Genomic DNA, 97,790 nt, shown 5'->3' with positions numbered 1-97,790 from the left:
AAAGTATTGATGCCAATAAAGAAAGTATTGATGCCAATAAAGAAAGTATTGATGCCAATAAAGAAGATATTGATACCAATAGAATAGGCATTGATACCAATAGAAAAGATATTGATATAAATAAAGAAGACATAGATAATATTAAAGATAACTATATCGATAATCTAAATATTAATGGAAACAATATTTCATTAAAAAACCATTTTGCTACTCTTTATATGGAACAATCAATCTCAAGAAGCGAAGTTAAAACATTAAAAAATGATTTTGAACATTTTAAATCTGATACTCAAAATCGCTTTTATAAAGTTGAAAAACGCGCCAATCAAGGTATTGCTTCTGTGGCAGCAATGAGTAATTTACCTTTTACCGACTCTGCTACATTTAGTACCGCTATCGGCATAGGTAATTATCGTAATGCCACAGCTCTTGCTTGGGGTATGCAATATCGTATTAATGAAAATATTAAAATAAGAGCCTCTACTGCATGGAATGAATCAAGCTGGGTCTCTGCTGGCGGTGTTGGAATAAGCTGGTAAAATAACATAAAAACAACGAAAGCTAAGTAAAGCTTGGCTTTCGTTGTTTCATTCCATTACAAATCCGTTATGCTAAAACTTTGTGATTTTATACTCAAAGGAGCATATCAATGACGGGTATTTTTCAGAAAATCAAGCACTGGGTTGGGATAAAAAAGACTACCCATTACCCTTATCCCGCTGTCGATATTATGCTACCTAATAATGTCTCTTTGCACCTTGTGGGTAGTATCCATATGGGTGTTCCAACAATGACACCGTTATCTAATGTACTTATAAGCGAAATAAAAAAAGCAGATGCTGTTATTGTTGAAGCCGACATTTCAACTGATGTACAGCCTTTTGATCAATCGTCTCTTTTTAGAGGCTCATTAGAGACGCGCTTAAATAGCTCTCTTTTTTCTCAAATAACACAGCATTGTGAAGATCTTTCCCTTTCTCTTTATCAGCTCGACAATAAGCCTCTTTGGCAAATCGCCTTAATTTTACAATCTACGCAAGCGATGCAACTTGGATTACAACCTCAATATGGTATTGATTATCAAGTTATCCAACATGCTAATGAATATGAAAAAAGTATTATTGAACTCGAAGGCATTGAGAGTCAGGTCGCATTATTATTAGATTTCCCTGAAGATGGCCAGCAATTACTCGAAGATACACTAAAAAATTGGCACGAGAACGCACGTACATTGCAAATCATGATCAATTGGTGGTTAAATTATAATAGTAGAGAGAAGCAGCCACCGTTACCAAATACTTTTAGTAAAGCTGTATTTGATATTTTAATGCAAAGCCGTAACCAAAAATGGGTAAGTATATTATCTAAATTACCGGCAGGCCGCTACGTAGTGACTGTAGGTGCCCTTCATTTATTTGGTGAAGAGAATTTGATCGATTTATTAACGCACCAAGCATAAACATATTGTTCTAACCTTGTAAGTAGGAATAACTATGACTCCCGCTGTAAACTTATTAGAAAAACAGAAAATTAAATTTATCCTCCATCCTTATGAGCATGATGCTAATGTTCATAATTTTGGTGATGAAGCCGTTGAAAAACTGGGTTTGAATAATCGTCAAGTCTTTAAAACATTGTTAGTTTCTTTAAATGGTGATGCTAAAAATCTTGCTGTTGCAGTCACTCCTGTTTCTGGTCAGTTAGATTTAAAACTTGTCGCTAAGTGCTTTAAAGCGAAAAAAGCAGATATGGCAGATCCACAAATTGCACAAAAAGTGACTGGTTATTTAGTGGGTGGAATAAGTCCATTAGGTCAGAAAAAACGGCTACCCACTGTAATTGATGAACAAGCCCTTGAATTTAACACCATTTTTGTTTCTGGCGGTAAACGCGGCTTAGATATTGAATTATCAGCAAAAGATTTAGGTTCTGTATTAGGTGCTCAGTTTGCACTTATCCGTAAAGAATCATAATCATTAATGATTTTTTATTTTAAGGCACATCCTCAAAATAAAAAATTAACGTGACTTAAATCAAAAACAAAAGGCGACATTAATGTCGCCTTTTGTCTATATAAGCGCTATTGATAAGACTTATTTTTTGTAAACAATTTCGCCTTTAGGTTCGAAATCAGCAGCTTTCAATGGAGAGTGTGATTCGATATAGCCTTTTAATACTTCAGCATCAACAAAACCGGTATTCACATAACCAGGGTGTGAATCAATCTTAGGATATCCATCACCACCAATACCGTTAAAGTTTAATGTCGCCATACGATAAGATTTGGTTTTATCTAATGGTTTACCTGCAATTTTAACATCGCTGACTTTACAATCGGCATCAACTGTTAAGCTAACATTGTAGAATTGTGCGTAAGCACCAGAGTCTACTTTCATGCAAGCAACGGCTGACAAATAAGGCTCTACCTCTTCACCTTTAAAATCAACATAAACCAGTTCATTTGCAAATGGTTGAACTTTCAATACATCTTTGTAAGTGATATCACCAGATTCAATTGAATCACGCACACCACCACCACTCATAATGGCAAAGTCTGCATTAGCACGTTCAGCTTGAGCTGATAGTAATAAACGCGCCATATTGGTTTGAACAAAGCGAACTTTACTACGATCACCTTCTAATTTACCAACAACCTCACCAACTTTAACATTCAGCTGCTCGCCACCTTTTTCTTGGTAAGGGGTTAGCAATTTCATCATATCTGGGTTATGAGGAATTTCTTCTGTGTAGTAGACAAGTTCAGTAGTACCGTCGTCTTTCTTCACTTTTTGATTTAAGTTGATTGGGATGAGTTGATAATGCTTTAACGTGAATTCACCATTACGGAATTCGAAATCTGCACGACCAACATATTTGCCCCATTCATGAGCCTGAACAATCCATGTACCATTTTGATTATCAGGCGCACAAGGCGTTCCTGGTACATAATCAGCTTGTTTGTAGTTTTTGTTCTCTTGAGACATACAAACAGGATCTTGTGAGTGACCACCCACAATCATATCAAGGTAGCCTTTTGGTAAGGCGCGCGCCATTTCCACATCACCTGGTGCGTTAGAACCGTGATTACCATCATCATAGTGCCCCATATGGGTTGCAGCGATAATAATGTCTGGCTTTTCTGTTGTACGTAGTTCTTCTACAACTTTTTTAGCCTCATCAGAAGGCTTACGGAATTCAGTATCAGGGAAGTTTGCTGGGTTACCGATACGCACAGTATCATCAGTCGTTAAGCCCAACACTGCAATTTTCACACCTTGCTTATCAAAAATGGTGTAAGGCTTAAATAAACGCTCACCTGTACTTTTCTGATAAATATTTGCAGATAAGAACGGGAATGTTGCCCATTTCTCTTGTTGACGTAAAACATCTAACGGATTGTCGAATTCATGGTTACCCAGTGCCATTGCATCATAACCTACAAGATTCATACCTTTAAAATCAGGCTCTGCATCTTGTAAGTCAGATTCTGGAACACCTGTATTGATATCGCCACCCGATAACAGCAGTACGCTACCACCATTTTTAGCCACTTCATCACGGATATTATCAACAACGGTTTTTTGAGCCGCTAAGCCGTACTCACCACGATCGTTATGCCAAAAATGGCCATGATGATCATTGGTGTGCAAAATAGTAATTTCGTACGTTTTATCCTTTTCCCATGCCTGAGACAACGCAGGCGCCATAGCTAAAGAAACGGTCAAAGCGCATGCCGATAATTTAAAAGATAAGCTCATGGTATATCCCCATGTATATTATTTATTGAGAAGGTTCTGCCATGCATCTACTGTAGAAAAAAAAGACAGAAGTTAAATACTTTTGCTGTATTTTATGACGTAGGTTATATAATTTTTTTATTATTTCATTGATCCAATAGTTTTTTTGAGACATGAATCAAACTCTATTTCTCACAAAAGCACTCAACTCCAAATAGATGTAAACTAGACTAATAAAAATAGAAACAATTCATTAACAAAATAATATGACAGGGAATTAAAATGAGTAATGCTGACCCAACGCTTCCCATAGAAGAAACTGATGTTTTACAACGAAAAGCCAATAAGCGTAATACGGTTTTTAGTATTTTAACTGCTATCAGTTTTTCACATCTTCTCAATGATATGATCCAATCATTGATATTAGCTATTTACCCTATGTTGCAATCTGAATTTTCTCTCAGTTTTGTGCAAATAGGGATGATAACGTTGACTTATCAAATCACAGCATCCTTATTACAGCCATTTATTGGCCTCTATACTGATAAATATCCTAAGCCTTACTCATTACCTATTGGTATGGGTTTTACCCTAACAGGGCTTATTCTCCTTGCCTTTGCTGATACATTCCCAATGTTATTACTTGCTGCAGGGTTAGTGGGTACTGGCTCGTCTGTTTTCCATCCTGAATCATCCCGTGTTGCTAGAATGGCATCAGGTGGAAGGCACGGACTTGCACAATCACTCTTCCAAGTAGGCGGGAATCTCGGTAGCTCATTAGGCCCTCTTTTGGCTGCATTACTGATAGCACCTTATGGCAAAGGAAATGTCGGTTGGTTCTCCCTTGCTGCATTGCTGGCTATTGTCGTGTTATTACAAGTTAGTCGTTGGTATAAAATTCAACAAGAAGCTCAGAAAAAACAACCTAACAGACTCAATAATAAAGCAATATTGCCACGTAAAGCCCTTTTGGGATCTTTAGCCATTTTACTTATTCTGATTTTTTCTAAGTATTTTTATCTTGCAAGCATCAGTAGCTACTATACTTTCTATTTAATACATAAATTTGGTGTTTCAGTACAAAATGCACAAATTCACCTATTTGTTTTTCTCTTTGCTGTTGCTGCTGGCACCATGATTGGTGGCCCTGTAGGCGATAAAATTGGCAGAAAATACGTTATTTGGGGATCTATTCTAGGTGTTGCGCCTTTTACACTGATACTCCCTTATGCCAGCTTGTACTGGACTGGCGTACTTACTGTATTCATTGGTGTAATTTTAGCTTCAGCATTTTCTGCTATCTTAGTTTATGCTCAAGAGTTAATTCCGGGTAAAACAGGTATGGTTTCAGGGCTTTTCTTTGGACTAGCTTTTGGAATGGGGGGCATTGGTGCTGCAGTCTTAGGGTATATTGCAGATCAGAAGAGTATTGAATATGTCTATCATATTTGTGCTTATCTCCCACTGTTAGGTATTTTCACCATTTTTCTTCCTAATATTGGGGTGGATAAAACTGAATAAGCTGTAATTAACCCTGTTATTTAAATGAACCAATAACAGGGTAACTCTTACCTTAAAAGACAAGACTTATTAAAATAACATAAAAAAACGCACTTGCGTCATAAAACTCAATCAACTTGCTATTTTTATAAATAATCGATAATTTTTAGCGAATTTATTGCATAAATACGTTAAACTATCAGCCTGCTATATACTCGCCCCCCGATACATGTAGTTTTATAAAAAGAAGGAGAATTGATGCCGCATTCAACACCCCTCATTACCACCATTGTTGGTGGGTTAGCACTTGCTTACATTTTAGGCATGATCGCTCAACGGCTAAAAATCTCACCTTTAGTAGGATATCTTGCTGCGGGTGTACTCGCTGGCCCATTTACCCCAGGCTTTGTCGCTGATACCTCTCTCGCCCCTGAACTCGCTGAAATCGGCGTCATTCTGCTAATGTTTGGCGTGGGTTTACATTTTTCTTTAAAAGATCTTATGGCGGTAAAAGCTATCGCTATTCCGGGTGCTATTGCGCAAATTGCAGTCGCAACACTATTAGGATTGGGATTATCGGCATTTTTTGGCTGGGGTTTATTTAGTGGCATTGTATTCGGTTTGTGTCTATCAACAGCAAGTACCGTTGTTCTTTTACGAGCACTTGAAGAAAGAGGCCTGATTGATAGCCAACGAGGCCAAATTGCTATTGGTTGGCTGATAGTTGAAGACCTAGCAATGGTATTAGCCCTTGTGCTACTACCCGCTGCCGCCAATATGCTGGAAAGTAGCGACCAAACCAGTGTTTCTCAACTGATGATTAATTTAGGGATCACTATTGGTAAAGTCGTTGCCTTTATCTTAATCATGATGGTTGTCGGCCGTAAGCTTATTCCTTGGATTTTAGCCAAAACCGCAGCAACAGGCTCTCGTGAACTCTTTACGTTATGTGTGTTAGCACTAGCCTTAGGTATCGCTTATGCCGCTGTAACCTTATTTGATGCTTCTTTCGCATTAGGCGCATTCTTTGCCGGTATGGTACTCAATGAGTCTGATTTAAGCCACAGAGCTGCTCAAGATACTTTGCCACTGCGTGATGCCTTTGCTGTACTGTTCTTTGTGTCTGTAGGTATGCTGTTTGATCCTATGGTCTTAATTGAACACCCACTCGGCATCTTAGCAACGTTAGCTATCATTATTATTGGTAAATCAGCAGCAGCACTGGTACTTGTACGAATGTTTGGGCATTCTAGACGAACAGCCCTAACTATTTCTGCTAGTCTTGCTCAAATTGGTGAATTTGCCTTTATTCTTGCTGGCCTTGGTGTTGCTCTGAACGTTTTAGAGCCAGATGCACGTAATCTTGTTTTAGCCGGTGCTTTAGTTTCTATTATGCTAAACCCTGTATTGTTCTCTTTATTAGACCGTTATCTGGCAAAAACAGAGACAAAAGAAGAAATGGAACAACTACAACAAGAAGAGCTGGAAGAAGAGATGCCAGTTCCTGTTGATATCTGTGGCCACGCTATTATCGTTGGCTATGGACGCGCGGGAAGTATGCTTTCTGAAAAATTATTAGCTAAATCTATTCCATTGGTTATTATCGAAAATAGCCGTAATAAATTCGCGGAATTAAAAGAGAAAAGCTTAAATACGGTACTGGGTAATGCTTCAACAAAAGAATCACTTGCTTTAGCCCGTATTGATTGTGCTAAATCTTTACTACTGACTATCCCTAATGGTTATGAAGCCGCTGATATTGCCGAAACAGCAAGAAGTATGAACCCTGATTTAAATATCATTGTTCGTGCTCATTTCGACGATATTATTGTTCGGGCTAACTACGATGAAGAAGCATCTTTTATCCTTGAAAAAGGTGCAAATCACGTCATTATCGATGAAGATCAAACTGCATCTGCAATGGCCGATATGTTAGTGAAGGAAGTAGAGTTTGGTTGTGCTATTGATGATACCCCTGAAAATGGTCAGCAAATTATTGCTCCAAGTGCAGCACAATAACCAAATATAGATAACCTGTTAACGCTACAATTTAAGTCAATAAAAAACCTATCAATTTTGATAGGTTTTTTATTTCACTCTGATAAAACAAAACTGAGAAACGATATAAACTTAACGTTCCCAATAAGCTTCTTCTAAGCTGTCTTCTTTTTCAGGTAAACCACGCGTTAAACGAGGTGAATGCTGACTTAACACTTGATAACTCACTCGATTAGCATATTTACACACTTGTGCTAATGATGAGTAGGTTAAATAAGTTCGAGGATGCTTACTCGAATTCGGCACATTAATTCGATGATAACTATTTGCTGTAATATCATGCAGTAATGCTGATAATGCTGCATCACCCGCACCATTTGTATTCATGATTTTCTCAGGGCCACCCATATAAGGCTCAATATGGGAATAAACTTTTTCAGGCTCTTCACAATCTTTGTAGCGCATTGCACGGCTAAATTCATAACGGTTAAATTCAGCAATTGCGCCAGGTAATAAAGGATGCGTTGTTTGACGTTTAAAGCTTTGCTCCGTATACCCCCCCATATAAAGCCCTGCGGGGCCTGCGGTACAAAGAACTAAGTCAACCCATTCTAATGCTACATCAGAGGCAAGGAGAGGATCAGAATGCCCTGTTAACTCAAATGCTTCATCTTCATTCATTGCTACAACAGATACATGCTCTTTTAGGAAATCACGCCACCATTGTGGATCATCTGCAATAACATATTTAGTACCTAATGTAAGCACTACGGGTACGTCATACTTTTTCGCATATTCAATCGCTTTCATGGTAGCCAAAGGCATTGGTTCACCAGGTTTACAACGCACTAAATAAGCTGTTAAAACCAATGCAGAAGCTTCTGCAATCACCTCTTCTGGAATACTCTCAGGCTGAAGTTGGTTCATTTGACCTGGGCTAATTGCAAAAGTACGTTCACCATTTTCGGTGATCAGCGTAAAACAGCGCCCAATAGCACCATCGACACCTTGAAGATAATTCAAATCAGTGCGGCTAGACGTGTTACATAAATAGCGATAAGCATAGCTACCAATCTGAATGTTATTACACATAGTACCTAATAACACAGAACGGTCATCAGCCAATACAGAGTAATTATGCAGTGTATTACCAATAGTGCCACCCGCAAATTCGTGAGTGATTAAGTTATTATCTGTTAATTCACGATAAAGCGCTTCTGCGACATCATCTTCAATAACTAGAGAGTGTCCCTGACTCAAGTTATAACGGGTAATAAATGCCTCATCAACTTTCGCTTCGATATCCACCAATGTTTGGTCAATGCCGACAATATAGGCGCGCGAAGATTCGCTCTCCGTCATATTGATGATGGGTTGTAGTAAAGGATCTCGTAAACTAACGGGAAAATAGTGTTTGGATTTTCGTTTGCCAGGGAATTTCATTGTGAACGATGCTACACAGCTAAAAAAGATGCGCAATGTTAACACAATATTATGGGAGAGACAGTAGGTGTACGTCTGTACACCTACTTATTTGGCGATATTTTTATGCAGCTTTACGACGGCTTCTTGCCATATAGCTCAGTAAAACACCCATTACAGAAAGGATAAAACCAACAAAAGCAGCACCGACTAAAATCAGAGCACGTTTAGGTGCATCTTTTTTAGTGGGTTCATAAGGCTTCAACATATATTTGAATGGTACAAATTGAAGCTCATCTAATTTCACTTTTTCTAACTGCTTCATGTTATATAAACGGTTTTTCAGATCAGCACTCACTGTTGTTGGATCAGTGATAGCTTCTGTGATAGCCAATTTACTACTTAACGCATCAGAACCCATGGCAATAGAGTAATCAGGATCATCTTTAATTTGTGCGCCTTCACTTGAAATTGGTTTTTTTACTCCTGCCGCATTAGCAATCTCTAACGCATATTTTAAGCGTTGAACATTTACATTACGTGCGTTAGCAATACGTTCTAAATCCATTTCATACGCTTTTTGAGCAAAGCTTAATTTACGTTCAATTTGATCATCAATCTCGTCTTTCACTTCCATACGTACTTTGGTGGAAATAAAACGAATATAGCCTGAAAGTAAATCGTAAGCCTCTTCTGAGGTTGGTGCCGTAAAGCTTAGATTAATTTCGCCACTAAACTCTTCTTCACTGTTTTTATCATCTGAAGCTTTTAAATTAATATCTTTCGTTACGATTTCTTCAATTAATTTACGTTTATCCAGTGGCGTTGGCTCTTCCATTTTAGCCAACAAGCTTTTGTAATAATCTGTGCTTATCAAATACTCTTCACGCAAAACACGAGAGTTATAGTTATTGATAAATTTTTGATAAACGGAAGAACCATTAACACCCGTATCAACATCCACTAGGCTTAGTTCAGTCAATGTCGCTCTTAATTGCTTCATTTCATCGAGCATTGGCTTGGTAATTGCAGCTTGGCTTGTCCATTTTTGGGGCAAAAAACTTGCAACAGTAAAGCCAACGATAGCAAATAATAACGTGATACCAATAATGACAAATTTTGATTTATAAATAACAGAAAATAATTCAAAAAGATCGATTTCATCGTTCTGTTTTAGATAAAAGTCATCAAAATTCCCTTTATCAATTTCTGAAGATTGTGGTTTTGAAAGCTTACTATTCATTTTCCTGCCTAAATTTATGTAATGCAGTGTCCGTTTATCAGCATTTTAGTGATTAACACTAAAACACTTAAAAAATGAGAAAAGATAAGTTTATATATAACTGAAATATGATCAAATTAATATATCATCAAATCCGATAATTTTATTTATAGAATTCAGTAATTATTTTTTGCATATCTCACGGATCATCACCTCTAGCAAGTCAATATGCCCAGGATCATCATTTAATGCAGGGATATATTCATACTGTTTTCCCCCTCCATGAATAAAGAATTCACGGTTCTGTTCGTTAATTTCTTCTAATGTTTCCAAACAATCAGATGAAAAGCCTGGACATACAACTTGAATGTGTTTAACACCTTCACTTCCCAACTTTTCCATTGTTTTATCAGTATAAGGTGATAACCAAGGCTCACGTCCGAAACGTGATTGGAATGTCAACATGACCTGTTCTTTAGGGTAGCCTAATTGTATTTCTAATTGTTCTTTAAGCTTTTCAGTTGTAAGGCAACATTCATCATAATAAATATCCCCTGTTTTAATAAATCGCTCTGGAATACCATGGAAAGAGAGAATTAAACGATCTGGTTTTCCATATTGCTGAAAGCTCTTCTCAATAGAGGTAACAAGTGCTTTGATATAAAGCGGATGTTCAGGGTAGCTACGAATAAAATTTAAGGATGGAATAGTGCGCATCCCTTTCAGTATTTTGCTTACACCATCAAATACCGCGGCAGAGGTAGAGCAAGAGTATTGAGGATAAAGTGGTAACAAAATAAGGTTCTCAACACCTTGTTGTAACAGTTTTTCAATCCCTTCATTTAGCGATGGATTGCCATAACACATCCCTAATTCCACAGGTATATTAGGTAATCGCTGAGCAAGCGCGCGTTGTTGGGCGCGACTATAAACTAACAGTGGGGAACCTTCTTTCATCCATATTTGTTGATAAAGTTTTGCTACTTTAGGAGAACGAAACGGCAATATCGCGCCCTGTAATATTGGTTTCCAAATTAAAGGAGAAACATCAACAACACGAGGATCGCTAAGAAATTGTGCTAAATAACGTCGGACAGCACCCGTTGTTGGCGCATCAGGTGTACCAAGATTAACGAGAAGAACACCATACTTAGCATGATTCATACCATGACTCCTTAGAGTTATTTTTATTAGGATAACCAAAGGGTAGAAGAATAAAGGAAAATAATGAATTGTGCTTGTCAATTTATTGGATCGAATTTTTTAACTTATTTTATACCGACTAAATAAGGTAAAAAAAATCCCGGCTCAACCGGGATTAATCATAGCGATGACAAATTAGCCAAGGATACTTTTCAGTTCAGCATTAATTTCACTAACTTTTTGTGTACCATCAACTTTGAAGTATTTTGCATTGCTTGCTTTAGCTTCATTTTGATAATAAGAAACTAACGGTGCCGTTTGAGTATGATACTCAACTAAACGTTTACGAACGGTTTCTTCTTGGTCATCTTTACGTGTTGTTAACTCTTCACCAGTCACGTCATCACGATTTTCCACTTTAGGTGGATTAAATTTCACATGATAAACACGACCTGATGGTGCGTGAACACGACGGCCAATAATACGTTCTACAATGATGTCATCTGGTACTGCGAATTCCAGTACGAAATCCACATTGATACCTGCTTCTTTCATTGCATCAGCTTGCGGAATTGTTCTTGGGAACCCATCCAACAAGAAACCATTACGGCAATCGTCTTGTTTGATGCGCTCTTTAACTAACGCAATAACTAATTCATCAGTAACTAACTGACCATTGTCCATCAGTGCTTTTGCTTTCAGTCCTAGTTCTGTACCTGCACTTACTGCCGCACGTAACATATCACCAGTTGAAATCTGTGGGATACCATAGTTTTCTTTAATGAATTGAGCCTGAGTGCCTTTACCAGCGCCTGGAGCGCCTAGCAGAATGATACGCATCGCGTAAATCCCCTTGCATTTAATTTTTTATATTTAAACTCGAAAACGCATTACCATACCATTTTGTGAGGTCATCGCTCAAGAAATCACGGTAGCGATTGCATTTTATTTTTGTCGAAAAAGAAAAAACCACGCTCTCTTTTCAGAGAAACGTGGTTTAAATGTTTGAAAACGAAAACAGTTACGCTTTTTGAACTAAAAGTTGATTCACTAAGCGAATAAACTGGTTTGGATCTTCCAAAGAGCCTCTTTCAGCAAATAATGCCTGATCGAGTAATAAATTAACCCAATCAGCAAATAAAGCATCATCCGTTAATTCGGCTGTTTGTTTCACTAATGGATGATTTGGATTTAGCTCAAAGTTATATTTTACTTCTGGCACTTCTTGTCCTGCTGCTGCAAACAATTTCGCCATTTGTGTGGTCATTTCATCCGCACTGGTTGTCACAATCGCAGGGGTATCTGTCAAGCGGTGTGTTAATTTCACCTCTTTAACTCTGTCGCCCAACAAAGTTTTAATGCGCTCAACGAAAGGTGCTAATTGTTTATCAGTTTCTTCTTGTTCAGCTTGTTTTTCTTCATCAGCCAGTTTATCAAGAGATTCATCTGCTTTACTGACAGATTGGAATGACTTGCCATCAAACTCTGTCAGATAATTCATCATCCATTCATCAATACGATCTGATAACAGCAATACTTCGATACCTTTTTTGCGGAACAGCTCTAAATGAGGGCTATTTTTCGCAGCAGCGTAGCTATCAGCGGTGATGTAATAGATTTTTTCCTGACCTTCCACCATGCGGCTAACATAATCTTCCAATGAAACCGTTTGAGCATCACTGTCGTTATGTGTTGATGCAAAACGCAGTAACTTAGCAATAGTTTCAATGTTAGATGAGTCTTCTGCTGGACCTTCTTTTAAGACTAAACCAAATTCTTTCCAGAATGCTTGATACTCTTCAGGCTTATTCTCAGCCAGTTTTTGTAACATTTGTAATGCACGTTTAGTTAATGCGCTACGTAAGTTACGTGTAACAGAGCTGTCTTGTAGAATTTCACGCGAAACGTTTAGTGGTAAATCATTAGAATCAACTAACCCACGAATAAAACGTAGGTAATTAGGCATAAACTGCTCAGCTTCATCCATAATAAAAACACGCTGTACATACAGTTTTAAACCATGGCGCTGTTCACGATTCCATAAATCCCAAGGCGCTTTTGAAGGCACATATAATAAACTTGTGTATTCTTGTTTACCTTCAACGCGGTTGTGTACCCAGCTTAATGGATCAGCAAAGTCATGAGAGATATGCTTATAAAACTCTTTATACTCATCATCACTTACTTCAGCTTTATTACGAGTCCACAGCGCTTGTGCCTTATTAATTTTTTCCCACGTTACTGTGCCGTCTTCTTCATTTTTCGTTTCAATTTCAACAGGTAAAGAAATATGGTCAGAATATTTACTAATAATGCTACGTAGACGCCAATCATCTAAATACTCATCTTCGCCTTCACGCAAATGAAGCGTTATTTCAGTACCGCGATCCGCTTTTTCAATATCAGCAACGGTGTAATCACCTTCACCTTCAGACTCCCAGAAAACGCCTTTATCGGCTGTTTCACCCGCAGCACGAGTGCGCACAGTCACTTTATCTGCAACGATAAAAGCTGAATAGAATCCCACACCAAACTGACCAATTAACTGGCTATCTTTAGCTTGATCTTGTCCGATAGATTCTAAGAATGATTTGGTACCTGATTTTGCGATAGTACCTAGATTATCAATGACTTCATCACGAGTCATACCAATACCATTATCACTGATAGTCAGAGTTCGGTTCTCTTTATCAGTGGAAATGCGCACATGCAATTCACCGTTATTTTCATAAAGTGCTGCATCTGATAATGCACGGAAACGCAATTTATCAGCCGCATCTGATGCGTTCGATATCAATTCGCGAAGGAAAATTTCTTTATTGGAGTAAAGAGAATGGATCATTAATTGAAGAAGTTGTTTAACTTCTGACTGAAATCCTCTTGTTTCCTGACCTTTCATACTCATTTTTACCTCAATTAATCCTAATTTGGCGAAAAAAATCAATATGAGTAAAAAGTGGGGATAGTTAAGCAAGTTTCAAGGGTTGAGTAAAAAATTAAGCTTATAAAATTAATTAACTACCTTATATGATTAAAGTTTGAGCAAAAATAATACTTGCTGTATATTTTTAGCTGTATATTTTATTATACAGCGATATTAACTTAGGTTTATGACTATGAAAGCTTTATTACAGCACTGTTTATTAGGTATTGGCTTACTCTCCCTTTCTTCCTTCTCTTACGCAGACAGACAAATCGTAGACCAAATTGGTCGCACCGTGACCATTCCAGATAAAATAGAAAGAACGGTGGTTTTACAACATCAAACACTGAATTTGCTAGTTCAACTTGATGCTACAGATAAAGTTGTTGGTGTAATGTCTAACTGGAAACAACAATTAGGTGATGGCTATGCACAATTAGCGCCCTCACTGGAAAACACCCCAAAAGTGGGCGATCTCACCAGTTTTGATGCTGAAAGCTTAGTAAAGCTACAACCTCAAGTTGTTTTTGTAACCAATTACGCCCCAAAAGAGATGATCGATAAGATCTCTGCTCTTGGTATTCCTGTTGTGGCGATTTCATTACGCAAAGAAGCTAATGAAGATAAATCAACACTCAATCCAACATTACAAAACGAAGAACAAGCCTATAACGAAGGACTAAAAGAAGGCATTTTATTGATTGGGGATATCGTCAATAAATCAGAAAATGCAAAAACCTTAGTAAATGATACTTTTAAACAACGTGAGCAAGTAAGTCAGCGCTTACAAGATATTCCTAAAGAGCAACGAGTGCGGGCTTACATGGCAAACCCAGACTTAACTACTTATGGCTCAGGTAAGTATACAGGCTTGATGATGGAGCACGCTGGCGCATTCAATGTCGCGGCATCAACCGTCAAAGGATATAAACAAGTTTCTCTTGAACAAGTTATTGCATGGGACCCTGAAGTTATCTTTATTCAAGACAGATACCCACAAGTTGTGGATGAAATAAAACAAGATAAACGTTGGCAAGTCATTAATGCCGTTAAAAATAATCGCATTTATTTAATGCCTGAATATGCAAAAGCATGGGGATACCCAATGCCAGAAGCCATGGCAATTGGTGAATTGTGGATGGCAAAAAAATTATATCCTGAAAAATTTAGCGATATTGATATGCAAAAAGCGGCTAATGATTGGTATCAAAAATTTTATCGTACTCAATATCAAGGAAAAGAGTAGGATATAACACAATGACATTGTCCCTTTTTGCAGCAGGTAGCTTAAAAGCAACGCTACCTGCTTTTATTGAGCATTATCAGCAAAAAACTGGTGAAAAGTGGGCACTTACATTTGGGCCTGCAGGATTATTACGCCAACGTATTGAACAAGGAGAAGTTTGTCATTTATTTCTTTCTGCTGATAAAAATAATCCACAGCAATTAATCGATAAAGGTTTAGCACTACAATATGCCCCTTTTATTGCAAATCAACTTTGCATTACAACTCGTCGTAATGATATTAATGAGCTGGATACTTGGCTTACTGTATTATCAAATACCGCATTAAAATTAGCGATATCCACACCAAAATCTGATCCATCAGGTGATTATAGTTGGCAGCTTTTTGATAATATTGCACAAATTGATCCTGATTTAAGCCAGACATTAAAAATAAGAGCGCTCTCTTTAGTTGGCGGTGAACATTCACTTACTATTCCTAAAGGTAGAATGGCGGCCCATTACTTAATTACAACTCATCAAGCCGATGCCTTTATTGGTTACCAGCATTATCAAACACAATTAAGTGAATTTCCTGAACTAAAAACATTCACTATTCCAAAACCTTTTAATGTCACAGCACACTATTGTGCAACACTCATCCATTCACAAGCTTATAGTTTATATCAGGAAATTTTATCTCCTTATGCAAAAGACTATTTTATTAAAGCCGGATTTTTACCGCTAAGCTGATAGTGTTCACTTAGCAGTAAAATGGATAACTAATGATATAAAATTATTTAGCATCACCCACAACAATGGCTTGAGCGCCTTCTTTGGCTTCATCAAGTGCGTGTTTTATTGTATCAGCATGGGCAAGCACAACACCTAGGCGGCGAGCGCCTGCAATTTCAGGTTTCGCAAAAAGACGAATTTGACGGTTCGCCTTCAACGCTTTTTCAATACCTGAATAAACGATATTTGAGCTATGTAGCTCTGGCAAAATGACAGCTGAAGCACAGTTACCTAACTGACGAATACCACCAATGGGATAACCTAAAAAAGCGCGAACATGAAGTGCAAACTCTGATAAGTCCTGTGAAATTAGAGTCACTAATCCCGTATCGTGAGGACGGGGAGAGACTTCATTAAAAAACACATTATCGCCTTGAACAAACAACTCTACGCCAAATAAGCCGTACCCCCCTAAATTTTCTACCACTTTACTTGCAATATGTTCTGCTTTAGCAAGGGCTATATCACTCATTTTTTGAGGTTGCCATGACTCACGGTAATCTCCTTTTTCTTGCCGATGACCAATGGGAGCACAAAAATGGATACCATCAACAGCATGAACAGTCAGTAAAGTAATTTCAAAATCAAACGGGATCATTTTTTCAACGATAACACGCCCTTTTCCTGCTCGTCCGCCCTCTTGAGAATAGGCCCAAGCATGTACTAAATCATTTTCACTACGGATAACACTTTGCCCTTTCCCCGACGAGCTCATAACAGGTTTGACAATACAAGGGAAACCGATATCTAAAGCGGCTTTTTTAAAATTCACTTCATCATCAACAAATTGATAATTTGATGTTGGTAAAAGTAATGTTTCTGAAGCTAAACGACGGATACCCTCTCTATCCATTGTGAGCTTTACAGCGCGGGCACAAGGAACAACTTTTTGCCCTTTTTGTTCTAATTCAACCAATAACGAGGTTGCTATCGCCTCAATTTCAGGAACAATAAAATCAGGTTGCTCTTGTTCAATAATGAGCTTTAATGCATTGCTATCAAGCATATTCACCACATGATGGCGATGTGCAATATGCATCGCAGGTGCATTGGGATAGCGATCAACTGCAATCACTTCAATACCTAGGCGCTGGCATTCAATGGCCACTTCTTTACCCAATTCACCTGCACCTAATAGCATTACCTTTGTTGCATTAGCTGTAAGAGCCGTACCCAACACAGTCATTCTTCATCCTCACTATTTATAAAAAACACAATGACGCAAACGATTGCCTTTGAGTAGCATAACGGATTTTACTTGATAGAAAAATAGGCAGGCAAAAATAATCACTCAAAGAAAGAAAACCATTACAAAATTTGGCTGCGTTTTCCTTTTTGGATTTTTAGATAATTAAGACGTTTTCGAATAAGTGCCAAGATACAGCATAAAAGCCCCAGCCAAATTAGAGAAAAACTGACACCTTTAACTTCATCAAAAGCTTCATGAAATAAGAAAACAGCCAGTAAAAATTGAATAGTAGGTTCTATATATTGCGCTAGCCCAATAACTGTTAGCGTAGTTCGTTTCACGGCTGCCGTAAAAAATAATAATGGCAATATGGTAACAGGTGCGGTTAAAACATAATAAAAGCGAGTCAGATTATCTGCAGAAGGTAGCGCGCTTTTATCTGTCATAAACAACCAAATGGTCGCGCCTATTGCTAATGGCATTAGCCAAAGAGTTTCCATAAATAAAGAGGTTATTACATCAAAACGAATAAATTTACGAATTAATCCATATACAGCAAATGCGCCTCCCATCATAATAGCCAGCACTGGTAATTCCCCGTACATCCACAGCTGGTATCCCACCCCCGCACAAATTAAAGTAACAGCCCACTTTTCTGCAGGATTAAGCTTTTCTTTCAGAAAAATGACACCTAATAAAATCGAGAAAAGTGGATTAATAAAATACCCTAAGCTCGCTTCTAATACTTGTTGATGCGTTAATGCATAGGTAAAGGTACACCAAGAAACCGCCATTGCCATTGAGCTAAATAAACACATAAAAACAGAACGTTTATCTTGGAAAACCGCACACCATTGAGTTCTATTTTTGATAAAAAGCCGCACTAGCAATAATAAAGGAATGGACCAAATTAAACGCTGGGCTAACATTTCTAATGGTTGGGCACCCGGTAAAAGCCGATAAAACAGAGGAGTGATCCCCCAAAGAATATAAGAAAAAATGGCTAATACTGCGCCCGATTGAGCCCACATTTAATGTTCCATCAATAAAAGTTGAAATGTTTTAATATCATACGCTTAAAACAGACAGAACAATATGATCAACATCGCTGATTGATTGATAAAAAATAGAAGCGTCTAATCGAAAAGATAAAAAAATCTCCACTAATAATGGCTTCGAGAAAAACCAGTATTAATGGAGGGTAAGGAAATACCATTAAGAGAAAAGCGTGGTAAAAACCACAACCAGAAAAAATCAGTGAGCTATCAGAAAATCTCCCGAACATGCAAAGGAGGTTGTTGTTGAACAAAATCATGTAATTTTTTACGACTTGGTGCCGCTGCTATCGCCCCTTTTTGAGTTGTGGCCAAAGCACCACAAGCAGCTGCTTGCGTCACTATTCTTGATAAGTATTGTTCATCTTCAGCAAAACCATATTCTGCAAGTGCCGCCAACAAACCAGACATAAAGGCATCCCCTGCTCCCGTTGTATCAATACACTCAACGGTAAAAGCACTAAATGCAACTTGAGTATTTGGTGTTAACACTAAACATCCTTTAGAGCCTTGAGTGATCACTTTTAAACGCGCGGGATAACCTTCTAATTTTTTAAGGGCATTATTCAATGTCACTTCTTGTGTCATCCACGTAAGTTCATCTTCTGATAATTTTAATATGTCGGCCTTATGCGCATAATTATCGATAACTTCGCGCATTTCTTCGTGATCACGCCACATTTGAGGTCGTAAGTTAATATCAAAACTCAGCAATGAATCCGTCTCTTTAATACTCTTAATCGCTGTATCCAAAGTTGAGCGACAAATGGGATTCACTAATGCTAAAGAGCAAAAATGCAAAATATCTTTTTCGAACGCTGGTAAAGATTTTTCTGTTAAAAATTGATCTGCAGATTCAGCGACTAAGAAAGTAAAATCACGTTCACCATTTTCTTGTAAAGAGACAAGAACTGTACTGGTACGGTGAAACTCATCAAATTCCATTGCTCGAGTATCAACCCCCAGATCAAACAATGTTTTTTGCATAAAATGGCCGAACGCATCTTCACCTACACGCCCAATAAAACCACTTTGTTGACCAAGCTTAGCCACACCCGCAGCAACATTGACAGGCGCGCCACCAGCACATGCTTCATATTGCATATTTTGCAATGGGATCAGGTCAACAACAGCATCACCTAAAGACCAGACTTTCATAATCTCTCCTGAAGATAAGCAATTATTTTTCTTCACTATATTCTGTTTTTATAACTATTCATAACGATTAAAGGAAGATATTGCTCGTAAATCCACTATGATAACGTTAACATAATGAGATATTATGATAAAGTCAATCTTATGAAAAGTGTTTTTTTGCCCTCTAATGTTATCGTTAACAAAGAAGGAAAACGTATAATTTAATCTGTTTTTTTATTCTTTTATAACCTAAAAACATAGGCTAACGACACTGAAAATATAATAAGGATAATGATATGAAACACCGTTTAGAACAATCAACAAATGCCTTAAATACCTTGATTGAAAAGCGAGGTAATACTTTTTATCCCCAATTTCATTTAGCTGCACCTGCGGGGTGGTTAAATGATCCTAATGGTCTTATTTATCATGATGGTTTATATCATGCTTTTTATCAGCACCATCCTTATTCTCAAGATTGGGGTCCAATGCATTGGGGACATGCCACAAGCACCGATATGATCCACTGGCAACATCAGCCTATTGCGTTAGCTCCTGGTGATGATTACGATAAAAGTGGTTGTTTTTCAGGTTCAGCTATTAGTCATGACGGTAAACTCTACCTTTTTTATACTGGTCATAATTGGTTAGGCGAAGAAGGTGATGATAGCCAAATTTATGAAGCACAATGTGTGGCTATCAGTGAAGACGGTATTCATTTTGAGAAAAAAGGGATCGTTTTAGAACCCCCTAAAGGTTATATGCATTTTCGTGATCCTAAAGTGTGGTATCAAGACGGGAAATGGTGGATGGTTGTCGGTGCCAGAGATGAAAAAGATCAAGGGCAAGTTTTACTTTTTTCTAGTGAAACCTTATTTGAAGAAGGAAAAAAGTGGAGCAACGATTACACTATTTTGGGAAAAACTGACGATAAAAACGTCTATATGTGGGAGTGCCCTGACTTCTTCCCGATTAGCCAAGACAATCAATTCACGATTGTCTTTTCGCCCCAAGGAAAACGCGCAGAAGGTTATCAATACCGGAACCTCTTTCAAGCTGGCGCATTAATCGGTCAATGGTCACCAAGCCAACCCTTTAAACCACAAGGTCACTTTGTTGAGTTAGATAATGGACATGATTATTATGCCCCCCAATCATTTATGACTCCTGATGGTCGTCGTGTTTCTATGGGCTGGATGGATATGTGGAATTCACCCATGCCATCAAAAGCGGAGTTTTGGTCTGGTTGCTTCACATTACCTCGCGAAATTACCTTTGATAAAAGCAAAAATCGTTTACGTATGGTGCCAGTCAAAGAAGTTGAATCATTACGCCAAGAAAAAAACACCATTAAACCTCTTACATTAAGCCATCAATCTATAGAGTTAATTGATAACACATCAGCTATCGAACTCGATTTAACATGGTCTTTAGACAGCCAAGCCGAAAAATTTGGCTTATGGCTAGGTGAAGGGCTTGAGCTTTTTGTAGATAATCAATCAAATCGTTTAGTGCTTAATCGTCATTATCCTCAATACAATATCAGTGGTGCTCGCAGTATTCCATTACCTGAAGGCTGTCAATTAAACTTACGCATATTCATTGATCGTTCATCAATAGAAGTCTTTGTTAATCAAGGTGAATATACATTAAGTAGTCGATATTATGCGCCACAAGACGCACGCTCTTTACGCCTCTTTGCAATGAGTGGTGAAGCAATATTGTTATCAGGTGAATATTGGCGATTAAATCATATCGGCTAATTCTAAAAACATTCATTCTATTTTAATGATGATAAAACGTGAGTCCTTATAACGACTCACGTTCAACTAATTGGCAAGGTACGTGTACTGTATTTTGATGATTTCGTTCTTGAATAATATGTAATGTTGCTTCTTTACCTAATTCATAATGAGGTAGTTGAACCGTTGTTAATGGAGGATAAAACAGATCTCCTGTACCAATCATATTGTCATATCCTAAAACAGCAACCTGATCTGGAATACGCAATCCCATAGACAACAAGACTTGATAAGCCAAAAAAGCAATACGGTCATTACCACAAATCAGAATATCAAAATCTGCTTTTTGATGAGCGCAATGCTTTTTCAATATTTCAATCACATCACGGTAATGCTCATCACCAAACATCATCGTATATTGGCGTAAATGCGCTAATGGTAGTCCAGCTTCTTGCCAAGCATCTTCAACCGCTTTACGGCGAATAGGCCCCGCAACCGATTCTTCAGGTATATAGAAGCACAAAGGATGACGATATCCCTTTTCAATGACTTTTTTCATTGCATAATATTGCCCATGATAATCATCTGGAATATAAGTTGGAAAAGAGCGTGCCTTATCCAAACAGTTTGCTAACACTAGATTCTTATCATGCAATTTTTCATGCACAGAAATTTCACGTAATCCCATTGTCGTGTAGATGATCCCATCCGGGCGCTGGGCTAAAAGCTGCCAAATAGCATTTTCATAACAATCTTGTGCAGTCAAATTGACCACAAATGAACTCCATCCAAATTCTCTTGCTGTTTGTTCAATAGATAAAATCATTTCAACAGAAAATGGTGTCGTTGCGGTATCAATTGCTAAAACGCCAATTGAGGAAACTTTTGTTCCTTGTCCACGGATTTTTCGTGCAGAATAATCTGGAACATAGTTAAGTTGATCAATAGCACTTTGGACTTGTTTCAGTGTTTCTGGTTTTAATAACTCAGGGTTATTAATCGCTCTTGAGACTGTCATCAAAGAAACGGATGCAAGTCGAGCTACATCTTTCAGTGACGCCATAGTATTGGCTCGATTGGTTTATTAAAAGGAATAGGCATAAATAAAGTGCTATTTTACAAGAAGTAAAGTCAAAAAGCCACAAAGGGAATTTTATTGTAACTAAATATAACTATTAATTTCCTCGCTAATAGACACCTAGATATATTATTTTTTTTACTTATTGAGTGTGTTTAATATAGTTAAAATCACTTACGGTAAAAAACTTAGTTACAATTAATAATAGTTATTCGAACATCCATTATAGAAATAAATTATTCTTATCTTTAAAATACAAATATTGAAACAAAACAAAGTTCTGATATTTTATCTATAATATAATACAGAAGTATTAATCATTTTTAATTTGATATATTCTGAATATGGCTCCGTTACGTGAATGTTACCCTACATAAAAAATTTATAAATTAGTCAAATTTCGTTACTCATTCACTTTTAGTGAACGAGCTGAGTAAAACCAGGAGCAACATATGGAATCAATAATCCACTTAATCACATTTGAAGATGACAGTACAAAAGTTCAACTTAAAGCTGTTCTTTCTTCTTTAGCTGCTAATGTGAAAACCTATTCAAACGAACAGGCTTTCTTGAAATACTATTTTTCTTCAACAAAAGGAGCACATAAAGAGTGCATCATCATTAATACAAAAAGCAGTGCGGCACCATCAATTGCACTGATTAAAGAACTCAACAAATTGAAAAACATCATCCCGGTTATTATTATTTCTGGGGATAGTTCTATTGAGAGTTGTCGTAGTGCATTTAAATCAGGTGCTTTTGAATATTTAACTCGCCCTTTAAATGTAAATGAACTTCTTAATATTGTCTCAGAATCATTCCTTCATTATGAAAGTGAAGTTGAGCAATTCCGAACATATATATCTTTAAAAGATAAGTTTGGTAAGTTATCAAATAGAGAAAAAGAAGTTATGGAAATGATCCTTGAGGGAAATACGAGCAAAGAAGCGGCAGAAAAACTTTCGCTATCACCTCGTACAGTTGAAGTACATCGCTCAAATATGTATACGAAATTGAAAATAAGATCACTGCCACAATTAGTACAAGAGTATGATTTCTTTAAGAAATATGACTTAAGAATAAACTAATTCCCTCAAGTGATTTTTATTTATCAATAGGTTGTATTATCTAAAGATATAACGATATGACCTGTTTAATTTTCATTATCTTTTATTAATGAGAGAAACCTATACTTCTAAAATATTCTATTTGGGATGATTTGCACCTAATATGGGAATAATTAATACGTTAGACTCCATTCTACGATAGAAGGGGCGGCAACTTATTTTGATGCCACCCTTTCATTATGGTTCGTTTAATTTCGATTTAAAACATTCGTATATTTTATTTTCATAATCGCTATTATTAATCACTATAATGACTATTTGTTATTAACAATGCAATATAAGAATACATGAAGCATTTCATTTGATATAAGTCATTTTTTACTTTTTATAAATATGAATATTCTCATTTTAAATTTCTATTGTTTTTTATTCTTATTTTACGATAGAAATTATTAATGATTAAAAAATAATACAAAATGGATCTTGGTCTCTTTTTCTTATGTTCATTTAGAGATTATTTATGCAATTTAATTTTCGATTTAAGCAAAGTTTTATTAATAAGAATATTCTAATTAACGTATTTAAATTGTCGTAATTTTAGTCGTAAAATAAGAAAGAATAATAAGTATTATCCTTTATACTCCCTTTTACTTAAGAAATTTATTCTTTTTATAGTTTAATTAATGTAATACATTATTTATCATTTCTACTTAATAACACTCCAATAAAGATAATCATTAAATGAATATGACAAGTAAGTATAATGCACTATCATCAAATAAGTACTAACCCCTAGAAAAGTAAATATTTATTGATACTTTATTTATAGTCGTGATTTGAGCATCATAAGATGGGATAATATGCACTTTTGAAATATAAGATAAACTTATACGTTTATTCTTATTCTCACCTTGACCAAATAGCCTTATGCTATCCCCTCCTAACTCGCTTTTTTACAAAGAAAAATGAATAATCAAGATAAAAATCGCCGTCCTATAAAAGCAAGACAAACAAACTGGGCAACAAAGTCAAGTCGCTATTTACAGCAAAAAGGGGCTACGCCCAACGGTATTTCGGTGTTTAGCATTGTATTTGCATTGCTTGCTGCCCTATCACTCTTTTTTGCCCTTTCTTATTCTCATGGCATATTACGCTCGTTCTTATTGATCCTTGGTGCTTTAATGATCCAAGGTCGCCTTATTTGTAACTTATTAGATGGCATGGTTGCGGTTGAAGGTGGAATGAAAAGCCCTGTTGGAGCAGTTTATAATGAATTACCAGACAGAATTGCAGATACACTGATCATTTTAGGTATCGGTTATGGTTTATCCAACGACTTTTCAATGGCTATTACTTTAGGTTGGGTAGGTGCTTTTTTTGCAGTAATGACTGCTTATGTTCGTGTGTTAGGCGGGAGTTGTGGATTAGAACAACACTTTACAGGCCCTATGGCTAAACAACATCGAATGGCTTTACTCACTTCAATTGCTGTGATTGCTGCTTTTATTCCTAACCTTTGGGGAGTATGGCTCTTTTTTATCGCATTATGGATTATTATTTTAGGTTCAACGCTAACCACAATTTTCAGAACCCGTCGAATTTTACGGGATTTAGCACAAGGTGTCTGATTAATGAAAAATGGAAAACTTGCTTTAGACGCAAAAGTGGTGTCATCCGTATTAGTCTCTATCTGTCGTTTTCTAACAGGAATTCGGGCCAAACAAACGTCTCCGATAGCGAAAGATACACCTTGTATTTATTACGCTAACCACTCTAGCCATTTAGATGGTTTGGTAATTTGGTCTTGCCTTGCGCCTAATATTCGTCCTTATGTACATCCCGTTGCCGCTGAGGATTACTGGAATAAAAACCGCCTACGTCGTTATTTATCTCGCCGTATTTTTAGGGCAATCCTTATCCCTCGCTATGCGGCTAAAATGAATATTGCTGAAGAAAGTCACCAATGCGAAAAGATACTTGAACAATCAACGGACGAAACTGCATCATCAACATCGAATAAAGTAAATACACTAGCTATCATGCAAGATATTTTAGACCAAGGTGAATCTCTAATTATTTTCCCAGAGGGCACTAGAGGCAATGGCGAATCTATTCAAGATTTTAAAGCGGGGCTTTGGCATCTTTCTCGTAAAAATCCGAATGTTCAATTAGTCCCTATTTATCTTGAAAACTTAAATCGAGTACTCCCTAAAGGCTCTCGCTTAGTTGTTCCCGTTATTTGTAGTGCAATTTTTGGCGCTCCCATAGTGCCTACTCACGAAAATGAAAGTAAACAAGAGTTTCTGATAAGAGCCAAAAGCGCGTTAGAGGAGTTACACAATGGAACGTATTAATAATGAAGTCCTCTGGATATTTATCGGACTCTTCTCTTTCTTAATTGTTGCCAGCATTATTGGCGCTATTCTTGCAGCAATTAAAGGCCCTACATCAACAATTACTAACCTTAACTCAAGGATCAATGCTTGGTGGGTAATGTGCATTATTGCGGGTGTTGCAATCGGTATTGGTGCAATTGGCTCAGTGGTACTGTTTACTATTATTTCATGGCTTGCTCTTCGTGAACTCATTACATTAACCCCAACACATCGAGGCGATCATGAAGCCTTGTTTTGGTGTTTCTTCGTGATCTTGCCTATCCAATACATTCTCGTTGGTGTGCAGTGGTATAATTTAATGGCAGTATTCATTCCTGTTTACGCCTTTTTATTAATCCCAACACGCATGGCACTTTCAGGTGATACCCGTCATTTCTTAGAGCGTGTGGCAAAAGTGCAATGGAGTGTGATGATAGCCATTTATTGTCTAAGTTATGCGCCTGCACTATTAATGTTACCTATTGAAGGTTTTGAAGGCCGTAATATCAACTTACTGCTCTTTTTAATGATTGTGGTACAAGTTTCTGACGTACTCCAATATGTCTTTGGTAAATTATTTGGCAAACATCCTATCGTGCCTAAATTAAGCCCAAATAAAACAGTCGAAGGATTTTTTGGTGGCATTATTTCTGCCAGCCTGATTGGTATGATGTTGTGGTGGGCAACTCCTTTCTCATGGTGGGCAGCCTTTTTACTCTCTTTAGTCATTACATTGGCGGGTTTTGCCGGTGGTCTATGTATGTCAGCGATAAAAAGAGACAGTGGTGTAAAAGACTTTGGCACAATGATAGAAGGCCATGGTGGCATGATGGATAGAATGGATTCACTCTGTTTTGCGGCCCCTATTTTCTTTCATGTTATTCGCTATTTTTACGTTTAATTTTTACACTATTTAGTCAAAAATAAGCGAATTCAAGACAAACAAACATGTCGATATCCACATTATCGGCATGTTTATATATTCATTTTTATCCTATTATTCATACTAATTTAATATCAGATATTGATTATCAACATAATAATTAAACAATTGTTTTGATTTTAGACTAAAAGTAAATTTTATTATTTTCATAATAAAATCAAGTTATTAATTAATAACATTCTTAATCAAGAGGTCTGATTTCTGTATTTTTTATTCATTATGATAGCCTAAATGGAAGCTATCTTTTACCCTAACGCCCCTTTTCATTCTGAATATCTATAATTATGATCACTTGGCTACTTCTCGCTGCTTCTTTATTATTTTTAGGTTTTAATCGCATACTTGCACTTATTACACTTGCAGTCACCGCACTTAGCGCATTTATAACAGGCATTATTACATGGCAAGCCTTGCCGATTATCTTTAGTATTCTGTTATTAACGTTTGCTTATTCCCGTTATAAAACACAACCACTGCTTCGGGCAATTATCATTCTTGCTCTTATTATCATTGCTAGTGGCTTAGCCTTTCATCTTATTCCTGGCTTTAACAATTTACGTTACCTTTCACACACTTCTATAGGAATAAAAAGCGTCCCTTTTACGTTTTATTTCAATGCGGATAAAGCATTGATACCCTTTATTTTTCTCATTTTTATTCCCACCCTTTTTGTCTGTCCTCCATTAAAAAAAGCGAATAGATTACAATGGATAATGTTGATTATCGCTATTCCTGCATTGTTACTTATTGCCGTACAATTAGGGGGATTAGCCATTGAGCTTCACTTACCACACTGGTTACCTGCATTTATTTTGGCAAATATCTTTTTTGTCTCTCTTGCTGAAGAAGCTTTATTTAGAGGTGTTATTCAACAAACCTTATCACGTTATCTTCCTCCTTATGTTGCACTATTAATTGCAGCCATAATTTTTGGCCTTGCGCATATTGCAGGAGGAATATTGTTAGTTGTTTTCGCTTCGTTGGCAGGGATTATTTATGGTTTGGCTTGGATGTGGAGTGGTCGGCTTTGGGTTTCAACCGCGTTTCATTTTGCGCTTAATTTAACTCATCTACTCTTTTTTACTTACCCATTTAAAATAGCCTGATCTCTTTTTTACATCTCATTGAAGATTTTTTATCCTGACTTTCACCACCTTTTACTGATATCTTAACTTCATCGGTAAAAGGATGAGTGAAACGTGAAAGCAATCACACAAATGGAATATAGATATTCTTATTTGCGCCCATCATCCGATGAAATTTTTGTTAGTATGCTTTATCGCTTATCTATAAATAATCAAAACTTCATACGGTACACAGTATCAAGCCAATAATAATAACATCCATTAACACGATAAGAAGTTGTCTTACTTTGCAGTATAGACCTTAGAAAAAATAGGTAAGCTTTGCTTTGTTTGCTTTGTTTGCTTTTTTTAGTTCAGCATTATCTGCTGAAATTTTGCCTCTCTTATTACCAGGACAAAAGATATGTTAGACCAAGAAATGATCCGTACTTTTATACAGGTCGCCGATTGCCAAAGTTTTACCAAAGCAGCTGATATGCTTCATAAAACATCCGCAGCCATTAGTTATCGAATTAAAACATTAGAAGAAAATATCGGCACTCAACTTTTTAATCGTACAACCAGAACCGTAACGTTAACCCCTGCTGGTGAATATTTATTAGAAAAATGCCGTCAATGGATTGTATGGTTAGAATCAATGCCGGTGGAACTTCAGCAAATGAATGCAGGTGTCGAACATCAAGTGAATATTGTCATAAATAATCTTCTTTATGATCGCACTGCGGTTGCCAGTATGCTAGCTTGCCTTCATCAACGTTTTCCTTCAACGCAATTTCATATTACTCGCCAAGTTTATATGGGTGTTTGGGATGCACTTATTAACGAAGATTATCATTTTGCTATTGGCGTTACGGGGAATGAATCCCTTAAGAATAATATTAACATTTGTGCGATGGGTGAAATTCAATGGCAATTTGTTGTTGCACCTAATCATCCTTTAGCCAATATCAGTGGCGTATTAAGTGATGACCAAATGCGCATGTATTCTGCGGTTAACGTCGAAGATACGTCTCGCCATCTTTCTAAACGCACAGCATGGCGCTTATCTGGTCAGCACGAAATTCGCGTACCTGATTTACACACCAAATTAGCCTGTCATTTAAAAGGCGTCGGTATCGGATTTTTACCATTAAGTTTATGCAAACCTCTTATTGATAGTGGGCAACTAATTGCCAAGGAAGTAAGGAATCGTCGTCATAATTCACCACTTTCTTTAGCGTGGTGTGAAGATAAAAAAGGTGCGGTAGTCAGTTATTTAGTGGAATTATTTAAGCAAAATCATCCCAGCGTGCAATCGTTTTACGATCCTTTAAATTAAAAGGGCAAACCGAAGTTTGCCCTTTTGCTGCTAATTCAGTAACTATCTGAATAGATAACTATGCTTTTGCTTCTTCATTATTATTGTTGCTTTCTTTAATAAAGAGGCTTGCCACAATACCAATACAAATCAGAATAGCGGCAAAGTAGAAACCTGAGTCCATACTTCCTGTTTTATCTGATAGGAAACCCGTTAGTGTTGGCGCAAAAACAGAACCTAACATACCGATACAGTTATAAACACCAAACGATGTACCTAACGCATGACGCGGTGAGTTATCAGCAACTACAGCAACTAATACTGGGTTTGTACTGATTTTACCTACAATACCGTAAAGGATCAGTGCACCAATTAACACAGGCATTGATTCTGACATTGGTACAGCCAAAATAGCGACTAATGACAATGGTAACATGATCAGTAATACAGGTTTACGACGACCAATTTTATCTGAAACCCAGCTAAAAATAAGTGAACCAGGAATAGCAAACCATGGCATTAATGATGCAATAGTTGAAATTTGTGTCCCTGTAATTCCACGTTCAGTTTCTAAATAGTACGGTAACCAAGTAACTAGTACAAAGAAGCCATAGATTGAACAGAAGATAGTGACATACGCAAGGTTGATATTGCGATTACCAAATAAATCTTTAAATGTCAGTTTAACTTTCTGTTTTGGTGCTCCAGCTTCTGTCGCAGGTTGTGCTTTTGGTTTATCTTTAATGATCCATAACATCACCAAACCAATGATGATAATAGGGACACCAATAATATAGAACGGCGCACGCCAGCTCATTCCCATCTCACCAACAGAAATACTTGAGATGTAATAACCAATAGACAGACCAAATGCCATACCACTATTGATAATTGCACTACCTAGCGTAATACGATGTTTCGGTATCGCTTCTGAAGATAAACCATACTGAGGGCCATAATAGAATCCTTGGAAGATCCCCACCATGACCCATGCAAACATAAAGGTCACGTAAGTTGGCATCATCCCCGCAATAATGGTGAATCCACCAAAGAGTACAACCCCTGTTACTAATACTTTTTTCTTACCTAAATAGTCACCAATCATGCCTGATGGAATATTGAGTGCAGTATATCCGATAAAGAAAATACTCATGATAGAACCAAGTTGAGCTTTAGTAAGATCAAACTCAGCACCAATATTTACCATCAATGGGCCGACAATAGCGCGGCTACCATAAAGTGCAATCCAACCAAAGAAGAAGATAATGGTCAGTTTGACCCAATAAGGGACTTTGCCTTTCTCATTCACTTGTGCATCGTTCATAATGACGCTCCTGAAAGAATTTTTATTAAGACTTATAAATTAAAGTGCCAGACTGACCTTCAATAACTTGTTGAATATTTTGTAATGCACCAATATGTGCTTGTTGCCCAGTTGCATTAACAAAATCACTCACCGCCATAATTTTTGGTCCCATTGCGCCATCAGCGACAGCCATTGGTGCAAGTTCTTCTGGTGTTGCTTCACGAATTGCGGCTTGTTCTGGTGTACCCCAATTTTTATAAATAGCATCTGCCTCTGTTAAAATAACAAAGTGTTCTGCATTTAATTCACGAGAAATTAAAGCTGCTGTTAAATCTTTATCAATAACCGCTTCACTACCAATAAATTCATTATTTGTGTTATTAACTGGAATACCGCCACCACCACCACAAATAACAACATGACCTTTATCTAATAAAAGTCTTACCGCCTCGATATCAATAATCTTTTTCGGTGTTGGTGATGGCACAACACGGCGATAATGTTTACCATCTTGCTTAAATGTCCATTGATACTTCGCAATTAATTCTTCTTTATCAGCTTCATCATAAATAGGGCCAATAAATTTACTTGGGTCGTTAAATGCTTCATCATTAATATCAACAGAAACTCGCGTCATTACCGTTGTAATAGCTTGATCTGGGTTATTTTGATTAATTTTTTGCATCATCATATAACCAATCATACCTTGGCTTTCAGCCACTAGAATATCCAACGGATATGCAGGAACATCTTGATATGCCAGGTTTTGTAGTGCAAGCAATCCAACTTGAGGCCCATTGCCGTGTACTAATACAACACGGTACTCTTTTGCTAATTTATTAATTGTCTCTGACATTAATTCAATATTTTTATATTGATTCTCAGCAGACAAAACTTCTCCGCGTTGCAATAATGCATTTCCGCCTAAAGCAATAACAATTGTTTTCATAATTATCCGTATCCGAATGTTTATATAAATTCTTTTATTAAAGAAATTTAATCAATATGCTGTTGTTGTTTTTTAGTTTGGTAACCAATCCATAATCCCAGTAATGTATCTGCACCGGAATGATGACCAATAGAGAGTATTTCCAACATATCCTTAAAAATAATCTCTTTATTCTTTATTTTTTTACCTAGTTGAATGAGATAGGTAGAAAATATTCCCTGGGTGGCATATTCCAAATAATGCTTACTGACAACGGTGGTCAATTCAGATAAAGGAGGTGTGTTATTAAAAAAATAATTAAGTTTTTTTTCTGGCTCTGCTAAATAATGTGCAAATAACATTCCCACTAGCATATCATCTGAACTTGGCGTTAATCCGGGGCCTTTCCCTGTAAAAATGGCCCAGTTAACAGCATTGCCCACTAACTGATTATGAAATAGCTTAATTAATAACTTAATTTCACTGAGTTGCGCGATTTGACGATAATTTTTTAATGGTCCATATAACCCTGTTGCAATTGAGGGTGAGAGTAGAGAAAAAAAACTTTCTAACCAACGCAAATCTAGTTCCGCTTTATCTTGTAAACGTAAATTTTCACTCTGACCTGCGAGTAGAGTGAGTTTATTTGCAAGTATTGCTTGATGATCTTTTAGACTCATCATGACCGAGGGATGGCACTGTTTAGCAAAATAATCGAAATCATCTTGTTTCAATAACCATCCCATCGGGCTTAATCCTCTCCCTTCGCGATGAAAAGTGATTAAGCGTTGTTGAGGGCAAATGAAATTCAAAGCATGGTCATAAATGCCCACACATTTAATCTCACCTTCAAAATCAGTGATATGCTGGCTGGTTTGAAGTGCTTGAATTTGCATAATGCCCCCTTAATTGCTGTGATTTATCGTTACAAAGCACGATTAAGCGTCGATGCCTAATTCTTCTGCCAATGCAACAATCGCTTTTTCAAAGCAACCTAAAGGTGCGCGTACAGTACCTGCACCAATTTGACCAACACCCGGCTCTTTATGTGCAATACCCGTGTTAATCAGCGGTGTAATACCCGTTTCAACAACGCGACGAGCATCTAATCCTAAACATGCACCTTGGAAATCCCAAGTTGGAATTTGCAACATCATGTTACGAGCAAGGTAGATCTCAGCCATTTCTTCAGTCACTTCACGTGCTGCATCCATACCACCTGATGCACCAACAAAGCGTGTTACACCCGGTGCTGCAACCATTGCTGCTCCACCAATACCGAAAGTTTCAGTAATCGCACTGTCACCGATATCTGGGTTTGCATCTGCTTGACTAAAACCAGAGAAGAACAGACCTTGTGGTGTATTTACTGGGGCCGTAAACCATTGGTCACCCATTCCACTGATTTTGATACCAAAGTTGCTACCATTACGGGTCATAACGGTAACGATAGTGCCTTGTTTGATTTGAGCACCTGCATCCATCGCAGCTTTACAGTAAGCCATTGCTAAGTTCAGGAAGAACTGATCTGTAATGCTCAGGAATTTAGTCACTTTTGTGATTTCAGCATCTTCAAAATCTAATGTGCTTAATACTGGAGCCAATTGACGCAGTAACAGGGCTGAAGCTGCGATATTACGTTGGTGAAATTCATCACCCATAGTAATTGCTTGCCCCATAATTGCAGTCAGGTCAATACCATTTTCGAAAGTGGCAATCGCTGCTTTTAATACTGGCGCTAAGCTTTTTTGCATCCAATGTAGACGCTCTTGCACGTCTGGGCCGTAAGCACCAAAACGCATCACTTTACCAATACCTTCGTTCATGTTGCAGTAAGCGTAGTTACCGTGAATGTGGTTTTTAATCACCAACATTGGCATATGAGCAGAAGTAATACCGCCCATTGGGCCTACTGCATTTACGTTATGGCAAGGGATAAACTCAATTTCACCCGCTTCTAACATCGCTAATGCTTGTTCTTCGGTTTCTGCCCAGCCTTCAAATAAAGAAGCACCGATACATGCACCGCGAACAGGACCACTCATTTCACCCCAAGTTACAGGAGGGCCTGCATGAAGTAATTTTTTGCCTGTTTCTAAAGCCGGTACAACTTCTTTTGCTAAGTTAACATCACACCAGTGAGGACGGGCTTCACGAATACGTTCGATAACTGCTTCATTCGCTTGTTCGATAGTTGAATACATATCTGCAATTCCTTATTTCAATTTCTTTAATATTTCAGCCAGTTTTTTATTACCACCTGCGACAGGTGCCCACTGATAATGCACAACAGGAGTCCCACTTGATTGCAGATCATCTGCAAAACTACGAAGACCGGCGTTGATCACGGAGATCCCGTTAAGCAGTGGTGACACTTCAGCATGTGCTTCTGCTGGATGTGGCTGGATTAATTCTTTTGCTAATAAAACCGCTTCTGGCAACGTATCCATGACAATAATGCCCGCTTCTTTTAGCTGTTTTTGCTGTTCGCTACGGTTTTGCGGATCGTCTTCAGTACCAGTAATGGTTGCGATGGTGATTAATGGATTGGCTTCGCCACGTTTTTCATTCAGTTTTTTGATTTCTTGAATTAACGCACCGGCAGGATCTTGAGTTGCACCATAACCAATAACAAAATCAACCAGTAACACGCCAGCTTCTGTTTTGTTGCTTAGCTCACTGATAAATTTGTTACGTGTAGATGGGTCAATCATTGGGTGTGGTTTACCCTGTGTATAAAAATCATCACCCATATCGATGATTTTGTGACCATCAGCATCTAGCATTGTGCCTTGTTTATGCTCGTTATCGACTTCAACATTAAGTTTTTCAGATAACAACATGGCGCATTCAGCCGCTAGCGTACCACCGGCATAAAGACCAATGATTTTCTTACCTGTAACTTTTGGTAATTCCGCTGCGATATCTTCAACACGCGCTAGTTCAGCCGCAATGCGCGCCGTTTCATCTAACGTGCGAGTAAAATAGATATTGTCGTCTTGGAATTTCTCAGGTGTTGTTCCTAAGAATTGCGCCACAATCGGTTTATTATGGCGTTTCATTTCGGCAATAATTTTTTGGCGAACAGCTGGCGCTGGTGGCTTAGAAACAAAAGCAATAACACGCGTATTAGGATCTGCCGCTAGCATATTGATAGCAGTGATTGCACTGATACCACCAATTTGCTCTGTTAAATCACGACCACCTAGGCCAATTGAATGAGAAATACCTTGGCGTTGTAAAACGATTTGAGAGGTAATTTCTTGAATACCCGTACCTGATGCGCCAACAATACCAATAGAGCCTTTAGGTGCAATGTTAGCGAAAGCAAGAGGTGCACCTGCAATATTTGCAGTACCACAGTCAGGCCCCATCACAATCAGACCTTTTGCTGCTGCTTTTTCTTTTAGTGCTTTTTCATCTGCAATAGAGACGTTGTCAGAGAACAGCATGACGTTACAACCATCTTCTAAGCCCGTGTCAGCCAATTCCGCGGCATATTCACCAGCAATAGAGATAAGTAACATATTGGCATTAGTGCTTTTTTGTTTAGCGGTACGCCAGCTACGTACTGTCGTTAATTTGTTACCGCCTTTCTGGCCACTTGCAATTTCAGCTAATGCTTCTTCTAAAGCAGTAGAAATCATATCGATAATGGCAGGATCGTCTGATTCTGCTTTAATCGAAACACAAATGTCATTCGGCGTTGCTTCGTTAAACATGTCATGCCAAAAGCCGGTGACATCAAGAAGAGATTTATTCGCTGGTGTTCCCATCATGACGGAAATTTCTTCCACCTCTGGGGCTTCACTTAATTTTCGGGAAATAATCATCAGGCTAACTGAATCCTGAAAGCTCCCTTTTTTAATAAAAGCATGGATCATTATGATATCCTTAACGCATTTAATATATGTAACAGCACATATCTATTTGCATTTCGTTTTTTTGATAATAAGAAGCCTATTTGCTTAAACTGTTAAGCAATATAAATAAATGTCTGATTTATTAATTTTGAATCTCTGCGTATAAACATACTGAAGAAATATCGAAATGTAGAGTGATTGAAGTCACACTTATTTATTGTAAAAAATTTTTATTTAATCGAATGATATTTATTAAATAAATTATGATGAGGAAAGTTTATTAATTCAGAGATAAAACCAAAAATAGAAAGGTAAAATTTAACGGATAATAAACAAAACGATGGTGATAAAAATCATATAAAACAATAGGAAATAAAATCAAAGCAACAATTCGATAACATACAACATTAAATCATTATTATCAACGATTAAAAATAAACTCTCTTTTAACTCTATTTTTAGAATTTAACGCCTAACTTAAATTATATTTATTATTATATAAAAACAGAAAAGGCCTCATATTTAATAAGGCCTTTTCTATAAAATAAAAATAAAATATGACTTAATTTATTGCTTAATAGCTTCAACTTGAATTTTTAATGTCATATTATCCGCCATCCCTTCTTTGACCAAAAAATCCACGCCCCAATCTGAACGTTTAATGGTTGTTTCAAAATCACCACCACAGACTGGCGCATTAAACACAGGGCTTTCATAACAATTAAACTTGGTTGTTGTTAATTTAACTGGCAATGTTTTTCCTTTCATCGTTAATAGCCCTTCAATGGATGTGGGTTTATTATCAGAGAAATACCATTTTGTTGAAGAAAACTGAATTGTTGGGTATTTATCTGCATCTAAGATATCTGCACTTTTCACATGATTATCAAATGCCGTTAATCCCGTATTTAGTGTTTTGACTGGAATAGAAACGTTTATTTTTCCTATATTCTTTTCTGGTGAGTATGTTAAATCACCTTCAATTTCATAGAAACCACCACTGTTAGTTGAAGTCCCAAAATGATCAATATAAAACATTGCCTTAGTATGCGTTGGTTCAAGCTTATATTCATTAGCTTGTACTGCTGGCACAAGTAATAATGAAGATAATACGGTAGATAAAATAAATTTCATTATAATTTCCTAATCTATTTTTTATAAAATAATGCCCATAAAGAAAATACTTCATAGGCATTTTTAAACACAGATAATATAAAGTACAAAGAGAGTTGAGAATTAATTAACGCTGAGAATCTAATATCTCGTTATTTTTTAATACATCTTGAGCTTTGCTATAGCTTTCAATTAATAATTGATAAGCTGGGAAAATTTGGGTGTATGCTTGCGCCCATTGTGCTGCATCATCACGATTCCATGTCTTCTGAATTTCAGAAGCAACTGCTGCGGTATCCATTGGTACAACCCCAGCTTGAACGATACGAGCTAAAGTAATTTCTTCCGCCATTTTACTGTAAGTTCCTGAAGCATCAATAACTGCAAAGACTTGATAGCCCTCAGCAACAGCACTAATAGCAGGGAATGCCATACAGACACTCGTAATAGTACCAGCAATAATTAATTGTTTTTTGCCTGTCGCTTTAACAGCCTCAACAAACTCAGGGTTATCCCATGCATTTATTTCACCTTTACGTGCAACATATTTAGCATGTGGTGCATTTTGATGAATTTCAGGAATTAATGGGCCATTCGGACCTTGCGGTACAGAAGCCGTTGTAATAACAGGCATGTTAGCTAATGTTGCCATTTTCGCTAATACTGAAGCACGTGCTCGTAATTCAGTCATAGGCATATCACCAACCGTTTGGAATAAACCACTTTGGTGATCGATTAATAACATAACAGCATCTTCTGGATTAATAACAGGACGTTGTCCATTAAAATTTGCTGGAGCACTCATTTATTTATTCCTTTTAATTAATAAATATTGATTATTAACTGAGTTAAGGAGAAATATTAAAAGATGATATCTTTATATCGTTTCCCCCTCGTTGTAATAAACAATAGTCAATTAATTAAAATATCGGTAGAGTCAATTATGATAAACACTATTCCAAAAATAGAACACTGAAACATATTTTTATTGTTCTATATTCAGAATAATGAAATCTATTTTTAATACTACTTAAATATATTAATCACTTTAAAATACACCTATAGAAATTTTATAGGAACATTATGATGAAAAAGATTATTGGTATTTATAAAGCACCTCGTCAACATTGGGTTGGTGATGGCTTTCATGTTCGTTCACTCTTTAGTTATAGCAACCATGGTAAATATTTAAATCCATTTTTACTATTAGACCGAGCTGGACCTACTGATTTTCCTGCATCTCAAGGCCATAACCGAGGGGTAGGAGAACATCCTCACCGTGGATTTGAAACAGTGACCATCGTTTACAAAGGTGAGGTTGCACATCATGATTCAACGGGTGAAGGTGGTGTTATTGGTCCCGGAGATGTCCAATGGATGGCTGCGGCATCGGGTATTTTGCATCAAGAATACCATTCTGATGCTTTTACCAAAGAAGGTGGTGTATTAGATATGGTGCAATTATGGGTTAATCTCCCATCAGATGCCAAATCAGCACCTGCTGGTTATCAATTACTGAAAGAAAGTGCGATCCCTGTATTGCCTTTATCTGATAATGCAGGGCAGCTTCGCGTTATTGCAGGGGATTATCACGATACGAAAGGCGCAGCAAAAACCTTTTCGCCTGTTGATGTATGGGATATTCAATTAAAGAGTGCAAAATCGACCACATTACTAACGAAAAAAGATCGTTATGTTGGTTTAGTGGTTTTACATGGCAGTGTTTATCTTGATAATCAAACCCAATTACAAACTGGAGATTTGGTTATTTTAGATAATGAAGGAGGCTCTGTTAATCTTGAAGCCATTGAAGATGCTGTTATTTTATATCTCAGTGGTGAGCCTATTAATGAACCTGTTGTAGGTTATGGCCCTTTTGTAATGAATAGCGAAGCACAAATCAGACAAGCCATTGATGATTTTAACCAAGGTAAATTTGGTCGTATACCTAACGAATAACGTTTTTATTTTATACAAAAACAATGAAATCAAACGGCTCCCTATTCTATTCGGAGCCGTTTTTATATCAATTTTACTCTTTCATTGGTGACATATTATCAGCAAGGTATTCCAACAAGACTTGGATTGCAGGTAATAGTCCTTTTCTTGATGGATAAACAGCATGAACCACATCTTTAGGAAAACGCCAAGATGGCAATACCTCAATTAACTTGCCATTTTGTAACTCTTTTTCAACCACACTCAAGGGTAATCTTGTTATTCCCAATCCCTTTAATGTTGCTTTATAAAGAGTCAAAACATCGGTTGTGGCTAATTTAGGCGTAACATGTTGTGTAGAAACCGCACCATCTTCATGAGTGAGTGTGAGTGTATAATGCTGGGAATGTTCGCTATTTGCCAAAATGGGATAATCTGTAAGTTGTTCGGGGGAATTGGGGATCTCTCTCCCTTGAAATAACAATGGGCTAGCAACTAACACTCGCCGAGAATAACCTAGAATTTTCATTGTTAAACCTGAATCATCTAGCGGCAATGCTCTGACTCTTAATGCAAGATCAAGGCCTTCACTAATCACATCAACTGGGCGATTAATGGCCAATATCTGAATATTAATATCCGGATATTTTTCCATAAAATCGACCAATATATCTTGAATATATATTTGTAATAATGCGACAGGACAAGAGAGTTTAATTGTGCCATGAGGATGCCCTTGTGCTGAACAAATAACCTCTTCCGCAATCTCAGCTTCTGCAACCACATTTTTACATTGTTGATAAAAAGTTTGCCCAATTTTGGTGACATGAAATTGTCGCGTAGAACGATATATTAAAGAAACATTGAGCTTTTGTTCTAAATCAGCAATACGGCGACTCAGCTTAGATTTAGGTATTCCTAATGTTTCAGCCGCTTGAGAGAAACCACCAAACTCAACGACTTTCACAAAATAGTAGAGGTCATTTAAATCATACTTCATTGTGTATCACCCATTAGGTTATTTTACATATTAAGCTGAATTGTTTCAGTTATTGATGTTATGGAGAAAATAATTGTAATTACTATTTTCCATTATTCAACTTTTGTTAATAACATTATAATCACATGGGTTAATAAAATAAAGGCGATCTAAAATAATATCATAATTCAAAAAAAACCAATTAAATTAATATTACAAATGTGACATTGAATTAATTCACATACCATAATTTAATTTTATTACCACCTATCACTGAAATTTGTTTTTATTATTAAACTTTGATTGATTTAGTAAAATTTATTATAAAACATAAAGATAGATAATCACTTTGCATATTAATAACATCAAGTTACATAAAAAAACTTATTTTAAAGACAAGTTAATAAATAATTTTATTTTTATGACATTAATCAATGAATATTTAATAATATGTTAATAAGATCATCCTTAATAAAAATACTTATTAGTTTTACTTTTTACTTCCGATTATTTATTTAACCTGCAACCTAATGGAATAACCTGATGAACAAATTAACTCCATTACGACCCATACCTACCTTAATCGCTGCTTCTATTACCCTTATTATCTGGTTTTTTATTCCCGTTCCAGAAGGCGTTGATCCCAATGCTTGGCATTTATTAGCCCTTTTTGTTGGTACTATCGCTGCTATTATTGGTAAAGCACTTCCTATCGGTGCTGTTTCTATTATTGCTATCGCATTAGTGGCTGTTACAGGTGTCACTAACCCTAATTCAACTAAAGCTGCTATCGGTGATGCATTAAGTGGTTTTTCCAATGATCTTATCTGGTTAATTGGTATTTCCATTATGGTCTCTATGAGCCTAAATAAAACTGGGCTTGGTGCCAGAATTGGTTATTATTTTATTTCGTTATTTGGTAAAAAAACGATTGGAATAGCTTATTCATTAGCCATTGCCGAAACAATATTAGCACCAGTAACGCCAAGTAATACCGCTCGGGGTGGCGGTATTATTCACCCAATTATGCGTTCAATTTCAGACAGTTTTAACTCTAAAGCAGAAGATGGCACAAGTGGAAAAATAGGTCGTTACCTCTCTTTAGTGAACTACAATATAAATCCAATTACTTCTGCCATGTTTATTACGGCAACAGCTCCTAATCCACTTATCGTGAGTTTAATTATCAGCGAAACTGACCCTACACATGAGCTTAGTTGGTCTATGTGGGCAATTGCTGCGTTTGTGCCCGCTATCGTTTCATTAATATTAATGCCAATTGTTATCTACCTTCTTTATAAACCTGAAATAACCAGCACTCCGAATGCTCCTCATTTTGCTAAAGAGCGTTTAGCGCAATTAGGGCCTATTTCGTTACCTGAAAAAATAACTCTTGCAGTCTTCGCCTTATTATTAATTATGTGGGCGGGTGTACCTGCATTGTTATTTGGTGATGCGTTCAGTGTTAATGCCACAACAGCCGCATTTATTGGCTTATCAATTTTATTATGTACAGGTGTTTTAAATTGGGATGATATTTTAAAAAACAAAGGTGCATGGGATACCGTTGTTTGGTTCTCTGCCTTAGTAATGATGGCATCCTTCTTAGGAAAATTAGGATTGATTAAATGGTTGTCACTCAGCGTAGGGGCAAGTATTGATAGTATGGGAATAAGTTGGGTCAGTGGCATGATATTACTGGTACTAATTTATGTTTATTCTCACTACTTTTTTGCCAGTACCACCGCGCATATTACCGCAATGTTTGCCGCGTTTTATGCCGCAGGTTTAGCACTTGGCGCACCACCAATGTTATTAGGGCTTATTTTGGCATTCTCATCTTCATTAATGATGTCATTAACCCATTATGGTACAGGTACTGCTCCCATTATTTTTGGCTCAGGTTACGCCACATTGGGCGAATGGTGGAAAACTGGCTTTGTGATGAGTGTAGTTAACCTTATTGTTTGGATAACGTTGGGTAGTGTATGGTGGAAAGTATTAGGATATTGGTAAGATTTAAAAAAAATAGCCTTAAATAAAACAAATATAAGATGCCTAGTTTATTGTTAGGCATCTTATAAAGTTAACGCCAGATATCGTTACTTGCGATAATTGACTCTGATTGATAATGACTTTTTTTATTCTCTATTTTATCTTTCTCAACGGTATGTTGAACACCATCAAAAAAATAATTTAAATCAACATCAAAAAGATAGGATAAAATATAAATACTTTCTGCATGGATGTTTGACTCACCATTTTCAAAACGAGATTGATGTTGCTGGCTTATTCCCAATAAAGCACCAAACTCACTGCCACTCATACTGTGTGTTATTCTTAATTCTCTAATTTTAGCGCCAACTAATCTTGATATTTCTTTATTCATAACATCTCCAAAAAATAAAATTGATAATATCAAAAATACACTCATTAATTATTCATACAAAATATTTACTGTAGCAATTGAGTTTGCACTTCCTGGTGTTATAGTGCTTCCTGTTTTTATATAGCGCGCTTTCCAACCAAAAATATAATCGCCAGATGCAACCTGATTTTGTAAACTATTTTTAGTATTTAATTTAATAGGATTATTATTTTTATCTAATAACTGAATTCCAATTCCTGTTGCTGGATTTGTACCCGATAATTTTAATTTACCTGTATTTACATCAATATATCCAGCACTACTCGTTACAGTAGCTTTAATATTGGTTCCCGCAGCACAACTTAACGTAATAGGAATATCAACATTTTTACTTACATCGCCAATATTTTTAAATTGTGTATCATACCAAGTGCCCATATTAATATTATAACTCAATGATTTAGTTGAACATTTTAAAGAGTTTATTCTTATTGCATTTAACGGTAGAAATAACGATGTTAAATTCCAAGTAGTATTGCGAGGTGCAGTATTATTCTGCACAGCTTTAGCAACCTCTCCCAATTTTAAGCTTCCTGACTGTGTTACTTGGCCTGTTTTTATTATTTTGACAGTCCAAGAAGGTTCGAGAAGTCTATATTTATTAGTAGTCTCTATTGATCCCCCATCCTCAGACCACGTTGTATTTAATGCCCCCATTTTATTAAAATAGACCTGTATTCCAATGCCTGGAATATTTGTCTGCGCTATCTTGGTTGCATTGGGTATCCATCCATTGGTATAACTTGCTGAAACTACGGCATTACCGCATTTTCCATCATCCCCTGAATAAGTCGTTATGGGCCCAGTTCTATAACTAACTGTAAATTGTTCTAATAACCCAGTTCTCATATCATCATATTGAATTGAATAAACTTTATTTGGTATATCAGCTCGAATATTTTTTAAATTCGGGTTTTGAATACAAGCAGAAAAAGTATATGTGGAATAAAATAAAACCCCACTTAATAAAAAAATAGACTTAGTGCTTACATGGCGCATTTTTATCTCCTAACTTATCTATTATTTTAGTTTTCATCTCTTTTTGTTCTTCTTCATCTAAAATAAAAAATTGGCTTAAACAAATATCAAAAGCACGAGCATATTGATAAAGTCTATCCAAACTAACTCTATTAATACCTCGTTCATATCTTGATTGCTGTTGTTGACTGATACCAATCATTTCTGCTAGCTCACTTAAAGTGTACCCATTCATAACTCTATAATAAGCTATTTTTTTTCCAATCATTTTTGAGGCAGGATAAATATGACTCATTTTTATTTCCTTTATTATTCGTTAATTATAAAGAAGCGTAAATTCAAGATGACTTTTAAATGAACCCACAGTGATATTACTTCCATAACCTATAATTCTTGCCGATAAAGGAAATTCAGCATTGTGTGTCTGCTGATTAACGTTCACTATTAATTTTTCATTATTTTTTATAATACTTTTATTTAATTGTGTTGCGATATTTAATGCCGTACTTTTTGCTGTTCCACTATTAATAAAATATTCTGGATAATTAGGATCAACAATCCCTTTTAAGGTCATTGTGATTTTATTCGTTGTTATTGGGCAATTTTTTAACTTTATAGAGAAATTAACCCAATCTGATTTTTGATTGTTTTTAATATTTCTAATATTTATTTTGTTAAGATCAATCAAATAATTTTTTGTTTCTAATTCACAAGGTGATGCAATCACAGATCCATAAACATTAATATTAACAACACTTCCTACTGCAAAAGGAGAAAATAAAAACAATAAGGATAAGGGTATGATTTTATACATAATATTCTGCCTCTACCTATAGACTATGGTTGCTGTGATCTTTGCAGATACCGTGCCTGGTGTGGCATTTCCAAGCTTACTAAATGCCCGTGTTCTTAAAGGAATATTCACTGATGACTGACCATTAACCGCGATATACAGTGATTTTTGATTGCCTAATGGTATTAATCCATTACTATTTTCATTCTGCAATTGCACAGCAATATTCTTTGCAGTTCCTTCATTTTTATATAAATTATCGACATCAGCATTATCTGGTGTACCGGTAAATGTTAGCTTTACTTGATTTATTGTGGGTGAACAATCAATTAATTTAATCGTGAAATTATTCCACACCGAACTCGAATTTGTTGTCTTAAATAAATTTGCAGGCATCTCTTTTAAATCAATATTAATATTACTTCCTCCAGAAATATTACAAGTTGCTGCTCTAATATTTCCAGAAAAATTAACCGTAACCGTATTCCCAGCGAGTAAAGGAAAACTTATTATTACACTGGTTATTAAAACAAAAAATCTTATTAATATAGTCATTTCACTTTCCTACGCGTAGCAAATATCGACAGCTATAAAAGAAATAACTGGGTTTAATATATTAACTTTAATGCTATTTAAATTTACTACTGACAAGTCACAGTGATTTTATAGAGTCCTAAATAATCAAGAACACTTGATAAATCATAATTTACATGACATGTTTCATTGTTGTATTTAATAGTTAAGTTTCCGCGTTGTTCTAACCCTGATAAATAAACCTCTCCATCATTACCAACAATACTATTCAATTGGCTGTTATCTTTAAAAATAACTTGAGCACCAAATGGAACTGGTTTTTTATTTGCAAGATTAACCGTCATCAATACGCGATAACCCACGTTAGCAGAAAAATCAGCTTTGACTAAAGCACCTCGACTAGGTGAAATCGTTTGGCTAGTCAATTCCATTTCTGTATTTTCAGGCAGCATTAATGTATCAATTTCTAAGGTATTCTTGCGATACGGTGTAACATAAGGCACTAATGCATAACCCATACTATTAGTTTTGACACCCGCTTGGTTTAGTATCGCAACATCACCTGCATTAGGTATATCAACAATTGCAGACGTTTCACCCAGTTGTTGTCCAAGGACTATTCCTCCAGAGTGAGCAACTACGCTACCATTGACCCCATAATAAAGATTATGGTTATCTTTCCCGTAACTATACCCCCCAGTAATATCACCTAGTTGACCTTTATAGGATGCATTGATATTTCCAGAAGATCCTTGATCTTGGTTGGTAAATCCTTGCTGTGCGCTCCAATTTAATCGATTATTGAGCTGAGACGCAGAAATTCCAACACTTCCTGTACTTGCATTGTTACTACTACTATTTGTATTAAAGTTATAATAGAAAGTATCGTCAAATACACTAAAAGGTACACTTACTGAAAAGGCAAATTGATGTTCATCATCACTTTGTGTTTTTTCTCCCGTCACATAAGAGTAACGATTAGTATTTTTATTATAGGTATAGTTCATCCCATAACTGATACCTTGCCAGCTATTGTTATAACCTAACGTTGCTGATTGCGTTTTTTTATTACTATTCCAGTAATCTTCTTTTATATAACCGATAGCTAAAGAGCCATTTCCTTCGCCTAAATTCTGGTTAATCGTAATTTCAGCACGATTACGGCGACGTTCAACTTCTGGACTATAATTTGTACGTCGAAAACTATCGAACACTTCAGATAAGCTATAAAAACCGTTTGTAGAATAACGATAACCCGCTAACGCTATATTTGTGCCCACATCGTTCAGATTTTTATTGTATCTAAAACGGTAAGATTGTCCTTGCTGCTTAATACCATTATCAAAAGTTGAACTTGCATGTGTAATATCGACAGAAATTGCACCAAAAACACCTAAGTTTTTTCCTGCCCCCAAAGAATAAGATTGATAGTCTTGGCTTAATTGGCTACCACCATAAGTTGTCACTCCATAAGGTAGGCCATAAATTAATGTAAATTGTCCAAACTTAGTTTTATCCACATTCTTATCATAAGAGCGATATTCACCTCCCGTCACACTATAAGATAAATAGCCTTCACGCTGTAAAACAGGTAAAGAAGCAAATGGCACGATTTGATGCTGTTCACTCCCATTAGATTCTTTTATCGTGACGTATAAATCCCCACTACTCCCAGTGGGATATAAATCATTAATCTCAAAAGGCCCTGCGGCGACTTCTGTCTGATAAATAATATATCCATTTTGCTTAATAGTAATTTGGGCATTACTGCGCGCAATACCTCTAATAACGGGAGCATAACCTCTTAGACTTTCAGGATACATATCATCATCTGTTGATAATTGAGCACCTCTAAATGGCACACTATCAAAAATAGCAGATGGAGAAACACCATCACCTAACATTAATTGGCTTTTTATCTTATTTATATTACGCGATAAATAAGTGTAAACAGTATTCCACTTTCCTGATTGATTATCTGAATTTGACCATGTGGTATAATTACGTAATCGCCACGGTCCAAAGTTCAGCCCAGGTCTTAAATTTATATAATGAGACGTTTCACTTGAGTTATTATCTTTACGATCGTAATTTTTCGACCCACTGTAACTATAATTAAGCAAAAATGCAGTGATACCATTATCTATCTTATTTAAATCTATATACCCTCGCGGATACTTAGATAAAGCAATTTGAGGAATACTCAAATATAATCTTTGAGAATCAAACTCTAATTCACTTTTAGCATCAGGTATCGCAGATAAATTCACACAGCTATCAGTCATTGTATATAGCTTTGGGTAATCCCTTGTTTTAACACCAAAATCATTAAGATCATCAATTGATAAACATGGAATAAGTTGATTGTTTTTATTTTTTTCAAATCTAATATTTTTAGTTAGGATCAAATTAGTATTTACATAGATATCAACGTAATAATTTCCCGCTAGTTGCTGGTTATTTTCGAAAGGAGATAAATCGATACTTTCTTTATCCGATGACTCAAGAAAATCAGGATCAAAATAGATATTATCTGATTTGTCGTTTTCCGCATATGATAAAACCGTATAGCCCAAATATAAAATTAGGCTAATACATATTTTGCTAATTTTCATATTAAAACCTAAATTTATAATTTATTATATTTTAACTTCTGATAAGTTTACGCTAGCACCATAATCATTAATAACTTCCCAGTTTATCGTGCCATGTTCATTACCATCATTTATATCAAATGATTTTGTTGAAAAAGGTTCAACATAAGAGACATCATTTACTGATTTCCCATTAAAATTAATCATCTGAAAATTAAAATAATAAGGTGTTGGATTATTCACACTGATTTTATTTCCAATTTTTGACCATATTAATTTTTTCTGCTCTTCCTCAAAATTCACCTTTTTTAAATTTTCAGGTCGGTAAATTAATTTCATTTGAGTCTTAAAAGCAATCTGCAATGAATTTTCTGTTTTTTCTGTAGCTGGTATTGTTTTTATATTTAGCCAAAATAGAGATTCTTTATCACTAGGCAAATTTCCTTCAGTTAAAAAAATCCTCAGCGTATTCGCCTTATCTGGATTTAATCTAAATAAAGGTGGAGTAATGGTAAATTTTGACTGTTTATTTTCATTAACATCATCTATCCAAGACTGGATTAAATAGGGAATTTTATCTGGATTTTCAACATTAATACTAACGTTTTTATTCCCTTCTGTATAAATAACTCTAGTTCCACCAATAATAACGCCAGCAGAAGATTGATTAATAAAAAAAAGAATAGAAATTAAAAAGACAATAATAAACTTCATATTATCACCACTGTATTTTTATAATAAGGTTCAAGTCCTTTTAAACCTTAATTTATATTTAATCTTATTTAGTTATAGTTAATAGTAAATGTTGCATTACCATTTGCTAAACCCGCAGTAACAGAATCTGTCTTAGCAATATAACGAGCTCTAAAATCTAAATTATTTTCAATATTTTCTTTTAATGGATAGGCTTTAGATGCTGTAAATAAAGGTACTACAACATTCGCATCATCCGTAATTTGAATACCTACTCCAGTTGCTACACCCGACTCTTTTTTCAGGGCAATAACACTGTCATCACCTACATATGAATCTGCGTCAAATTTAACAGATGCAGTGGTCACTGTTTTAGGGCAATTAATTAATTTAATTGTGAATTTTGTCGCTGCAGCAGTACTTCCTGTACTTGGTAATGCTTTTTTAGAGACGGTACCTAAATTAACTTTTAAAGCATCAGAGCCCGCTGCTAATTCACATGCGTTATCTATAATTTCCCCTGTAAAATCAATAGTACCATCCGCTGCTAATGCATTATTAGTGACAAAGATAGTCGTTGCAGCAATTAATGTTGCAAGTAAGTTTTTTCTCATTTTTTTCTCCGATTAATTTTTATTAATAAAACCAAATCAATTAAAAAATACTTAATTAACTCAGTATGTGAGTATTATCTAATTGTTTTTTATAATAAACAAGTTTTGGTTATAGCGGTATAATATTCATTTTTTTGATTTAAATTAGGATTTAAAACCAAGCAAACCCTTTATTAGTTAATTAATGAAGTTTATTTTTAATTATTTTAAATTTTCATATATTGATACAACATTGTTAAATCAAAATAAAAGTTAAATACTATTTTTTATTAATAAACACATCTTTTATTTCATTTTATAACGCATATGGTGTGAATGAAAAAAAATTATTATTTCCTCTTAATAATAAAAGCTACTTTTTATTCTATTTGATTAAAATAACTCCTTAGCGTATTATTTCTTGAACAAATTCCAACTTAACCTATCAGTTACAAATTGAATGAAAAAAGAATAAAAAACATTATTTATAAAATGTATGGTTTTATTGTCATAGACAAAAAAAGAGCAAGGTTTCCCTTGCTCTGATTTAATATCGGAGTGCTTTTTAGATAGTTACATAACTTCAATTACAACGATTAATTTGAAAACCACTTCTTATTAATCTTAATCAGCGACATTCTTATCTGGCATATAGGAACCAATATTATAAGCTTCTAATTTTGGTGCCTTATCAGAATTTAAGTCAAAATTTAATATTGTTATTGTTCCAGGTGTTGCAGGTAATAAAAACTCTGGAGATAGATTTAAAAAGACTTTGCAAGCTGCGCGGATCACACCACTATGCACAACAGCTAATAAATCACTATCTTCTTTACGTACCCATCCTTGTAATGCAGCACCAATACGATCGCAAAAATCAAACCAATTTTCGCCTTTAGGAGGCGTATATGTACCTGCTCGCCAATTTTTATATTTGTCTGCATGGTGTCTTATAAGTTCTGGTTTTCTTTGTCCTGTCCATTCCCCCATATTTAGCTCACGCAATAACGGTTCTTTAACTGCTTCTGGATGACCGACAATCTCTGCGGTTTGTACTGTTCTGCCTAAATCTGACGTAATAATCCGAGTTGGGGATAACAATTTAATGCTCTCTTTTATCGCCATTGCTTGATTAATACCTTTTGGTGATAAACATGAATTAGCATGTCCTTGTAAGCGCGATTCCATATTCCATAAGGTTTCACCGTGTCTTAATAAAATTAGTCTCATTATTATTCCTTAATTTAATGGTTTAAAGACCATATCCAAGAATTTGGAACCAAGTAAATATCGCAATAGAAATTACCGATGCCCCAACAAAACAAGTAATTAATCCATATTTCATTTGCTCTAACACACTAAAGTAGCCGCTTGAGAAATAGATAGTATTTACTTTCGAATGTGGTGGTAAGGTAATGGTATAAGTCAGTGTAAATGACGCTGCTAATGCCAATGTAACCGGGTCCATGTCCAATGTTTTAGCAAGTGCAATAATGGCTGGAATTAAGATGGTTGTTTTTACTGTTTTACTGGTAAAAATTAAATGGCTATACATGCAGATAAAGACAACCACAATATAAACCATTGTAGTGCTCATATTTTCTAGCCCAAGTCCATAAACCATTTTACCAATTAGCCATTGTGCGCCTTCTGTAGATTCTAAGGTGTTACCAGCCGCATAAGCACCTGCTGCAAATATCATTAGATCCCATTTGATATTGGCTTCATTCCACGTTAATAAGCCAATACGAGGCATCAGGCAAAGAATGGCGGCAATAACAGCGGTCATATAAACGCTAATCTTGAAGCCAAACATATCTTGGTGATAGCTTTCGGTTGCCCATAAGAACACTGCCATTAAAAAGATATACATGGCTTTTTTCTCATTCTTAGTAAGCGCACCAAGCTGAGAGCGTTCTTGTTTTAATTTTCCCAGTGAACCTTCGAAATCCACCTCTCCTTTGAAGGAAAATAATTTTAATCCAATAAAAAAGGAGATAGTCATACCAACAATTGCCAATGGGAAAGAGGCAATTAGCCAATCCATATAACCAATAGAACCACCTGCTTGTGAATTAATAAATCCAACCGCAATAATATTGGCAGCAGTTCCTGTCATAACACCGGATGTTGCTAAAGCGTCAGCCTGTACCCCTTGCAACATCATTAATTTCCCGTAATTGCTTTTTCCAGGGATCGCCTTATGTATCTCTAATAAGATCATACAAATCGGCACCATTAATGTCGCACGTGCTGTTGTTGAAGGTACAAAGAAAACTAAACAGAAGTTAATTAATATCAGGACAAATAATGCTTTTTTGGGTGTCTGACCAAAGTTTGTGATCATCCATAAAGCAAAGCGTCTGGCGATATTCGATTTGATCATCGCTGAAGTTAAAACAAAAGCTGAAACCATCAACCATATAACGTCATAACCTAGCGTCCCAAAAACAACTTTCTCTTTTGCTACAGTGCCTGTTATTGGTAATAACACAATGACTAGCATCGAGGTTAAATAAATAGGCAAAGAACCACAAACCCATAAAATTAACGCAGCGCAAAAAATAGCAATCGCTTTTTGCCCTTCAATACTTAATCCATCTGGCGTTGGCATAAAAAATAGAACTAGCAATACTAATAGAGCTAAAGGTATTCCTATTGTTTTTAACGTTATTTTATTACCGTTTTGTTTTGGTGATGATGGCGCTGGTTTAGCGATATCATCTCGCTTCGCAGTCTTTTCCATAACCGATTCCTCTTAATATGTAGGGTAGGAAAGTTCAGTATAGAAATATTGAGGTATAAAGATAATTGTATTAATATATTATTACTATAAAAATAATTTATGGTTTTGATATGAATTTAAGCCAATTAGATGCCTTTCTATTACTTGCTAACGGTTTTAATGTGACAGAAACCGCAGAGCGCCTATTTTGCACTCAGCCCAGTGTCAGTATAAAAATTCGAAAATTGGAAGAGGAGTTACAAACAACATTGTTCGAAAGGATCAACAATCGGCTTTATTTAACGCCTCAAGGTAAGGTATATCAACAATACGCAACCCAGATTATTAATTTAGTAAAATCCTCTTCTGAGCATATGCGACAATTTGATGATCCCTCTAAAGGTGAAATTAAGTTTGGCGCTAGCCATTTTGTTGGTGTTTACCTGTTACCACAAATTATGGCGCAATTTAGAGAACAGTATCCTGACGTAAAACTCAGCATGGATATTTCAAGTTCGACACAACTTATCCATAAACTTGATACCCAAGAATTAGAGTTTTTAATCATGTCAGATCATATCTATTTAGATCCGACTGAATATCATCTTGATACCTTCCTTATCGATCCCCTCGTGCTTATTTGTTCTCCAACACATTGGTTAGCCAAAAAGAAACATTGCAGATTTTCTGATATTGAATCTGAAGTTTTTCTGATCAAGCCAGAGCACTCTGCCACTCGTGATTTTTTATTAGACAGGATCAAAGAAAATAATAAAGAGATCAAAAATATAATGGAAATAAATAGCTTAGAGGGGATCAAGCAAGGTGTTATTCATGGATTAGGAATTTCTGTTTTATCTCGCTTATCTATTTTACAAGAATTAAAATCAGGCCTTTTATGTGAGATTTCTTTTGATGATATTCAATTTAGCCGAGGCATTCGTTACTTTCATCATAAAGAAAAGTATATCTCTCCTGCTACTAAGAATTTTTTATCCGTTTTACAATCTCAAGCTCAGATTTTAACTAAAGATATCAATAAATAAATTGATTATCCAATCTCTTATTTACCTTGTTGTAGGGATATTCGCGTATCAATATCTCTGTTAAATCGTTATGATACATCCTCAATTTTCTACCTTTTCTCTAATACCGTTTAAAAGGATTTTATGCGTAAAACACTCTCATCCTATCACCCTATTCTTTATACTTTGAGAGTGGCGCAACGTCGTTTATTTCGTTCGCTAAGCTGGCGATTTTCAGGCCGGAAATACAGTAGAGACATTCAACCAAAACAACGACTTTTATACCGTTATCTGAAACATACATCTAAATTAATTAGTCGCCGTGGCGAAAGTGATATTCAATTACAATACAATAAAATAACAAATCTTAAATTAGTTGAAACAGCACTTGATGGCGTCATTATCCATCCTGGTGAGTATTTCTCTTTTTGCTATCTAGTTGGAAAACCTAGTTATAAACGAGGTTTTATTGACGGCATGCAACTTTCTTACGGTGAGGCTAGAAAAGGTGTCGGCGGCGGAATTTGTCAGGCAAGTAATTTAATTCATTGGCTAGCACTACATTCTGAATTAAAGGTGATTGAAAAAGCTAATCATAGTTTTGATCCTTTTCCTGATGAGGGAAGAGTTCTTCCTTTTGGATCTGGCGCTGCTATTTTCTATAATTATGTGGATTTAGTTTTATATAATCCAACACCTTATGATTATCAAATTAAATTACATGTAGCAGAGCATCAATTAGAAGGAGAATTGCTCTGTAGCGAAACGAGGGAGTATCGCTATCATATCTACGAAAAATCCTCTTCGTTTATCAAAAAAGGAGAGCATGTGTATCGCTGCAATGAAATTTGGCGAGATATTTATACTAAAAATAATGTAGGTGCTTTCCCTAAATTACTGAAATCTGAATTACTTTATAAAAATAGTGTTGTCGTAAAATATGATATTTCAGATGAACAATTGGATTAATCACAGTAATTATTTTTAATATTCTAAATTAAACTTCCTATTATCAATAAAAGATTACATTATTCTTAAAATTAAGACTTTATTAAAATATAGCCTACTTTTTATTTGGAAGTCATTGAATTATCAAATAGAAACTATATCTATTTATTAGAGTCAAAGAATGGTAATTATGCTTCTATTTAATAGGTAATATAATGATGATAAAACTTGATTATCCACAAGAATTAGAAGTTGGTGATATCGTATTTACATGTATTGGTACCTCTTTATTTCGTCAAATTTCCTCCGCTTCTTTATGCTGGAGTAATCATGTTGGCATTATTGTTGGCCATAATGGTGAAGATTATTTAGTGGCAGAAAGCCGTGTTCCACTATCAACAACAACGACATTAACTCGCTTTATTAATCGTTCATCAGGTAAACGCTATGCAATACGCCGTTTATCAACACAATTATCAGATGAACAAAAAAATGCACTTATCGCACAAGTCCCTGAAAGATTAAATAAGCTTTACCACACAGGATTTAAATACGATTCTTCCCGGCAATTTTGCTCTAAATTTGTTTTCGATATTTATAAATCAGCACTTTCTATTCGTGTAGGTGAAATCGAAACCTTCCAAGAGTTATTAAGTAAAAATCCCAATGCTAAATTACAATTCTGGAAATTATGGTTTATTGGGCAAATTCCTTGGGAAAGAACGACCGTCACTCCAGCGAGTTTATGGCAACATCCTCATTTATCTTTAATTTATCGTAGCCATGAAAGTATTAATTAACACATCACATTAATATGCTACGAAATAAAAAGAATAACATAGCCTTCCATTCTTTTTTTTATAAAAATCAGGACAAAAAACTCTCCCTTTCTTTGTAATAGGGAGAGTTTTGGTGTAAAACTAAAAAACAATATTTTGTAAATATGACTTAATTATTATTTATCTATTATTCGTCATTTAGGGATCACCATGAAATACCAAGATGTTACGAAATCACCCTGTGAGAATGCTTATTTTTTAGTTTTTAACCTCACCCACTCACCTGAAAACCGCGAAATTCTGATCGATTTTTGTAATAATTTTTCTGGCCTAATACGTAGTATGAGGACACGCTTTCCTGAATTGGAAACAAGCTGTGTAATGGGATTCGGTGCAAATGCATGGACAACATTATTCCCCAATCAAGCAAAACCCAAAGAACTAAATACCTTTAAAGAAATCAAAGGTGATACTTATACTGCGGTTTCTACTTCTGGCGATCTCTTTTTCCATATTCGTGCTCTCAAAGTTTCAGTTTGTTACGAATTAGCTTCTATCATCAGCCAAAAGCTAAAGAATATTGTTACACCTGTCGATGAAGTACATGGATTTAGATATTTTGATGGGCGTTCTATTATTGGTTTTGTTGATGGAACTGAAAATCCTGAATATGAAGATGAGCGTGCTTCTTATGCCGTTATTGGTGATGAAGATCCTGAATTTACAGGAGGTAGTTACGCCTTTGTACAAAAATATATTCATGATATGGAAGCATGGGAAAAACAGCCTCTTATCGAACAAGAAAAAGTCATTGGTAGACATAAATTCAACGATGTTGAATTAACCGATGAAGAGAAAGAGCTCGGTTCTCATAATGTTGTCACTAATATTCAAGATGAAAACGGTGATGATTTGAAAATTGTTAGAGCCAATATGCCTTTTTCCAATCCATCAAAGAATGAATATGGTACTTATTTTATTGGTTATGCACGTTATTTTTCAACAACCTATCGCATGTTAGAAAATATGTTTGCAGGCACACCAGAAGGTCATACTGATAAATTACTTAAATTCAGTACCCCTGTAACAGGCACATTATTCTTTGTTCCATCACCCAAGTTTATGGATGATCTAGCGTAATTTTCATTGTAAGTAGATATATAGGGCGGTATTTATATATCTACTTTTTATTCTCAGATAGCAGTTCTATTTCTTGGTTTATCTTGTTCAATAACAATTCAAAATTAGAGTAAACCTGCCCATAATCATCGATATATTTCCATCCATACCAATAATTTACTCCTATTTTATAAGAGGTATCAAATACGTTATTTAATAGTTTAGCAATTTCTTCATTAAGTCCTGGTTCTTTATAAGAATGAACTTTCACACCAATATAAATATTCGAACTATCTTTTTCGATAGCAACAGAAAATTTATTTTTATTATAATCGATTAAAACGCCAACATACTTTTCATTTATCTCACAGTTGTCATCTGAAAATTCTAACTGAGGATAATCATTTTTTATTTTATTTCCCCATAAAGTAAAAACTCTTTCTATTTCTCTAATTAAGAGAGTATTTAACTTTTTTCTTAATGATTCTGTATCATTAATGATATTTTTTATCTCATCAATTCCGTCATCAATGTAATTATCAGATACATTTATTGCATTAAGAATATAGTCATTTATTTCATCATTCATTTTATTTTTTTCTTTTTCATATTTATTTAGAAATTTAATTTCCAAGCTATCTTTATATTGATAAACAAAAGAATCAAAAACTTTATTATTTTTATCATTTTTATTTATCTGAGGGTAAACATCTTTTTCTAACCACATTAATATTTCACATTCAAATGAAGAAAGTTTAAAATAAACCTTATTACTCTCTTTATACTTACCAAGACTCTCAGGCAGGTAACCTTCTTTTTTATATCCCGTTAAATATAAAACAAAAATATTCTCTTCTTGATACCCATCAGAGATAAATTTTTCAATATATCTTTCTAATTGTCGTTCTTGATCTGGCGCATTACAAACTTTACTTTCTATTATGATTGCATAAAATCCATCTTCAATACTAATATCAACTCGATTCTTTTCTGTTTTAATTTTTAGTTCTTTATAATTAAAGATAATTTCTTTCTTTAAAACCCGTTTTAAAAAAGAAGGGATAAATTTATACTCATTACCTTTTTTATTATTTAATATTTTCTTTAAAATAATACTATGCTTATTTTCATTAATATTAAGAACATCGACTAAATTAGTAGAGCATAAAAGATTATCTTCTAATTCATCATGTTTTAAAACCGTATTTCTTGCTAAATTTATGATGGTTAAGTATTTGTTTTTTACTGATCCATCACAAAAATCTCCCTGTTTATCAAAACCAGTCATATACCCTCTTAAGAAAAAAACCATCATAACGATGGTTTTTTATCTGAATCAATTATAAACCAAATACATTGACATAAAATTCTTTGCCATCATCCGTGCTTTCGATGGTATAAGTAATTGGAATAGAGTTCTTACCGCCTTTACCTTCAAAAGAAAGTTCAGCAGCACACGAATAAGTATCTCTTTTTTCGTCATGTTCACGTGTACGTACACTTTCCACTTTGATCTTAATTTGATCGATCACGGCTGCCATTTTTTGGTCACGTAATTCGTCTTTTGTAATATCAACCACTAAGTTCTTTGCTTCAGTACTATCACAATTAGGTGTTCCATCACCACATCCAACCAAAGGTAATGTTAATGCGCCTAATAATGCTAATTTTAGAATTCGAGTTTTCATGCTGATTATTTCTTCCTTGCTGACAAGATAAAATATTTTTCAATATTTTACCTAATAATTATCTTGCAACAATATCGAGTTATAATAGTTAGAATAAGATCACGATAGAAATTAATATTAAAATTTTAAGACAATCATTAAGTAAAACCGGTGGTTTTTAACACTAATATTAATCTACTTCTGCCACTTGTGTTTTCATTACACCAATAATATCAACTCGAATATTACGAGTGTCTGCCCGTCCTTTATCATCCACGGCACGAATGCGGTAACGGCCACTTTCTTTTGGCTGCCACTCTATTGAACGCTGATTGGTACTGTTTCCCAAATAAGCATCGTCAACAAACCAGTAAATTATATTACTGTCATTATCTGCTGTTGCATTAAATACAATGGATGTATTCGGCGTTGATGTTCGTTTAAAGGTGTACGTTGTATTTCGTAATGGCGATAATATACGAGGAGGTGCTCCTGTCACTGCCATATCCCCATTTTTACAATGAGCAGTAGAAGGAGGGGTTCGCTTCGGTAGCCCTGCTTGAGCAAATACTTTAGCTAAATCAGAAGGCCAATATTCAAAAATTTCGATATTTACCTGATCTTCATTATACGGGGGACAGACAACTTCTCCCGTCGTTTTATCAATTGCTAGAGGCCGATAAATAGTATCCACTTTAATCGGTGATTTTCCTGGAATAAACCATGTTTTACCCTTACGTTGACACCATGGCGTAGGTAAATTACCACTCGCCAGACAAATATCGACTTGTTTAATATTTTCAGGCAGTTTAAATCGAGGCTCTTTTAATTTCGGATAGTCTGCAACTATATTATCTATAATATTAAAAAATAGAGGTGCAGCAGCTTCGGCACCAATTAATGCGCTGTTTCCTTTACCATCAAAGTTACCGATCCAAACCACTAAAACATAGGGGCCGAAGATCCCACTACTCCATGCATCACGAAATCCCCAAGAGGTGCCTGTTTTCCAATAAATGGGTAAAGCCATAGATTTTTGCGCCAAAGTATCATCAGGTCTTCGATGTTGCCCTAACATATCTAGCGTGATAAAACTTGCTTCTTCACTTAGCAATCGAATAGGTTTAGCAATAGTATCCGTACTTTGCATTCTTAATGGTTTAAGCTCTCCTTGATTAGCTAATATTCCATAAAGCTTTGCTAACTCTTGCACCGTAATTTCACCGCCTCCAAGCACCAGCGATAAACCATAATGTTTTTCACTGGCCATATTACTAACACCTGACATTTGTAAAAACTGATAGAGCGTAGGCTGTTTCAATTGCGAAGCTATAGCCACTGCTGGGATATTTCGGCTGTAATTGAGAGCTTGAGTGGCAGAAACAGGCCCTAAAAAGCGTAAGTCAAAGTTCTCTGGCGCATAACTGCCAAAGGTTGAAGGCACATCTTTTAAAATTGTTCGAGGGTGTAAAATGCCTTGCTCTAATCCTAATGCATAGATAAAAGGCTTTAATGTTGAACCCGGTGAACGCTTTGCAGTGGTTCCATTAACTTGCCCATGAATATCCATATTATAATAGTCTGCCGAACCAACTAGCGCTTTAACCCCCATATCTCGTGTATCAACGAGGATCACTGAAGCATTTTTAATACCAAGATGTTTATTTCGCTCAATAAAGGCATCAACCTGCTTTTCAACTAATCTCTGTAATGGAAGATCAAGCGTTGTCACTATAGTTGTGGATTTTCTTGGATTAAATTTTTCTTGTTTTTCTATTTGTTCCACGAAATGAGGAGCAATATAAGGCATTTTTTCTGGTTGACGTAACCGAAGTGGTAATTGAAAGAGTGCTGATAAATTGGCATCTTTAGGATGCTCTTTTAACCAATAATCATAAAGCTGGTTCCGTGTTTTCATTAAAGAAAGACTAATACCATCGGTATTTGGCTCTATCCGATAACTAGGTGATTGAGGTAATACGGCAAGTGTTAACGCTTCAGGTAACGTTAATTCTTTAGGACTTTTATTAAAGTAAATCAGGCTTGCTGCCCCAACACTCTCTATATTTCGCCCATAAGGTGCATAGTTAAAATACGCTTCTAAAATATCATGTTTTGAATAACTAAGTTCTAATTGAATAGCGCGTAATACTTGAACAAGTTTTCCCCCTACATTTCGCGTATTTAATTGCCAATGTATACGCGCTAATTGCATTGTAATTGTAGAGCCACCTTGTAATCGTTCACCATAAATATAACTGACGAAAAAACCACGAATTAAACTGTAAGGGTTAAAACCTATATGATAATAAAACCAGCGATCTTCATATCGCATAGCGCTCTCAACCATTAAAGGCGAAATGTCGTCTAAATCAGTCCATAATCGATAACGCTCATCATTAGCAAGTGTTAAGCGAAGTAGGTTGCCATTGCTATCATAATAAGCTGTTGAAGATAAGAAACCCTCTGAAAGAGCTGGATGAGGAAATAATCGAAATACTACACAAAAGAGGGCAACTAAAAAGCCACCCATCAAAATATTTTGTAAAACACGCTGACTTCTGAGACTTCTGACCATCTTAGAATAACCACAAATCAGCGTTTGAAACCCAACTTAATTTCATTTCACACTGCCATTATTTAGCGTCGGTTTATTAACAGTCATAACTCCTTTACCAACAGCTAATGCTTGTATTTCTCTATCATACATCGCTTCTGCAAAAGCTGGCGGTATTGTAAATACCCCAGAATTAGTCGCTTTAATTTGATAAACAAATTCTTGTACCTGTTGGTTAGCCCTACCATAAATAATGACTCTGTCTTCTCGAATATCACTGTATTCTGGTGACCAGCGTGTTCCTTTTGATCCCGTTGGTGACAACCATTCCACTTCAGGGTTATCAACATCATCCAATGATTGTTGTACGACCTCAAATCCTCCCGGAAGTAAGTCCACCAGCACAACATTATCAACACCCTGCTTTGCATTGGCTCTGACTTTTATATGTACATAAAGCTTTTCACCTAACGTTGCACTATTTACAGACTCACCTTTTTCATTCACGTAATCACGAGAAATTTCTAATCCTCGTGAAAGCGCTTCTTTAGGTTGCTCACTATCAAAACCAGACTGTGTAACAACATACCAAGCAGGATTATTTGTTGAGTTATTAAATAAAACTTCATTAATACCTGCACCAAACTGGCCAATCGCAGTTGCATTTGTCATTGATGAGATCACTATTGGCGGATTTTCACCTTTTTTAACACTCACAGTTAATGGTTGTGCTGACGCTGTGGTGCTTTGGATCTGTTTAGTATAATGCTCTAATGCCAAAATACTCATCGCTGATGATTGTGTGGTATAGCGCTCCTCTTTAAAGCGCAATACCATATTCTCTAAGAGCTGCGGTGGAATATCAGCAGCTTTTTCAGGAAAATGTTTCACAATCAAATACAATCTTGTACTGTCTAGAACCAGCGGATCTAAATAGTTTTGCGACCACCATGCTTTACTATAAGCCTTGCTTAGCTCTTGCCATGTGGGCTTTAACAACTCGTCAGCTTGCTTATCCATTTTCAGCATTTTGTAAGAAGCAGCTAAATATAAAGCACCTAAATCACTCTGCCATGTTTTTGGATAGTTCTTTTGCATACGCGTTTGAATAGCGGCTATTTCACTGGTAGTAACTTTGCCTTGACGTGTTAGCAAATAGACTGCAAAAGCACGCATTCTAAGTTCATCTTGATTATTTAACCCTACATTGACGGCAAGCTTAGTTAAATATTCATTAGATGATCGCAATAATGTATCAGATACAGGGTAATTTGCTTCTTGTGCCTCTAGTAAAAATTGAACCACATATAAGGTGACAAAAGGGTCTGTCGATGGTGTAGAGCGCCATGTTCCTATCGCCCCTTGCCCATTTTGACGAGTGAGTAATGTCGCCATTGTTTGTTCAAGCTGAGAACGAATTTTATCTTGTGAATAGATCGCCTTCATTTCAGGGTTACGTTGATGGAATAACAACGGTATTGCCTGACTGGTTATTTGCTCTGAACAATTATAAGGATAATTAGCTAGATATTGAGCTAATGCACTACTGAGCACCAAAGGAGAGTAAGATACACGCGCATCTCTTTGCGCATACTCATCATACATTTGACGAATATACGTGACACTCTGCTCTTTTCCATCCATACGACCTAAGCTTGACTGAATTCGATAAGCTGAAGCAGGGCGAATAGAAAGATTCATCGTTCTTTGAGTCACTTTGCCTTCATTATTCACTGAGAACGTGATAGCGCCATTACCCAATTGCGATTTTGCTTTTACTCTAAAGGAAACTACCGTTTCTTTTTTCTCACCTAATTCTAGTTGATAACTCTTTTGTCCTATTACCTCTAATTGAGGTTCTGGTGTTATCGTGACATCCAGTTTTGTTTTAACACCATTAAGATCAGTGAGATTATTTGCAATACCTAAAGTCACATCAAATTCATCATTTGGTGCGACAGTCGTCGGTATATGTGGGCTTAATACAAAATCATCACGCACTGTAGTATAACGTTGTGCATTCCCTATACGATTTTGAGTAACAGATATCGCCATTATGCGGATCTTGCCATTAAAATATTCAGGCACTTTATAATTAAAGACAGATCCACCCTCTACTTCCGTAATACCAGACCAATAGGCCACCGGTTCTTCTTTTTTACGTTTGAATGGGTTTAAATAGAGATCAACTCCTTCTCCCGCATCTCCACCTGGTGCCGATGTCAGTGACATCATTTTGCTAAACTCAGGCAAGATAAGATCGAGTATTTGTGTACTTTCAACTTCTAATGATCGTTTACGGAAGAAGTAATCCAACGGATCTTTTAATTTATATCGTGCAACTTGTAAAATGCCTTCGTCAACAGCAAATACAACAACTTTTTGTGGAGTTTCTGTTTTTACGGTGATCGGCAAAGTCTCGCCTGGCTTAATAACCTCTGGTGATTGCAATTCAATATTAGCTTGGAAATTTTCACGACTCACTTTAAACGGTATAACACCATAGCTAAGTGGACTCATAAATATTTCATCAGAGTTAATATCTCGAACAAATTGGACATTGATATAACCATTACCTTGTAACTCATCAGGAACACGGATCTTTTGTACTGAACTTGTTGTTGATGATGTAAACCACTGCCAATGATAAACCTTATCTTTTTCTATAGTGATAATGCCACTGCCGATATAAGGCGCATTAATGGCAATTTCTATCTCTTCACCAGCTTTGTATGTGTCTTTGTTTAAAGTGAGTTGTAGCTCTGCTTCCCGATCAAGAGATCGCGTAATATTCGCGTTTCCTGCGACCGTATAATTGATACGGTTGAGCACATTACCTGCTTTATTTTTGACTAATAATACAAAATTACCCGGTGTTTGCGTCTCTAATAAAAAGTGGCTACCATTTTCATCAATAGAAAATGGTACTTCATTAATAAAAACTTCTTTTAATTTAGATTGATATTTATAAACACCCGAATTTTGGCGAGTTAAAACAGAAAGGTATTTTTGCTCATAACGTTCTAGTGTGAGCGCCTCTTGGGTGACTTGTTTTAATGTTGGATCAATGGCGATGAAATTGAGATTACGTTGTGCATTTTGATTGATATAGTCAAGTGTTCCGTCTGCTTTTACACCAACGAGATAATCGTGAGGAGATACCATTACACGGGCTGCGGCAGTAACTGAGCGACCACTTCCTGCATCAAAAGCCTCAGAGATAAGTTGTAATTGATAAGTTGCATCATCATAGGACTCTAGCCCTAAATCAATATCAGCTATCCCTTCATCATTTGTTGTCGTCTCTTCTAACTCTGTTTCAAAGCTATCATGATTACGGCGGTTTTCATAAAAACGATAATCAGAATAACGTGAGAAATTAGGATAAATTGGTCGTAACGTTAATTTAGATACAACACGTCTATCTTGTGCTGGTGTACCAAATAAATTTTGTACGTCAATTGATGCTTTTAATTCAGAAGGTTTAACCCACCCTTGTTGCCTATTAGGTTTCAAATTAAGTGCAACTTTAAGTAAATCAGGTTCAAATTCTTTAACGACAATGCTCGTACTGCCTAATAAACTGGCATCTTCATTATTCTTACCCACCAAGTAAAGATAAATATTCCAATCTCCAGTAGGCGAATTTTCTGAAGTAGTATAACTCAATTCATTAAAACCAAACTCGTTTAATGTCATGGACTTATTTAACATTAATGTATTACGAGGATCACGAATTTCAACACGTAGAGGTACACCATCAATAGCCGTTTTCCAGTCAAATGTCCGTGTAATTAGCCCAATATTGAAAGTTTCACCAGGTCTATAAACACCTCTATCAGAAAAGAGAAAACTATCAAGAGTCCGAGGATCATTGGGCGTTTCATCACCATAAACATCAAAGCGAGAAAGATTTAGTTGTCTATCGTAATAAGCATTTGTCGGTAAAAATGAAATATCCCCTTCTTTTTCCACTAAAAAAAGAACCGCAGTTTGTTCATTTCTAAAGTCTTTAAGCGTTGGAAAAGCAACATGCCCATCAGCATTAGTTATTTTGCTAAGTAACGTTGTTCCGTTTTTAGCAATGACAGAAACTTTCGCGTTACTAACTGGTTCACCACTATAAATAGATTGTACAAAAACATCTCTTGAACCATTAATCGAGGATTTCGCGATAATGCCTAAATCAGTGACAACAACAAAGCGAGCATCAGAAACCTCTTCATCATCGTCATCGTCATCTTCATAATATTCTTCATCTTCATCATCTGTTCTTGATGCTTTGTTCGGCTCCCAAGAAGTCAGTTTTAATAAAAATATGCCACGTTTAGCATTAGGATCAGCAGATAAATAGCGACTTAAATCGATACCCTTATATTGGGTTTCACCTTTATTTTCATTGTTCAGCGCTGTTTGATAAGTAAAATGCTCTGTAAAATATTCATCATTCAGACGATTAAAATTCGTTGAAGTAAAATATTTATCTTTAAAAGAAACGATATGTTGTAACTGATTTGGAATAACTCGCTTAATATCTAATTGTAACCCCGGAAGATTACGAGCAGAAACGGTGATCCGTTTATCTCCTGTCATAGAAAGTAAAGCGCCTTCAGATACAAAACTCAGCATTTGTGGATAATCAGGGACACGGACGATTTGATAACGATCTTCTTTTAATTGGTATCCGCCAACAGAAGTTATTCCACTTGAGATTTTAACCAATAAGGAGCGATAAGCAGGTGCATTATATTTAAAAGCAAAGGTAGCCTGATTTTCTTGCTCATTATCACTTATCTCAAGTGTTAATTTTTCTGACTGTTCAAGAATAGTGTTACTAACATCATTCAAATTCCAATCGTAATAATCATCTTCACCTTGGTTAAGGTCAGCATTTTGTATTTCTGAATTATGTTGAGGTAGTAGCCATGCACTAACTTCATTTTTTATCTCTTTCTCATTCAATGCATCATTTAAAGAAACAATAAGCACACGTGCATCTTTACCATTTTCAGACTCAACAAGCTCACTTTCTATATTGGAAACACTAAGGCTATATAAGCTTGGAACATCCACGCTATAGGTTTTTTCTTTTGATGTTGAATTTGCTGTCACTGCACTCGCAACACCAGGTGCAATTTTAAGGAACACTTTGCTACTAATATCTTTTAGTGCTAACTGTTCAGAATGAACCCATGCCGTTAATTTCTTATTATCATAATTAATAATGTATTTTAGTTTCTCATTATCGCCATATTTCATTGAAAGCCGTTTTTCAAAGCTCTGAATATCGACAGGGGCATTAAATGCAATTTTAATAATGGCGTGCTTTTGAGCAGGATTCTGAGGATCTTGATAAAACTCACTATTGCCTAAACGATAATCAAAAATGGACGTTTTAAATTCATATTTTTTTAATTTAAGTGAAAACTGAGGTGCTAACAACTGAGATTCATCGAGTTCTATTCGATATTCGCTTCCCATTGCAAATGGTTTTTTCGCTGTAAAAACAAGGGTTGAACCATTTTGCCAATGCCAATTACCCTCAATCGCAGGTGTTAATGTCACACCTTCAGTGACTTCTTTATCAATAAGTGTAATCGGTGCGGCAGAACGTGAAAAAGATAACGTTATTTTCTGTGATTGAGGATTGTCACTGGCATAATTGATTGGCGTAGGGGCAGTCAATTTTATATCAACTTTTTGCACAACAATGGGAGCAACATCAATAGGAACAGGGCGATTAAGATAACTGTGATAACCGTAGTAACTACCGAATGATGCGACTAGAAGAAAAATAATAGAACCTAATACCGTTTTCGGGTGATCCACCATACCCTTTTCAATATTTCTCAAATGCCGAGCAACAAAACTAATCCATATAGGTGTACTCCATTGTATTTGTCCTATAAACGGGCTAAGTATTTTTTCAAGAAGACGAATACAAAAAACAATAGCCCAACCCAATAAACGGATCAGTTTAAACGGAAGGCTAAGTAAAAAGCGCAATACATCCATATAGATAGTCCTAGATTGCTCTGATAAAGATACATATTTTTATCAGTAAAATTAAGTCAAAAATTGAAATAATTAGGGTTTCTGTAAGTGAATAAGCATTAATAAATAAGTATATAAAGACAGATTACATTCTTAATATTTTTTTCCTAGCATTCAACTCTATTTCAAGACTCTTCTGAACTTTAGTTTGAATCATCTTTTTCTAATAATCATTTTATGTTTAATAAAATACAGAATAAAAGGCAATTTTTGCGAGAAGAATCGCACTATTAAAGTGCGATTTACATTTTCACGACGTAAATATTACTTCGCTATTAAAGAGTTATAATTTTCTATCAAATATTTATATTCATTTGAAATCGTATTTATGCTACTTGATATATCTTTATTCTCATTGAGTTTTTTCTCTAACACTTTTAACTCAATAACAAGTTGTTGGTATAATTCTAAATATTTTTTAACTGAATAATCAGAACCTTTCATATTTTCTTTATTCAGCAATGCTTCGTCACCAAATACTTTTTCTAATTCAATTGATTGAGCTTCAATTTTGGTAATTGCAGCAGAGAGTGCAGCCACATCTATTTTATCTGGGTTCATTGAATCAAGTGTGTTGGTTACTGTATCCAGCGATTGCATAATTTGATAGCGAACAACCAGACCTTCTTTTTTTACTAATTCAAGCTCTTCAATATGCATTGCTTGATAATAGTTTTCATATGCATCAGCAGCTTTTTCTTTCTCATCGATTAGTTTGGCATAAGCATTTTTCACTTCTTCATACAAATTACTGGCTTGAGCAAAATCATCTAAACGATAAGTCTCTTTTACAACCAGATAATCACCCAGCTTTAGCAGTTTTTCATATAAATCAACATAACTTTCACCATAAGCATTACCTACAGCATCTAATTCTGGAAGTGTGGGAGGAAGCGTTTTCATAAATTCAAAAGATTCTTTAGCACGCTCTGCTCCTGAAGCACTCAAATGCATAGAGAAAGCGCTTCTAACAGGCATTATCGCACTACTCGCTTTCATTTTTTTTATTTGGTCTGTTTCAGTTTCGAATATTTTGAAAGGTGTTAAATCAATGCTTTCACCATTATCAGAACTTAAACTTGTTAAAACTGTTTTCGTATTATCTAAAAGATTAACGTTAATTGTGCCTGAAATTCTGCCCGTTTTTTTCTGTATAATGGTGCCAAAATCTTCGTTAAACGTCGCTAACCACAAATTACCTTTTTCAATTTTTTGACTAAACTGAACTTCATCAGATTGAGTATTTTTTGAATCAGGTTGAGATTGTGTTGTTTGCTCTGTTTTATTTTTATCTTGCGAGGCTGTTCCTGTATTCGAATTTTCATTTGAATTATCACAACCTACTGCTGATATTAATAAAAGGCTTATTATTGATGCTAATATGCTCTTTCTCATAATCCCTCATTATATTATTAAGTAATTAACTCGCTATAGACTATAATGAGTTTAATAATCAATGACTATTATTTATTAAATTAATTTCAAGCAACATAACAATACTCTTAATAAGAGTATTAACCTTTGATTAACGACGTATATTCACTTAAACATAATATTATATATTTATAAGTGTTTTTTTAAAATTTTATAGATATCTATATTAACTATTTTCAATTCCTTCTTTTAACGCCTGAGCAATAAGCTTTAATATAAAATCCATAAAGTAGGTACTATCACTCTGTTTATCAACCTCACCTAATACTCGATAATAATCATCTTGATGTTGCTGGATAAGTGTTTCAACTGGCAACCAAACTAACCCTGTACGTCATTTACTTAAAATAACAGATTGCCATAATCACCCCATTCGCCCAATTCAAAGTGTAGCTAGGCGACCAGTAAATGAGTCGCTAGGTGTGAGTTCGGTCGGTGAATGAAGACCTTGTTTATCGGGAAGGTTAATCTGATTAACCCAACATAAGCATAAATGATGACGTTGACCAAAAAACAGTTTATCAATACACTGTCGCTGCCACTTATATTACCCATCCCCCACCTGATGTTCACGCTGCTGATAAAGGATTACGAACAATTCTAAGCACCAATAAATGGGGGCTGGCTAAGCTGCTTGACCGTGAATTACTTCCGATCCTCTTCAAGTACAATAGATTTTATTAGCAGAAACGGATTCGATGAATAATGCCGCTGTGAGTACTGCGACATTATGAGGCTGCTAGTTCTGCCAGTCATTTAAAACAGGAGGGAGGAAAGGAGACTCATGGGATGTATACTCAAACAAGCTGCTCCTTGCGTCATTTCAAGCCTGAATGATTTCCTCCGAACCATGCATCTTCCTTAATGTGTTTATGATGTGATCATATACCCTTATTCATTCAAACCGCAGGTTCGTTGGCTGCGCTCAGCCTGCAGCTTGAATTACATTAGGTATATATACCGGATTAAAATATCAATTAAGTAAGGTAAGTATTGTATTTTGAATAAATAACTTTTTAAGATTTTTAGTATTGGAAGACATATTGAGAATAACGCAACATGCAGAAATTTAAAGGGAAATGCGAAGGTTTATCGGTGCCGGTTAAATAACCGGCACCAGGGAAATTAACGCCAGCGTTCTGTCGCCCAAGCGACCTGCTGTTTTGCGTCGTGGAAAGTCCAGGCCACGAAGCGACTGATTTTTTGCCCCTGCGCCATTTCAATGGTACGGACTTCGGCCGCACCCACCAGCTTCAACGCGTGATAAATCGAAGGCAAGGTAGTGTTTTTAGAAATCAACGAGGTGAACCACAGGCAGTTTTGCGCCAAGCTAACGCTCTCCTCTACCATTTTACGCACAAAGGCTTCTTCACCGCCTTCACACCATAGCTCTTTATTTTTGCCACCAAAGTTCTGTACCGGCTTGTCGGCTACCTCGCCTTTACCCAGCTTGTGCAGTTTGCGGCGGGTGCTGGCTTGCGCTTCCTGTTCAGAGCTGTGAAACGGTGGATTACACAGTGTGGCATCAAATTTCTCCGCCACGCCGATGATGCCGTTCAAAATAAATTCGGGTTGTTTTTGTAAACGTAGGCGCACTCTGTTTCTCAGTGTCGGATTCATCTCCACGATCATTTTGGCCGTATTGAGCGATACCGGATCAATCTCCGAACCGGTAAAACGCCAGCCGTATTCACACAGGCCAATAATCGGATAAATACAGTTGGCGCCAACACCCACATCAAGGATCGCCACGCCTTTACCGCGAGGGAACTCACCACCGTTGCTGGTCGCCAGCAGGTCGGCCAGATGGTGTAAATAGTCGGCACGCCCGGGGATCGGCGGGCACAGATAATTGGCGGGAATATCCCAGTGTTCAATGCCATAAAAATGTTGCAGCAACGCACGGTTGAGCATTTTAACCGCCGCAGGATCGGCAAAATCTACCGAGATGTCGCCCCAGGCATTCGGCTTGACGAACGGCTCCAGTGCAGGGCAACTGGCGATCAGCGCCGGAAAATCATAGCGTGAGCGATGACGGTTACGCGGGTGCAAGCCGCTTTTCTGCTGTAGGAAGGTTTTCTTTTTTTCCACCGTGAAGGGCTCTCTTAAAGGTATTTCTGACGCGTACGATACCATATACCCTATAGCTTTCAAATTGCAGCTAACAGCTCAGGATGAAACCGTATTAAGCCTGCATTCAGAGTTTATGCCGGAATGCCCTGCTCTTTATACCCAACGTCATTCAAGATGCAGGAAGGCAGCAAGGGAAGATAGACAGGGAACGACCCGGCTGGCTAGGTACGGCCAACGAACCTGCAGTTTGAATGAATAAGGATATATACCATCCGTTTTAAGCAATAAACTGCTTAGATGTAAGATTCAATAAGCTGATTTGACCAAATTGAATACATTAACGCCAAACATGGAACAACTAACACAAAATGTAAATCGTCCAACTAATAATATCTGCACATAATTGGATTATATTCCATTATTAAAGTGTCCTGTTTGATTAAAGCAGATCATTGTTCTTGTTTTTTATATTGCTTTTTTTCTTTTATCTCAGTCACGGGGCATCAGCCTAATTGGGCGTAACTGGGTTACTATAACGGTAGAAAAATGTCTTAATGCCTGTTGCGCCACAAAATACACGTAACCTGTATTCTCACTCGTATCAGCCCTAACTTTACTATTCGGTTTCATGGTCTCATTTTGCTGGCTACTTTTGGCTCATAGGTGCTACCTTGTTTAGTGCTGACTATAAGATAATTAAAACAACAGACTGAAACCTTGTGATATGATCACACAATGCTTGTGAAATAAAACGACATTCAGTGTAACAATTGATTTTCACAAATAAACCAAAATTCAATACGTTAAGACAGACAACAACATGACTGACATTCAACACTTAGACTCCCACACACCAATGATGCAGCAGTATCTGAAAATTAAAGCAGAGCATCCTGAAATCTTACTGTTCTATCGTATGGGTGACTTTTATGAACTGTTTTTTGACGATGCTAAAAAAGCCTCTCGCTTATTAGATATTTCATTAACAAAACGAGGTCAGTCTGCGGGGCAACCTATTCCAATGGCAGGAGTTCCCCATCATGCCGTTGAAAATTATCTCGCTAAATTAGTGCAATTAGGTGAGTCTGTCGCTATTTGTGAGCAAATTGGTGATCCTGCGACAAGCAAAGGTCCCGTTGAACGCAAAGTTATTCGTATTGTGACACCAGGTACTGTCACTGATGAAGCCTTACTTGAAGAACGCCAAGACAACCTTTTAGCCGCTATTTGGCAAGATAAAAATGGCGCATTTGGTTATGCTACATTAGATATCACATCAGGACGTTTTCGAGTTACTGAAATGCCTGATAGTGAAAGCATGATTGCTGAATTACAACGTACCCATCCAGCTGAATTACTTTATCCAGAAACCTTTGAATCAATGGTATTGATTGAGCGCCAGCAAGGCTTGCGTCGTCGCCCTATTTGGGAATTTGAACCTGAAACAGCAAAACAACAGCTCAATCTACAATTTGGTACTCGCGATTTAACAGGTTTTGGTGTTGAGAATGCACATCTCGCGCTCTGCGCTGCTGGGTGTTTATTGCAATATGTGAAAGATACACAACGTACCTCTCTACCTCATATCCGTAGCATTACCATGGAACGTCCTCAAGATTCGATTATTTTAGATGCAGCAACTCGTCGCAATCTTGAATTAACACAAAATCTTGCAGGTGGTACTGATAACACACTGGCATCTGTACTTGACCTTTGTGTTACCCCTATGGGAAGCCGTATGCTAAAACGTTGGATACACACACCATTACGCCAACGTGAACAACTTATTAAACGTCAAGACGCAATTAGCGCATTGCAGCCTCTCTATTTTGAGTTACAACCTTTTTTACGTCAAATCGGCGATTTAGAACGTGTATTAGCACGTTTAGCGCTACGTTCAGCACGCCCTCGTGATCTATCTCGTATGCGTCATGCTTTTCAGCAATATCATGATATTCATCAAGTGCTTGAACAAGCTGATATGCCTTACATTAAAGAATTACAAAAACGTATTAGCCAGTTCGATGAATTATGTGAACTACTTGAACAAGCTATTGTTGAAACACCGCCAGTATTAGTACGTGACGGTGGTGTTATTGCCTCTGGTTATAATGCTGAATTAGATGAATGGCGAGCATTAGCCGATGGCGCAAGTGATTACCTTGATAAACTTGAAATTCGTGAACGTGAAAAATGGGGTATTGATACCCTTAAAGTTGGCTTTAATGGTGTACATGGTTATTACATTCAAGTCAGTCGCGGACAAAGCAACTTAGTGCCTATGCATTATGTTCGCCGTCAAACATTGAAAAATGCAGAACGTTATATCATTCCTGAGCTAAAAGAGTATGAAGATAAAGTCCTGACTTCGAAAGGTAAGGCGCTGGCAATTGAAAAAATGCTCTATGAAGAAATTTTTGAAAAATTATTGCCACACCTTACTGCATTACAAATCAGTGCAGAAGCTTTAGCTGAAACAGACGTTCTCTCTAACCTTGCAGAGCGCGCTGAATCATTAAATTATACTCGCCCAGAATTAAGTGAAAAAACAGGTATTCAAATCTCAGGGGGACGTCACCCTGTTGTTGAACAAGTTCTTAGTGAACCTTTTATTTCTAACCCATTACAATTGGCACCTCAACGCCGCTTATTAATCATTACTGGCCCGAATATGGGTGGTAAAAGTACTTACATGCGACAAGCTGCATTAATTACTTTACTTGCCTATATAGGTAGCTTTGTTCCCGCAGAAAAGGCATTAATTGGCCCTGTTGACCGTATCTTTACCCGCGTGGGGGCTTCTGATGATCTTGCTTCTGGTCGCTCTACCTTTATGGTGGAAATGACCGAAACAGCCAATATTTTGCACAATGCGACTGAAAACAGCTTGGTTCTAATGGATGAAATTGGTCGAGGTACATCAACTTATGACGGGTTATCTTTAGCTTGGGCTTGTGCTGAAAACTTAGCTAATCGCATTAAAGCAATGACACTCTTTGCGACCCACTATTTTGAATTAACCACATTACCTGAAAAACTTGAGGGTACTGCAAACATTCACTTAGATGCTGTCGAACATGGTGACACCATTGCCTTTATGCATAGCGTTCAAGAAGGTGCCGCAAGTAAAAGTTATGGTTTGGCTGTAGCCGCACTAGCGGGTGTTCCTAAAGAGGTTATTCGTCGAGCCAAACAGAAGTTAAAAGAGCTCGAAATGCTATCTGGTCACTCTGGCTCTGGTCATGTTGAAACGTCACAATTGATGTTATTAACAGAGGCTGAACCTTCTGCGATTGAATTAGCTTTAGATAAAATCGATCCTGATGCTCTAACACCACGACAAGCTTTAGAACAACTTTATCGATTAAAAGAGATGTCCAAATAGGACATAAAAATCAAATCAATGATCAAAAATGGCGCAGTGTTTATCTTCACTGCGCCATTTTTATAACAGTCTTTCTATTTCTATCACAGTTAATTACGCTATTTCACTTATGTGATTCGCTGTTATATCGTTTTTTATTTTTGTCATTATCTTTTGAGACTGCATTTTTAAGCTAGAATAATCAGAGATAAAGACCACTTCAATTGATTGAAGCATGACTATATTTCAGTCGCTCACCCAATAACAATAAAGTGTCATCATCACTATAGTTGTCAAATAAACGAATAAATGAAGATAACGCAGGATTAAACATCATATCGTCAGTAATTTTCTCATAAGAAGTATAATTTTTTGTTTTTAATGAAAAAACCAATGTAACTCTATCATCATTACGACCTTTAGTTAAAATCAAGTCATTATTACTTATCATCAAATCATTTAGATATTTATAACCACTTTCATAGAAAGTTTCTATATTTCCATCAACTTGGCGCTGAACAACAGAATAGAGATCACGAGAAGCATGTTGAGCAATAAAATAGATATCACCTTTGTCATTTTGAGCAACTTCTTTTACGCGCACAGGAAGCCAACGTGTTTTTGTCACTTCTTTATTAACTAAATTTAATGTAATTTCTAATGTATTTGTTGTGTAATGATGATTATAAAAAATAACGAGAGAATCACCCGATAAAGCATAATGGAATTGTGTAAACTCACCAAAATCTTCTGCATAATACTGCTTAACGAGTTCTTCTGTATTAATGGAATATTCCCAACTCTCTCCCTCATCTAAACTTGTCATTATCGTTTTATTGTCAACTAATACTAATTGCGATGTCGCCTCTGAATATAATAATTTTCCTCCAATAAGTGCTAAAGGAAAACGGTAATAGCCATTATTACTCTCTTGCCAAGGAATTAAATCATCAAGCATAAACTTAGCTAAGTTCACCACTTGCCGTCCTTGCTCTGTAAATAAAACACACTTTTCAGAAATACAATAGGCGTTATAAAAACTCCCTTGCCCCTGAGACATAAAACGAGTGCCTTCTTTGCCAGAAAAATAAAGTGTATATTTTCTCTGGTTATCTTGCCTATAGAGTCGGCCATAAAGATCAACATCATATCGCCCTTGATCTGATTCTGTTTTAATTAAGATACCACTTGGCGCATTAAACGTATTACGCCAATCATAACGAGAATAAGGATAGGAAGATAAATCCGCGTCTTTTTCATTTTTCCATTGCCACTTAGAAGCAAAACCGTGAAAAAGTACGCCATAAAAAAGGAATAGGCTTAAAATAAATAAACCAGTGATGATAATGAAGGGTTTACGGAAAAAAGGATTCATTGGCTTAACTCCGTAACATAAAGCGGCTTTTTATTTTCAACACATTGCTGTTGAAGCAAAAAATAGGTTTGAAAGCTACAATTTCCCTTTTGTGATAGTAAAATATAAAGATTCGAAAATAAGGCAATTAAAAAAGCAAATCCTGTCATTATTGAACCGTAGATGATCCCCAGACCTAAAAAAGTATCACCAACAAAAAACCAGTCCCATTTATCCCAATAATTGCCATTATCGTAAACATCTGAAATAGAAAAAATGGCGAACAACGAGAAAATAAAGGTGCTGATTAGTCCTGTAATTAACAACGATAATCGTTTAGTTCGCTGGTGTCCAAGGTACAGCTGTCCTGAAATTGAATAAGCACCATTATCAGTATGATTATAAACACCTAAGACAACAGGCCCAGAGTTGTTATCTTCTGCTTGCCAAAAGAACAATTCAACATCATCACCATCAGTCAAAAATAAATTATGATCAGAATAAAATAAACGTTCTTTATAACTAAATATAAAAGGATGTTTATCAATCTGACAAGATATTTGCATCACCACATTCTCTGCATTGCGGGAGTGTATTTTAATTTTATCAACATGATGGAGTTTTATTTTCCCTCGTACTCGTTGCACTTTACTTTGTTTGATATGAAAGGTTGGGTTTTTACGTGTTATATGCTTTAACAGTGGTATTGTTTTTATTTCGGGAATAATCAGTTGTTCACCATCTGGAGCAATAATATCTTGTTTAGCCATTACTTTATCCAGCGCTTTGATTCTTTTTTTATGCTTAGGTCTAATACGCTGAAAAAAACGATAGGCTTTTTCTCCGATATAACTCACTCCAGCCATTACAGCACCAAATGAAATAACCATGGAAATAATGATAAAGAAATTAGCCTCTAGATAAAGCAGAGAATAATAATTCCACCCACTCCCAATTACAGTAAGAACAAAAGCAAGCAATAACCATTTTTTCTGTTTAGTGGTAAGTGTAAAGGTTCTTTCTGGCTCAAGCCTTCCTTTGCAATCATGATAAATCCATTGTACCCATAAACTGCCGTCATTAAGCAATTCGGCACAAATTTTAAGTTCATCACCTTGTTTTAAACGTTTCAGAAAATCTTGAGAGTGAGTGAAATCATCTTCATTGAGATAAAACACTTTGCCTGATGCTATTAATCTCACCATTCCTTTCGGTGAGGTTTTATTTTGGTCAAAATGGCAACTCTCTAATTTGACGTTTAAAAAATAATCTTTCATATCTTCCTTTATCTCTTTTACCCGATTTACGAGATGCAACATCACACGCTTGTTTTATCTTGTTAAATCACATAATACAAGATAAAGAAAAGCCGACTAGCAACTCACTAATCGGCTTTGGTAATAACGCTGTAGACAGAAATAAAGGCTAGTTATGCTTTGAAAAGAGCTTCAATACATAACCCCTGACTTTGCAGAATGTCTTTTAGTCGACGTAATCCTTCAACTTGAATTTGACGAACTCTTTCTCTTGTCAGACCAATTTCTCTACCAACATCTTCTAAAGTTTCAGCCTCGTAGCCTAATAATCCAAAACGGCGTGCTAATACTTCACGTTGCTTAGGATTTAATTCAAATAACCACTTTATGATATTTTCCTTGAGGTTATTATTTTGAATTGTCGCCTCAGGCCCTTCTTCATTTTCGTCAGAGATAATATCGAGTAAGGCTTTATCTGAATCGCCCCCAATTGGGGTATCAACAGAAGTAATACGTTCATTTAAACGCAACATCTTACTCACATCTTCAACTGGTTTATCAAGTGTTTGCGCAATTTCTTCAACACTAGGCTCATGATCAAGCTTGTGTGCTAGTTCTCTCGCAGTTCTTAAATAAACATTCAGCTCTTTAACGATATGAATAGGCAGACGAATGGTACGAGTTTGATTCATAATGGCACGTTCTATGGTTTGACGTATCCACCATGTCGCATAAGTTGAAAAACGAAAACCTTTTTCAGGATCGAATTTTTCAACTGCACGGATCAGTCCCAAATTCCCTTCTTCAATCAAATCAAGCAGGGCAAGACCTCTGTTTGTATAACGACGAGATATCTTAACAACTAAACGAAGATTACTTTCTATCATTCGTTGTCTTGAAGGAATGTCGCCACGTAACGCTCTACGGGCAAAAAAAACTTCTTCCTCAGCGGTCAGCAACGGAGAATAACCAATTTCTCCTAAATAAAGCTGAGTTGCATCGAGCGCACGCTGATTGACTCCTTCAATAAGTTCAATTTCGTCTTGAGCATCAGACTCATTTTCTGCTTCTTTTGCAGCAACTTCATCGAACTCTTCCATGTTCTCTTCAATTTCATCTGTATATAACTCGTCTACTCTTAGCGTACTTTGGCTCATCAGCTGCTCCTACCCTTGATAATTTAGGTAAACGACGTTTGATATTAAAGTCTATTTACCAGTTTATCGCTGTGTCACGACACAACGGGTTTACTGATTTTCCCTTGTAACGAATTACAAAATAAAAGATAACATAATCTATTTTACTGTTAATTTTATCTTTCTTTATTCAATATATAACTTAGCTATTGAGTGCAGGTTATTAACAGTTTTTTTATTATATTTACGTATATTTATCTATACGTAAAATTACTTCATTTAATGCGCTAGCTGTAACTATTTGTATCTAAAAAAATAAATAAAAATCCAGAATAATAAAGTAATACCAAATAATTTTTATTATTTACTATTATTAAAAAGATAATCTAATAAAGAAAACACCCTTTCAAACAAGGGGTTATTTTATAGTTCATCCTTTAGCAATGACGAATCTTTATTCATTTTTTATATAACATTTTTTAGCATACGCATTCATTGGTTGAGAATCAACCGTCTAATTTAACGTTATCTATAATTTTATATCGACCTCTCATTTTTACTTATCTTTAATTAAGCAGTTTTACTTAGTTAAAATGTATTTTGTTTCAATATTTTAATTAATTACAGATAACAAAAAGCCCTCTCTTTGTTATAAAAGAGAGGGCTTAACTTTAGGATTATTCACAATACGAGTTAAAAATCACTTATTTATTTTTTAGGTAAATAGCTCATTGGGTTGAGTGATTTTTCTTTATAACGGATCTCAAAGTGAAGTCGGACAGAGCTTGTTCCTGAACTACCCATCGTCGCAATCTGCTGACCTGCATTCACATTTTGTTGCTCACGCACCAAAATGGTATCGTTATGCGCATATGCACTGAGATATTCATCATTATGCTTAATGATAACAAGGTTACCATAACCACGTAATGCGCTACCGGCATAAACCACTTTACCAGCCGCCGTTGCAACTATTGGAGAGCCTTTAGTACCACCAATATCGATACCTTTATTGCCTCCTGGTGCACTTGAATAACTTTCGATTATCTTACCTTGTGCTGGCCAAATCCATTTACCAGAAACCGCTGTTGGTGCCGGTGTTGCTGCCGTTGTGGTATTCGTGTTGGTAGTTGGTGGCGGAGTCGTTGTTTTCGGTGTTGTTGTTGCCGGTTTAGTGATCAATGGCCCCATTGATGTGTTATTTGTCGGTTTCGTTTGAGCTGTTTGAACACCAGCACTACTTGGTTGATTGATAACGGATGTGTTCACATTTGTATTGGTTCCCGTATTGACTTGACGGTTACCGATATTCAGCACCTGCCCCACATTTAAACTGTAAGGCTCTGGAATATTATTCATTGATGCCAGCTCTTTTACATCGCTATCTGTTATCCACGCGATATAGAACATGGTATCTCCACGTTTTACTGTATAGGTATTACCGCTGTAATTCCCTTTAGGAATACTGTCATAATTACGGTTATACACAATGCGACCAGTACCATCTGTACTCACATTTTGAGTCGCTACTGATGTTTGTGGACGAGGCTGATTTTGGGGCTGATGTGTGCCTCCATTAGATGAAGCACTATTCACCTTAATTGAAGGAGGAGGTGACGATTGTAAAGGGGTCGTTCTTTCAACCGGTGTCGCATTACTGTTAGTCATCACAGGCGCAGTTGAAACCGTGTTATTTGAAGAGCTATCATTTACAGAGGTAATGGGTGCAGGACGATATGGTGTGTCTGCACAGCCTGTTAATGCAAATCCAATTACCGAACACATGATTGCCCAGCGGACATGCTTAATTGGGCTTTCTGAATTCATACTTCCTTCTCCCTTTAAAAAGGCATTAGCGTCTAGCAATTTGTCGAGTTAAACAAAAAGACTGCAATTTTTTGAAAATGTTTCATTTATTAGTGCAGATTACGACAAGCTATTAAAAAGCAGTAATAAAAAGCGGTCAGATTTATCTGGAAGTTATGCTAACTCACCTGAAATTAAAGGAACAAACCTAACTGCTTCTATAGATTGATAGTGAAAATCATTACCTAAACGTCGGATAAACTTCAGTATTTGTTGCTGTTCGCCTACAGGTATTATCATCCTGCCACCATCAGCTAATTGCATCAATAACTGTTGTGGTACTTCTGTTGCACATGCTGTCACTATTATGGCATTAAAAGGCGCTTTTGATGACCACCCTTCCCATCCATCACCATGACGTGTAGAAATATTATGTAAATCAAGATGCTTAAAACGTCGTTTAGCTTGCCATTGCAATATCTTTATACGCTCAACAGAGCTGACATGATGGACTAAATTTGCTAAAACGGCCGTTTGATACCCTGATCCTGTTCCAATTTCTAAAACAGAATCTGTACTTTGTAATTCTAGTAGCGTTGTCATTTTAGCAACAATATAAGGTTGTGAAATAGTTTGGCCATTACCAATAGGTAAAGCCGTATTTTCATAAGCCTTATGAGAGAGCGCTTCGTCAATAAAGAGCTCTCTGGGTACTTTACTCATTGCTTCCAGCAGGCTTTCATCCTTGATACCATGCTGCTTTAACATTGTCAGTAAGTCTTTCATTGACCGACTTAACATGTTTTTTTGACCTCTGCTTTATTTAACCAATTTTGTAGTAAATCTAGTGCCTTATATGCTGTTAAATCGACATGTAAAGGTGTAATCGACACATAACCTTCGTCAACAGCAGCAAAATCTGTATCAGGGCCTACATCGTTTTTTTCGCCTGGAGGCCCAATCCAATAAAGGCTATTCCCTCTAGGATCAGTGTGAGTATAAACGTGCTGTGAAGCATGACGACTCCCACAACGTGTGATACGAAACCCTTTTACTTCATTTAGTGGAATATCTGGCACATTAATATTGAGAATATTCCCGGCTCTTAAAGGCACTTGTTGTAACATTGCCAGCACGTCACAAGTTACTTGAGCCGCTGTCTCAAAGTGCGTTTCACCGTCTAATGAGACAGCAATCGCAGGTAAACCTAAAAAACGCCCTTCCGTTGCTGCAGCCACAGTACCTGAATAAATAACATCATCACCTAAATTAGGGCCATGATTAATACCAGAAACCACAATATCAGGACGAGGACGCACTAAATGATTTACACCAAGATAAACACAATCTGTTGGTGTTCCTTCAACAATAGCGATATCGCCATTTTCCAGCTCTTGCTTGCGTAATGGCCGATCAATAGTTAAAGAGTTAGAGGCAGCACTACGATTACGATCAGGTGCAACAATTTGTACATCATAGCGCTGGCGTAATGCTTTAGCGAGGGTCTGTATCCCTTTCGCCATCACACCATCGTCATTACTCACCAATATTTTCAGCATCATCATTCCCTAATAAAATTAATTCGCGTACAACGCTAGTTGCAAAGCTTCCTGCGGGTAAAAAGAATGACAGAGAAACAGTGGTGTCGTCTACCCAATTCCATGACATATTTTCTGGTAACACATTGATAGCACGCCTTGTATTATCAACACGCTCTTGTCGGGCCAATGACCATAATGTTTCATATTCTGCCAGATTTTCAGTTTCAAAATCCAATGCTTGTGCTTGTGTACCTAAGTCACCCTTGCCTGGTAAAGGTGCGGTAATATGAACATCATGTTCTTCATAGCGAGTTTGTGTTGAAGTGAGTTCAGCTTCATCGACAACAAACCAACTGCCTCGTCCATGAAGTTGCATTGCATCACCGAGTATTACTTTCGAATATAAATCACACTCTAATCTTTTACTGACAAGATGATTGAACATGGCACTGCGTGCTGCTGAAAGATAAAAACTGCGTTTACCACGCTCTTTAACACGAATTTCATCGGTTGCCCAACGCATTGCTTGACGTAAGTTTTCACCATTACGCCCAAATCGTTGAATACCAAAATAGTTGGGAATACCTTTAGCTTTAATTTGAGCTAATCGTGCATCAACAAAGGTACGGTCTGAAATTTCTCTCAACACCAATGTAAAGTGATTACCTTTTAGTGTTCCTATACGTAATTTACGTTGTTGGCGAGTTGTTTCTAAAATTTCACAACCTTCTAAAATAAACTGGCTGAAGTCGGGCATCTCTTTACCCGGCATACGCAGACAAAACCATTGTTCAGTGACAGCATTTCTGTCTTTTAGTCCAGCATAGCTTGCATCTTTAGGGTGAATCCCCACAAATTTTGCCAGTTTTTCAGCAACAAAAGCGGTGTTACATCCTGTTTTCCTGACTTTCACCATGACATGCTCACCTTCACCATCAAGGGTGAAGCCAAGATCTTCACAGACAATAAAATCTTCAGGAATTGACTTCAATAAACCTGTTGCTTGTGGTTTTCCATGTAACCAATGGAGTTCTGGTAATTCACTCATTCAGGTAATGACTCTTTTATTAATAAAACAACCGCTTCACAGGCAATACCTTCTTTTCTACCCACAAATCCAAGTTTTTCAGTTGTTGTTGCTTTCACATTAATATCATCAATATGACAATGAAGATCTTCTGCAATATTGACACGCATTTGTGGTGTATGAGGTAACATTTTAGGAGCTTGAGCAATAATAGTGACATCCAAGTTACCAATTCGGTAACCTTTGGCTCTTACGCGTGAAAATGCTTCACGAAGTAATACTCGACTATCAGCACCTTTATATGCCGGATCAGTATCAGGGAACAATGTACCAATATCACCCATTGCCACTGCGCCTAAAATAGCGTCAGTTACCGCATGTAATACAACATCACCATCAGAGTGAGCTAATAAGCCTTGTTCATAAGGAACTCTGACGCCGCCAATAATAATAGGACCTTCACCACCAAATTTATGTACGTCGTAACCGTGTCCAATTCTCATTTTATTGTGTGTTCCTTATATTGGTGATTTGGCGTGAAAGAAAAAACTCTGCAAGCGCCAAATCTTCTGGCTGAGTTACTTTGATATTGTCTGCACGCCCTTTTACTAATAGAGGTTCATATCCAGCAAATTCCATTGCTGATGCTTCATCAGTAATAGTTGCTTTTTCTGAGAGTGCATTTTCTATATTTTGTTTTAATAACAAGGCTGGAAAGAACTGTGGCGTTAAAGCATGCCATAGTGTTGTTCTCTCTACTGTTTGTTCAATATGATTATCTTGTTGATGGCTACGTTTCATCGTATCACGTACAGGAGTTGCAAGAATACCACCGCAAAACTGTGGATCTGAAAAGTTTTCATCAATTAATTTAATAAGATGATCAAGGTCGCCAAAATGCAAGCAAGGCCTAGCTGCATCGTGGACAAGAGCCCAAGTCTTATCAGAAAAATGCTGAGTGACGTACTCTAAACCCGATAATACGGAGTCCGCACGCTCCCCTCCGCCATTAACTGTAATGATCCTTTCATCTTGAGCTAAAGGCAAAGCTTGAAAATAATGATCATCCGGGCTAATTGCCACAATAATTTTCATTATGCGTGGGTGTTTTAATAAAGCATTAATGGTATGTTCAAGAATAGTCAATCCACCAATCTTCAAATATTGTTTTGGGCAGATTGATTGCATTCGACTTCCGATACCAGCAGCCGGAATAACGGCAACAATAGGAAGAGTAGAGTTTGTTATATTCATTATGGTATTTGTATCAGGACACACTATTAATTCAATAAATTAACGACGTGGTTGAGACTTATCATTCACAATACGGAAGAAGGTCTCATTAGGCTTAATCATCCCTAATTCACTACGAGCGCGCTCTTCTAACGCTTCTTGCCCGCCATTGAGGTCATCAATCTCTGCAAATAGACGATCATTACGCTCTTTTAACTGCGTATTTTGCGCCAATGCAGATTCAACTTCTTGACTTACTTTGTTGTAATCATGGATACCATTTTTACCTAACCACAATGAATATTGTAGCCAACCAAGTAAAATCAGAAGTAAGACTGTTAATTTCCCCATTACCACCCCCAAGATTAATGGGCTAATCATCCCACAACTCAACCACAGACGCCACAAAAGCGCTGGAATATATTACATTATTATTTGTATTCAGCTCACTATAAACGTGGGGCACTTTTGTAATATTCAGATTAAGGCTTAATTTTTTCTTATTAAGATAAATCACAATGGGCTTAATTGATAAATAAATCCATTTCAGACGAAAAGACTTAATGATATTTAAGCAGATGAGATGGTAAATGTGTTTTATAAATATAACTCATTGATAACTCTACACATCCCCATTTTCATAGGGTCTTTGTGTAGAGATAATTGAATTTTAATTCGAAACTAACGGTAGATTTGATATTGCTGTAGGTATGTGAGAATTTGCTGAGTAAGTTTATTAATAGAGAGTGTACCATCTAAATGTAATTCAGGATCAACAGGGCGTTCATAAGGTGAATCAATACCTGAAAATTGTTTTATTTCACCGCGTCTTGCCTTTTGATAAAGCCCTTTCGGATCACGATCCTCACAAATATGAAGGGGAGTATCGACAAAGATCTCAATAAATCGACCTTGCTCAAAATGACGTCTAACTTGTTGCCTATCTTCTCGATAAGGTGAAATAAAAGCAGTTAAAACAATAAGCCCCGCATCTACCATCAATTTAGCGACTTCACCCACACGGCGGATGTTTTCATGTCGATCTTCTTCGCTAAACCCAAGATCACGGCATAATCCATGGCGTAAATTATCGCCATCTAATAAATAGGTGTGAATTGGCGAATCGGAGTGTTGATAAAGTGCTTGCTCTAATGCATCAGCAAGCGTGGATTTACCCGATCCGGATAATCCAGTAAACCAAAGCACACATCCTTTGTGTGCTTGCTGTGATTCACGATCGTTTAATCCAATTTTATGCGAATGCCAGACAATATCTTCACTTATCATCTTTATTTTCCTCCAAGAAGATCTCTTGCTCCCCAATGCGGAAAATGACGACGGATAAGCTGATTAAGCTCAACTTCAAAAGCATCGTATTGTGTCGTAGTTTGTATAGGCGTATTGCGAGTTTCTCGAATAAGCCCCGCCCCTACCGTGACATTGCTTAACCTATCAATAAAAATAAGCCCTCCCATATCGGCATTGGCTTGATAGTTATCAAGCACCAAAGGCTCTTCGAATGAGACTTCAACACTACCTATTGCATTTAAACTTAAATTATCTGTAACTTGTTGAGTAAGCTTATTCACATCTACTTGATAATGAATATTCTCTATTTTTGCTCGACTCTTTTTGCCTGCAATCTTGATATCAAGTATATGCCCTTGAACTAAGGGTTGCTCTGACATCCATACCACATCTATCAATGCATGAGTGCTAATATTGGCAGTTGTATCACTACTATCAACAATAATATCTCCACGACTAATATCAATTTCATCAGTTAAAACAAGTGTAATAGCTTGTCCCGCACTCGCTTGGGTTAAATCACCATCAAAAGTAACAATACGTTTGATAGTAGAACGTTGCCCCGAAGGTAATACTTTGATTTGTTGTCCTTGGTAAATAACACCAGAAGAAATCGTGCCACTGTATCCTCTAAAATCTAGATCAGGGCGATTTACATATTGCACTGGGAAACGTAGCGATTGTGTAGATGATCCCAATTTAACTGGCGCGTCTTCTAATAGTGAAATCAAAGTTTTCCCTTGATACCAAGGCATATTCAAGGAAGGTAAAACGACATTATCACCATCAAGCGCAGAGATAGGTACAAATTCAATGGTTAGATCTGTAGGAAGTTGATCGGCAAATTTAAGATAATCTTGTTTGATCGAGTCAAAAATAGCTTGTTGGTGATCCACTAGATCCATTTTGTTAATCGCCACAATCAGATGGCGTATCCCCAAAAGTGTGCTGATAAAACTGTGACGTCGCGTTTGCTCTTGTACGCCTTTACGAGAGTCGATCAGCAGAATAGAAAGTGTACTGGTTGATGCTCCTGTCGCCATATTACGGGTATATTGGGCATGTCCGGGTGTATCAGCAATAATAAATTTGCGTTTTGCCGTTGAAAAATAACGATAAGCAACATCAATCGTGATCCCTTGCTCCCTTTCCGCTGCTAATCCATCCACCAGCAAAGCCAGATCGAGCTTTTCACCTTGAGTACCTATTTTTTTACTTTCCGTTTGTAATGTAGAAAGCTGATCTTCGTAGATCTGCCTTGTATCATGAAGCAAACGCCCTATTAATGTGCTTTTACCATCATCAACATCACCACAGGTTAAAAATCGTAATAACCCTTTGTTTTGTTGCATTTTAAGATAGCTTTCCACGCCACCAAAATGTGCAATCTCACCAGCAATAAGTTGATTTGTTTTCACGACTGCAAGTCCCATATATCCTCCAATTAAAAGTAACCTTGACGTTTTTTCAGCTCCATTGAAGCGGACTGATCACTATCAATTAAACGCCCTTGTCGTTCACTGCTGGTGGAAATCAGCATTTCCTCAATAATGGCAGGTAGCGTTTCGGCTTGTGAAGGAATGGCTCCTGTTAATGGCCAGCATCCTAAAGTTCTAAATCTCACTTGTTGCTGAGTGATAACTTCACCCGGCTTAAGATCAATTCTGTCGTCATCAACCATAATTAATGTGCCATCACGCTCAATAACAGGTCTATTTTTTGCAAAATAAAGAGGAACAATATCGATATTTTCTAAATAGATATATTGCCAAATATCGAGTTCAGTCCAGTTAGATAATGGAAATACTCGAATACTTTCACCTTTATTAATTTGGCCGTTATAGTTTTTCCATAATTCAGGACGTTGATTTTTTGGATCCCAACGATGAGATCTATCTCTAAATGAATAAATACGTTCTTTGGCTCGTGATTTTTCTTCATCACGACGAGCGCCACCAAATGCCGCATCAAAACCATATTTGTCTAAAGCTTGTTTTAACCCTTCTGTTTTCATGATATCCGTATGTTTTGCACTACCATGAATAAACGGATTAATTCCAAGCTCTTCACCTTGTGGATTGCGATAAACCTTAAGATCAAAACCATACTCTTTAGCTGTTTTATCTCGAAAATCATACATTTCTCGAAATTTCCAGCCAGTATCAACATGTAGCAAAGGAAAAGGTAATTTAGCGGGATAAAATGCCTTGCGTGCTAAATGCAACATCACCGAGGAATCTTTGCCTATTGAATAAAGCATGACGGGATTTGCAAATTCAGCGACTACTTCACGCAGAATATAAATACTTTCTGCTTCTAATTGCTGGAGATGCGTTAACTGTGTTTCATTCATAACAACCTCGTTTAGGCAAAATGAACCAAAGATGAATGGTGCGAAGGTAAAGACGGATAAGCGTGTCTATCGCCAAACCACGCAAGTTGATGGTGCAATGCAGCCACCTCTCCTACAATTAATAGAGCCGGAGTGGGCGCTTTTTCTGCCAATTGCGCTAATTGCGTTAAATCACCCGTGAAAACTTGCTGATCACGGCGTGTGCCACAACTAATAACAGCGATAGGTGTTAATGGAGAACGTCCGAGTTTGATTAAACGCTGACTAATCAGTTCTGCTTTTGTCGTTCCCATATAAATAGCGAGTGTGTGATTAGCTTGCGCTAACGATGCCCAATCTGGTTCTATTCCATCAGCTTTACAATGTCCTGTCATAAAAGTGACACTTTGAGCATATTGTCGGTGAGTTAACGGTATCCCAGCATAAGCACTTGCTCCGCTGGCAGCGGTGACTCCTGGTACAACCTGAAACGCAATACCATGCGCGATAGCAATTTCGATTTCTTCGCCACCACGTCCAAAAATAAAGGGATCTCCCCCTTTTAACCGAACAACTCGTTTACCTAATTGCGCATATTTCACAATCAGTGCATTTGTTTCCTCTTGAGAAACACTGTGATGTCCAGCTCTTTTGCCCACACAAATAGTGTCAGCATCGCGTCGTACCAGTTCTAAAACTTCTGGGCTTACTAAACTGTCATAAAGGACGACTTCAGCTTGTTGAATAACCTGTAAACCACGCAATGTTAATAAACCTGCATCACCAGGGCCTGCCCCAACTAATGCGAGTTCACCTTGTTGACTCTCTTTTTGTTTTAATTGTTGTTCAAGTTGGGCCTCGGCTTGAACCAATTGATCACTCGCCACTAGAGTGGCAAATTTACCACCGAAGGCTTGCTCCCAAAAACGACAACGCGCTTGAAAAGTATTTAAGTGTTGTTTCACTTTATGGCGCCATTTTCCTGCAATTGTCGCCATTGTGCCTAATGAACTTGGCAATAAAGCTTCTAACTTCTCACGTATCATACGAACTAAAACAGGCGCTTTTCCCGCCGAGGAAATCGCAATCAAAATAGGGTTTCTGTCAATAATGGCAGGAAAGATAAATGAGCATTGAGGCTGTGAATCCACAACATTGACAAAAATATGTCGTGCTTGTGCATCAAGATAAACTTGTTGATTAAGTACACTGTCATCTGTAGCTACAATAACCAACATCATTCCTAATAGATGTTCAGATTGATATTTTGCTGACACCCATTCAATTTTATTTTGCTGATAAGCAAGATGTAATTCGTCACATAATTGAGGAGCGATCACTCTTAATCGAGCACCTGCTCTTAATAACAGCAAAGCTTTACGCGCAGCAACATGACCACCACCCACCAATAACACCGGGCGTTCTTTTAATTCCACAAATAAGGGTAGGTAATCCATACGCGTATCTCACCTTCGCTGTTCACTTTATGAGTAACGACTATAAAAGGTGCTTTAGGGCTTATGAAATGACAAAAAGCTATGTGATGGAACAGAAAGGAATAAGGAAAAATAAAATGATTTCAATGAGTTATTTTTCAAAACGACAAATAGGGCAATAGATTGAACTATTACCCTAATTATTTCATTGATAAATAATGGCGTTATTCGTGTAACCCACACTCACGTTTTAAGCCAAAAAAACGAGTTTCTTCTTCACTCATACCTTCTTCCCATTTTCGGGTTGTATGAGTATCACCCACAGAGAGATAACCTTGCTCCCATAAGGGGTGATAAGGTAAATCATTTTCTTTAAGATACTGATGAATTTGCTTATTATCCCAATCTACTATCGGTAAAAACTTAAAGATCCCTTTTGAGATTGAAAGCACTGGTAAATGCTCACGGCTTTTAGATTGTTGTCGGCGAAGACCTGCAAACCATGTTTGAGCCTGTAACGTTTTTAATGCTCTCTCCATCGGCTCAACTTTATTGATATCGTTATATCGCTCAATGCCGTCTATGCCATTTAACCAAAGTTTACCGTAACGGGCTTCTTGCCAAGATGAAGATAATTCAGCTCGATACACCTTTAAATTAAGTTGTAACTGTTGAGTCAATGTATCAATAAACTGATAAGTCTCAGGAAACAAATAACCCGTATCTGTCAAAATCACAGGAATATCAGGATATTGCCTTGTAATTAAATGCAAACAGACTGCAGACTGAATACCAAAACTAGAGCTTAATACATAAGCTTTAGGCAAATGCGTTAAAGCCCAAGTAATACGTTCAATAGCGGTAAGTTGCTCAAGTTTTTGATTAATTTCAGCTAACGTTTTTTGTTGTTCTTCTATCGATAATAACCTTAGTTGTTCAAGCTGAAATATATTCATACCGCCTCCTGTATTTCATAAAAATCCACGGCAGAATTGAGTACAGGTTTAACAACATCGGTACGAATAAGAAAATCACCAAACCCTTCATTGTTATGGCGAGAAATGGCCCAATCACCAATCAATGAATCAAGTATCGCTATAATTTCTTGCGAGGTAATATTTTCACGATACATTCTAGGTATGCGTGTACCAATACGATTACCGCCTAAATGTAGGTTATAACGATCGGGCGCTTTCCCCACCAGCCCAACTTCTGCCAGCATAGCGCGACCGCAACCGTTCGGGCATCCTGTTACACGAACAACAATGTACTCATCACTCACTCCATGTTTTGTCATCAAACTATCAAGTGTATCAGTGAATGAAGGTAAAAAACGCTCTGCTTCAGCCATTGCCAATGGGCAAGTTGGAAAAGAGACACAGGCCATTGCATGTTCACGCAGTGGGGTCACCTTGTCATCAATTAATCCATATCGACGAGCAATAGCTTCAATATTTGCTTTTTCATTTTCAGGTACACCCGCCACAATCAAATTTTGATTGGCAGTAAGACGAAAATCACCTTGATGAATTTTAGCAATTTCAGCCACACCCGTTTTCAATGGAGCATCAGGCTTATCAATCAATCGACCACTTTCAATAAATAAAGTAAGATGCCATTTATCATCAACACCTTTTAACCAACCAATTTGATCGCCTCTATGTGTAAATTCATAAGGTCGAATAGCATCAAAAATAACACCTGAGCGACGTTCAACTTCCTGCTTAAATGTTTCTATTCCAACACGTTCTAATGTGTATTTTGTTTTTGCATTTTTACGTTCAGTACGATTTCCCCAATCACGCTGGGTCGTCACAATCGCCTCAGCAATTGCTAAGGTTTTTTCAATAGGGATATAGCCAAATTCACTGGCTAAGCGAGGAAAGGTATTCTTATCACCATGAGTCATCGCAAGACCGCCCCCCACCAGTACATTAAACCCGACAAGACGCCCATTTTCAGCAATTGCAATAAAATTCATATCATTAGCATGAAGATCGACATCATTATGAGGCGGGATCACCACCGAGGTTTTAAATTTCCGCGGTAAATAGGTTTCTCCTAAAATAGGCTCTTCATCTGTTGTTGCAATTTTTTCTTTGTCTAACCAAATTTCAGCATATGCATGAGTGCGTGGTAATAAATGCTCTGATATTTTTTTTGCCCACTCATACGCTTCTTGGTGTAATGAAGATTGCACTGGATTTGAAGTACATAAGACATTACGGTTAACATCATTCGCTGTTGCTAGAGAATCAAGTCCTGTGGCGGCTAACATTTGATGGGCAGGTTTTACATTACCCTTTAAAATGCCATGAAATTGAAAAGTTTGGCGGTTAGTAATTCGAATACTGCCGTAAAGTGTATTTTCTGTCGCAAACTGATCAATGCTAAGCCACTGTTTAGGTGAGATAATACCACCGGGTAAACGACAACGTAACATCATCGCATGACGAGGCTCTAACATTTGCTCCGCACGTTCTGCACGAATATCTCTGTCATCTTGTTGATACATGCCATGAAAGCGGATCAATAGAAAGTTATCGCCTTCAAACCCACCTGTTAAACCATTTTGTAAGTCTTCTGTAATAGTGCCGCGTAAAAAATGACTCTCTTTTTTCATGCGTTCACTATCGGCCAGTTTCCCTTCAACCACTAAGGGCGCTTGAGTATGTGATTTCATTTAATAGACATCCCTCTGATAACGCCGTTCTAGACGTAGCTCACTTAAATATTCATCTGCTGCTTCACTATTTTTATTGCCATACTCCATCACAATATCTAACAACGCTTGTTCAACATCTTTTGCCATATGTGATGCATCACCACAGACATAAAGATAAGCGCCTTGTTGTAACCATTGCCAAATATCACTACCACGTTCACGTAATTTATCTTGTACATAAATTTTATGTGCTTGATCTCGTGACCATGCTAAATCAATATGGGTTAACAGGCCGCTTTTGACATAACGTTGCCATTCCACTTGATAGAGAAAATCTTCAACAAAATGAGGGTTACCGAAAAATAACCAGTTTTTACCTGTTGCACCGTCATTTTCGCGCTGTTGCATAAAGGCTCTAAAAGGTGCAATACCTGTACCTGGCCCAATCATAATCACAGGTGCATCGTTATTGTTTGGTAAACGAAAATGTTCATTTTTTTCAATAAAAACATTGACGGTATCGCCTTCTTTCAAGTTATCCGCTAAAAAGCCAGAGGCACCACCAGTATACGCACGCGAGTTTACGTCATAACGCACAACGCCTAATGTAAGGTGTACTTCGTCTTCCACTTCTTGTTGTGATGATGCAATAGAGTAAAGGCGAGGAGTAAGAGGACGTAAAATATCCACAAAATCTTGTGCCGTTGGCTGAGCACAATATTGGCGCACCATCTCATTAATAGGGTGTTTTTGTGCATATTGCTGAAGCTTTGTTTTATCAGCAATAAGTGACAATAAATCTTCATGGCGTGTAAGTTGCGCATAAGCCTTGACGATAGGCGCGCTATTTTGAGTCAATTCACAATGATGTAATAAGGCTTCTTTTAAGGTGAATGTTTGAGATTTTAACGTGACAGTTTCATCACCTTTTAGCCACAATAATGTAATAAGTTCATCGACTTTTTCAGGCGAATTATTAAACCAAACACCCAGTGCATCACCAGGTTGATATTGCAAATCAGAACCTTCAAGACTGATTTCAATATGGCGAATATCTCTATCCGAATTTCGACCTGTGATTTTTTGATTAGTCAGTAATGTGGCAGTAAAAGGCGCATCACGATGATAAATAGAAGTTTCTATCGTATCTGTCGTACCTGACTGCGTTTGCTGTAATACTTGCGTACTCTGTGCAGGTACTTTTATTTTTAAGATCTCTGTAAGCTGTTTTATCCATTCATCCGCAATGGCCTGATATTCAACATCAGCATCAACTCTAGGTAATAAGCGCGTTGCACCAAGTTGGGCAATTCTTTCATCAAAGTCTTTGCCTGCCTTGCAGAAATGTTCGTAAGAAGTATCGCCTAAACTAAATACCGCATAAGACGTTTCCTTCATTTCAGCTGCTTTTTTAGAGTGCAGATATTTATAGAAAGCAATCGCTTCTTCTGGAGGCTCACCCTCTCCTTGTGTAGATGCAATAATAATTAAAGTTGTCGCTTTATGGATCTGCTTAAATTTATATTCACTAGCAGAGTACAACTCAACATTCAATTTATGAGCAACTAGATTATCTCGTAATTGTTCTGTCAGATGGCGGGCATTACCAGTCTGAGAAGCAGAGATTAATGTAATAGTCTCTTGTTCAGGAACTTGTGGTGAAACAACCGCTGTTGACACGGGTACGGCAGCATGATCCAACTGCCCCCATAAATACCCAGATAACCACGCAATTTGCGCTGTTGAGAGATCTTTTGTTGCATCCTGTAATTTATTCAATTGCTCCGGTGTTAATGGAAGCATTGATAATAATGGGGGTTGATTGCTCATTTATCCTGCCTTAAAAAAGCGAAGCACTTATCTGTGCTTTATTGTTCTTTGATAATATTTCTAATATTGAGAGGGTATCTCACGACTAGAAGGTGAATTAAAGACCTGTTGGCTCTATCTAATAACCTTAAATGCTAAATTTATTTATCGGTTTCCTTTACCAATAAAATTAATAAGCAAAAAGGAACATAACAAGTCATTAAGATTAAGGGAGATTAGGCGTGATACGCTAAATCGGCTACACTGGTAGACTTCGTTCTATTTGTGTCTTTTTTTTACTAATTAAGTCAAGAGAGTTTTGATGACAACCACCATCTTTAAAGATTTTCAGTTTGAAGCTGCCCACCATTTACCGCATGTTCCTGAAGGCCACAAATGCGGACGCCTGCACGGACACTCCTTTTTGGTTCGATTAGAGCTAACAGGTGAAGTTGATACACTGTCAGGTTGGCTTATTGATTTTGCTGATGTTAAAGCCGCATTTAAACCCACTCTTGAGCGCCTTGATCACTACTATCTTAACGAAATTGAAGGCCTTGAAAATCCGACCAGCGAAGTGCTCGCAAAATGGATTTGGCAGCAAGTAAAACCAGTATTACCATTATTATCTGCGGTAATGGTGAAAGAGACGTGTACAGCAGGATGTATTTATCGCGGTGAATAGATCTGTATTAAGATTAAACCGTTATCACCTAAAAAAAATCAGCCTTTTATTGGCTGATTTTTTTCATATTAAAAGTCTGATCACGCAATATTTAAATACTTATGCGTTTGCATTGAGAAACGCCAATTACGTTCAATACAAGTTTTAATACATAATGCCGTTGCACTCTCTTTACAACTAATGGGCTGTAAAGCAACAACAGGTGCAGGTTGTTCTGTGCGTAATGCCAATAATGTATCCAACGCTTCAATATCTTTTTCACGTCCAACAGGATGTTTTATTTCATTAGCACGATTGATAGCGTTTGATAAAACACTAAAACCACCTCGCATTCCCACTTTAGGTGAGAGTGTGACCCATGTTTTTTCACTACATAGAATGTCATGAGTACCGCTGGTTTCTATCTGGCAGACAAAACCCGCTTGCTCTAATCCTTGCGTTAAAGGACGCAAATCATATAAACAAGGTTCCCCTCCCGTGATAACAACGTGTTTTGCACTATAACCTTGTTGCTGAAAAAGTGATAAAATTTCAGCAACACTGGCTTCGCCCCAAGTATCGCTTTCTTGCGTTTTAATCGGGATATCACCAAGAGGAACTTTTTTTTCGTCCTCTTTTTCCCAAGTATGCTTTGTATCACACCAACTACAGCCGACTGGGCAACCTTGTAATCGAACGAAAAGCGCAGGAACGCCAGTAAAAACACCTTCACCCTGTAAGGTTTGAAACACTTCATTAATGGGGTATTGCATAAGAAACTCTGATATCCAATGAATGCTGATGATTATTACAGATAACTATCTCACCGTAAGAGGCTTTATGATAAGGTACATGGTTTGTTTTGAATAGCTAACGTGCGAGAAGACACTGAAAAAGAGGATAGAGTTCCTCCGTTGGACAGAGATGGGAATACTTTAGATGCAAAAAGAGAATCAACTTTCACGAGGATTATCAGGGCGGCACATTCGTTTCATGGCGCTAGGCTCTGCGATCGGGACAGGTCTATTTTATGGCTCAGCTGCAGCCATTGAAAAAGCAGGTCCCGCAGTATTATTGGCTTACCTTATCGGTGGTGCTGCGGTATTTATGGTTATGCGTGCATTAGGGGAAATGGCCGTTCATCATCCTGTTGCGGGCTCTTTCTCACAATATGCTAGCCATTATATGGGGCCTTTAGCAGGCTTCTTAACCGGCTGGAACTACGTTTTTGAAATGCTGATTGTTTGTCTAGCTGACGTCACAGCATTTGGTTTTTATATGAAACTTTGGTTCCCTGATGTCGATCAATGGATATGGGTATTAGGCATAGTTTGCTTTATTGGTGCCTTAAACCTTTGCCATGTGAAGATATTTGGGGAAATGGAGTTTTGGCTTTCTATTGTTAAAGTCACTGCTATTATCGCAATGATCATTGGTGGTGTTGTTATTATGATGTATGGCTTTGGCCAACAAACTGAGCATCCTATTGGTATCTCTAACTTATGGGAGTTTGGTGGTTTTATGCCAAATGGTATTGAAGGGGTTATCGCCTCGCTTGCCATTGTGATGTTTGCATTTGGTGGGATTGAAGTCATTGGTATTACTGCCAGTGAAGCTAAAGATCCTGAGAAAACCATTCCTAAAGCTATCAATGCTGTACCGTTTCGTATCTTATTATTCTATGTTCTAACAATATTTATTCTAATGTGTATTTTCCCTTGGCAACAAATCGGCCATAACGGTAGCCCATTTGTACAAATTTTCTCAAATCTAGGGATCAATTCAGCTGCAAATATCTTAAACCTTGTGGTTATTACAGCCGCAATTTCTGCAATTAATAGTGATATCTTTGGGGCGGGTCGTATGATGTACGGTATGGCTCAAGAAGGGCAAGCACCTAAATCCTTTATGAAGCTTACCCGTAATGGCGTGCCTTGGATGACAGTACTAGTAATGTCAGTGGTACTGTTACTTGGCGTAGTGCTTAATTATCTTATTCCAGAGCAAATCTTTGTTTTAATTGCCTCTATTGCGACATTTGCAACAGTTTGGGTTTGGTTAATGATTTTACTTTCACAAGTCGCTATGCGTCGTAAGATGAGCGCTGAAGAAGTAAAAACACTTAAATTCCCAGTACCACTATGGCCTGTTGCACCAGCACTAACTATCGTCTTTATGGCGTTTGTTATCGCAATCTTAGGGTATTTTGAATCAACTAGAATGGCATTGATTGTGGGTATGGTATGGGTAGCGATTTTAACTATCGGCTACTATGTGGGTATCAAACCAAGAATGAACCAGAAATAAATCATATTTCTGAGTTAACCAATATTTAAGTTGGGCAATAAAGGCTGTGGATAATTTCACAGCCTTTTTCTTTATTACATAATAGCGATTGTTACTAAGCCAGTGCTTGTTCTAGATCTGCAATTAAATCATCCACATCTTCTAGGCCAATTGATAAACGAACCAAACCGTCACTAATGCCATGTCTTTGCCGTTCTTCTACACTATAAGTAGCATGAGTCATTGTCGCTGGATGTTGAGCTAAAGATTCGCAGTCTCCTAAGCTCACAGCTCGACTAAAAAGATTTAAGCGATTGAGAAACTCTCTACCTGCTTTAATGCCTCCTTTTAACTCAATAGCTATCATACCTCCAGCTAACCGCATTTGACGTTTAGCTAGTTCATATTGAGGAAAAGAAGTCAGCCCAGGATAATAAATAGTTTCGACTTTAGGATTATCTTCAAGGTATTGTGCTATACGTTGTGCATTTTCGCAGATCTGCTCCATTCTTATGCCTAACGTTTTTATACCTCGTAATATTAACGAGGCATCGTGAGGAGACAAACAAGCCCCTGTCATATCCTTTAAACCCTCAACACGTATTTTATTGGCTAATTCATGTGTAGTAATAATTGCACCCGCAGTCACATCGCCATGGCCTGATAAGTATTTGGTCATAGAATGCACAACAATATCTGCACCAAGTTTTAAGGGTTGTTGTAAATAAGGTGAACAGTAAGTGCTATCCACTATCACTAAAATATTATACTGATGAGCTATTTCTGATATGTTTGCTATATCACTGACACGCATATTAGGATTAGCAGGAGTTTCAAAAAAAATTATTTTTGTTTTCTCAGTAATCGCTTCTTTCAGTTTTTTTAGATTAGTTAAATCAACGTGTTTTATTTTAATGCCAAACTTGGCAAGCCCATGATTAAAAAAAGTAAAAGTACATCCATAAAGTGTCATATCTGCAATCAATTCATCACCAGGCTGAAGTAACGACCAACAGGTTGATGTAATCGCGCCCATTCCTGAAGAAAAAACAACTGCACCTTCACCATCTTCTAATTGTGCTAAACGTTTTTCTAATAAATTTAATGTAGGATTAGAAATCCGTGAATAAAAATGTCCTTTTTGCCGCCCTGCAAAACAATCAGCTCCATATTGAGCCGTCGGAAAAACAAAAGTAGACGTTTGAAAAACAGGAGGCACTAACGCCCCCTGAGAGTCTAACGGAGAATAACCATAATGTATTGCTTGAGTATTAAAATGTTTATTACCTTGCGTCATTACATCTCCTAATTATTAATTAGTTTTCTATTCGTTGGTTATTTTCCCCGATAATTTGAACTGTTCTTAGAATAATAGAAATTCCTTTAAGCGTATCAGGATTTCTTAATAATGCAAAAGTTGATCCTAAAGTATATTTTTTATCTTGATAAATAGATTCTTTCTTTGCCATATTATAAGCGGCACTTAATTCCCATACTGGAATTAATGTTTCTTCAAATGCGACCGACAGTTTTTCAACCGTTGCGTTATCCATAATATCTATTGAATCTGATATTAAAGATAATAAATCGACGATATTATCAAACCGCTTTAATGCTAATAATGGTCTTGCTTTTTCTAATAAATGTTGAAGATGTAATTTATCTTCATCCGTTAACAGTTGAATATCTGCTGGGCTTAAATTATTTTCACTCATTATTGTATCCCCTATAATAATCCTCTAACTGTTGCCCAATATAAACCTCTGTTATAACTATTACGTAATAATCCCCCTAACTTTGTTGGCGGTGTAGGTATTACGTCGTGCTTATAATCATATTGTAATGGCATTCCTGCTGATAGCCCCATTTGTGCAACGGCTTGTACTCGACCATCATAAATAGTGGCAGGATAACCATAGCGCAGTTCACCACAGATATTATTAGCAATTACACCGGCTTGGTTATGACAGCTACCACCGGCTTTACTGATCGGTAAATCAACGGTATCACCAATAACATAAACTTGGTTTAATCCATAAACTTGTAATGTTTCGGGATCTGTAGGTAACCACCCCTCACCGTTATTATGTTCACTTAAACCCGTGTTACGAATAGCTTCAACCGCAGTAATTGGCGGAGTACTCATCAGAATATCAAACGGCTCTGCTTCACCCTCTTTTGAGTAAGCTATCTTTTTATCTGGATCAACATGGCTTAATGTAAATCCACGTTTAGCTTTAATATCTCGCTCTGAAAATACCGCAGGAAGGACTTCGCAAACCTCTTGTTGCATAAACAAACAGTTTCTTAAAAGTTGAGCAACTGTAGGATAGGTATAAACAATTTCAATATTTTTTCTTACTCGACGTTGACGTAATAGTTCATCAAGCATCAAGGTTGTTTCCATTGGAGCAATACCACATTGATGAGGCACATTCGGCGTTTCAGGAAAACTCACTGTAATAAATACACGCCCTTTTTCAATTGTCGCAAGTTTATCAGCGAGCGCTCTTGCTGCTTCATATTGATAAAAATGACTACCTGCTTCTTTTAAACCTTCAATTCTATGAGGGCTAGGAACACAGCCAGTTGCCAAAACTAAGAAATCATAATTATATTTTTTCTTGGACTCGCAATAGATAACTTTATTGTTAAAGTCAAAACGCTCAGCTTTATCTATAACAAATTCAATTTCAGGTCTTAATAAACTTCTTTCTGATCGCATTAACTCTTCTTTTAAAAAGAGATTAAATGCAATATACATAAATGCAGGCTTGTAATAATGATGAGGGTTATCTGAAATAAGTGTTATTTTAATTTTATTTGAAAATATTTCTTCATTTAATTTTTTAGCCAGGATATTAGCAAGAATAGTTCCGCCGGTACCACCGCCAATAATAACTATATTTTTTGTTGGCATTTTATTTCCTATATCTAGTGATATTAGATAGACAAAAAAAAGTATAGTAAAAGGCATTAATATAACAAATAGATTAAATAGATAAATAAACTATCTTTAAAATAATTATTCTAATTGATAATCGTTATAATCATATCGAATTTAAATATTTAAATTTAATATTAACTATCGTTATCATCACTCACTAATAAAATGTTGCAATTAAAGGATGATGATCTGAAGCATCAGTGATCAGCACTTCTGCATTATTTAGCGATAATCCGCGATAGAAAATATAATCTAACGGTTTACCAAATGCTTTAGTACGCCAATCATTATCAAAAATAACCTCTTTAAGTCTTAACCTTCTCGCAAAACGCTTTAATACATTCACTCTAGGACGACTCCATGCATTAAAATCACCTGCAAGAATAATAGGGCCTTTATGGTGCATGATATGAACAGATAAATTACTTAATTGACGCTGATACACATCAACACCAAAACTAAAATTAATCGCATGCACATTAATCACCATTAGATGATCACCCGTGATCAGCGGATATACCGTAATTAATGCTGATTTTGATAAACGTAGAAAAGGTTCTTTTTCTCTTAAAGGACAACAATAGATAGGATGAGAACTTGATAAAGTCATTACCCCCGCGGGATGTTGCTGAAAAGCTAAGGCAGGTACTTGATCTGCGATTAAATGATGGGTTCCTGCAAAACGAACAAGTTCAGGCGTAGTTTGAGCCTCTTGCAATAAAAGTAAATGCGTATCGGTTGATAAGATCTCTAACATATTGCGCCAATTTGGTCTTTGCTGTTTATAGATATTCCAAACCGCAATTTTTAGCGTGCCTTCTGTATAAAGAGGCATTCCAATAGGTAACGTATCCTTTCTTTCACTTAAAGGCGGGCTTGGTTCAATCCTTTCTACAGGTTGACCTGCCACAAAACGTACTGAATAAGTCGGTTTCTTCGCCATTAACAACCTCAGATAAGCAGCAAGATTTCTTGCTATAACTTAAGTATACCAAAGCCTAGCGCTACCCTCATCTTTTAAAAGGACATCATAATCAACAAAAGTAATTATTTTTATATGAATTAGTTATTTTTACTTAATTTTATAGATTTAATGTCTGTTTATTCTTAAATTTTAAGCAAAAAAAAACCTAAGTCATTAGACTTAGGTTTCTTAATGTTGGCGGAACGGACGGGACTCGAACCCGCGACCCCCTGCGTGACAGGCAGGTATTCTAACCAACTGAACTACCGCTCCGCGTATTCTTTTCGCGATTAATGTTTTCCAACACTAATGCTTTAATTTAATGCCTGGCAGTTCCCTACTCTCACATGGGGAGACCCCACACTACCATCGGCGCTACAACGTTTCACTTCTGAGTTCGGCATGGGATCAGGTGGGACCGCTGCGCTATGGCCGCCAAGCAAATTCTGTTTTATTACCCGTTATTTTGTATCTCTACACAATAACCAGCAATATTCAATCTTAAACAAGCTTACTTCATCTACTCTTTGTCTCTCAGACAAAACACCTTCGGTGTTGTCAGGTTAAGCCTCACGGTTCATTAGTACTGGTTAGCTCAACGTATCGCTA

The 97,790-nt window shown here is 36.7% G+C and carries 80 protein-coding genes, 1 tRNA gene and 1 rRNA gene; 23 read left to right on the top strand and 59 right to left on the bottom strand.

The window, feature by feature from the left end; all coding sequences use genetic code 11:
* From DK866_RS16650 to ybaK, 3 genes are all read left to right on the top strand, one after another.
* Nucleotides 1-539, top strand: a 539-nt coding sequence (locus tag DK866_RS16650) for a YadA C-terminal domain-containing protein (protein WP_208624191.1), incomplete at its 5' end; no start/stop codon positions are given.
* A 110-nt stretch (nt 540-649) separates the two neighbouring features.
* Nucleotides 650-1,459, top strand: a complete 810-nt coding sequence (locus tag DK866_RS16645) for a TraB/GumN family protein (protein WP_109409802.1) — start codon at nt 650-652, stop codon at nt 1,457-1,459.
* Between the two features lie 34 nt (nt 1,460-1,493).
* The gene (gene ybaK, locus DK866_RS16640) at nt 1,494-1,973 is read left to right on the top strand and encodes a Cys-tRNA(Pro)/Cys-tRNA(Cys) deacylase YbaK (RefSeq protein WP_109409801.1); all 480 of its coding nucleotides are present in this window, start codon (nt 1,494-1,496) and stop codon (nt 1,971-1,973) included.
* A gap of 120 nt (nt 1,974-2,093) precedes the next feature.
* Here the strand turns inward: ybaK and ushA are convergent, their stop codons facing one another.
* Complete coding sequence (gene ushA, locus DK866_RS16635) at nt 2,094-3,758, bottom strand: bifunctional UDP-sugar hydrolase/5'-nucleotidase UshA (protein WP_109409800.1); 1,665 nt, start codon at nt 3,756-3,758, stop codon at nt 2,094-2,096.
* Nucleotides 3,759-4,019: 261 nt separating this feature from the next.
* On the opposite strand from ushA, the gene DK866_RS16630 reads away from it, so the two are divergent.
* Together DK866_RS16630 and ybaL are read left to right on the top strand one after the other, a co-directional pair.
* On the top strand, nt 4,020-5,258 hold the full coding sequence (locus DK866_RS16630) for an MFS transporter (protein ID WP_109409799.1): 1,239 nt from the start codon (nt 4,020-4,022) through the stop codon (nt 5,256-5,258).
* 237 nt (nt 5,259-5,495) lie between these two features.
* Nucleotides 5,496-7,256: a YbaL family putative K(+) efflux transporter gene (gene ybaL, locus DK866_RS16625; RefSeq protein WP_109409798.1), complete on the top strand. Its 1,761-nt coding sequence runs from the start codon at nt 5,496-5,498 to the stop codon at nt 7,254-7,256.
* A 111-nt stretch (nt 7,257-7,367) separates the two neighbouring features.
* Here ybaL and DK866_RS16620 read toward each other — a convergent pair whose 3' ends face one another.
* The 5 genes from DK866_RS16620 to htpG form a co-directional block, all read right to left on the bottom strand.
* Complete coding sequence (locus DK866_RS16620) at nt 7,368-8,678, bottom strand: inosine/guanosine kinase (RefSeq protein ID WP_072070131.1); 1,311 nt, start codon at nt 8,676-8,678, stop codon at nt 7,368-7,370.
* 103 nt (nt 8,679-8,781) lie between these two features.
* On the bottom strand, nt 8,782-9,900 hold the full coding sequence (gene wzz(fepE) / locus DK866_RS16615; RefSeq protein WP_109409797.1) for an LPS O-antigen length regulator Wzz(fepE): 1,119 nt from the start codon (nt 9,898-9,900) through the stop codon (nt 8,782-8,784).
* A 162-nt stretch (nt 9,901-10,062) separates the two neighbouring features.
* The gene (gene hemH / locus DK866_RS16610) at nt 10,063-11,043 is read right to left on the bottom strand and encodes a ferrochelatase (RefSeq protein ID WP_109409796.1); all 981 of its coding nucleotides are present in this window, start codon (nt 11,041-11,043) and stop codon (nt 10,063-10,065) included.
* 174 nt (nt 11,044-11,217) lie between these two features.
* Nucleotides 11,218-11,862 (bottom strand): adenylate kinase, encoded by a 645-nt coding sequence (adk, locus tag DK866_RS16605; RefSeq protein WP_023582632.1) that lies wholly within the window; start codon nt 11,860-11,862, stop codon nt 11,218-11,220.
* A 181-nt stretch (nt 11,863-12,043) separates the two neighbouring features.
* Complete coding sequence (htpG, locus tag DK866_RS16600; protein WP_208105135.1) at nt 12,044-13,921, bottom strand: molecular chaperone HtpG; 1,878 nt, start codon at nt 13,919-13,921, stop codon at nt 12,044-12,046.
* Between the two features lie 217 nt (nt 13,922-14,138).
* On the opposite strand from htpG, the gene DK866_RS16595 reads away from it, so the two are divergent.
* Together DK866_RS16595 and modA are read left to right on the top strand one after the other, a co-directional pair.
* Complete coding sequence (locus tag DK866_RS16595; RefSeq protein ID WP_109409794.1) at nt 14,139-15,191, top strand: ABC transporter substrate-binding protein; 1,053 nt, start codon at nt 14,139-14,141, stop codon at nt 15,189-15,191.
* An 11-nt stretch (nt 15,192-15,202) separates the two neighbouring features.
* A complete protein-coding gene (gene modA / locus DK866_RS16590; RefSeq protein WP_109409793.1) occupies nt 15,203-15,922 on the top strand; it encodes a molybdate ABC transporter substrate-binding protein in 720 nt (239 codons plus the stop codon).
* Nucleotides 15,923-15,965: 43 nt separating this feature from the next.
* Here modA and purT read toward each other — a convergent pair whose 3' ends face one another.
* From purT to DK866_RS16575, 3 genes are all read right to left on the bottom strand, one after another.
* Nucleotides 15,966-17,150, bottom strand: coding sequence for a formate-dependent phosphoribosylglycinamide formyltransferase (purT, locus tag DK866_RS16585; protein WP_109409792.1), 1,185 nt, complete (start codon nt 17,148-17,150; stop codon nt 15,966-15,968).
* 122 nt (nt 17,151-17,272) lie between these two features.
* Nucleotides 17,273-18,184, bottom strand: coding sequence for an EamA family transporter RarD (gene rarD / locus DK866_RS16580; RefSeq protein WP_109409791.1), 912 nt, complete (start codon nt 18,182-18,184; stop codon nt 17,273-17,275).
* Nucleotides 18,185-18,418: 234 nt separating this feature from the next.
* Nucleotides 18,419-19,366: an aminoimidazole riboside kinase gene (locus DK866_RS16575; RefSeq protein WP_109409790.1), complete on the bottom strand. Its 948-nt coding sequence runs from the start codon at nt 19,364-19,366 to the stop codon at nt 18,419-18,421.
* Nucleotides 19,367-19,641: 275 nt separating this feature from the next.
* Between DK866_RS16575 and DK866_RS16570 the strand changes: the two genes are divergently transcribed.
* Nucleotides 19,642-21,108 carry a glycoside hydrolase family 32 protein gene (locus DK866_RS16570; RefSeq protein ID WP_109409789.1) on the top strand — a complete coding sequence of 489 codons (1,467 nt, stop codon included), beginning with the start codon at nt 19,642-19,644 and terminating at the stop codon, nt 21,106-21,108.
* 46 nt (nt 21,109-21,154) lie between these two features.
* Here DK866_RS16570 and DK866_RS16565 read toward each other — a convergent pair whose 3' ends face one another.
* Complete coding sequence (locus DK866_RS16565; protein WP_109409788.1) at nt 21,155-22,150, bottom strand: LacI family DNA-binding transcriptional regulator; 996 nt, start codon at nt 22,148-22,150, stop codon at nt 21,155-21,157.
* A 467-nt stretch (nt 22,151-22,617) separates the two neighbouring features.
* Here DK866_RS16565 and DK866_RS16560 point away from each other — a divergent pair, with 467 nt between their 5' ends.
* The 6 genes from DK866_RS16560 (at nt 22,618) to allS (ending at nt 28,953) form a co-directional block, all read left to right on the top strand.
* Nucleotides 22,618-23,253 carry a response regulator transcription factor gene (locus tag DK866_RS16560; protein WP_109409787.1) on the top strand — a complete coding sequence of 212 codons (636 nt, stop codon included), beginning with the start codon at nt 22,618-22,620 and terminating at the stop codon, nt 23,251-23,253.
* A gap of 944 nt (nt 23,254-24,197) precedes the next feature.
* Nucleotides 24,198-24,860 (top strand): CDP-alcohol phosphatidyltransferase family protein, encoded by a 663-nt coding sequence (locus DK866_RS16555; RefSeq protein WP_109409786.1) that lies wholly within the window; start codon nt 24,198-24,200, stop codon nt 24,858-24,860.
* A gap of 3 nt (nt 24,861-24,863) precedes the next feature.
* Nucleotides 24,864-25,586, top strand: a complete 723-nt coding sequence (locus DK866_RS16550) for a lysophospholipid acyltransferase family protein (RefSeq protein ID WP_109409785.1) — start codon at nt 24,864-24,866, stop codon at nt 25,584-25,586.
* A complete protein-coding gene (locus tag DK866_RS16545) occupies nt 25,573-26,508 on the top strand; it encodes a phosphatidate cytidylyltransferase (RefSeq protein WP_109409784.1) in 936 nt (311 codons plus the stop codon). The genes DK866_RS16550 and DK866_RS16545 overlap by 14 nt, the downstream gene beginning before the upstream one ends.
* Nucleotides 26,509-26,834: 326 nt before the next feature.
* A complete protein-coding gene (locus tag DK866_RS16540; protein WP_109409783.1) occupies nt 26,835-27,656 on the top strand; it encodes a CPBP family intramembrane glutamic endopeptidase in 822 nt (273 codons plus the stop codon).
* Between the two features lie 382 nt (nt 27,657-28,038).
* Nucleotides 28,039-28,953 carry an HTH-type transcriptional activator AllS gene (allS, locus tag DK866_RS16535; RefSeq protein WP_109409782.1) on the top strand — a complete coding sequence of 305 codons (915 nt, stop codon included), beginning with the start codon at nt 28,039-28,041 and terminating at the stop codon, nt 28,951-28,953.
* Between the two features lie 58 nt (nt 28,954-29,011).
* On the opposite strand, the gene DK866_RS16530 is transcribed toward allS, so the two are convergent.
* From DK866_RS16530 to DK866_RS16500, 7 genes are all read right to left on the bottom strand, one after another.
* Nucleotides 29,012-30,256, bottom strand: coding sequence for an MFS transporter (locus DK866_RS16530; RefSeq protein WP_109409781.1), 1,245 nt, complete (start codon nt 30,254-30,256; stop codon nt 29,012-29,014).
* Nucleotides 30,257-30,281: 25 nt separating this feature from the next.
* On the bottom strand, nt 30,282-31,187 hold the full coding sequence (locus tag DK866_RS16525) for a carbamate kinase (protein ID WP_109409780.1): 906 nt from the start codon (nt 31,185-31,187) through the stop codon (nt 30,282-30,284).
* A 47-nt stretch (nt 31,188-31,234) separates the two neighbouring features.
* Nucleotides 31,235-32,062 (bottom strand): DUF2877 domain-containing protein, encoded by an 828-nt coding sequence (locus DK866_RS16520; protein WP_109409779.1) that lies wholly within the window; start codon nt 32,060-32,062, stop codon nt 31,235-31,237.
* Between the two features lie 42 nt (nt 32,063-32,104).
* Entirely contained in the window at nt 32,105-33,370 is a 1,266-nt protein-coding gene (locus DK866_RS16515; RefSeq protein ID WP_072070147.1) for a DUF1116 domain-containing protein, read from the bottom strand.
* A 12-nt stretch (nt 33,371-33,382) separates the two neighbouring features.
* Nucleotides 33,383-35,050 carry an acyl-CoA synthetase FdrA gene (locus DK866_RS16510; RefSeq protein WP_072070148.1) on the bottom strand — a complete coding sequence of 556 codons (1,668 nt, stop codon included), beginning with the start codon at nt 35,048-35,050 and terminating at the stop codon, nt 33,383-33,385.
* A gap of 546 nt (nt 35,051-35,596) precedes the next feature.
* A complete protein-coding gene (locus DK866_RS16505) occupies nt 35,597-36,163 on the bottom strand; it encodes a YceI family protein (RefSeq protein ID WP_109409778.1) in 567 nt (188 codons plus the stop codon).
* A 106-nt stretch (nt 36,164-36,269) separates the two neighbouring features.
* The gene (locus DK866_RS16500; protein WP_072070150.1) at nt 36,270-36,947 is read right to left on the bottom strand and encodes a hydrolase; all 678 of its coding nucleotides are present in this window, start codon (nt 36,945-36,947) and stop codon (nt 36,270-36,272) included.
* Nucleotides 36,948-37,228: 281 nt separating this feature from the next.
* On the opposite strand from DK866_RS16500, the gene DK866_RS16495 reads away from it, so the two are divergent.
* Nucleotides 37,229-38,101, top strand: coding sequence for a pirin family protein (locus tag DK866_RS16495; protein WP_109409777.1), 873 nt, complete (start codon nt 37,229-37,231; stop codon nt 38,099-38,101).
* A 73-nt stretch (nt 38,102-38,174) separates the two neighbouring features.
* Here DK866_RS16495 and DK866_RS16490 read toward each other — a convergent pair whose 3' ends face one another.
* On the bottom strand, nt 38,175-39,080 hold the full coding sequence (locus DK866_RS16490) for a LysR substrate-binding domain-containing protein (protein WP_109409776.1): 906 nt from the start codon (nt 39,078-39,080) through the stop codon (nt 38,175-38,177).
* 522 nt (nt 39,081-39,602) lie between these two features.
* Between DK866_RS16490 and DK866_RS16485 the strand changes: the two genes are divergently transcribed.
* Complete coding sequence (locus DK866_RS16485; RefSeq protein ID WP_109409775.1) at nt 39,603-41,075, top strand: anion permease; 1,473 nt, start codon at nt 39,603-39,605, stop codon at nt 41,073-41,075.
* 70 nt (nt 41,076-41,145) lie between these two features.
* Here DK866_RS16485 and DK866_RS16480 read toward each other — a convergent pair whose 3' ends face one another.
* The 10 genes from DK866_RS16480 to DK866_RS16435 all read right to left on the bottom strand — a co-directional run bounded on the left by DK866_RS16480 (nt 41,146) and on the right by DK866_RS16435 (nt 50,418).
* On the bottom strand, nt 41,146-41,448 hold the full coding sequence (locus tag DK866_RS16480; RefSeq protein WP_109409774.1) for a helix-turn-helix domain-containing protein: 303 nt from the start codon (nt 41,446-41,448) through the stop codon (nt 41,146-41,148).
* A 48-nt stretch (nt 41,449-41,496) separates the two neighbouring features.
* Nucleotides 41,497-42,486, bottom strand: coding sequence for a fimbrial protein (locus DK866_RS16475; RefSeq protein WP_109409773.1), 990 nt, complete (start codon nt 42,484-42,486; stop codon nt 41,497-41,499).
* Nucleotides 42,467-42,760: a helix-turn-helix domain-containing protein gene (locus tag DK866_RS16470; protein ID WP_109409772.1), complete on the bottom strand. Its 294-nt coding sequence runs from the start codon at nt 42,758-42,760 to the stop codon at nt 42,467-42,469. Before DK866_RS16470 ends, DK866_RS16475 begins: the two co-directional genes overlap by 20 nt.
* 21 nt (nt 42,761-42,781) lie before the next feature.
* On the bottom strand, nt 42,782-43,279 hold the full coding sequence (locus DK866_RS16465) for a fimbrial protein (protein ID WP_109409771.1): 498 nt from the start codon (nt 43,277-43,279) through the stop codon (nt 42,782-42,784).
* A gap of 12 nt (nt 43,280-43,291) precedes the next feature.
* A complete protein-coding gene (locus DK866_RS16460) occupies nt 43,292-43,813 on the bottom strand; it encodes a fimbrial protein (protein ID WP_109409770.1) in 522 nt (173 codons plus the stop codon).
* 86 nt (nt 43,814-43,899) lie between these two features.
* Nucleotides 43,900-46,407 (bottom strand): fimbria/pilus outer membrane usher protein, encoded by a 2,508-nt coding sequence (locus DK866_RS16455; RefSeq protein ID WP_109409769.1) that lies wholly within the window; start codon nt 46,405-46,407, stop codon nt 43,900-43,902.
* 24 nt (nt 46,408-46,431) lie between these two features.
* Entirely contained in the window at nt 46,432-47,100 is a 669-nt protein-coding gene (locus DK866_RS16450) for a fimbrial biogenesis chaperone (protein WP_109409768.1), read from the bottom strand.
* 68 nt (nt 47,101-47,168) lie between these two features.
* Nucleotides 47,169-47,693, bottom strand: a complete 525-nt coding sequence (locus DK866_RS16445; protein ID WP_098942056.1) for a fimbrial protein — start codon at nt 47,691-47,693, stop codon at nt 47,169-47,171.
* A 603-nt stretch (nt 47,694-48,296) separates the two neighbouring features.
* On the bottom strand, nt 48,297-48,902 hold the full coding sequence (locus tag DK866_RS16440) for a histidine phosphatase family protein (RefSeq protein ID WP_109409767.1): 606 nt from the start codon (nt 48,900-48,902) through the stop codon (nt 48,297-48,299).
* Nucleotides 48,903-48,924: 22 nt separating this feature from the next.
* Nucleotides 48,925-50,418, bottom strand: a complete 1,494-nt coding sequence (locus tag DK866_RS16435) for an SLC13 family permease (RefSeq protein ID WP_109409766.1) — start codon at nt 50,416-50,418, stop codon at nt 48,925-48,927.
* Between the two features lie 110 nt (nt 50,419-50,528).
* Between DK866_RS16435 and DK866_RS16430 the strand changes: the two genes are divergently transcribed.
* From DK866_RS16430 to DK866_RS16415, 4 genes are all read left to right on the top strand, one after another.
* Complete coding sequence (locus DK866_RS16430; RefSeq protein WP_109409765.1) at nt 50,529-51,443, top strand: LysR family transcriptional regulator; 915 nt, start codon at nt 50,529-50,531, stop codon at nt 51,441-51,443.
* 123 nt (nt 51,444-51,566) lie between these two features.
* Complete coding sequence (locus DK866_RS16425) at nt 51,567-52,391, top strand: VanW family protein (protein WP_109409764.1); 825 nt, start codon at nt 51,567-51,569, stop codon at nt 52,389-52,391.
* Nucleotides 52,392-52,588: 197 nt separating this feature from the next.
* Nucleotides 52,589-53,170, top strand: a complete 582-nt coding sequence (locus tag DK866_RS16420; protein ID WP_109409803.1) for a YebB family permuted papain-like enzyme — start codon at nt 52,589-52,591, stop codon at nt 53,168-53,170.
* Between the two features lie 189 nt (nt 53,171-53,359).
* A complete protein-coding gene (locus tag DK866_RS16415) occupies nt 53,360-54,289 on the top strand; it encodes a Dyp-type peroxidase (RefSeq protein WP_109409763.1) in 930 nt (309 codons plus the stop codon).
* Nucleotides 54,290-54,329: 40 nt separating this feature from the next.
* On the opposite strand, the gene DK866_RS16410 is transcribed toward DK866_RS16415, so the two are convergent.
* The 7 genes from DK866_RS16410 to rlmF all read right to left on the bottom strand — a co-directional run bounded on the left by DK866_RS16410 (nt 54,330) and on the right by rlmF (nt 68,071).
* Nucleotides 54,330-55,556, bottom strand: a complete 1,227-nt coding sequence (locus DK866_RS16410; protein WP_162557024.1) for a PD-(D/E)XK nuclease family protein — start codon at nt 55,554-55,556, stop codon at nt 54,330-54,332.
* A gap of 52 nt (nt 55,557-55,608) precedes the next feature.
* Complete coding sequence (locus DK866_RS16405; RefSeq protein ID WP_072070169.1) at nt 55,609-55,956, bottom strand: hypothetical protein; 348 nt, start codon at nt 55,954-55,956, stop codon at nt 55,609-55,611.
* Nucleotides 55,957-56,125: 169 nt separating this feature from the next.
* Nucleotides 56,126-58,513: a penicillin-binding protein 1C gene (gene pbpC / locus DK866_RS16400; protein WP_109409761.1), complete on the bottom strand. Its 2,388-nt coding sequence runs from the start codon at nt 58,511-58,513 to the stop codon at nt 56,126-56,128.
* 42 nt (nt 58,514-58,555) lie between these two features.
* Nucleotides 58,556-64,507 (bottom strand): alpha-2-macroglobulin family protein, encoded by a 5,952-nt coding sequence (locus DK866_RS16395; protein WP_109409760.1) that lies wholly within the window; start codon nt 64,505-64,507, stop codon nt 58,556-58,558.
* 303 nt (nt 64,508-64,810) lie between these two features.
* Nucleotides 64,811-65,941, bottom strand: a complete 1,131-nt coding sequence (locus DK866_RS16390) for a DUF3829 domain-containing protein (protein WP_109409759.1) — start codon at nt 65,939-65,941, stop codon at nt 64,811-64,813.
* Nucleotides 65,942-66,146: 205 nt separating this feature from the next.
* Entirely contained in the window at nt 66,147-66,296 is a 150-nt protein-coding gene (locus tag DK866_RS19875; RefSeq protein WP_162557023.1) for a hypothetical protein, read from the bottom strand.
* Nucleotides 66,297-67,105: 809 nt separating this feature from the next.
* Complete coding sequence (gene rlmF / locus DK866_RS16385) at nt 67,106-68,071, bottom strand: 23S rRNA (adenine(1618)-N(6))-methyltransferase RlmF (protein ID WP_167395496.1); 966 nt, start codon at nt 68,069-68,071, stop codon at nt 67,106-67,108.
* An 802-nt stretch (nt 68,072-68,873) separates the two neighbouring features.
* Here rlmF and mutS point away from each other — a divergent pair.
* Entirely contained in the window at nt 68,874-71,438 is a 2,565-nt protein-coding gene (mutS, locus tag DK866_RS16375; protein ID WP_109409757.1) for a DNA mismatch repair protein MutS, read from the top strand.
* 199 nt (nt 71,439-71,637) lie between these two features.
* On the opposite strand, the gene DK866_RS16370 is transcribed toward mutS, so the two are convergent.
* The 17 genes from DK866_RS16370 to cysJ form a co-directional block, all read right to left on the bottom strand.
* Nucleotides 71,638-72,792 carry a hypothetical protein gene (locus DK866_RS16370; protein ID WP_109409756.1) on the bottom strand — a complete coding sequence of 385 codons (1,155 nt, stop codon included), beginning with the start codon at nt 72,790-72,792 and terminating at the stop codon, nt 71,638-71,640.
* Nucleotides 72,789-74,048 (bottom strand): hypothetical protein, encoded by a 1,260-nt coding sequence (locus tag DK866_RS16365; protein ID WP_109409755.1) that lies wholly within the window; start codon nt 74,046-74,048, stop codon nt 72,789-72,791. The genes DK866_RS16370 and DK866_RS16365 overlap by 4 nt, the downstream gene beginning before the upstream one ends.
* A gap of 152 nt (nt 74,049-74,200) precedes the next feature.
* Nucleotides 74,201-75,184, bottom strand: a complete 984-nt coding sequence (gene rpoS, locus DK866_RS16360) for an RNA polymerase sigma factor RpoS (RefSeq protein ID WP_023582671.1) — start codon at nt 75,182-75,184, stop codon at nt 74,201-74,203.
* Nucleotides 75,185-75,871: 687 nt separating this feature from the next.
* Complete coding sequence (gene nlpD, locus DK866_RS16355) at nt 75,872-76,990, bottom strand: murein hydrolase activator NlpD (RefSeq protein WP_109409754.1); 1,119 nt, start codon at nt 76,988-76,990, stop codon at nt 75,872-75,874.
* Between the two features lie 153 nt (nt 76,991-77,143).
* Nucleotides 77,144-77,770 carry a protein-L-isoaspartate(D-aspartate) O-methyltransferase gene (locus tag DK866_RS16350; RefSeq protein ID WP_072070178.1) on the bottom strand — a complete coding sequence of 209 codons (627 nt, stop codon included), beginning with the start codon at nt 77,768-77,770 and terminating at the stop codon, nt 77,144-77,146.
* Nucleotides 77,764-78,528 carry a 5'/3'-nucleotidase SurE gene (gene surE, locus DK866_RS16345; RefSeq protein WP_109409753.1) on the bottom strand — a complete coding sequence of 255 codons (765 nt, stop codon included), beginning with the start codon at nt 78,526-78,528 and terminating at the stop codon, nt 77,764-77,766. The genes DK866_RS16350 and surE overlap by 7 nt, the downstream gene beginning before the upstream one ends.
* Nucleotides 78,506-79,558 (bottom strand): tRNA pseudouridine(13) synthase TruD, encoded by a 1,053-nt coding sequence (gene truD, locus DK866_RS16340; protein WP_109409752.1) that lies wholly within the window; start codon nt 79,556-79,558, stop codon nt 78,506-78,508. Before truD ends, surE begins: the two co-directional genes overlap by 23 nt.
* On the bottom strand, nt 79,555-80,040 hold the full coding sequence (ispF, locus tag DK866_RS16335; RefSeq protein ID WP_109409751.1) for a 2-C-methyl-D-erythritol 2,4-cyclodiphosphate synthase: 486 nt from the start codon (nt 80,038-80,040) through the stop codon (nt 79,555-79,557). Before ispF ends, truD begins: the two co-directional genes overlap by 4 nt.
* Nucleotide 80,041: 1 nt before the next feature.
* A complete protein-coding gene (gene ispD, locus DK866_RS16330) occupies nt 80,042-80,791 on the bottom strand; it encodes a 2-C-methyl-D-erythritol 4-phosphate cytidylyltransferase (RefSeq protein ID WP_109409750.1) in 750 nt (249 codons plus the stop codon).
* Nucleotides 80,792-80,830: 39 nt separating this feature from the next.
* The gene (gene ftsB / locus DK866_RS16325) at nt 80,831-81,121 is read right to left on the bottom strand and encodes a cell division protein FtsB (RefSeq protein WP_072070183.1); all 291 of its coding nucleotides are present in this window, start codon (nt 81,119-81,121) and stop codon (nt 80,831-80,833) included.
* Nucleotides 81,122-81,451: 330 nt separating this feature from the next.
* Nucleotides 81,452-82,057, bottom strand: coding sequence for an adenylyl-sulfate kinase (gene cysC / locus DK866_RS16320; RefSeq protein WP_109409749.1), 606 nt, complete (start codon nt 82,055-82,057; stop codon nt 81,452-81,454).
* 2 nt (nt 82,058-82,059) lie between these two features.
* Nucleotides 82,060-83,511 (bottom strand): sulfate adenylyltransferase subunit CysN, encoded by a 1,452-nt coding sequence (gene cysN, locus DK866_RS16315; protein ID WP_109409748.1) that lies wholly within the window; start codon nt 83,509-83,511, stop codon nt 82,060-82,062.
* Nucleotides 83,512-83,522: 11 nt separating this feature from the next.
* Nucleotides 83,523-84,431, bottom strand: coding sequence for a sulfate adenylyltransferase subunit CysD (gene cysD / locus DK866_RS16310; protein WP_109409747.1), 909 nt, complete (start codon nt 84,429-84,431; stop codon nt 83,523-83,525).
* Between the two features lie 11 nt (nt 84,432-84,442).
* Complete coding sequence (cysG, locus tag DK866_RS16305; protein WP_109409746.1) at nt 84,443-85,867, bottom strand: siroheme synthase CysG; 1,425 nt, start codon at nt 85,865-85,867, stop codon at nt 84,443-84,445.
* A gap of 203 nt (nt 85,868-86,070) precedes the next feature.
* A complete protein-coding gene (locus DK866_RS16300) occupies nt 86,071-86,802 on the bottom strand; it encodes a phosphoadenylyl-sulfate reductase (RefSeq protein WP_109409745.1) in 732 nt (243 codons plus the stop codon).
* A complete protein-coding gene (gene cysI, locus DK866_RS16295) occupies nt 86,799-88,529 on the bottom strand; it encodes an assimilatory sulfite reductase (NADPH) hemoprotein subunit (protein ID WP_109409744.1) in 1,731 nt (576 codons plus the stop codon). The genes DK866_RS16300 and cysI overlap by 4 nt, the downstream gene beginning before the upstream one ends.
* Nucleotides 88,530-90,341, bottom strand: coding sequence for an NADPH-dependent assimilatory sulfite reductase flavoprotein subunit (cysJ, locus tag DK866_RS16290; protein ID WP_109409743.1), 1,812 nt, complete (start codon nt 90,339-90,341; stop codon nt 88,530-88,532).
* Nucleotides 90,342-90,642: 301 nt separating this feature from the next.
* Here cysJ and queD point away from each other — a divergent pair, with 301 nt between their 5' ends.
* Nucleotides 90,643-91,005, top strand: a complete 363-nt coding sequence (queD, locus tag DK866_RS16285) for a 6-carboxytetrahydropterin synthase QueD (RefSeq protein ID WP_208624189.1) — start codon at nt 90,643-90,645, stop codon at nt 91,003-91,005.
* An 80-nt stretch (nt 91,006-91,085) separates the two neighbouring features.
* Here queD and queE read toward each other — a convergent pair whose 3' ends face one another.
* Nucleotides 91,086-91,757 (bottom strand): 7-carboxy-7-deazaguanine synthase QueE, encoded by a 672-nt coding sequence (queE, locus tag DK866_RS16280; protein ID WP_109409741.1) that lies wholly within the window; start codon nt 91,755-91,757, stop codon nt 91,086-91,088.
* Nucleotides 91,758-91,923: 166 nt separating this feature from the next.
* Here queE and DK866_RS16275 point away from each other — a divergent pair, with 166 nt between their 5' ends.
* Complete coding sequence (locus tag DK866_RS16275; protein WP_109409740.1) at nt 91,924-93,291, top strand: amino acid permease; 1,368 nt, start codon at nt 91,924-91,926, stop codon at nt 93,289-93,291.
* A gap of 94 nt (nt 93,292-93,385) precedes the next feature.
* Here the strand turns inward: DK866_RS16275 and DK866_RS16270 are convergent, their stop codons facing one another.
* The 6 genes from DK866_RS16270 to rrf form a co-directional block, all read right to left on the bottom strand.
* Nucleotides 93,386-94,567, bottom strand: coding sequence for a methionine gamma-lyase (locus tag DK866_RS16270; RefSeq protein ID WP_109409739.1), 1,182 nt, complete (start codon nt 94,565-94,567; stop codon nt 93,386-93,388).
* Nucleotides 94,568-94,586: 19 nt separating this feature from the next.
* A complete protein-coding gene (locus DK866_RS16265; RefSeq protein ID WP_109409738.1) occupies nt 94,587-94,985 on the bottom strand; it encodes a hypothetical protein in 399 nt (132 codons plus the stop codon).
* 11 nt (nt 94,986-94,996) lie between these two features.
* Nucleotides 94,997-96,190, bottom strand: coding sequence for an NAD(P)/FAD-dependent oxidoreductase (locus DK866_RS16260; protein WP_109409737.1), 1,194 nt, complete (start codon nt 96,188-96,190; stop codon nt 94,997-94,999).
* Between the two features lie 184 nt (nt 96,191-96,374).
* On the bottom strand, nt 96,375-97,160 hold the full coding sequence (locus tag DK866_RS16255; RefSeq protein WP_072070197.1) for an endonuclease/exonuclease/phosphatase family protein: 786 nt from the start codon (nt 97,158-97,160) through the stop codon (nt 96,375-96,377).
* Between the two features lie 217 nt (nt 97,161-97,377).
* A tRNA-Asp gene (locus tag DK866_RS16250) sits at nt 97,378-97,454 on the bottom strand.
* A 51-nt stretch (nt 97,455-97,505) separates the two neighbouring features.
* Nucleotides 97,506-97,621, bottom strand: a 5S ribosomal RNA gene (gene rrf / locus DK866_RS16245).
* Between the last annotated feature and the right edge of the window lie 169 nt (nt 97,622-97,790).

It is taken from the genome of Proteus genomosp. 4 str. ATCC 51469, assembly GCF_003144375.1.
GTDB lineage: Bacteria > Pseudomonadota > Gammaproteobacteria > Enterobacterales > Enterobacteriaceae > Proteus.
The sequence above is the reverse complement of the archived record's forward strand: the minus strand, read 5'-3'. Positions and strand labels throughout refer to the sequence as shown.

What these genes read in the sequence shown, in the direction of transcription:
- DK866_RS16405 (WP_072070169.1), bottom strand. Translation starts at nt 55,956, where the DNA reads ATGAAAACTCGAATTCTAAAATTAGCATTATTAGGCGCATTAACATTA.
- DK866_RS16460 (WP_109409770.1), bottom strand. Translation starts at nt 43,813, where the DNA reads ATGACTATATTAATAAGATTTTTTGTTTTAATAACCAGTGTAATAATA.
- DK866_RS16390 (WP_109409759.1), bottom strand. Translation starts at nt 65,941, where the DNA reads ATGAGAAAGAGCATATTAGCATCAATAATAAGCCTTTTATTAATATCA.
- cysD (WP_109409747.1), bottom strand. Translation starts at nt 84,431, where the DNA reads ATGAATGAAACACAGTTAACGCATCTCCAGCAATTAGAAGCAGAAAGT.
- queE (WP_109409741.1), bottom strand. Translation starts at nt 91,757, where the DNA reads ATGCAATACCCCATTAATGAAGTGTTTCAAACCTTACAGGGTGAAGGT.
- modA (WP_109409793.1), top strand. Translation starts at nt 15,203, where the DNA reads ATGACATTGTCCCTTTTTGCAGCAGGTAGCTTAAAAGCAACGCTACCT.
- DK866_RS16270 (WP_109409739.1), bottom strand. Translation starts at nt 94,567, where the DNA reads ATGACGCAAGGTAATAAACATTTTAATACTCAAGCAATACATTATGGT.
- DK866_RS16415 (WP_109409763.1), top strand. Translation starts at nt 53,360, where the DNA reads ATGAAATACCAAGATGTTACGAAATCACCCTGTGAGAATGCTTATTTT.
- DK866_RS16450 (WP_109409768.1), bottom strand. Translation starts at nt 47,100, where the DNA reads ATGAAGTTTATTATTGTCTTTTTAATTTCTATTCTTTTTTTTATTAAT.
- DK866_RS16620 (WP_072070131.1), bottom strand. Translation starts at nt 8,678, where the DNA reads ATGAAATTCCCTGGCAAACGAAAATCCAAACACTATTTTCCCGTTAGT.
- cysC (WP_109409749.1), bottom strand. Translation starts at nt 82,057, where the DNA reads ATGATAAGTGAAGATATTGTCTGGCATTCGCATAAAATTGGATTAAAC.
- allS (WP_109409782.1), top strand. Translation starts at nt 28,039, where the DNA reads ATGTTAGACCAAGAAATGATCCGTACTTTTATACAGGTCGCCGATTGC.
- cysI (WP_109409744.1), bottom strand. Translation starts at nt 88,529, where the DNA reads ATGAAATCACATACTCAAGCGCCCTTAGTGGTTGAAGGGAAACTGGCC.
- mutS (WP_109409757.1), top strand. Translation starts at nt 68,874, where the DNA reads ATGACTGACATTCAACACTTAGACTCCCACACACCAATGATGCAGCAG.
- hemH (WP_109409796.1), bottom strand. Translation starts at nt 11,043, where the DNA reads ATGAATCATGCTAAGTATGGTGTTCTTCTCGTTAATCTTGGTACACCT.
- DK866_RS16410 (WP_162557024.1), bottom strand. Translation starts at nt 55,556, where the DNA reads ATGACTGGTTTTGATAAACAGGGAGATTTTTGTGATGGATCAGTAAAA.
- DK866_RS16515 (WP_072070147.1), bottom strand. Translation starts at nt 33,370, where the DNA reads ATGTATTCAACTATCGAACAAGCGAATGAAGCAGTTATCGAACGTATT.
- truD (WP_109409752.1), bottom strand. Translation starts at nt 79,558, where the DNA reads ATGAGTGAATTACCAGAACTCCATTGGTTACATGGAAAACCACAAGCA.
- surE (WP_109409753.1), bottom strand. Translation starts at nt 78,528, where the DNA reads ATGCTGAAAATATTGGTGAGTAATGACGATGGTGTGATGGCGAAAGGG.
- DK866_RS16630 (WP_109409799.1), top strand. Translation starts at nt 4,020, where the DNA reads ATGAGTAATGCTGACCCAACGCTTCCCATAGAAGAAACTGATGTTTTA.
- rarD (WP_109409791.1), bottom strand. Translation starts at nt 18,184, where the DNA reads ATGTGGGCTCAATCGGGCGCAGTATTAGCCATTTTTTCTTATATTCTT.
- ybaK (WP_109409801.1), top strand. Translation starts at nt 1,494, where the DNA reads ATGACTCCCGCTGTAAACTTATTAGAAAAACAGAAAATTAAATTTATC.
- DK866_RS16595 (WP_109409794.1), top strand. Translation starts at nt 14,139, where the DNA reads ATGAAAGCTTTATTACAGCACTGTTTATTAGGTATTGGCTTACTCTCC.
- DK866_RS16565 (WP_109409788.1), bottom strand. Translation starts at nt 22,150, where the DNA reads ATGGCGTCACTGAAAGATGTAGCTCGACTTGCATCCGTTTCTTTGATG.
- DK866_RS16490 (WP_109409776.1), bottom strand. Translation starts at nt 39,080, where the DNA reads ATGAAGTATGATTTAAATGACCTCTACTATTTTGTGAAAGTCGTTGAG.
- DK866_RS16365 (WP_109409755.1), bottom strand. Translation starts at nt 74,048, where the DNA reads ATGAAAGATTATTTTTTAAACGTCAAATTAGAGAGTTGCCATTTTGAC.
- DK866_RS16465 (WP_109409771.1), bottom strand. Translation starts at nt 43,279, where the DNA reads ATGTATAAAATCATACCCTTATCCTTATTGTTTTTATTTTCTCCTTTT.
- DK866_RS16455 (WP_109409769.1), bottom strand. Translation starts at nt 46,407, where the DNA reads ATGAAAATTAGCAAAATATGTATTAGCCTAATTTTATATTTGGGCTAT.
- DK866_RS16255 (WP_072070197.1), bottom strand. Translation starts at nt 97,160, where the DNA reads ATGGCGAAGAAACCGACTTATTCAGTACGTTTTGTGGCAGGTCAACCT.
- cysG (WP_109409746.1), bottom strand. Translation starts at nt 85,867, where the DNA reads ATGGATTACCTACCCTTATTTGTGGAATTAAAAGAACGCCCGGTGTTA.
- DK866_RS16350 (WP_072070178.1), bottom strand. Translation starts at nt 77,770, where the DNA reads ATGTTAAGTCGGTCAATGAAAGACTTACTGACAATGTTAAAGCAGCAT.
- DK866_RS16300 (WP_109409745.1), bottom strand. Translation starts at nt 86,802, where the DNA reads ATGAATATATTTCAGCTTGAACAACTAAGGTTATTATCGATAGAAGAA.
- ushA (WP_109409800.1), bottom strand. Translation starts at nt 3,758, where the DNA reads ATGAGCTTATCTTTTAAATTATCGGCATGCGCTTTGACCGTTTCTTTA.
- DK866_RS16475 (WP_109409773.1), bottom strand. Translation starts at nt 42,486, where the DNA reads ATGCGCCATGTAAGCACTAAGTCTATTTTTTTATTAAGTGGGGTTTTA.
- DK866_RS16560 (WP_109409787.1), top strand. Translation starts at nt 22,618, where the DNA reads ATGGAATCAATAATCCACTTAATCACATTTGAAGATGACAGTACAAAA.
- DK866_RS16420 (WP_109409803.1), top strand. Translation starts at nt 52,589, where the DNA reads ATGATAAAACTTGATTATCCACAAGAATTAGAAGTTGGTGATATCGTA.
- DK866_RS16480 (WP_109409774.1), bottom strand. Translation starts at nt 41,448, where the DNA reads ATGAATAAAGAAATATCAAGATTAGTTGGCGCTAAAATTAGAGAATTA.
- ybaL (WP_109409798.1), top strand. Translation starts at nt 5,496, where the DNA reads ATGCCGCATTCAACACCCCTCATTACCACCATTGTTGGTGGGTTAGCA.
- DK866_RS16445 (WP_098942056.1), bottom strand. Translation starts at nt 47,693, where the DNA reads ATGAGAAAAAACTTACTTGCAACATTAATTGCTGCAACGACTATCTTT.
- DK866_RS16555 (WP_109409786.1), top strand. Translation starts at nt 24,198, where the DNA reads ATGAATAATCAAGATAAAAATCGCCGTCCTATAAAAGCAAGACAAACA.
- queD (WP_208624189.1), top strand. Translation starts at nt 90,643, where the DNA reads ATGACAACCACCATCTTTAAAGATTTTCAGTTTGAAGCTGCCCACCAT.
- ispF (WP_109409751.1), bottom strand. Translation starts at nt 80,040, where the DNA reads ATGAGAATTGGACACGGTTACGACGTACATAAATTTGGTGGTGAAGGT.
- DK866_RS16545 (WP_109409784.1), top strand. Translation starts at nt 25,573, where the DNA reads ATGGAACGTATTAATAATGAAGTCCTCTGGATATTTATCGGACTCTTC.
- DK866_RS16510 (WP_072070148.1), bottom strand. Translation starts at nt 35,050, where the DNA reads ATGATCCATGCTTTTATTAAAAAAGGGAGCTTTCAGGATTCAGTTAGC.
- DK866_RS16435 (WP_109409766.1), bottom strand. Translation starts at nt 50,418, where the DNA reads ATGGAAAAGACTGCGAAGCGAGATGATATCGCTAAACCAGCGCCATCA.
- DK866_RS16645 (WP_109409802.1), top strand. Translation starts at nt 650, where the DNA reads ATGACGGGTATTTTTCAGAAAATCAAGCACTGGGTTGGGATAAAAAAG.
- cysJ (WP_109409743.1), bottom strand. Translation starts at nt 90,341, where the DNA reads ATGAGCAATCAACCCCCATTATTATCAATGCTTCCATTAACACCGGAG.
- adk (WP_023582632.1), bottom strand. Translation starts at nt 11,862, where the DNA reads ATGCGTATCATTCTGCTAGGCGCTCCAGGCGCTGGTAAAGGCACTCAG.
- ftsB (WP_072070183.1), bottom strand. Translation starts at nt 81,121, where the DNA reads ATGGGGAAATTAACAGTCTTACTTCTGATTTTACTTGGTTGGCTACAA.
- DK866_RS16520 (WP_109409779.1), bottom strand. Translation starts at nt 32,062, where the DNA reads ATGCAAATTCAAGCACTTCAAACCAGCCAGCATATCACTGATTTTGAA.
- DK866_RS16500 (WP_072070150.1), bottom strand. Translation starts at nt 36,947, where the DNA reads ATGAGTGCTCCAGCAAATTTTAATGGACAACGTCCTGTTATTAATCCA.
- rpoS (WP_023582671.1), bottom strand. Translation starts at nt 75,184, where the DNA reads ATGAGCCAAAGTACGCTAAGAGTAGACGAGTTATATACAGATGAAATT.
- DK866_RS16370 (WP_109409756.1), bottom strand. Translation starts at nt 72,792, where the DNA reads ATGAATCCTTTTTTCCGTAAACCCTTCATTATCATCACTGGTTTATTT.
- DK866_RS16525 (WP_109409780.1), bottom strand. Translation starts at nt 31,187, where the DNA reads ATGAAAACAATTGTTATTGCTTTAGGCGGAAATGCATTATTGCAACGC.
- DK866_RS16440 (WP_109409767.1), bottom strand. Translation starts at nt 48,902, where the DNA reads ATGAGACTAATTTTATTAAGACACGGTGAAACCTTATGGAATATGGAA.
- DK866_RS16395 (WP_109409760.1), bottom strand. Translation starts at nt 64,507, where the DNA reads ATGGATGTATTGCGCTTTTTACTTAGCCTTCCGTTTAAACTGATCCGT.
- DK866_RS16550 (WP_109409785.1), top strand. Translation starts at nt 24,864, where the DNA reads ATGAAAAATGGAAAACTTGCTTTAGACGCAAAAGTGGTGTCATCCGTA.
- DK866_RS16495 (WP_109409777.1), top strand. Translation starts at nt 37,229, where the DNA reads ATGAAAAAGATTATTGGTATTTATAAAGCACCTCGTCAACATTGGGTT.
- htpG (WP_208105135.1), bottom strand. Translation starts at nt 13,921, where the DNA reads ATGAAAGGTCAGGAAACAAGAGGATTTCAGTCAGAAGTTAAACAACTT.
- DK866_RS16260 (WP_109409737.1), bottom strand. Translation starts at nt 96,190, where the DNA reads ATGCCAACAAAAAATATAGTTATTATTGGCGGTGGTACCGGCGGAACT.
- nlpD (WP_109409754.1), bottom strand. Translation starts at nt 76,990, where the DNA reads ATGAATTCAGAAAGCCCAATTAAGCATGTCCGCTGGGCAATCATGTGT.
- DK866_RS16570 (WP_109409789.1), top strand. Translation starts at nt 19,642, where the DNA reads ATGAAACACCGTTTAGAACAATCAACAAATGCCTTAAATACCTTGATT.
- DK866_RS16505 (WP_109409778.1), bottom strand. Translation starts at nt 36,163, where the DNA reads ATGAAATTTATTTTATCTACCGTATTATCTTCATTATTACTTGTGCCA.
- DK866_RS16540 (WP_109409783.1), top strand. Translation starts at nt 26,835, where the DNA reads ATGATCACTTGGCTACTTCTCGCTGCTTCTTTATTATTTTTAGGTTTT.
- DK866_RS16425 (WP_109409764.1), top strand. Translation starts at nt 51,567, where the DNA reads ATGCGTAAAACACTCTCATCCTATCACCCTATTCTTTATACTTTGAGA.
- pbpC (WP_109409761.1), bottom strand. Translation starts at nt 58,513, where the DNA reads ATGGTCAGAAGTCTCAGAAGTCAGCGTGTTTTACAAAATATTTTGATG.
- DK866_RS16265 (WP_109409738.1), bottom strand. Translation starts at nt 94,985, where the DNA reads ATGAGTGAAAATAATTTAAGCCCAGCAGATATTCAACTGTTAACGGAT.
- DK866_RS16275 (WP_109409740.1), top strand. Translation starts at nt 91,924, where the DNA reads ATGCAAAAAGAGAATCAACTTTCACGAGGATTATCAGGGCGGCACATT.
- ispD (WP_109409750.1), bottom strand. Translation starts at nt 80,791, where the DNA reads ATGAATATAACAAACTCTACTCTTCCTATTGTTGCCGTTATTCCGGCT.
- DK866_RS16575 (WP_109409790.1), bottom strand. Translation starts at nt 19,366, where the DNA reads ATGAAAGTCTGGTCTTTAGGTGATGCTGTTGTTGACCTGATCCCATTG.
- cysN (WP_109409748.1), bottom strand. Translation starts at nt 83,511, where the DNA reads ATGGGACTTGCAGTCGTGAAAACAAATCAACTTATTGCTGGTGAGATT.
- DK866_RS16530 (WP_109409781.1), bottom strand. Translation starts at nt 30,256, where the DNA reads ATGAACGATGCACAAGTGAATGAGAAAGGCAAAGTCCCTTATTGGGTC.
- DK866_RS16430 (WP_109409765.1), top strand. Translation starts at nt 50,529, where the DNA reads ATGAATTTAAGCCAATTAGATGCCTTTCTATTACTTGCTAACGGTTTT.
- DK866_RS16485 (WP_109409775.1), top strand. Translation starts at nt 39,603, where the DNA reads ATGAACAAATTAACTCCATTACGACCCATACCTACCTTAATCGCTGCT.
- purT (WP_109409792.1), bottom strand. Translation starts at nt 17,150, where the DNA reads ATGACTGTGTTGGGTACGGCTCTTACAGCTAATGCAACAAAGGTAATG.
- DK866_RS16470 (WP_109409772.1), bottom strand. Translation starts at nt 42,760, where the DNA reads ATGAGTCATATTTATCCTGCCTCAAAAATGATTGGAAAAAAAATAGCT.